This window comes from Bradyrhizobium nivariense (assembly GCF_029846695.2).
Classification (GTDB): domain Bacteria; phylum Pseudomonadota; class Alphaproteobacteria; order Rhizobiales; family Xanthobacteraceae; genus Bradyrhizobium.
Genome location: NZ_JARWCR020000028.1, coordinates 1 through 95410 on the forward strand (window position 1 = coordinate 1; position 95410 = coordinate 95410).

77 protein-coding genes and 3 pseudogenes are annotated in these 95410 nt (G+C 63.9%); 44 read left to right on the plus strand and 36 right to left on the minus strand.

Going from position 1 to position 95410, the window contains the following annotated elements; all coding sequences use genetic code 11:
* Positions 1–100: 100 nt before the first annotated feature.
* Complete coding sequence (locus QCM77_RS22575) at positions 101–1651, minus strand: ABC transporter substrate-binding protein (RefSeq protein ID WP_279684933.1); 1551 nt, start codon at positions 1649–1651, stop codon at positions 101–103.
* 215 nt (positions 1652–1866) lie between these two features.
* Between QCM77_RS22575 and QCM77_RS22580 the strand changes: the two genes are divergently transcribed.
* The 3 genes from QCM77_RS22580 to QCM77_RS22590 all read left to right on the plus strand — a co-directional run bounded on the left by QCM77_RS22580 (position 1867) and on the right by QCM77_RS22590 (position 4072).
* On the plus strand, positions 1867–2529 hold the full coding sequence (locus tag QCM77_RS22580) for a TetR/AcrR family transcriptional regulator (protein ID WP_279684935.1): 663 nt from the start codon (positions 1867–1869) through the stop codon (positions 2527–2529).
* Positions 2530–2798: 269 nt separating this feature from the next.
* Positions 2799–3461 (plus strand): DUF3313 domain-containing protein, encoded by a 663-nt coding sequence (locus QCM77_RS22585; RefSeq protein ID WP_279684936.1) that lies wholly within the window; start codon positions 2799–2801, stop codon positions 3459–3461.
* A gap of 32 nt (positions 3462–3493) precedes the next feature.
* Positions 3494–4072: a DUF2147 domain-containing protein gene (locus QCM77_RS22590; RefSeq protein WP_279661148.1), complete on the plus strand. Its 579-nt coding sequence runs from the start codon at positions 3494–3496 to the stop codon at positions 4070–4072.
* Between the two features lie 36 nt (positions 4073–4108).
* Here QCM77_RS22590 and QCM77_RS22595 read toward each other — a convergent pair whose 3' ends face one another.
* A complete protein-coding gene (locus QCM77_RS22595) occupies positions 4109–5653 on the minus strand; it encodes a winged helix-turn-helix domain-containing protein (protein WP_279684938.1) in 1545 nt (514 codons plus the stop codon).
* Positions 5654–5787: 134 nt separating this feature from the next.
* Here QCM77_RS22595 and mddA point away from each other — a divergent pair, with 134 nt between their 5' ends.
* Both mddA and QCM77_RS22605 read left to right on the plus strand, forming a co-directional pair.
* Complete coding sequence (gene mddA / locus QCM77_RS22600) at positions 5788–6576, plus strand: methanethiol S-methyltransferase (protein WP_279684940.1); 789 nt, start codon at positions 5788–5790, stop codon at positions 6574–6576.
* Positions 6577–6805: 229 nt separating this feature from the next.
* Positions 6806–7228: a GFA family protein gene (locus QCM77_RS22605; protein ID WP_279661151.1), complete on the plus strand. Its 423-nt coding sequence runs from the start codon at positions 6806–6808 to the stop codon at positions 7226–7228.
* A gap of 45 nt (positions 7229–7273) precedes the next feature.
* On the opposite strand, the gene QCM77_RS22610 is transcribed toward QCM77_RS22605, so the two are convergent.
* On the minus strand, positions 7274–8833 hold the full coding sequence (locus QCM77_RS22610; RefSeq protein ID WP_279684942.1) for a winged helix-turn-helix domain-containing protein: 1560 nt from the start codon (positions 8831–8833) through the stop codon (positions 7274–7276).
* Positions 8834–9233: 400 nt separating this feature from the next.
* Here QCM77_RS22610 and pcaB point away from each other — a divergent pair, with 400 nt between their 5' ends.
* On the plus strand, positions 9234–10595 hold the full coding sequence (gene pcaB, locus QCM77_RS22615) for a 3-carboxy-cis,cis-muconate cycloisomerase (protein WP_279684943.1): 1362 nt from the start codon (positions 9234–9236) through the stop codon (positions 10593–10595).
* 113 nt (positions 10596–10708) lie between these two features.
* Complete coding sequence (locus tag QCM77_RS22620; RefSeq protein WP_279684944.1) at positions 10709–11965, plus strand: aminopeptidase; 1257 nt, start codon at positions 10709–10711, stop codon at positions 11963–11965.
* Between the two features lie 171 nt (positions 11966–12136).
* On the opposite strand, the gene QCM77_RS22625 is transcribed toward QCM77_RS22620, so the two are convergent.
* On the minus strand, positions 12137–12691 hold the full coding sequence (locus tag QCM77_RS22625) for a hypothetical protein (RefSeq protein ID WP_279684945.1): 555 nt from the start codon (positions 12689–12691) through the stop codon (positions 12137–12139).
* 240 nt (positions 12692–12931) lie between these two features.
* Here QCM77_RS22625 and QCM77_RS22630 point away from each other — a divergent pair, with 240 nt between their 5' ends.
* Complete coding sequence (locus tag QCM77_RS22630; RefSeq protein ID WP_279684946.1) at positions 12932–13387, plus strand: cupin domain-containing protein; 456 nt, start codon at positions 12932–12934, stop codon at positions 13385–13387.
* Between the two features lie 100 nt (positions 13388–13487).
* Here the strand turns inward: QCM77_RS22630 and QCM77_RS22635 are convergent.
* The 8 genes and pseudogenes from QCM77_RS22635 to QCM77_RS22670 form a co-directional block, all read right to left on the minus strand.
* Positions 13488–14537: pseudogene (locus tag QCM77_RS22635) on the minus strand (amidohydrolase family protein).
* A 117-nt stretch (positions 14538–14654) separates the two neighbouring features.
* The gene (locus QCM77_RS22640) at positions 14655–15176 is read right to left on the minus strand and encodes a hypothetical protein (protein ID WP_279684947.1); all 522 of its coding nucleotides are present in this window, start codon (positions 15174–15176) and stop codon (positions 14655–14657) included.
* Between the two features lie 75 nt (positions 15177–15251).
* Complete coding sequence (locus QCM77_RS22645; protein ID WP_279684949.1) at positions 15252–16232, minus strand: EamA family transporter; 981 nt, start codon at positions 16230–16232, stop codon at positions 15252–15254.
* 34 nt (positions 16233–16266) lie between these two features.
* The gene (locus tag QCM77_RS22650) at positions 16267–17079 is read right to left on the minus strand and encodes an MBL fold metallo-hydrolase (protein ID WP_279684950.1); all 813 of its coding nucleotides are present in this window, start codon (positions 17077–17079) and stop codon (positions 16267–16269) included.
* A 59-nt stretch (positions 17080–17138) separates the two neighbouring features.
* Entirely contained in the window at positions 17139–17543 is a 405-nt protein-coding gene (locus QCM77_RS22655) for a type II toxin-antitoxin system VapC family toxin (protein ID WP_279661161.1), read from the minus strand.
* Positions 17540–17794 carry an AbrB/MazE/SpoVT family DNA-binding domain-containing protein gene (locus tag QCM77_RS22660; protein WP_279684951.1) on the minus strand — a complete coding sequence of 85 codons (255 nt, stop codon included), beginning with the start codon at positions 17792–17794 and terminating at the stop codon, positions 17540–17542. Before QCM77_RS22660 ends, QCM77_RS22655 begins: the two co-directional genes overlap by 4 nt.
* An 81-nt stretch (positions 17795–17875) precedes the next feature.
* Positions 17876–19402 (minus strand): permease, encoded by a 1527-nt coding sequence (locus QCM77_RS22665; protein WP_279684953.1) that lies wholly within the window; start codon positions 19400–19402, stop codon positions 17876–17878.
* Complete coding sequence (locus QCM77_RS22670) at positions 19399–20148, minus strand: ABC transporter ATP-binding protein (RefSeq protein ID WP_279684954.1); 750 nt, start codon at positions 20146–20148, stop codon at positions 19399–19401. The genes QCM77_RS22665 and QCM77_RS22670 overlap by 4 nt, the downstream gene beginning before the upstream one ends.
* 261 nt (positions 20149–20409) lie before the next feature.
* Between QCM77_RS22670 and QCM77_RS22675 the strand changes: the two genes are divergently transcribed.
* The 6 genes from QCM77_RS22675 to QCM77_RS22700 all read left to right on the plus strand — a co-directional run bounded on the left by QCM77_RS22675 (position 20410) and on the right by QCM77_RS22700 (position 27241).
* Complete coding sequence (locus tag QCM77_RS22675; RefSeq protein ID WP_279661165.1) at positions 20410–21285, plus strand: branched-chain amino acid ABC transporter permease; 876 nt, start codon at positions 20410–20412, stop codon at positions 21283–21285.
* Between the two features lie 5 nt (positions 21286–21290).
* Positions 21291–22442, plus strand: a complete 1152-nt coding sequence (locus QCM77_RS22680; protein ID WP_279661166.1) for a branched-chain amino acid ABC transporter permease — start codon at positions 21291–21293, stop codon at positions 22440–22442.
* The gene (locus tag QCM77_RS22685) at positions 22439–23197 is read left to right on the plus strand and encodes an ABC transporter ATP-binding protein (RefSeq protein WP_279661167.1); all 759 of its coding nucleotides are present in this window, start codon (positions 22439–22441) and stop codon (positions 23195–23197) included. The genes QCM77_RS22680 and QCM77_RS22685 overlap by 4 nt, the downstream gene beginning before the upstream one ends.
* A gap of 4 nt (positions 23198–23201) precedes the next feature.
* Positions 23202–23990: an ABC transporter ATP-binding protein gene (locus QCM77_RS22690; RefSeq protein WP_279661168.1), complete on the plus strand. Its 789-nt coding sequence runs from the start codon at positions 23202–23204 to the stop codon at positions 23988–23990.
* Between the two features lie 92 nt (positions 23991–24082).
* A complete protein-coding gene (locus QCM77_RS22695; RefSeq protein ID WP_279661169.1) occupies positions 24083–25921 on the plus strand; it encodes an AMP-dependent synthetase/ligase in 1839 nt (612 codons plus the stop codon).
* Between the two features lie 120 nt (positions 25922–26041).
* Positions 26042–27241, plus strand: a complete 1200-nt coding sequence (locus QCM77_RS22700) for an ABC transporter substrate-binding protein (RefSeq protein ID WP_279661170.1) — start codon at positions 26042–26044, stop codon at positions 27239–27241.
* A gap of 49 nt (positions 27242–27290) precedes the next feature.
* On the opposite strand, the gene QCM77_RS22705 is transcribed toward QCM77_RS22700, so the two are convergent.
* Positions 27291–28406, minus strand: a complete 1116-nt coding sequence (locus QCM77_RS22705; RefSeq protein WP_279684956.1) for a lysozyme inhibitor LprI family protein — start codon at positions 28404–28406, stop codon at positions 27291–27293.
* 96 nt (positions 28407–28502) lie between these two features.
* Positions 28503–29234 carry a transglutaminase-like cysteine peptidase gene (locus tag QCM77_RS22710; RefSeq protein ID WP_279661172.1) on the minus strand — a complete coding sequence of 244 codons (732 nt, stop codon included), beginning with the start codon at positions 29232–29234 and terminating at the stop codon, positions 28503–28505.
* Positions 29235–29853: 619 nt separating this feature from the next.
* On the opposite strand from QCM77_RS22710, the gene QCM77_RS22715 reads away from it, so the two are divergent.
* Together QCM77_RS22715 and QCM77_RS22720 are read left to right on the plus strand one after the other, a co-directional pair.
* On the plus strand, positions 29854–38736 hold the full coding sequence (locus QCM77_RS22715; protein ID WP_462804344.1) for an Ig-like domain-containing protein: 8883 nt from the start codon (positions 29854–29856) through the stop codon (positions 38734–38736).
* Positions 38737–38886: 150 nt separating this feature from the next.
* Positions 38887–41118: a CHASE2 domain-containing protein gene (locus tag QCM77_RS22720; protein ID WP_279684958.1), complete on the plus strand. Its 2232-nt coding sequence runs from the start codon at positions 38887–38889 to the stop codon at positions 41116–41118.
* A 180-nt stretch (positions 41119–41298) separates the two neighbouring features.
* Here QCM77_RS22720 and QCM77_RS22725 read toward each other — a convergent pair whose 3' ends face one another.
* Complete coding sequence (locus tag QCM77_RS22725; protein ID WP_279684960.1) at positions 41299–42894, minus strand: ABC transporter substrate-binding protein; 1596 nt, start codon at positions 42892–42894, stop codon at positions 41299–41301.
* Between the two features lie 211 nt (positions 42895–43105).
* Between QCM77_RS22725 and QCM77_RS22730 the strand changes: the two genes are divergently transcribed.
* The 7 genes from QCM77_RS22730 (at position 43106) to QCM77_RS22760 (ending at position 50664) form a co-directional block, all read left to right on the plus strand.
* Complete coding sequence (locus QCM77_RS22730) at positions 43106–44764, plus strand: ABC transporter substrate-binding protein (RefSeq protein WP_279661450.1); 1659 nt, start codon at positions 43106–43108, stop codon at positions 44762–44764.
* A 192-nt stretch (positions 44765–44956) separates the two neighbouring features.
* Positions 44957–45910: an ABC transporter permease gene (locus tag QCM77_RS22735; protein ID WP_279661451.1), complete on the plus strand. Its 954-nt coding sequence runs from the start codon at positions 44957–44959 to the stop codon at positions 45908–45910.
* 206 nt (positions 45911–46116) lie between these two features.
* A complete protein-coding gene (locus tag QCM77_RS22740) occupies positions 46117–47019 on the plus strand; it encodes an ABC transporter permease (protein ID WP_279661452.1) in 903 nt (300 codons plus the stop codon).
* A gap of 3 nt (positions 47020–47022) precedes the next feature.
* A complete protein-coding gene (locus QCM77_RS22745; protein ID WP_279661453.1) occupies positions 47023–48084 on the plus strand; it encodes an ABC transporter ATP-binding protein in 1062 nt (353 codons plus the stop codon).
* Positions 48081–48278, plus strand: a complete 198-nt coding sequence (locus QCM77_RS22750) for a hypothetical protein (RefSeq protein ID WP_247362904.1) — start codon at positions 48081–48083, stop codon at positions 48276–48278. Before QCM77_RS22745 ends, QCM77_RS22750 begins: the two co-directional genes overlap by 4 nt.
* A complete protein-coding gene (locus tag QCM77_RS22755) occupies positions 48275–49690 on the plus strand; it encodes an amidase (RefSeq protein ID WP_279684962.1) in 1416 nt (471 codons plus the stop codon). The genes QCM77_RS22750 and QCM77_RS22755 overlap by 4 nt, the downstream gene beginning before the upstream one ends.
* Positions 49687–50664, plus strand: a complete 978-nt coding sequence (locus QCM77_RS22760; RefSeq protein ID WP_279684964.1) for an ABC transporter ATP-binding protein — start codon at positions 49687–49689, stop codon at positions 50662–50664. Before QCM77_RS22755 ends, QCM77_RS22760 begins: the two co-directional genes overlap by 4 nt.
* Here the strand turns inward: QCM77_RS22760 and QCM77_RS22765 are convergent.
* Positions 50654–50998: a hypothetical protein gene (locus QCM77_RS22765; RefSeq protein WP_279661456.1), complete on the minus strand. Its 345-nt coding sequence runs from the start codon at positions 50996–50998 to the stop codon at positions 50654–50656. The genes QCM77_RS22760 and QCM77_RS22765 overlap by 11 nt on opposite strands.
* A 695-nt stretch (positions 50999–51693) precedes the next feature.
* Between QCM77_RS22765 and QCM77_RS22770 the strand changes: the two genes are divergently transcribed.
* From QCM77_RS22770 to QCM77_RS22820, 11 genes are all read left to right on the plus strand, one after another.
* The gene (locus tag QCM77_RS22770) at positions 51694–52572 is read left to right on the plus strand and encodes a helix-turn-helix domain-containing protein (protein WP_279661805.1); all 879 of its coding nucleotides are present in this window, start codon (positions 51694–51696) and stop codon (positions 52570–52572) included.
* A gap of 335 nt (positions 52573–52907) precedes the next feature.
* A complete protein-coding gene (locus tag QCM77_RS22775; RefSeq protein ID WP_279684965.1) occupies positions 52908–54830 on the plus strand; it encodes a YadA family autotransporter adhesin in 1923 nt (640 codons plus the stop codon).
* Between the two features lie 108 nt (positions 54831–54938).
* Positions 54939–57095, plus strand: coding sequence for a YadA-like family protein (locus QCM77_RS22780; protein WP_279684966.1), 2157 nt, complete (start codon positions 54939–54941; stop codon positions 57093–57095).
* 35 nt (positions 57096–57130) lie between these two features.
* Complete coding sequence (locus QCM77_RS22785) at positions 57131–57670, plus strand: invasion associated locus B family protein (RefSeq protein WP_279684967.1); 540 nt, start codon at positions 57131–57133, stop codon at positions 57668–57670.
* 13 nt (positions 57671–57683) lie between these two features.
* Positions 57684–58436: a hypothetical protein gene (locus tag QCM77_RS22790; RefSeq protein WP_279684968.1), complete on the plus strand. Its 753-nt coding sequence runs from the start codon at positions 57684–57686 to the stop codon at positions 58434–58436.
* 229 nt (positions 58437–58665) lie between these two features.
* Positions 58666–58935, plus strand: coding sequence for a GlsB/YeaQ/YmgE family stress response membrane protein (locus tag QCM77_RS22795; protein WP_148738875.1), 270 nt, complete (start codon positions 58666–58668; stop codon positions 58933–58935).
* A 260-nt stretch (positions 58936–59195) separates the two neighbouring features.
* Positions 59196–60944, plus strand: a complete 1749-nt coding sequence (locus QCM77_RS22800) for a type I secretion system permease/ATPase (RefSeq protein WP_279684969.1) — start codon at positions 59196–59198, stop codon at positions 60942–60944.
* Positions 60941–62275 carry an HlyD family type I secretion periplasmic adaptor subunit gene (locus QCM77_RS22805; RefSeq protein ID WP_279661461.1) on the plus strand — a complete coding sequence of 445 codons (1335 nt, stop codon included), beginning with the start codon at positions 60941–60943 and terminating at the stop codon, positions 62273–62275. The genes QCM77_RS22800 and QCM77_RS22805 overlap by 4 nt, the downstream gene beginning before the upstream one ends.
* 223 nt (positions 62276–62498) lie before the next feature.
* On the plus strand, positions 62499–63977 hold the full coding sequence (locus QCM77_RS22810; protein WP_279661462.1) for an AMP nucleosidase: 1479 nt from the start codon (positions 62499–62501) through the stop codon (positions 63975–63977).
* Between the two features lie 153 nt (positions 63978–64130).
* Positions 64131–64739, plus strand: coding sequence for a tetratricopeptide repeat protein (locus tag QCM77_RS22815; protein WP_279684971.1), 609 nt, complete (start codon positions 64131–64133; stop codon positions 64737–64739).
* A 155-nt stretch (positions 64740–64894) separates the two neighbouring features.
* Complete coding sequence (locus QCM77_RS22820) at positions 64895–65170, plus strand: DUF1488 family protein (protein WP_279661464.1); 276 nt, start codon at positions 64895–64897, stop codon at positions 65168–65170.
* Positions 65171–65212: 42 nt separating this feature from the next.
* Here the strand turns inward: QCM77_RS22820 and QCM77_RS22825 are convergent, their stop codons facing one another.
* Together QCM77_RS22825 and QCM77_RS22830 are read right to left on the minus strand one after the other, a co-directional pair.
* Positions 65213–66301, minus strand: coding sequence for a Zn-dependent alcohol dehydrogenase (locus QCM77_RS22825; RefSeq protein WP_279684973.1), 1089 nt, complete (start codon positions 66299–66301; stop codon positions 65213–65215).
* Between the two features lie 45 nt (positions 66302–66346).
* Complete coding sequence (locus tag QCM77_RS22830; RefSeq protein ID WP_279684974.1) at positions 66347–68131, minus strand: acyl-CoA dehydrogenase family protein; 1785 nt, start codon at positions 68129–68131, stop codon at positions 66347–66349.
* Positions 68132–68364: 233 nt separating this feature from the next.
* Between QCM77_RS22830 and QCM77_RS22835 the strand changes: the two genes are divergently transcribed.
* The 4 genes and pseudogenes from QCM77_RS22835 to QCM77_RS22850 all read left to right on the plus strand — a co-directional run bounded on the left by QCM77_RS22835 (position 68365) and on the right by QCM77_RS22850 (position 70872).
* On the plus strand, positions 68365–69066 hold the full coding sequence (locus tag QCM77_RS22835; protein ID WP_279684975.1) for an SDR family NAD(P)-dependent oxidoreductase: 702 nt from the start codon (positions 68365–68367) through the stop codon (positions 69064–69066).
* Between the two features lie 121 nt (positions 69067–69187).
* Positions 69188–70018 (plus strand): annotated as a pseudogene (locus QCM77_RS22840) (enoyl-CoA hydratase).
* A gap of 183 nt (positions 70019–70201) precedes the next feature.
* Positions 70202–70489, plus strand: coding sequence for a hypothetical protein (locus tag QCM77_RS22845; RefSeq protein WP_279684977.1), 288 nt, complete (start codon positions 70202–70204; stop codon positions 70487–70489).
* A 98-nt stretch (positions 70490–70587) separates the two neighbouring features.
* Positions 70588–70872, plus strand: a complete 285-nt coding sequence (locus QCM77_RS22850; RefSeq protein ID WP_279684979.1) for a hypothetical protein — start codon at positions 70588–70590, stop codon at positions 70870–70872.
* 305 nt (positions 70873–71177) lie between these two features.
* Here QCM77_RS22850 and QCM77_RS22855 read toward each other — a convergent pair whose 3' ends face one another.
* Both QCM77_RS22855 and QCM77_RS22860 read right to left on the minus strand, forming a co-directional pair.
* Entirely contained in the window at positions 71178–71801 is a 624-nt protein-coding gene (locus QCM77_RS22855; RefSeq protein WP_279661470.1) for a GNAT family N-acetyltransferase, read from the minus strand.
* Between the two features lie 82 nt (positions 71802–71883).
* Positions 71884–72087 carry a DUF1127 domain-containing protein gene (locus tag QCM77_RS22860; RefSeq protein WP_279661471.1) on the minus strand — a complete coding sequence of 68 codons (204 nt, stop codon included), beginning with the start codon at positions 72085–72087 and terminating at the stop codon, positions 71884–71886.
* Positions 72088–72197: 110 nt separating this feature from the next.
* Here QCM77_RS22860 and QCM77_RS22865 point away from each other — a divergent pair, with 110 nt between their 5' ends.
* Together QCM77_RS22865 and QCM77_RS22870 are read left to right on the plus strand one after the other, a co-directional pair.
* Entirely contained in the window at positions 72198–73097 is a 900-nt protein-coding gene (locus tag QCM77_RS22865) for a transcriptional regulator GcvA (protein WP_279684981.1), read from the plus strand.
* 142 nt (positions 73098–73239) lie between these two features.
* Positions 73240–74586 (plus strand): MFS transporter, encoded by a 1347-nt coding sequence (locus QCM77_RS22870; RefSeq protein ID WP_279684983.1) that lies wholly within the window; start codon positions 73240–73242, stop codon positions 74584–74586.
* A gap of 127 nt (positions 74587–74713) precedes the next feature.
* On the opposite strand, the gene QCM77_RS22875 is transcribed toward QCM77_RS22870, so the two are convergent.
* A complete protein-coding gene (locus tag QCM77_RS22875; RefSeq protein ID WP_279684985.1) occupies positions 74714–76297 on the minus strand; it encodes a porin in 1584 nt (527 codons plus the stop codon).
* A gap of 510 nt (positions 76298–76807) precedes the next feature.
* On the opposite strand from QCM77_RS22875, the gene QCM77_RS22880 reads away from it, so the two are divergent.
* Complete coding sequence (locus QCM77_RS22880; protein WP_279661475.1) at positions 76808–77287, plus strand: MarR family winged helix-turn-helix transcriptional regulator; 480 nt, start codon at positions 76808–76810, stop codon at positions 77285–77287.
* An 87-nt stretch (positions 77288–77374) separates the two neighbouring features.
* Here the strand turns inward: QCM77_RS22880 and QCM77_RS22885 are convergent, their stop codons facing one another.
* From QCM77_RS22885 to QCM77_RS22900, 4 genes are all read right to left on the minus strand, one after another.
* A complete protein-coding gene (locus QCM77_RS22885) occupies positions 77375–78460 on the minus strand; it encodes an alpha/beta hydrolase family protein (protein WP_279684987.1) in 1086 nt (361 codons plus the stop codon).
* 645 nt (positions 78461–79105) lie between these two features.
* Entirely contained in the window at positions 79106–79519 is a 414-nt protein-coding gene (locus tag QCM77_RS22890) for a Rieske (2Fe-2S) protein (RefSeq protein WP_279684988.1), read from the minus strand.
* Entirely contained in the window at positions 79519–80628 is a 1110-nt protein-coding gene (locus tag QCM77_RS22895) for an amidohydrolase family protein (RefSeq protein WP_279684989.1), read from the minus strand. Before QCM77_RS22895 ends, QCM77_RS22890 begins: the two co-directional genes overlap by 1 nt.
* Before the next feature lie 24 nt (positions 80629–80652).
* Positions 80653–81711, minus strand: coding sequence for an amidohydrolase family protein (locus tag QCM77_RS22900; RefSeq protein ID WP_279684991.1), 1059 nt, complete (start codon positions 81709–81711; stop codon positions 80653–80655).
* A gap of 169 nt (positions 81712–81880) precedes the next feature.
* On the opposite strand from QCM77_RS22900, the gene QCM77_RS22905 reads away from it, so the two are divergent.
* Positions 81881–82363: a CinA family protein gene (locus QCM77_RS22905; RefSeq protein ID WP_279684992.1), complete on the plus strand. Its 483-nt coding sequence runs from the start codon at positions 81881–81883 to the stop codon at positions 82361–82363.
* 57 nt (positions 82364–82420) lie between these two features.
* Here QCM77_RS22905 and QCM77_RS22910 read toward each other — a convergent pair whose 3' ends face one another.
* The 8 genes and pseudogenes from QCM77_RS22910 to QCM77_RS22945 all read right to left on the minus strand — a co-directional run bounded on the left by QCM77_RS22910 (position 82421) and on the right by QCM77_RS22945 (position 90354).
* Positions 82421–82774, minus strand: a complete 354-nt coding sequence (locus QCM77_RS22910) for a nuclear transport factor 2 family protein (RefSeq protein WP_279684993.1) — start codon at positions 82772–82774, stop codon at positions 82421–82423.
* Between the two features lie 115 nt (positions 82775–82889).
* Positions 82890–84362, minus strand: coding sequence for an amidase (locus QCM77_RS22915; protein ID WP_279684995.1), 1473 nt, complete (start codon positions 84360–84362; stop codon positions 82890–82892).
* Positions 84363–84568: 206 nt separating this feature from the next.
* Positions 84569–85540, minus strand: a complete 972-nt coding sequence (mbfA, locus tag QCM77_RS22920) for an iron exporter MbfA (protein WP_279684997.1) — start codon at positions 85538–85540, stop codon at positions 84569–84571.
* A gap of 62 nt (positions 85541–85602) precedes the next feature.
* On the minus strand, positions 85603–86754 hold the full coding sequence (locus tag QCM77_RS22925) for an alpha/beta hydrolase (RefSeq protein ID WP_279684998.1): 1152 nt from the start codon (positions 86752–86754) through the stop codon (positions 85603–85605).
* Positions 86755–86779: 25 nt separating this feature from the next.
* Positions 86780–87649, minus strand: a complete 870-nt coding sequence (locus tag QCM77_RS22930) for an MBL fold metallo-hydrolase (protein WP_279684999.1) — start codon at positions 87647–87649, stop codon at positions 86780–86782.
* A gap of 15 nt (positions 87650–87664) precedes the next feature.
* The gene (locus tag QCM77_RS22935; protein WP_279685001.1) at positions 87665–88276 is read right to left on the minus strand and encodes a glutathione S-transferase family protein; all 612 of its coding nucleotides are present in this window, start codon (positions 88274–88276) and stop codon (positions 87665–87667) included.
* Positions 88277–88462: 186 nt separating this feature from the next.
* Positions 88463–89305, minus strand: coding sequence for a fumarylacetoacetate hydrolase family protein (locus QCM77_RS22940; protein WP_279685002.1), 843 nt, complete (start codon positions 89303–89305; stop codon positions 88463–88465).
* A gap of 245 nt (positions 89306–89550) precedes the next feature.
* Positions 89551–90354 (minus strand): annotated as a pseudogene (locus QCM77_RS22945) (MBL fold metallo-hydrolase).
* 187 nt (positions 90355–90541) lie between these two features.
* On the opposite strand from QCM77_RS22945, the gene QCM77_RS22950 reads away from it, so the two are divergent.
* Positions 90542–91018, plus strand: a complete 477-nt coding sequence (locus tag QCM77_RS22950; protein WP_279661489.1) for a DUF3775 domain-containing protein — start codon at positions 90542–90544, stop codon at positions 91016–91018.
* 49 nt (positions 91019–91067) lie between these two features.
* On the opposite strand, the gene QCM77_RS22955 is transcribed toward QCM77_RS22950, so the two are convergent.
* Both QCM77_RS22955 and QCM77_RS22960 read right to left on the minus strand, forming a co-directional pair.
* On the minus strand, positions 91068–91850 hold the full coding sequence (locus QCM77_RS22955; RefSeq protein ID WP_279661490.1) for an SDR family oxidoreductase: 783 nt from the start codon (positions 91848–91850) through the stop codon (positions 91068–91070).
* Positions 91851–92033: 183 nt separating this feature from the next.
* The gene (locus QCM77_RS22960; protein ID WP_279685003.1) at positions 92034–92546 is read right to left on the minus strand and encodes a CvpA family protein; all 513 of its coding nucleotides are present in this window, start codon (positions 92544–92546) and stop codon (positions 92034–92036) included.
* A 148-nt stretch (positions 92547–92694) separates the two neighbouring features.
* Here QCM77_RS22960 and QCM77_RS22965 point away from each other — a divergent pair, with 148 nt between their 5' ends.
* Positions 92695–93456, plus strand: coding sequence for an SDR family oxidoreductase (locus tag QCM77_RS22965; RefSeq protein ID WP_279685004.1), 762 nt, complete (start codon positions 92695–92697; stop codon positions 93454–93456).
* Positions 93457–93611: 155 nt separating this feature from the next.
* On the opposite strand, the gene QCM77_RS22970 is transcribed toward QCM77_RS22965, so the two are convergent.
* Positions 93612–95216, minus strand: a complete 1605-nt coding sequence (locus QCM77_RS22970) for a GMC family oxidoreductase (RefSeq protein ID WP_279685006.1) — start codon at positions 95214–95216, stop codon at positions 93612–93614.
* Between the last annotated feature and the right edge of the window lie 194 nt (positions 95217–95410).

Genomic DNA, 95410 nt, shown 5'->3' on the forward strand with positions numbered 1-95410 from the left:
GGGATTGCCAAGTGGAGAGAACCCTCACCCGCTACGCTCTTCGAGCGCAGCGACCTCTCCCGCAAGCGGGAGAGGTAAGGGGAGTTCGGCGCTGCTGCCGTCACTTGTCGAGCCATGCGTCCTTGAAGCCGTCATTGACGCCAATGCCCGTGGTGATCAGGTTCTTGACCTTGCAGCGCATGATGGTCGGGAATTGCAGCTCGAGCATCCAGGCCACCGGTACATCCTCGACCAGGATCTTCTGCGCCTTCTCGTAGATCTCCTTGCGCTTGGAGTCCGGCGTCGCCACCGCGCCGTCGGCGAACAGCTTGTCGATTTCCGGGTTGGAGTAACCCTCGACGTTGTTGAACACCTGGCCCTTGGCGATGGCGCTGGAGACGTAGTTGCGGCCGACGCCGAGCGCGGGATCGCCGTACTGGTAGAGATAGGTGAAGGCGATGTCGTAGTCCCAGTCGCCGATCTTCTGGTTGCCGCCGGCGACGTCGGTGGCGATGGTCTCGATATTCATGCCGACGTCCTGGAGGTTCTGCTTCACGGCTTCACCCCAGCGCTGCCAGGTCTCGCCATAGGCGAGCGGCAGAAGGCGGATCTTCTCGCCCTTGTAGCCGGCTTCCTTCAGCAGCGCCTTGGCCTTGGCGGGATCGTACGGGTACTTCGGCACGTCGTCGGTGTAGTATTTGATGGTCGAGGCCGACGGGCCGGTCGCGACCTTGCCGAGCCCGTTCCAGATCACGTCCTTGGCGAAGTCGCGGTCGACCGCATACATGATCGCCTGCCGCACCCGCTTGTCTGCGAGCGGACCCTGGCGGTTGTTGAGCCACAGCCAGGCCAGCGGCGAGAAGAACTCCCAGCCGGCGCCGGTGACGCAGGTGTCCTTCAGCTTGGAGAGCCGGGGCACGTCGAAATTCTCGACCGAGCCGCCGGGCAGCACGTCGACCTTGCCGGTCTCATAGGCCACCGAGCGCGCCGCGGCATCGGGAATGATCTGCCAGTAGATCTCGTCGAGATAGGGCTTGCCCTTCTCGTAATAGTTCGGATTCTTGACCAGGCGGATGAAAGAACCCTTCTGCCACTCCTTGAACATGAAGGGGCCGGTGCCGACAGGGGCGTTGTTATAGGGATTGGTCTTCCAGTCGGTGCCTTCATAGAGATGCTTCGGCACCATCGGCATCGAGCCGACCTCGAAGATGCCGAGGAACGGACCGAACGGCTGCTTCAGCGTGAACACCACCGTGTAGTCGTCGGGCGCCTCGACCTTGTCGACCTGCGCGAGGTTGTTGCGGGCGCGCGCATGGGTCTGCTTCAGCATCTCGAGCGAGAACAGCACGTCGGCGGCGGTGAAGGGCTTGCCGTCATGCCAGGTCACGCCCTTCCTGAGCTTGAATGTGTAGGTTTTTGCGTCCTCGCTGACGCTCCAGCTCTCGGCTAGCTCCGGCTGCGGTTCGAGCTTGGGGCTGTAGCGAAGCAGGCCTTCGAAAATGTTGCCGGACACCATCTGCACCGGGCCGTTCTGGACCATCGCCAGCATCAGGCCGGGCGGCTCGGGCTGGATCACGACATTGATCGCACCCCCCGTTTTCGGCTCTTGCGCCAGCGCCGGGGCCGCAAGGCCGCAAGCCAGGAGGAGACCAAGCAACACTCGTTTTGACATGTCGTATCTTTCTCAAGCGAGACCAGCCGCAAGCGCTTCGCACGTCGTGGCGCGCAAAGCTACGGCCGGCCCATCCCAGTCCCCATCCGGTATCGAGGCTCACATAGTCTCATTCGGCGCCGCAAGATGAAAGTCTCGACAGTGTTCGCACAAAAAATGTACAGCGCGTCCTGTTTTCACTTGATTCATTACCTTGCCATGGAGACAAGTCGGCCATGGATAACGCCACACGCTCCGAACGATCCCGCAACGCCGCGCTCGAGGCGGCGACCAGGATCATTGCGCGCGACGGACCCGGCCGGCTGACGCTCGATGCGATCGCGCGCGAGAGCGGTCTGAGCAAAGGCGGCGTCATGCATCAGTTCCGCACCAAGGAGGCCGTGCTCAAGGCGCTGCTGGAGCGGCAGATGGAGCATTTCGAGGAGTTCTCGACCCGGTATATGGCGAAGGTGAGCGCGACCTCGGCGAATCCCAATCTGGCGACGCAGCTTGCCACCGTGCGGGAAGCGGCGACATCGCCGAATTCCGCCGCGTTGGCGCTGGTCGCGGCCATGGTCGAGAATCCCGGGCTGATGGCGCTGCCGCGCGAGCGGGAGATGAAGAGGGTGGAGGCCATCAAGGCGGAGGCCGTCGATCCCGAGCTCGCGCTGTTGCGCTGGGCAGCCGCACGCGGATTATTGCTGAGCTCGCTGTTCGGCATGTCGCCGCTTGGCAATGACGAGCACCAGCAGCTGTTCGCGCGTCTGCTCGATGACGATCGGTGGCGGCCGCTGGAAAAGCCGGCCGAAAAGCCAACCAGGCCACGCGCCGCCAAATCGAGCGCGGTGTCGGCGGCAAAGGCCGCAACCCCGCGCAAAGCACGCCTGATTCGTCGTTAACGAAATCCAGCCATGAACTGCATAAAGCCGCGCCTGCGGCCAAATGCGTCAGCAGTCATTTCTGTACTTTACAAACCAACTGGTCGGTTTTATAACCGGAAACACTGAGGCGGCCCGAGGCATCTGACATGGCCCCGGACGATGCCTTGGGCCGGCGATGGTGAGCGCCGCAGCCGCGTCTGGTCCCATACGCGGCTGCGGTCCCATCGCCTTGAACAAAAGGCCTTCCCAAGGATGGCCTTTCCTGAAAGCCGCTAGAGGAGTCTGCAATGGATCGCTCGATCGCCCTGCGCGGTCTGGGAACGCTGGTGCTTTGCGCGGCCGCGGCCGGCTGCGCCACGGTCGCGCCCGTGCCCTATTCGGAGATGGCGTCCTCGGCCTACATGGCCCCGGACAAATCGGACGCCTCGGGCCGTGTGCCCTACCGCTATTCCACCCAAGTCGACTGGCGCGCATACAATAAAGTGATCCTTGATCCCGTCGTGGTCTACCGCGGGAGGGATCACCAGTTCGGCGACATGTCTGGCAAGGACAAGGCGACGCTGGCCGCCTACATGCAGAACTGTTTTGCCGAGCGGCTGCGCGGCCGCTTCGCATCGGTGCGCGAGCGCGGGCCGAACACGCTGCGGATCAGGCTGACGCTCACCGGCGCCGTCACCAACACGCCGGTGCTCGGCACGCTCTCGCGCTTCGACGTCGCTGGCGCGGTCTACAACGGCGTGCAGGCCGCGCGCGACGGCGAGGGCACCCTGACCGGCTCGGTGATCTACGGCGTCGAGATCTTCGACGCCCAGACCTCACGCCTGCTCTCGGCCTACGTCACCAAGCAATACCCGGGCGCCTACGACATCAAGGCTACCGCCGGCTCGCTCGCCGCCGCCACCGCCGGCCTCGACAAGGGCGCCGACGCGCTGATGGCGCAACTGAACTGACGCCGCAACCCAGCCAACGAAAGGTGCTGCTGATGAACTTCTTCCTTCGCTTCCTGCTGCGCGTCGCGATCACCATCGTGATGATGGCGTTTGGCGGCCAAGCCGGCGCCGCCGCGCCCGCCACGCCCACAGATCCCAGCGGCACCTGGCTCGTCGAGGACGGCCGCGCCCGCATCCGGCTGGAGCGCTGCGGGCCGTCGCGCGAGCGCATCTGCGGCTTCATCGTCTGGATGAAGGAGCCGGCCGACAAGCGCGGCCAGCCTTATCGCGACAAGGAAAATCCCGATTCAGACAAGCGCGCTCGTCCGCTGCTTGGCCATCAGCTCATCATGGGCTTGCAGGCGACGCCCGAGGGGCGGTTTGCCGGCGACATCTACAATGCCGAGGACGGCAAGTTCTACTCGGTCTCGCTGTGGCGCGAATCTCCCGACCGCCTCAAGCTCAAGGGCTGCCTGATCAAGTTCCTGTGCCAGACCCAGACCTGGCAGCAAACGCTCGACGTCCAGCCCGGCCAGCTCGTCGGCCTGACCGGCGATCTCAACGGCCCCCGCGCCGACAAGGAATGGGCGGCCGTGACGGCCCCGAAGCCGATTCAAGTGAAGGGAAAATAGCCTTTTCACCTCGCCCGCTTGCGGGAAGAGGGAGCTCTAGCGCAAGCCCGCCCGTCGGAATCCCTCCAGATAGTGCTCGCGATCGGCCTCATTGGCCCACGGCAATTGCGTCGCGATCCAATGCAGCGAGATGTTGAGCTGGGTGCGGCGGAGCTCGCCCAGCGCCATCTCCGCAAGCACCCCGTCGCCGGTCATGCCGGCAGAAACCGCGAGCACGCGGTAGGCGCCGGTGAGGTCGCCGCGGTGGCGGATCGCCTCGCGCGCGAGCGCGATGGCCTCGCCATAGCGCCGCTCGGTGAAGCGGGCATAGCCGGCGATGCCGTGATAGATCGCCAGGGACGGATCGCGCGGCGAAAGCCGCATTGCCCTCTGCGCGGCCTCGAACGAATCCTTCGGCCGCCCGGCATAGGACAGCGCCAGCGCGTAATAGCCCTGCGCCAGCGAGAAGTTCGGATTGAGTGCGAGCGCCTGCTCGAACTCGGACAGTGCGTCCGCAAGCCGTCGCGTCGAGAAGCAGACGCTGCCAAGCGCGGCGTGCGCCCAGGCGTCCTCATGGTCGCAGCGCACCGCGGCGAGCGCGGCGGCTTCCGCCACCGGCGCCACCACGGCAAGCTCGGCCCAGCCGAGATGCACGCCGAACATGTGGTTCGCCGCGAGCACCGACAGCGCCTGGCCGTAGTTCGGGTCGATCCCGACCGCGCGTTCCAGCAGCGCCCGCGCGGTCTCGTGATCCCGCCGCGTCACGCGCCAGTAATGCGACAGCGCCCGCATCAGCAGATCCCAGGCATCCAGGCTCGCAGGGGGCTTGCGATGGGCGCGAAAACTTTCCGCCGCATGGATCTGCGGCTCGATCGCCGCGACGATCGCGTTGGTGATCTCGTCCTGCACGGCGAATACGTCGACCAGCTCGCGGTCGTAGCGTTCGGCCCAGAGATGGCTGCCTGATGTGGCGTCGTTGAGCTGCGCCGTGATGCGCACCCGGTTGTCCGCCTTGCGCACGCTGCCTTCGACGATGTAGCGGACGCCGAGTTCCTCGGCGATCTGCCGGATGTGGACCGCGCGTCCCTTGTAGGTGAAGGACGAGTTGCGGGCGACCACCATGAACCAGCGCTGCTTCGACAGCGCGGTGAGGATGTCCTCGCTGATCCCGTCACCGAAATAGTCCTGTGCGGGATCGCCGCTCATGTTCTCGAAAGCGAGCACCGCGATCGCCGGACGGTCCGCCAGGGCGCGCGGCAGGGCAGGAATAGCGGGCGCCGGCGCGGCTGCCACTTCTTCCCGGACTTCGCCGACGAAACGAAAGCCCTTGCGCGGAATGGTCTTGATCAGCCGCTGGCTCGCACCGTCGTCGCCGAGCGCCTTGCGCGCAGCGTTGATCCGGCTGTTCAGGGCGGAATCCGAGATGATCCGATCGCTCCAGATCTGGCGGATCAGGTCATCCTTGCTGACCACACGGGCGCGCTGCGCCACCAGATAGAGCAGGAGATCGAACACCTGCGGCTGCAACGGCACGGCGGCTCCGCCGCAGGTGAGTTCCCGCAGCTTGCCGTCGAGCACATTGTTTTCAAAGAGAAATCGCACGTTTCTGTCGTCTCAAGCAAAAATCAAAGTCGCCTCAGGCGAAAATCAACCGTCCGCGAAAGTCAGGGGACGTCCGATGCGGCATGGTGCAGCGACCAATGAAGTGCCGGCGTTTTGGCACAACGGAGCTGTTTATGACCCAATTTGATCGCGAGGTTCATTCGATCGGCCCGGAGGTTACGGGCTTACGCATTTTCAAGTTCATCGCCTTTCTGTACGGAATTGCGGCGTATCTCGTGTTTTTCGTCACCATTCTCTACGCTATCGGCTTCGTCATGGGGCTGGTGGTGCCGAAGACCATCGACACCGGAACCGACACGCCGACGGTCGAGGCCGTCATCATCAATCTGCTCCTGATGGCCCTGTTCGCGGTCCAGCACAGCGTGATGGCGCGCCAGCAATTCAAGGCATGGTGGACGCAGTATGTCCCCAAGCCGGTCGAGCGCAGCACCTATGTGCTGTTTGCGAGCCTGTCGCTGCTCCTCCTGTTCTGGCAGTGGCGTCCACTGCCGGCAGTCATATGGGACGTCGCGAACCCGGATCTCGCTGTGACGATCGTCACGCTGTCGCTGGTGGGCTGGGTGCTAGTGTTCACCTCGACCTTCATCATCAATCACTTCGAGTTGTTCGGATTGCATCAGGTGACCAATCATCTCGTCGGCAAGGAGGCATCGCCGCCGCGCTTCAAGACGCCGCTGCTCTACAAGTTCGTCCGTCATCCGATCTATCTCGGCTTCATCATCGCGTTCTGGGCGGCGCCGGTCATGACCGTGGGCCATCTGCTGTTCGCCGCCGTGACCACGCTCTACATCTTCGTCGGCATCGCGCTGGAGGAGCACGACCTCATCGCTCTCTTTGGCGACGAGTACCGGCAGTACAAACAACGGGTGTCGATGCTTATTCCCTGGCGCAAGTCAGTATAGCTCGCGCGTGTTTCCGTCGCGTCCGCCGAAAGGAGGACGCGCGGTAGCGCTGAGGCGCGTAACGGATCTTGCCGGACTGAGCCTTCAACGTTTCTCGGGGCGAATCCCCCTCAACCCGACGCTATCAGTGCGAGCAAAGCTCGTCGCGACCCCCGCATCCGTTTTTGCCGAGTTATCGGCAAACAGGAGCGGGAGAGGAATTCAAACCTTCATCAACGGAGACGACCCAATGAAACATGTCGGAAACTGCTTCTGCGGCGCGGTCACGGTCGAGGTCACGGGCGCGCCGGAGGCGATGGGCTATTGCCATTGCCGCTCGTGCCGCTCGTGGTCGGGTGGTCCGGTGAACGCCTTCAGCCTGTGGAAGCCCGAAGCCGTGCGCATCACCGAAGGTGCCGAGAATGTCGAGACCTTCGCGAAGACACCGCTCAGCCAGCGCAAGTTCTGCAAGAAATGTGGCGGCCATCTCATGACCAACCACCCGCCGCTCGGCCTGGTCGACGTCTTCACCGCCACCATCCCCACGCTCGCGTTCGCGCCCGGCGTCCACGTCAATTACGCCGAGACGGTGCTGCCGATGCGCGACGGCCTGCCCAAGCTCAAGGATTTTCCGGCCGAGTTCGGCGGCAGCGGCGAGATGATGCAGGAGTAGCGGCGCCCTTCTCCTCTCCCGGCAAGCGGGGAGAGGAGAGATTCGCTACCTCATCCCCGCACGCCGTAATCCCTCGAGGTAATGCTCGCGATCTTCTTCCCGCAGCATCGGCAGCTCGCGCGTGATCCAGGCGAGCGAGATGCCGGGCTGGGCGCGGCGCAAGCCTTCCAGGGCGGAAGTCGAGAGCGCGGGATCCCCCGACATGCCGGCGGCGGCCGTCAGCACGCGATGCGCGCCGACGAAATCGGCGCGCTGCCGCATCGACTCGCGCGCCATCTGCACGGCTCCTTCGTAGTCACGGCCGATGAACCGGGCATAGGCCGCAACGCCGCAATAGATCGCCGCGAGCGGGTCGCGCGGGCTGAGCCGCAGCGCGCGGCGCGCGGCGGCATCACCGTCCTGCCATCGTCCCGCGTAGCACAGCGTCACGCCGTAGAAGGCGTGCGCCATCGCAAAGTTCGGATTGAGGTTCAGCGTCAGCTCGAACTCCGCCAGCGCGTCGTCGAAGCGGCGGCGGAATAGATAAGAATAGGCGAGGCCGTGATGGGCCCAGGCATCCTCACGATCGGCCTCGACCGCCGCGAGCGCCGCGCGCTCGGCGACCGGTACGGTCGCGGCCATGTCGGACCAGCCCATATGCGCGCCGAAGATGTGGCTGGTCGCGAGCAGGCCGAGCGCCTTGCCATAGGCGGGATCGAGCGCGACGGCCTTTTCAAGCAGTCCTTGCGCGGCGGCATTGTCCTCGCGGGTGATGCGCCAGTAATGCGACAATGCGCGCATCACGAGGTCCCAGGCATCCAGGCTTCCCGGCGGCTTCTGCTGGGCGCGAAAACTCTCGGCGGTATAGAGCTGCGGCTCGATCGCGGCGACGATCGCCTCGGTGATCTCGTCCTGCACGGCGAAGATGTCGGCAAGCTCGCGGTCGTATCGTTCGGCCCAGAGATGGCTGCCGGTCGAGACGTCGTTGAGCTGGGCGGAGATACGCACGCGATCGCCGCTCCGCCGCACGCTGCCTTCGAGCACATAGCGCACGCCGAGCTCGCGCGCGACCTCGTGGATGTGCACGGCGCGGCCCTTGTAGACGAAGGAGGAGTTGCGCGCGACGACGAAGAACCAGCGCAGCTTCGACAGCGCGGTGATGATGTCCTCGCTGATCCCGTCGGAGAAATAATCCTGCTCGCGGTCGCCGCTCATGTTGGTAAAGGGCAGCACCGCGATCGCCGGCCGGTCCGGCAGTGCGAGGGGAGCCTGCAGAACCTTCGCGCCGAAACGGGGCTCCGGCGCGGTCGCCTTACGCTTGGTCTCGACGTCGCCGACGAAACGAAAACCCTTGCGCGCGATGGTGCGGATCAGCGCCTGGCTCGCGCCGCTGTCGCCGACCGCCTTGCGTGCCGCATTGATCCGGCTGGTCAGAGTGGATTCGGAGACGCTGCGCCCGTGCCAGATCTTGTCGATCAGTTCGTCCTTGCTGACCACCCGGTCGCGGTTCTCCATGAGGTGGACGACGAGATCGAAGACCTGCGGCTCCACGGCAACGGGAACCTGCTCGCGGCTCAGCTCGCGCCGGTCGGTATCGAGCAGGTGATCCCGGAACAGAAACTGCACGTCGAAAACTCAGACCTCACAATGACATCAGGCAAATGATGAAATGAAAACGGATTTCGACTGAAGTCTGTGAGTCCGCCGAGGGGGCCGGCCGGTTCACCACGATCGCGTGATGGCAGCCATGCCATTTGCGGGGAGGAATGCGACTTGAGTTAGAATATGGCGGTTTCAGTCGGATTGTCGCGAGCTACGCACTGAACTGATTGCCGTCAGCGCAATCTATCACCGTCATCCTGAGCCGTCGCGTGCGCTGCTTCGCGTCGCAGGTCTCGCACCACAGCATGACGGAGGCGACAGTTTGGACGTCTGAATGTCTGGCGAATGGCGAATGTCCATTTGCCGAACAGCTCCGTGTGCGTAAGCTGACCTCACACAAAACACCAACCACGAAGAAGCGCCCATGCCCGCTTTTCACGCCTCGACCACCGTGCTCGACTCCATGCTGTTCCGCGATGCCTTCGGCACGCCGCAGATGCGGGAGGTGTTTTCAGACGTCGCGACGGTCGCGCGCTATGCCGAGGTCGAGGTGGCGTTGGCGAAGGCGGAAGCGAAGTGCGGGGTGATCCCGCAGGATGCCGCCGATCAGATCGCGGCGCGAACCGATGTTGCCGCGCTCGATTTCGATCTGTTGCGGCAGGAGACCGATGTCGTCGGCTATCCGATCCTGCCGCTGGTGCATCAAATGGTGAAGCAATGCGGCGATGCCGGCCGCTATGTGCATTGGGGCGCGACCACGCAGGACATCATGGACACCGCCGTGGTGCTGCAACTGCGCGCCGGGCTCGAGATCGTCGAACAGGACATCGCCGCGCTGCGCAAAATCCTCGCCGACCTCTCGAAGCGCTATCGCGACACGCCGATGGCGGGCCGCACCCATCTCCAGCAGGCGCTGCCGGTGACCTTCGGCTACAAGTCGGCGATCTGGCTCGCGATGTTCGACCGCCACGCCGAGCGTCTGGTACAATTGAAGCCGCGCGTCCTGGTCGGCCAGTTCGCCGGCGCCGCCGGAACGCTGGCCTCACTCGGCGACAAGGGGTTTGAGGTGCAGGACGCGCTCTGTGCCGAGCTGAAGCTCGGCGTTCCCGCCTCGACCTGGCACGTCGCGCGTGACGGCTTTGCCGAGGCCGTGAACTTCCTTGCGCTCGTCACAGGCTCGCTCGGCAAGATCGCGCTCGACATCATGATCATGGCCTCGACCGAATTCGCAGAGGTCTACGAGCCCTTCGTCAAGGGGCGCGGCGCTTCCTCGACCATGCCGCAGAAGCGCAATCCGATCTCCTCGGAACTGATGCTCGCGGCGTCCAAGGCGGTGCGCCAGCACGCCGGCCTCATGCTGGATGCCATGGTGCAGGATTTCGAGCGCGCCACCGGGCCCTGGCACGCCGAATGGATGGCGATCCCCGAGAGCTTCGTGCTGACCGCCGGCGCCTTGCACCAGGCAAAGTTCGCGCTCGCGGGCCTGATCGTGGACGAAGCGAAGATGAACGACAATCTCGCCATTAGTCGCGGCCTGATTGTGGCCGAAGCGGTCATGATGGGACTCGCGCCGCAGATCGGCCGGCAGGAGGCGCATGACGTCGTCTATGACGCCTGCCGGCTCGCCAACGAGAAAGGTCTTACGCTGGCGGAGGCGCTCTCGTCCGATTCCCGCGTCTCAAGCCGGATTGACCGTGCCACAATCGATGCGCTGACTTCACCAAAAAATTACCTTGGCCTTGCGCCCGCCATGGTCGACCGGGTGCTGAAATCGGCAACGCGTTGAAAACCAAAATGCGCAAAACCGCGTATCTTTGGTGTGTCGCAAGGCACTCGCACACTTGTGTCTCGCGATGCTAGACTTAGATTGAGCGAGAGACGTTCGGCAGAGGATCTGGCATGACTGATCAACGCATCACCTCCATCCCCATCGATCCCGTGAAGCTCGACCGGCTGGCCGAGGTGGCGGTGAAGGTGGGCCTGGGCCTGCGGCCGGGCCAGGATCTGCTCTTGACGGCGCCCGCGATCGCGTTGCCGCTGGTGCGGCGGATCGCCGTGCATGCCTACAAGGCCGGCGCCGGCATCGTGACGCCGATACTCTCCGACGAAGAGATGACGCTGGCGCGCTACCGCCACGGCCACGACAGCAGCTTCGATCGCGCCGCCAACTGGCTCTATGAGGGCATGGCCAAGGCGTTCTCCGACAATACGGCGCGGCTCGCCATCGTCGGCGACAATCCGATGCTGCTGTCGGGCGAAGATCCGTCCAAGGTGGCGCGCGCCAGCAAGGCCAATTCGATGGCCTATCAGCCGGCGCTGGAGAAAATCGTCAATTTCGACACCAACTGGAACATCATCGCCTATCCGAGCCCGTCCTGGGCCAAGCAGGTATTCCCTGACGATCCCGAGGACGTTGCGATCGGCAAGCTCGCAGACGCGATCTTCGCCGCTTCGCGCGTCGACCGCGAGGACGCGATGGGTAACTGGGCGAGTCACAATGCGGTGCTGCGCGAGCGCACCAACTGGCTCAACGGCCAGTATTTTCGCGCGCTGCAATATTCAGGTCCCGGCATCGACCTCACCATCGGGCTTGCCGACGGACACGAGTGGGAGGGCGGCGCCTCGCTGTCCAAGAACGGCATCAGCTGCAACGCCAACATTCCGACCGAAGAGGTCTTCACCACGCCGCATTGCCGGCGGGTCTACGGGCATGTCGTGAGCTCGAAGCCGCTATCCTACCAGGGCACGTTGATCGACAACATCGCGGTGCGCTTCGAGGACGGCAGGATCGTCGACGCAAAAGCCTCGCGCGGCGCGGAGGTGCTGAACAAGGTGCTCGATACCGACGAGGGCGCGCGGCGTCTCGGCGAAGTCGCGCTGGTGCCGCATTCCTCGCCGATTTCGCAGAGCGGGCTGTTGTTCTACAACACGCTGTTCGACGAGAATGCCGCCTCGCACATCGCGCTCGGTCAGTGCTATTCGAAGTGCTTCGTCAACGGCGCGCAGCTCACGCCGCAGCAGATCGCCGCGCAAGGCGGCAACCAGAGCCTGATCCACATCGACTGGATGATCGGGTCCGCCGAGACCGACATCGACGGCATTCTCGCCGACGGCAGCAAGGTGCCGGTATTCCGCAAGGGCGAGTGGGCGAAGTAACGCGTCTTGCTGTCCATCCTTCGAGACGCCCGCCGCTGGCGGGCTCAGGATGAGGTCTTGATTCGTTGCGACATCTTAGACCCTCGACATCTTAGACCCTCATGGTGAGGAGCGCCGGTTTACGGCGCGTCTCGAACCATGCAGGCCGAGCAAGTACCCTCAGGGCACCTCTTACGCCGCCGCGTTGCGCAGCATCGGGCTGTTGTCGATGCTGAAGCGGTTGAACAGCGTCGTGAACGGGCTGCCGTCGGTGGCCCGCACGATGGCGTCGGAGGCCGCCACCGCGTCGTAGAGCGCACCGACCGGATCGTTTGCCTCGGGCAGGCCGAGGCCCCTGCGGATTTCCTCGCGGGCCTCGTTGACGTCGTCCTCGCCGTCGAGTGTCGCCTCCAGCGCATCCGCCGCGCGCCGCATCTCCTGGAGGTCACCGCCGCCGGAAAATTTGAGGATGTCGAGCCAATAGGGGCGCGCCACGACGAGCTGGACGAAAGCCTCGAAACTCTCCGCAATAATTCCCGCGCGGCCTTCCGATGAGACGTAGAGCACATTCTGCGACGGCAGCAGCACGAACGCGCCGCCGGAGCCGTCACTGCCGACCTGCCGGGGGCTTTCGATGCCGTCGACGGTGAACCAGGGCTCCTCTTCGGTTGCGAAGGAGACGTCGAGGCTGCCGAGCCAGGCGACGACCTCACCCTGGGCTGTCAGAACCTCTGGAGTGAGGGGCATCGGGATGGCTCCTTCGATTGTCACTTTCGCGCACTTTGTCGCACCCCGGAAAAGAAGGGTTCATGTGCGCGAAATTGCAGGGGAATCGCGACGTTAACCGCTTCGGGTCTGCAACTTGCGGCTGATTGTCGGGGCCTGCGTAAGAAAGAATTAAAAACCGGCTACTAGCGTTCCCGCCATCTTTTGAAACAATCCGGGCCGAGACCCGGCCGGTCATATTTATATCCCCTGGGGAAACAGATGTCGCGCGCATTGATTGAAATCGGTAGTTGCAATGTGGACCTCGAACTGCGGCCGATCGAGCCGTCCTGGATCATCGAGGGCAATCCGGTGTCGCGCTCGCGCATCCTTTCCACCAGCGCCGACGGTACCGCTTCGACCATCATCTGGGCTTGCACCGAAGGGCGCTTCAACTGGTACTACGACATCGACGAGACGATCATGATCATGGAAGGATCGATCGTGCTTGAAAGCGACGGCATGCCGCCGAAGCGCTACGGCCCGGGCGGCGTCATTTTCTTCCGCGACGGCGCGCATGCCAAATGGCATGTCGAAGGCCACGTCAAGAAGATCGCCTTCTGCCGCAAGACCAATCCCGTGATGATCGGATTCCTGATCCGGGTCGTCAACAGGCTCAAGCGGATGTTCGTCGCCGCCGGCGAACGCCGCCCGGCCTCGCTGATGGGTGCCGGTTAGAGTTCAAACAGTTTCAAGGACGCTTCCCAGCGGTCACGACGGAAGAGGGGTCGGGATTCAACATCCCGGCCCCTCTTCTCGTCACGACGGCAATCCTCTTTTATGGCAAATCGAGCCGGTAGACATCGCCTGCGGTCTGCGAGAACAGCGCCGTCTTCTCGGTCTCGCTCAAGGGCGCCGCGATACGCTTGAAGGCGTTGAAGATCACCTGGTAGCTGCACTGGCCCTTGTCCGGCGGGAAATTGCTCTCGAACATCGCGCGCCTCGCGCCGAATGCCTCGATGCAAGTCTCGACATAGGGTCGCCAGGCCGCGGCAAGCTCCTCGGATGACGGTGGCCTGTCGCGCAGATGGAAGTCGTGGCCGAGCAGGCACATCGCGAGCCCGCCGAGTTTCACCACCACGTTCTCGCATTTGGCGATCTCGCGGATCGAGGCGCGCCATTGCGGAAACACCTCCTCGCGCCGCCCGGCAAAGCGGCCGACGCCGGCCGGGCCGCCGCAATGGTCGAGCACAATCCTGGTGTCGGGAAAGGCGCGGGCGAGTTCGGTCAGTTCGCCGATCTGGGGGTGAAACAGCTAGGCATCGAAGCTGAGGTTCAGCGGGGCGAGACAGGCAAAGCCTTTGCGGAAGGCCGGGTCCCGCAAAAGTCCCTTCGGCCGGTTCGCATACATGCCGGCGACGACGGGGTCCTCGTCCCAGGCCGAGGAATGCCGGATGCCGCGGAAGCGACCGTTGCCCGCCGCGATCTCGGCCTCCAGCACCGGTTTTGCGGCATCGCCGAGCAGCAGGTTGACGTGGCTGACGATGCCGGCGCAGATCGCGGCCTTGCCGTAGCCGCCGCTGGCGCTCATCGCGGCGACGCCGTTGGCGAACTCGACTTCGCCGACGGGCCGGAGCGCCTCGGGCCCGTGCGCACGATACATCGAGCGGCAGTCGACATAGACGGCGGCGATGATGTTGTGGCCGGAGGCGATATCGGCCGCCATCTCCTCGATCAGATAGCGGTGCCCGCGATTCCAGAGATGGTGATGGGGATCGACGATCGGCCGTAACGGATCGATGATCTCCTCCTGATGCAGCGCGAGCCAGTCCTCGCGCGGCTCGATGAATAGCCCGCTCGTATTGGCGGGCAGACCGCTTGCAGCCATCGGCGTTCGCTCCCTTTGTGTAGGCTTCTTGGGCCGGGAGCCTAGCATCTCGTCCTCGCACGCAGCAGCGCGCGTTGCGCAACCGCACCCGTCGTCGCGGGCACAGCGGCGCCGTCATCAACCCTTGCGCCGCTTCGCCCTCACGTCGACCACCAGTCGCCAATCGGTTGCGGCAGCCGCCTTGACCTCGCCGAGCCAGTGGAAGCGATCCTCGGTGATCTCTGTAAAGCTCCAGCGCGTCAGGTCGCCGGCCTCGGTCGTGCCTTCCTGCACGATGTCGGCATCGCGTGGACGGCCGATCTGCTGGCGGAAAATGCAGCGGCCGGGATCGAACCAGGAAATCCGCCACGCATCGATGGTCGGATCGTAGACCCGCAGCGTGGTGCCGTACCAATTGCCAGCGATCGGCAAGGCCGGGCTGCCAGCCGGGCGCGGAATGATCCAGACGTCCTGCACGGCGCGGCCCTCCAGCACCCAGCCGAAATGGATTTCGCCGGGCGCGGTGTGTTTCGTCCCATCAGGTCCATGGGCGGTGATCTCGGCGTCCCAGTCGCCGACGAAGCGGCCATAAAGCTGGAGCGCCGCCGCGTGCTCGGGGTTCGGTCCGTCCGCGTGCAATAATCTGGCAAAGTCTGTCATGTCGATCTCCTGTTGTCAGGAGATCAGCACGACCGGCCGATGGCCGACTTGGAGAAAATTGCGCAGCGCCGGCCGTCAAGTCTTGTTGGGCGACAGATGCCCTATGCCGGGATTGGGCTTATCGTTCGTTCGTCGGCTCGTCGAGCGTTCGGCGAGCCAAATGACGATGACGGAGACAATGACGAGACCCGCACCAAGCAGCATCACGCGCGAAAATGGCTCGCTCAGCACGACAGTGCCGAGCAGCACAGCGATCACCGGGTTGACGAAAGTGTAGGTCGACACCAACGAGGTCGAGACGTTTTCCAGGAGCCAGTTATAGGCGACGAATCCGATCACGCTGCCAGAGATGATCAGCCAAAGCGCCGCTGCAAGCGAAGTCAGCGAAACGTCGCTCGGCCTGAAGTTTCCGATCTCGCCTGTCAGCCAACTGATCGCGAACAACACGGCGCCGCCGATCGAAAGCTGCATGCCCGAAAGCAGGATAGCGGATGCCTGGCTCGACATGCTCCGGGACAAGACGGTCCCGGCCGACCATGACAAGGCCGCAGCCAGCAGCCAGACGACGGGAAGGATGCTGATGCCAGCCTGCTCGACGTTTTGCCACGCCACGAGTCCGACGCCGAAGAAGCCCGGCACGAGAGCGAGCAGGGCAAGGGGCCTCGGTCGCTGATCGCCGGGCAACAAGACATCGATCAGCAGGATCCAGAACGGGATCGTGGCCAGCACGATGGCCGCCACGCCCGAAGGAACCGATTGCTGCGCGAAGGCGAGTACGCCGTGGCAGCCGACAAAGAAGAGGAGCCCGCACAGGCTCGCCCTTACCCACGCCTGCGAGGATACGTTCGCGACCTCACCGCCACTCATGGCCAACAACAAGATGCCGCCACAGAACGAACGTAGCGCCATCAGCAGAAATGGCGGAATCGATTTCAGGCCCAACGTGATGGCGAAGTAGGTGGAACCCCACAGCAGGTAAATGGCCGCGAATGAGCCTATGACCAGCAACCTTTTGCTCATGATTGCTCCGATCGAAAATGATCTCGAAGCAACCAAGTCGGAGGAGGCTCATGCGTTCCGGCTTCGCGCGTCAGACGCCGTCGAGGATGATCACCGTCGGCTTCGACGGCAGCGCATCCCGCGACATCCGGAAACTGCGCTCCATGCGCCGGTCGATCTCGAACTGCTGGCCGATGCGTTGCATGAAATCGTCGAGCGGCGTGGCGAAGCGGTGCATCGGCAGCACCACCGAGGCGCGCAGCCGCTTGGTGATCTCGGAGACGCCATCGAGCGACATGGTGTAGGTGCCGTCGATCGGCACCATCACGATGTCGAGCCGCCCGATCTGGGCAAAATGGCTGTCGTCGAGCTTGTGGTGGAGATGGCCGAGATGGCCGATGCAGAGGCCCGCGACCTCGAAGATGAAGATCGAATTGCCGTCGCGGATCATGTCGGCACCGGAATCGTCGCCGAAATAGCGGCGGATGTCGGTGGTGACGTTGCGGATGAAGGTGTCGCCGATGCGTTCGGACACGATGGCCGGCTTGCCGTCCTCGCCCCAGCCATGCAGCACATGAGGAATGCGCTTGTCGGGATAAAGAGAGTAGTGCGTGCTGTGAGCCCGGTTCATGGTGACGACATCGGGCAGCCGTCCGACCTGGTAGGCGCCGCTATAGTCGGTGGCTATCCGCAAGCCGCCGGGCGTGTCGATGAAATAGGTGGAATGGCCGGCATAGGTGATCTGGACTTCAGCCGATGCAGCGGCCTGCCGGAACGCGACCGGCGTCACGCGGGGTGCCGCATTCGCCATCGCCAGGCATTCGCTGCGCTGGGGCTGCTGGGCGAGGGCAGGTGTAGCCAGCCAACCGAGAAACGCAAAAGCCGTCAGCAATGGTCGAATCATGCAGAACCGTCCGCCGCTCATCGACGATCTACTGAGTGTATCTACGAATTATCCTCGCGTCATGTGGAGCTGGGCAGCCGCGCCAACCCGCCGCTTGCCTCGATCAGTTTCACGGCCTTCTTGTCGAAAGAAACGAAGGTATCGGCTCCAAGCCAGTTGCCCTCGTGGGCGATGACGCCGTCGGCGAAATCGCCTCCGGCATCAAGGAAAGCCAATCCAGCCTCGGCTGCGGGTCGGTCGACAACCGCATTGGAGGCATTGATCAAGTGCCGGATCGAAGCCGTGATATTCTCGGCAGAAGTTTTGTAGCCTCGTGAGAGGACCCAGGCCAATTCGCACAGTGCAGGGATCGAGATGGCTATTATGTCTGCCTTCTCGAGAAGCGCTTCGGCCGCCTCGCTCTGTTCGGGATCATCTCCGACCAGAACCCGCACCAGGACGTTGGTGTCGGGTGTTATCTTCATCGCTTGCCGGCCCAGCCGTCAGCAATGACTTCGTTCATCTCCTCGATCGACAGCGACCGATCGTTCGTTTTTCCTTTCAGGAAGCCGAACGCGTCCGAAATCTTTCCGATGGGCCGAGCTGCCTTAACCTCAACTCGCCCCCCAGGAAGCTTTTCGATCGAGATCTTGTCGCCCGGATGCACACCAAGGTGCTCCAGGAGATCCTTCCGCAGCGTAACCTGCCCCTTTGCCGTGACAGTAAGCGTGCCCATGGGAGCCTCAATCCTTGATACTCGATAAGTAAGGCAATCTCGCCTTACTTTCAAGTAAAGACACCAAGCCAAGGCAGCCCCTCACTCACGTCTTGGGCTGAACTTCCAGGTGATGGCGACGAGGCTCGCCGTGATCAGGCCGCTGACGAGACCGGCGATGGGTAGCGCGAGCAGCAGCGCAGCGCTCGCAGCCCAGCCGATCGAGGAGAACGCCTCGGCGAAGGTTGCAAGCCGCGAGGAGGTCTGGCGGCGGCGGAATTGGCTGCGCCGGGCCTGCACCCGGAACCAGAGCTGGATCGCGGTGGCGGAGGCGGCACTGACGATGACCGCACCGGCGCTGACGGCGGCCTGGAACGGCGAGGCAAAGGCGAGCGCTGCGATCAGCGGGCAGAAGATGACGGCGACCGCGATCAGCACCACCTCGATCTTGGCGCGGATGACGCTGGACGGCGTCAATGGCGCGGTCGCAACCAGATCGGGCGCGTCCTCACCCGAGATCGTCAGCCAGGCAAGCCCGCCGGCGAGCTGGCCCGCCGCCATGACGATGACGGGCGTGATCAGCGTCAGCGCCGCGGAGCTGTCGGCAAAGCTGCGCCACAGCAGCAGCGCCGGCGGCACCAGATAGAGCAGCTGCATCAGGGTCTGCGAGATCAGCCAGGGATCGCGCCAGAGCAGCGAAAATTCCTTGCGCCGCAGCGCCTGCTGCCGCGATCCGCGGCGGAACGGGCGCTCCTTCGCACTTCGACGGCCGGACGCGCCATAGGCGGCGGCATCGATCGCGGTGTCTGCAAAGCGACCCGAGAAGATCGCCATGACGCTTCCGAGCAGCACGAGTCCGAGCGCCAGCAGCAGCAGCAGCGCTTCGCTGTCGCCCATCGTCGCCCGCGCCGGCCACCACCAGATGCTATCGACATCGGGCGCGTAGTCGGCCATCGTGCCGGAGGTCAGGATGGTGAAGCGCGACAGCGTGCCGTAGGACATGATCGCCGCGACCTGGAGCGCGATCACGAAGCCGGCGCCGATGATCGCGGCCAGGATCTGCGCGACAAACCGTGTCCGCGCCGGGCCGATCAAGCGGAACAGAAGGATGGTGACCGCAATCGCGATCGCCGCGGCCGACAGGCCCATCGCGACGACGACGCCGAACGCCGCCAGCCAGCGTGTGCCGCCCCCGAACACCAGCACGTCGATGAAGGGCGTCGAGAACAGCAGCGCCATCACCGTGACGGTGAGCGCGATCGCGGCGATGCGCACCGAGAACAGATTGGCCAGCGTCGCGGGCGAGGACATGATGAGGTCGAGATCGGCGCGAGCGTAAAACACCCGCGTCACCGATTCGATCGCCTGTGACAACATCAGCGTCCAGGCGAGAAAAATCGTCGCCGAGATCACGATCAGCGACGATTTGTCGAGCGGCAGTTGCAAGTCGGCGAAGCGGCCGATCACCGCCCAGGCCGGCACGTGCAGCAGCGCTGCGAAGAACAGCAGGCCGACGACTGCCGCACGCGCCCGTTTGCGCCGCCCGCCGGTCATCATGGCGAGCCATTCGCGCCAGGCGAGCCGGAGCTCGTGGCGGGCGAACCAGGAGAGCGCGGTGGCCGAGCTCATGCGGCTTCCGGAAGCGTCACCAGCGCGATGAAGAGATCTTCCAGGCTGGTGTCGGCATGGCCGTTCTGCTGGCGCAGCTCGGTCAGTGTGCCCTCGGCGACCAGGCGCCCGGCCGCGATCACGCCGATGCGGTCGGCCATGCGTTCGGCGACCTCGAGAATATGCGTGGTCATGATGACGGTGCAGCTGGCGCGCACGCGATCGCTCAGCAATCCCTTGACGTGGCGGGCGGAGACGGCGTCCAGCCCGGTCAGCGGTTCGTCCAGAATGATGAGGCGGGGATCGTGCACCAGTGCGCCGGCGAGAGCGACCTTCTGGCGCATGCCCTTGGAAAAGCCCTCGCAGCGTTCGTGCCGGTGCGGCTCGAGCCCGAGCGAGCTCAACAGCTCCTGCGCGACCGGTTCCGAGACGGATGGCGCGATGCCCCAGAGCCCGGCGACGAATTCGAGGTACTCAAGCGGAGTGAGCTTGTCATAGATCATGGGCTCGTCGGAGACCCACGCCATCACCTGCTTGGCGGCGACGGGGTTTTGGAGCGCATCGATGCCGAAGATTGAGACCGCGCCGGCATCGGGCCGCAGCAGGCCTGCGACCATGCGCAAAGTGGTGGTCTTGCCGGCGCCATTGGGGCCGACCAGCGCATAGAATTCGCCTGCATGGATGGTGAGATCGAGGCTATCGACCGCCAGGCGGTCAAAACGCTTCGTTAACCCCAGGACTTCGAGCGCCGAGTCGTCCGGCTTCATGACGGCCACCTTGCGGTTTTGCATCGCTCGCGACCATGAGCCGAAGATATTTCGGCACCGTGAATCGCGCTGCCGCAAATTGCGTCATCCGGATTGGACTAAAGGCAAGTCACCGTTTGTTGACAGCGCTTGGCGGTTCAGGCTGAATTGGCGAAGGGACGAATGGCGCGAACGCAGCGAAACGACTGCGTAGCGACTGAACACAAGATGCGGCAAGGCGGTCAGGAAGAACCGCCGGTTGTATCGGGAGGATGCGCGGCGATGCTGGATTTCGTTCAGCAGCTGGTCAGCGGTGTCGCGCTCGGCTGCGTCTACGGCCTGATCGCGCTCGGCTTCGTGCTCGTCTACAAGGCCACCGAGGTCGTCAATTTCGCCCAGGGCGATTTGATGATGCTGGGCGGCTTCTTTGCCTTCACCTTCATCGGCATGATGGGCCTGAACTACTGGGTCGGCTTTGCCGGGGCGGTAGCCGCCATGGCGCTGTTCGGCATGCTGGCCGAGCGCGTGGTGGTGCGGCCGATTCTCGGCTATCCGCAATTCTCCATCATCATGGCCACCATCGGGCTCGGCTATTTTCTGCGCTCGGTCTCCGGCATGATCTGGGGCACCGACGATTTCAAGATCGACACGCCGTTCAGCCAGGGCGTGCTCCGGATCGGCTCGCTGGTGCTCGCCGATGACAAGCTCTCGGTGATCGCGGCGACGGTCATCCTGTGCACGCTGCTCTGGCTGTTCTTCAACAAGACCACGCTCGGCACCGCGATGCGCGCCAGTTCCGAGAACATGCTGGCAGCCTATTACATGGGCATCCCGGTCAAGCGCGTGGTGTCGATCGTCTGGGCGATCAGCGCGGCGGTTGCGACCTGCGCCGGCGTGCTGCTGGCGCCGATCACATTCATCCATTCCAACGTTGGTCTCGTGCTCGGCCTGAAGGCGTTCCCGGCCGCCGTGCTCGGCGGCTTCGGATCGATCCCCGGCGCGGTCGTCGGCGGCGTGCTGATCGGCGTGATCGAGAGCATGGCCGGCTTCTATCTGGCCGAGGGCTGGAAGGACGTCGCGCCCTATATCGTGCTGCTCGCCGTGCTCCTGCTCAAGCCCGAGGGCCTGTTCGGCCGTCACGTCCGCAAGAAGGTCTGAACGCCATGCGCTTCCTGTTCAAGACCGACTATGAAGACGACATCAGGCTGTTTCCGCACTCGGGCTACGTCGTTTCATATGGTCTCTTGCTGGCCGTGCTGCTGATCGCGCCCTATGCGCTCTCCAGCTATCTGATGAGTCAGCTCGTCTTCGTCTGCATCTATGCGACCGTCGGCGTAGCGCTTCTGATTTTGACGGGCTTCACCGGGCAGGCCTCGCTCGGGCATGCCGCGTTCCTCGCGATCGGCGCGTACACAGCGGCCTATTTGCAAAAATATGGTGTGCCGTTCCCGGTCTACTTTCTCGCCGCCGGGCTCCTGACCGGACTGATCGGCGCGCTGGTCGGCTTTCCGGCGCTACGGCTTCAGGGCATCTATCTCGTCATCGCCACCATCTCCTTCGCCTTCATCGTCGAGGAGATCCTGGCGCGCTGGGAAAGCGTCACCAACGGCAACGAGGGCATGCGGATCAAGGCGGTGTCGCTGTTTGGGATCACAGTGTCGCGCGACAGCCCGACCTTCTATTTCCTCTGCCTCGCCGTGCTGGTGCTGACCATCGTCGGCACGCTCAATTTGCTGCGTTCGCCGACGGGGCGCGCCTTCGTCGCGATCCGCGACAGCGAGACCGCGGCGCGCAGCATGGGTGTCAACGTCGCGCTGTACAAGGTAAAGTCCTTTGCGATCTCGGCGGCGATCACCGGCTTCGCCGGCGTCTTGTTCGCGCACAAGCTCTCCTTCATCTCGCCGGAGATGTTCACGCTCCAGCTCTCGATCGAGTTCATCATCGTAATCCTGATCGGCGGCACCTTCAGCCTGCACGGCGCCGTGCTGGGCGCGATCTTCATCGTGATGATCGATCCGTTCCTGACTTACCTCAAGGACGACATGCCCGGCATTATCGCCGGCATCGCCGCCACGTTCGGAGCAGGCACGCAAGGCGCAGCCAACATCCAGTCCAAGGTCGCGGCCTTTGCCTCGCTCAACGGCCTGAAAGGCGCAATCTACGGCATCATCATCGTATTGTTCGTGCTGTTCGAGCCGCTCGGGCTCTATGGCCGCTGGCTGAAGATAAAGCTCTTCTTCCAGCTGTTCCCGCTCTACAAGCGCGCCACCTTCAAGCGGCAGAAGATCTACGTGAAGTCGGAGCGCAACCGATGAGCTATTTTCGCGCCGAGAATTTGTCGCTGCATTTCGGCGGGCTGAAGGCCGTCGATGCGGTGTCGTTCGCGGTCGAGAAGGGCGAGATCCTCTCGATCATCGGCCCGAACGGCGCCGGCAAGAGCTCGATCTTCAATCTGATTTCGCGGATCTACCGGCCGACCTCGGGCCGCATCTACTTCGAGGACCAGGACATCACGGAGCAGCCACCCTACGATATCGCCCGGCTCGGCATCGCCCGCACTTTTCAGAACATCGAGCTGTTCGAGAATGCGACCGTGCTGTCGAACCTGTTGGTCGGGCGCCACCGCCATTCCACCACGCAGCTCTGGCAGGAGCTGCTATTCCTGCCAAGCGTGCGCGCCAACGAGAAGGTGCATCGCCGCAGGGTGGAGCAGGTGATCGAATTCCTCGATCTCGAGCCCTACCGCGACAAGCTGATCTCGGGCCTGCCTTACGGCGTGCGCAAGGTGATCGAGCTGGCGCGCGCGCTGTGCTCGGAGCCCAAGCTGATCCTGCTCGACGAGCCGTCGTCGGGCCTGAACGTGGAGGAGACCGATGACATGTCGTTCTGGATCCGCGACATGAAGGGCGAGCTTGGCGTCACCGTGCTGATGGTCGAGCACGACATGTCGCTGGTCAACCGCGTCTCCGACCGCGTCATCGCGCTGAACTATGGCCGGGTGCTGGCCATGGGCTCGCCCGCCGAGGTGCAGCAGCATCCTGACGTCGTCGCCGCCTATCTGGGAGCCTGACGCGATGGACGCCGCCGTCACACCCGAGACCATCCTGAAGCTTTCCAACATCGAGAGTTATTACGGGCCGATCATGGCGATCCGCGGCATCTCGCTGGAGGTGCCGCGCGGCCGCATTGTCACGCTGCTGGGTGCCAACGGCGCCGGCAAGACCACGGTGCTGAAGACGATCTCGGGCATTCTCGATCCGCAGAAGGGCGCCATCGAGTTCATGGGCAAGCCGATCCAGCGCATGGAGGCGGACCGCATCGTGCGGCTCGGCCTGAGCCACGTGCCGGAAGGGCGCGAGGTGTTCCCGTTCCTCTCCGTGCGCGAGAACCTGATGATGGGGGCCTATCCGCGCCGGGATCGCGACGGCGTCGCGGAGGATCTGGAGCGCGTCTACGGCTATTTTCCGCGGCTGAAGGAGCGCATCAACCAGCCGGCTGGCCAGCTCTCCGGCGGCGAGCAGCAGATGCTGGCGATCGGCCGCGCGCTGATGAACCGCCCGACGCTCTTGCTGCTCGACGAGCCCTCGCTCGGGCTGTCGCCGATCCTGGTGAAGGAGATTTTCACCATCATCCGCCGGGTCAACGAGGAGCAGGGCATGTCGATCCTGCTGGTCGAGCAGAATGCCAAGGTGGCGCTGGAGACGGCGCATTACGGCTATGTGCTGGAGATCGGCCGTATCGTGATGAACGACACCTGCGACCGCTTGATGCATTCCAAGGACATCCAGGAATTCTACCTTGGCGCCAAGGAAGCGGGCGCACGAGGCGAGCGGCGCTGGAAAAAGAAGAAGACTTGGCGTTAGAGGAAGACTTGGCGTTAAATGGACTAACCCATCCGCAACAATAGACCGCCGGCAAGGCAGGCAGCGGAGGGCAAGGCAAGGAGGGAACGCGCATGGCCCGACCGGCGGTGCTGACGGTCGCCGACACGATCGCAAGGAGCTTCTTGCGCGCGGCGGAGACGCGTGGCGACAGGCCCGCGATCCGCGAAAAGAAATTCGGCATCTGGCAGCCCACCAGCTGGCGCGAATGGCTGGAAATATCGAAGGAGATCGCCTACGCGCTGCACGCCACCGGCTTCATGCCCGGCGATGTCGCCTCGATCATCGCCAATGCCGTGCCCGAATGGGTCTATGCCGACATGGGCATCTTGTGCGCCGGCGGCGTCTCCTCCGGAATCTATCCGACCGATGCATCGTCCCAGGTCGAATATCTCCTCAACGATTCCCTGACCAGGGTGATCTTCGCCGAGGACGAGGAGCAGCTCGACAAGATCCTCGCCTGTCGCGCGCGCTGTCCGAGCCTGCAAAGGATCATCGTGTTCGACATGGAAGGCCTCAGCGGCTTCTCCGACGACATGGTGATGTCGCTCGACGAGTTTCGCGCGCTCGGCCGTAACCACATGGTCGGCCGCGAGACGCTGTGGCAGGACATGATCAACGGCCCCAGCGCCGGCGATCTTGCCGTTCTCGTCTATACGTCCGGCACCACCGGGCCGCCCAAGGGCGTTATGCACGCCAACCGCAGCGTCACCCATCAGATGTGGCACGCCAACGACTTCATTCCGGCGCGGGAGGACGAAGACCGACTGATCTTCCTGCCGCTCTGCCACGTCGCCGAACGCGTCGGCGGCTATTACATCTCGGTCGCGCTCGGCTCGGTGATGAATTTTGCCGAAAGTACCGAGACCGTGCCGGACAATCTTCGTGAGGTGCAGCCGACCATCTTCCTCGCGGTGCCGCGGATCTGGGAAAAATTCTATTCCGCCATCACCATTGCGCTGAAGGATGCGACGCCGTTCCAGCAATGGGTCTACCGCCGCGCCATCGACATCGGCTACCGCATGGTCGATTGCAGGATCGAAGGGAAAGCGCCGCCGCTGTTGTTGCGCCTCGCCAACAGCCTTGCCTACCGGCTGGCCTTCCGCAACATTCGCCGCACGATCGGGCTCGACCGCTGCCGCATCGCCTTCACCGGCGCGGCGCCGATCGCACCGGAGCTGATCCGCTGGTATCTCGCGCTCGGCATCGACATCCACGAGCTCTACGGCCAGACCGAGAATTGCGGGGTCGCCACCATGATGCCGGCGGAGCGGATCAAGCTCGGCTCGGTCGGCACCGCAGTGTCCTGGGGCGAAGTGGCGCTATCGCCCGACGGCGAGATTTTGATCAAGGGCGATTTTTTGTTCATGGGCTATCTGAACCAGCCCGAGAAGACCGCGGAGGCCATCGACCATCGTGGCTGGCTGCACACCGGCGACGTCGGCACCATCGACAATGAGGGCTTCGTCCGCATCACCGACCGGATGAAGGACATCATCATCACCTCCGGCGGCAAGAACATCACGCCGTCCGAGATCGAGAACCTGCTGAAATTCTCGCCCTACATCTCGGATGCCGTGGTGGTCGGCGACAAGCGGCCGTACCTCACTTGCCTCGTGATGATCGACCAGGAGAACGTCGAGAAGTTCGCGCAGGACCACGACATCCCCTTCACCAATTATGCCAGCCTGTGCCGCGCGACGGAGATCCGGGACCTGATCTGGCGCGAGATCGAAGGGGTCAATGCCAATTTCGCCCGCGTCGAGACCATCAAGAAGTTCTATCTGATCGAACGCCAGCTCACTCCGGAGGACGAGGAACTGACGCCGACCATGAAGCTGAAGCGCGGCTTCGTGAACAAGCGTTATGCCGCCGAGATCGACGCGATGTATCGCGCCCGGGCGGTGGCTTGAGACGTATGACCTGGAAAAGCGGGAAGCCGGTTTTCGGTAAAGGGTCATACGCAGAATAGAAGCGAAGGGGTGATGGCCCCGCCCTTCGCGTGATATGGGCCCCAAGGAGAGGAGACGTCAATGTCGAGATCGTTGAGAGCGTTCGGCTTTGTGGTAGGCGCGGTGGCGCTCACCAGTCTGCCGGCCGCGGCGCAAACCAAGGTCACCAATGAAGGCATCTCGGCATCCGAGATCGTCATCGGCACCCATCAGGATTTGTCGGGCCCGATCAAGGTCTGGGGCGTGCCGGTGTCCAACGGCATGAAGATGGCGGTCGAGGAGATCAACGCGGCCGGCGGCATCCAGGGACGCAAGATCAAGATGGTCCTGGAAGACAACGGCTACGATCCGAAGAAGGCCGTGCTCGCCTCGCAGAAGATGGTCGAGCGCGACAAGATCTTCGCGATGATCGGTCCGATGGGCTCGCCGACGGTGCTTGCCGCGCAGGACATCCTGTTCGACGCCGGCGTGCTCCAGCTCTTTCCGCTGACCGCCGCCGAGTTCACTTTCAAGTTCGACCCGGCCAAGCCGCAGGAGCGGCTGAAGTTCAACAACCTCCTGCCTTACGTCGAGAGCACGCGCGCCGCGCTCAAATACATGGTGGAGTGGAAGAACTTCCAGAAGCCCTGCATCATGCATCAGGACGACGAGTACGGAAAGAACGTGCTTGACGGTTTCAACCAGCAGCTTGCCGTGATGAAGGTGCAGCCGGCTTCGGTGACGAGCTACAAGCGCGGCGCCTCCGACTTCAGCGCGCAGGTCGCCAAGATGAAGTCCGACGGCTGCGATCTCGTCGTACTCGGCACCGTGATCCGCGAGACCATCGGCGCGATGACGGAAGCCAGGAAGCTCGGCTGGAACGTCACCTTCCTCGGCGCCACGCCGACCAACGTGCTGGAGGTGCCGACGCTCGGCAAGGAGGCGGTGGAAGGGCTGTATGCGGCGAGTGGCTTCGAGATACCCTATGAGGACACGGCCAAGGGCAAGGTCCACGACTGGCTCATCAACTACAAGAAGATGTTCAACACCGACGCCAACACCCAGGCCATCATCGGCTACAACGCGGTGATGACGTTCGCCTTCTATGCGGACAAGGCGGGCAAGGACCTGACCGGACAGAAGATGCTGGCCTCGCTGGAGGCGGGCGACAAATTCCTCGACATCTTCAACTCGCCGCCGACCAAGTTCTCCAAGACCGACCACCTCGCCAACACCATCACCCAGGTGCAGCAGGTCAAGGGCGGCCGCTGGGTTCTGGTGAAGGACAATCTGATGTTTTGATGTCTCTTAGCCTCTCCCCGTAAGAACGGGGAGAGGGAGGGGAGGCAGCTTACGATCCCCCACCCGCGGTGCCCGAGTTCACCGGGGCCAGCTCGTCTTCCCGGCAACGCCAGCCGTCGGCGGCCTTCACAAACGCAAAAGTGCGCTGGATCCTGAGGCGGCGTGTGACGTTGAAGGCGTCTGCGGAGCGCTCCTTGTTGCCGACACCCGGCTGCGGACGACCCGTTCTGGCGTCCCAGCAGGTGCCCGTGCAGGTGGTGGCGATCTTGCTACAGGTGGCGAAGGGCGCCAGCACGGCCATCTCGATTTCGCCGGTGACCTGCGCCTCCTGCCCGGTCATCTGGCTGTCGAGCGCGTAGACGCGGTTGATGCGGAGGAAGTTGCCGCAGGAATTGGCGGCGTGGATTCGCGCGGCGCAGAAGTCGACGGCGTCGGTGTCGGGCGAGCGGGCTGCGACCTGCCGGCCGAACACCTTCTTCGGATCACCTTTCGCCGCGCCAATCTCGTCGGCCTTGTGCTTCAGATAGCCGGCTAGACAGTCCTCCGCGGACTCGAGCTCCCCGAGCGGCACGTTCTCCTTGCCGACCAGATTGCATTTGCGATCGCGCTCCCGCGTCCACCGGCCATATTCGGCGAAGGCAAAGCGTGCCGCGGTCGGATCGAGCTTGCCGATCAGGCCGAGCACCTGGCTGTTCAACTCGGTCTCGGCAAGCGCCAGCGACGGGTCCGCACAGATCAGCGCGCCCGCGGCGGTGTTGGCCGCGAGACAGTCGAAATCCGAATCGCGCACGATCGCGGCGCGCTCCTCGGTCACCTTGAGAAGACATGCCTTCACCCGGTCGAAATCGTCGGTGCGGATCGCGGTCTGGCCGACGATGCCGCAACCGAGGTTGCGCTGGCGGATCCAGATCGCGTTCTCCTCGATTCCAGGCAGGCGATCGGGCAGACGGGCAAGTCGCGCCTCGATTCCCGTGCTCAGCTTCTCGGCGGCGGCGGCAAGCTCGGCATCACCGCAGAACAATTGATTGCCGGGGTCGCGGATCTGCTGGCAGTTGTTCCTGGCGAACAGCGGCAGCCTGTCGGCGACGGAGCGGCTGGATTGCGCGAAGCCTGGTGCCGCCGGCAAGGCCAGCAGCGCAAGCACAGTCAGCACGATGAACCGCATTCCAGTCGCCCCCGCATAGCCGCAGCCATGCTAGCGTCCCGGATCGCGCGGCGAAATGGCTTTGTGATGGGCGGTTGGGCTACGAGACCACTGCAATCAACGCGCCTCGGCGGCGACCATCGAGAACCGCACGGGTTCGTCGACATATTTCATCACGGCCGACTGGTAGAGCACGAACAGCGGCTGGTAGCTCCGTGCAGCGTCGTCCTCGACCATCGCCATGCGGCGGTTGTCGAGCATCAGCCAGTGGCCGTCGAGCCGTGCGGCGGCAACCGCATGCTCTTCGCCGGCGCGGCTGTCGCGCACCACGACGATGCGGAGGTCCTCGGTGGCAACGCCCGCGAGCCGCAACGCGGCGAGCTTGGCAATGGCATAGTCCTCGCAATCGCCGGCGCCGCGCGCGAAGGTCGCGAGCGGCGAGCTCCAGACATCCTCGGGACCGTCATTGGCGGCCCGGATGGCGAGGTTGATGGCACGATTGGTTTCGCCCAGCCGGGCGCGGCCGTCACGGCCGCGGGCCTGGTCGACGATGGCGAGTAGTTTCAGCGCGGCGGGCGAAGCGCAATTGTCCCGGTCGCCGTCGCACAGCGCGAGCTGCACCATGTCGTCGTCGAGCCTGGACTTCAGCGCAAGCCATTTCTGTTGCAGGCTGCCGGCGGAGATGGCGAAGGCGAACACGCCGAACGGCTCGGCGGATTTGCGCACGAGGACACCGGCTCCCGGCGACAGCAGCGTGCCGGCACGAAGCTCGGCGGTCGATCCGAGCAGGATCAATCCGCACAGCACAAGGATTGCGCGCCAGGCGCGCGAGCAAGCAGCGGTCTCCATCTGACATCCCCTTCCGGCTTCGCCAGGTCCCCTCGACCTGAACGTGCCGGGCTTTGTTGCTTTCGCGGAGATAGTGCGAGACGGGCCGTTTTGTTCAGCTTAACGCGCTCGGCTGGGGTCCCAAAACCGGGGAACAGGCTGAAACCGGCCTGGCCAAATCGCGTAAAATTTTACGAATCGGGGGGTAGGTAGGGCCCGCCTGGCGCGAAATGGAACCAATTGCGGGTATTGGTTGCGCCGCCGCCGATTCCGCGCCCTATGGCTAACGAACCCGTTATTTCGCGGGTTCTGTTAATTGGATCACAGATTTGGCTCCGTATTTGCCGCAGTATGTTGCGGGGCACCACGAAGGAAAGATGACACAAGTATTCGCTGTACAATTTATACGGTCGAATACGTAGGAGTACCGAAAATGGGCTCAGATAAGCAAAGGCTTACTTACAGATATTTCCAAAAATGCGCTGCTTCCTCTAGAAGGACGTGGCGGGCGGGGGCGCCGACCGCTTGGTGATGCGAAATCACACAAGCAATAGATGGTTCCGCTAAGGACTTGGTAATGATAAGCAAGCTTAAGCGGTCGATACTTACTTAGATTTTAACTCCTTTTTTTGGTGCCCGGTTGAATTACGCTGGCAAATTTGACGCCGCGATTTCCTTGGACGGCGAGGGTTCCCATTCGCCCGCCGACGCCCATGTCGATTCCTTTACGGCCAAGCCTATTATCGCCAAGGCGCATGGTCACGTGCCCGAGGGTGCGTTCGTTGTTCCCGATCCGAACCTGATCTTCAACGGCGAGTTCAAGCGCGCAGGCAGCGATCTCGTGCTGTCCCACGACTGTCACGAGTTTGTCGTTCACGATTATTTCAGGGGCGAGAAGCGCGCGGCGCTCTCGTCGCCGGATGGCGCGCACCTCACCGGCGACATCGTCAACGCGCTCACGGGCCACGTCCAGTATGCCCAGGCCGCATCCGGCATTGCCGCCGCCCAGGTCATTGGCCACGTCACCAAGCTCTCCGGCAGCGCGACCGCGATCCGCAACGGCGTCTCTGTCATCCTGAACAACGGCGACAACGTCGAGAAGGGCGACGTGGTCTCGACCGGTGGGGACTCGACGCTCGGCATCACCTTCATCGACGGCACGGTGTTCGGCCTGTCCTCCAATGCGCGGATGGTGCTGAACGAGATGGTCTACGACCCCAACGGGTCGAACAATTCATCGCTGCTCAGCCTGGTCGCGGGCACCATCACCTTCGTTGCCGGCGAGACCGCTAAGCACGGCGACATGAAGATCGACACGCCGGTCGCCACCATGGGCATCCGCGGCACGGCGGTGCTGAGCCAGATCCACTTCGTCGTTCCCGCCGGTGGCGGCGATCCGCAGCCGGAGGCGAGCTTCCAGGTCCTGGTCGAGCCGAACGGCACGACGGGCTCCTACATCCTGTTCGACAAGGTCACGCTGCTGCCGATCGCGACGGTCAACCAGGCCGGCCAGATGATCCAGATCAGCGGCGGCAACGTCTCGATCAGCAATGCGCTGATGTCACCGGACATCCAGAAGCTGATCACGGACGTGTTCACGCTGAAGTTCACGGACAACAACAGCAACACCAAGCTGACCACGAACTTCACCGACTCGATCACGCAGAACGGCAACATTGTCGTGATCAAGACGGACACCGGTGCCACCGCGACCGCGACCTTCACGAATCTCAATCCGCCGGGATCGCAGGGGGACGGCCATGATCCGGCGACCAGTACCCGCATTCCCGGCCCGCCCGATGCGCGCAGCCTTGATCTCAACGGCAATGTGAAGACGGCATTCGCGCTGACCGAGCACGCGAACGCGACCGGCGACCGCGCGGACGCGACCGGCGACACCGTGGGTCCCGACACGATCATCTTCCGGATCACCTTCGTCGACCAAAACCTGGGCGACCACCCGACGGTGTCGGTGAACCTCGCTGACGCACCAAACTACGTCTACATGGACGCCGACCATCACGACGTCACCGGCTCGCTCAGCGCACTCCAGAAGCAGGACATCGCGGCAACGCAGACCCAGATCAGCGTCGCCGCGGCCGCCGGTAACAACAACAACGGTTCGGCGGACCTGACCTACACGATCCCCGACCACGTCTTCGACTTCCTTGCTGCGGGTGAAACGCTGACGCTGACCTACAAGGTCCGCATCAACAACAATTTCGCGGTCAACCCCGAATCTACCTACATTCCGATCTCCATCACGATCACGGGCACCAACGACAAGCCGGTGATCACCACCAGCGTTCCGATCATCATCTTCGAAGGCGGCACCAGCGTGCCGGGTGGCCCGCTCACCAGCGATGTTCCGACGACGGGCACGCTGAGCTTCGACGACGTCGATCTCACCGACAAGCATACGGTCTCGGTGGCGTTGACCAGCGCGACCCTGCCTGATGGCACCGTTCCGCCAGGGCCGCTCGCGGCGTTCCAGAGCGCGATGTCGGTCGCGATCGCGGCGGGCGCCGACAGTACCGGGGACGGCACCGGCACCATCAACTGGTCGCTGGCCGACCTGCCGGTCTATCTCGCCGACTTCATCCCCAAGGGTGAGGTGCTGACGCTGGTCTACACCGTGACGGTCACGGACTCGCAAGGCGCCACCTCGCAGCGGACCATCACCGTCACGATTACCGGCACCGACGCCGCCGCGGTGGTGTGGATCGCGACCGACAAGGCCGGCGCTCCCTCCGGCGGGTTCTGGAAGGACGCCGCGAACTGGGAAACAGGCACCGTCCCGACCATCGACGACGACGTCATCGTCATCACCGATCAGCTGCACGGGCTGACGCCGTCCTATCCGGTGACGATCGACACGGCTGCTTATGCCAAGTCGATCACGATGAACGATTTCGGCGGCCCACCGCCGAAAGTGATCAATCAGAGCACGTTGACGGTCGCCGGTGCCCTCAACATGAGCGCCGACTCGATCTTCACCAATGCCTTGTCCGGCACGGTGTTCGTCGGCGGCAAGGCCGAGATCCTGGATACGGCCCTGCTCACCAATGCCGGCCATCTCATCCTCGAGGGCGGTGGCGATTTCGCAAGCGGCACCACGATCACCAATTCCGGCGTGCTCGAACTGTTCGGTGGCACGCTGAAGACGCTGGCCGGGATCCACAATGCCGGCGGCACGCTGAAGGCCGATATCGGCACGACGCTGATCGTCGATGCCGCAACAGTCGATGGCGGCACCGTCACCATTCTCGGCACGCTGGATCTCGACGGCACCAGCGTCCTCGAGAACGGCACGCTGAACAATTCCGGTGCGGTCAACGTCAACGGCACGGCAGAATTCGCGCATGAGACCGTCGCCAACGCATCCAGCGGCACGATCAAGGTGCTGGCGAACGGATGGCTGACCATCGACCAGGGTTCCAGCGTCGCCAACAACGGCGCGGTCACCATCGATGCCAGCGGCAAGCTGACGGTGAATGGCGCTACGATCAGCGGTGCCGGGACTGTCACAGACAACGGCGAGATTGACCTGGCGGGTAACGCCGTGCTGAGCGGCGGCGTGCTGAAGAACAACACGGCGTTCAATGTCAGCGGCGCTGGCAACGCGCTGGATGGCGAGACCGTCACCAATGCCGGCACGATCGAAGTGCTGGCGGGCGGTGCGCTCGCGATCGACCAGGGCTCTACCGTCGACAACACCGGCAACGTCACGGTCGATGCAACCGGCAAGCTGACGGTCAATGGCGCCACGATCAGCGGCGCCGGTACGGTCACGGACAATGGCCAGATCGACCTGACCGGTAGCGCGGTGCTGACCGGCGGCATCCTGAAGAACAACGCCACTCTCAGCGCCAGCGGCGCCGGCAATGCGCTGGACAATGAGACGATTACCAACAGCTCGACCGGAACGATCGAGGTGTTCTCGGGCGGCGCGCTGACGATCGACCTGGGTTCGAGCGTGGCGAATGCCGGCAACGTCACGGTCGATAACAACGGCAAGCTGACGGTGAACGGCGCCACGATCAGCGGCGCGGGGACGGTCACCGACAATGGCGAGATCGACCTGACCGGCAACGCGGTGCTGACCGGCGGCATCCTGAAGAACAACGGCGCCTTCAAGGTCAGCGGCGCCGGCAATGCGCTGGACAACGAGACGATTACCAACAGCTCGACCGGCACGATCGAGGTGCTGGCGAACGGCGCGTTGACCATCGACCAGGGCTCAAGCGTCGACAACACCGGCAACGTCAAGGTCGATGCGACCGGCAAGCTGACGGTCAATGGCGCCGCGATCAGCGGCGCCGGTACGGTCACCGACAATAGCGAGATCGACCTGACCGGCAACGCGGTGCTGAGCAACGGCATCCTGAAGAACAACGCAGCCTTCAAGGTTAGCGGCGCCGGCAATGCGCTGGACGGCGAGAGCGTCACCAATGCCGGCACCATCGAAGTGCTGGCCAATGGCACGCTCGCGATCGCTCTGGGTTCGACCGTCGACAATTCAAGCGGCAACGTCACCGTCGACGGCAATGCCGCGCTGATGCTCGACGACGCCACGATCAGCGGCGGCGCCGTCAAGGGCGCGGGCACGATCCACGTCACCGGCGCCAGCAAGATCGACGACGGGGCCACGGTCAGCATCAGCACCATCACGGCCGACGCCGCGCTGACGCTGGATGGCGTCACCGTCTCCGGCACTGATATCACCGACAAGTCCAGCATCGCGCTCGCCAACACCGTCGAGCTCAAGGACGGCGCAACGATCCAGGGCGCTTCCGCTGTGTCCAAGGGCGCGATCACCAACAACGGTACGCTCGAGATCGCTGGCGCCGCGACGCTGCTCAACGACGTCGTGATCAACACCGGCCATATCATCAAGATCGACGATGGCCAGACGCTGACGCTGTCCGGCACCGAGATATCAGGCGGCACCATCAACAATTACAGCGGCGCACTCGGGGGCACGATCGACGTCACCGGCGACAGCACGATCGACGGCAATGCGACGCTGAACAAGGGCGCCATCACGGTCGAGAGCGGCTACACGCTGAGGTTCGGCGACGCGACCGTTGCAGGCACTGCGATCGCTAACCACGGCGCCGTCAAGGTCGATGCAAGCAAGACGTTGGCCTTGAACGGTGCGAGCCTGACCGGTGGCGCGCTCACCGTCTCCGGCACGCTGGACTCGACCGGCACGACCAAGGTCACCAATGCGTCCATCGCCAACAATGGCCTGATCGAGGCGCTTGGCGGCCTGCTGACGCTTGCCGCCACGACATCAGCCAGCATCGCCAATGCCGGCACCCTTCAGGCGAAGGGCGCCGAGCTCGACGTCGACCACCAGGCCGTCACCAACACCGGCACGCTGGCCGCGATCAACGACGGCACCCTGAAGCTGATCGGGATGACGGTGACCAACACCAATGGCACGGTGTCGGTCGAATCAGGCTCGACGCTCGACCTGCAAGGCGCGACCATCGACGGCGGAACGGTTACGATCGCCGGCATGCTGGAATCGACCGGCACGAGCGCTATCGACAACGCAGATATCACCAACACCGGCACGATCTCCGTCACCAGCGGTACGCTGACGATCGACCCGGCCACCGTCCACGCCATCACCAACCATGGCCTGATCCAGGTGAGCGGTGGTGAGCTCGACATCTCCGGCGAAGATATCTCCAATACCGCGGATATCAAGGCGATCAACTACGGTACGCTGAAGCTGGCAAACGTCACCGTCAGCAACAGCATTACCGGAGCGATCACGGTCGACGGCACCTCGAAGCTCTATCTGACCGACGTCTCGATCAACGGCGGCGGCCTCGGCAATGCCGGCAATCTCTACAGCGTCTCCGGCAACAACACGGTCACCGGCGGTGTCACCAACACCGGCGCCATCGAGGTCCAGGCCGGCACGCTCAACCTCTCCGGCGGCCTCAGCGGCGTCGGCTCGCTGATCATCGACGACGGCGCGACGCTCGAGCTTGCGGGGGCGACAGCGCAGACCGTCACCTTCGCCGGCGGCGCCGATACGCTCCAGCTCGACAAGGTCGCCGGCCAAAGCTTTACAGGCACCATCGCGGGCCAGTCGACGAAGGGCGGCACGTTCACGATCACGGGTGCGGCCGACATCACCAGCGCAAGCGGCGATGCGCTCGACTTCACCGCGTCGGGTGGCGCGCCTGCGACGCCCGCCAATATCATCCTCACGCCTGCCGGCGCGCTCACGGGCGCGGTCAACGGCGTCGTCGTCACCCAGGACGGCACCGGTGATATCTCGCTGACCGCGACCGGTGACATCAAGGGTCTTGCCGGCAATGGCATCACGCTGCGCGACAGCGCGACCGGCTCGGGCAATATCACGGTCAACAACGCCACCGGCACGGCGACCGGCACCGGCGCGAATTCGATCGGCATTCTCGTCGAGAATTTGAATGCCGCCAATGACGGCGACATCTCGATCACCCAGCTCGTCGGCGTCGCGGGCGGCGCTTACGGCATCGACGCGGTCACCCAGGGCGGCGGCGATATCGCCATCCACGCTGGCGGCACCATCACGGGGAGTTCGGTCTACGGCATCCGGGCGCGCAGCTACGGCGCAGGCAGCGAGACCGTCACGACCGACGCCGGCAGCGTCATCAATTCGGGCAGCTCCGGCATCGTCGCCGTCAACCGGGCGGCATCCCTCGACTCAGCATCCGGCAGCAGCATCACCGTCAACGGCTACGGTACGATCAGCTCCGGCAGCAGCCTGAACCAGAGCGGCAACCCGCCGGCTGGAATCCAGGCTGGTTACAACGGCGCCACGACCGGCAGCAGCGCCAACACCAACGTCAACGGCAGCGTTGTCGTCAACAACCACGCGAACATTACTGCCGCGGCAGGCTACGGCATTCACGCTTATAATTACGGCAATGGCGACGTCACGGTGAACGATGCGGCCGGGACCGCGATCGTCGGCGCCGAGGAGGGCATCAGGGCCCAGGCGCTCAGCGGCGGCACCGGCGACATCAGCATCACGCTCGGCGCCAGCGCGTCGGTGACGGGCACGACCAGCTACGGCATTCTCGCCTACAGCATCGATGCGGGCGACATCAGCGTCACCCTGGCGAACGGCGACAGCATCACGTCGGACAGCTCCGGCATCGTGGCGGTGAACTATGCGACCACGATTGCGAGCGGTCTGCACAGTACGATCTTCGTCGAGGCGCACGGCACCATCCATTCCGGCTCGACCTTGAACAACGACGGCGGCATTCCCGGCGGGATCATCGCCGGCTACAAACCGGGCGGCAACGGCGCTTTCTCCAATGCGGTCAATGGTGACGTCACCGTCACCAGCGACGCGACGATCATCGCCGATGCCGGCTACGGCATCGAGGCGTTCACCTGGGGCGCCGGCGATATCACGGTCACGGCCGGCGCGGGCTCGTCGGTCACCGCTACCGCGGGGACCGCGATCGGCGCCTTCGATCACGGCGGCGGCAATGTCAGCGTCACCAACAATGGCTCCGCCACCGGCACGGTCGGCCTTGCCGCCCTTGCCAGCGGCGACGGCGACATCACCATCGACAATCACGGCAATATCACCAGCACGAGCCTGGCCGGCATCAGCGTCACCCAAAGCGAGGCGGGCGCGACCGGCTCGACCCACATCACCAATACCGGATCGATCGTGGCGCCGAGCGCCCACGCGGCGATCTTCATTCAAGAGAACGCGACCGGCTGCGCGACGATCGACAATTCCGGCACGATCGGGCCTGCCACCGTGACCTCGACGACTTACGCCATCGTCGAAACCGGTGGCGCTATCACGATCAACAACAGCGGCCACATCAACGGCAATATCTCGGTCGCCACCGCCACGTTCAATAACGAAGCGGGCGGCATCTGGACGGTCTCCGGCAGCGGCGTGTTCGGCAATGCGTCGTCGATCGTCAACCATGGTGACATCGATCTGCACGGCGCCTCGATTTCCGGGACCGGGCTGAGCATCCAGAATTACAGCGACATCGATAGCTGGGGCACGGCGTCGATCTCCGGCACCATCGCCAATACCGGCACCATCGAGGTCCATAACGGGGCGCTGACGCTGTTCGGCTCGCTGTCCGGCTCGGGCTCGGTCACCGTCGATGCCGGCGCGTTGCTGAAGGTGGAAGACGCGGTATCGCAGACGGTCACGCTCGCCGGCGACGGCGCCAGGCTCCAGATCGACACGTCAACCTTTGGCGGCTCGATCGCGGAGCTGTCCGCGGGCGACAAGATCGACCTGTCGAGCATTGTTTATGATGATGGCACGTCGGCGACCTATAACGCCGCGACCGGCGAGCTCGTCGTGAGCGACGCCTACCACCATACGATCACGTTGCAGCTCACCGGCGCTGACTACAGCGGTGCACATTTTGCCGGCAGCAGTGACGGCCATGGCGGTACGCTGATCACGTTCGACGCGACCGACGCTGCGCCGGCCTTTACCGCGGCCGGAGCGACGCTGACCGCAACCGTCCCCGAGCTTGAGAATACCACCGGCTCCTCGACGCTTGACCCGACGCCCACTGCCGCGACCGGCTCGATCGACTTCAAGGACGTCGATCTCACGGACCGGCCGACGGCGACGATCACGGGCCAGACGGTGACCTGGACAGGCGCCGATCACACCACCAACCTCTCCGGGTTCCTCACCACGGACGAGATCAATGCGCTCGACCACGCGCTGACGCTTCAGCAGACGGGCAACAAGAACAACGGCGCGGTCGGCTGGACCTATTCGATTGCCGACAAGGCCCTGGACTTCCTTGGTGCGGACGAGACCGTGAAGGTGATGTCCACCATCACGCTCGACGACGGCCACAACAAGACCGACACGGCGCAGGTCACCGTGACGATCACCGGCGCGAACGACGCGCCCGCGCTCAATGTCGACCAAGCCTGCATCACGCAAGTCGGCGATCAGGTAACCGTCCACGGCCTGTCGCTCGCCGATCCCGACACCAACGACGCTTTCACGATCGCCGCCACCGCGGCATCGTGCGCCAGTGTGACCCCCTCGACGGGATCCGGCTCCCTGGCCGACATCAATTCGGCGCTCCAGGCGTTGACCTATACCGAGGCAAGCAGCGGCGGGCCGGCGACCGACAAGATTGCGGTCACAGTGACCGACGCGCACGGTGCCAGCGACAAGGTCAATCTGATCTTCCATCTGACTGAAACCGCGGTCAGCCTCACCGGCACGACCGATAAGGACGTGTTCTTCGGAACCGGCTATCAGGACCAGTTTGTGTTCGCGGCCAACTCGAACCACGACACGATCGTGAACTTCACCTCCGGAACGGATCATATTGACCTGTCGTTCGTGGGAGCCTCCAACGTTTCCGACTGGATGGCTCAACATGTGACCGCGTCGGGGGCAGACACCCTGATCACGATCGATACGGCAGACACGATCCTCCTCAAAGGCGTCAGCAGCGTCCAGGCGAGCGATTTCATCCTTCACGTCACCTAGTGAACGGGCCCGCCCCGAAGGCTGAATTTCATTTCGCTTTGACCGCGGCAAAAAATCCATAATCCTCCCCGCCAGAGGAATAGCCAATTACGCGCCTACGCTGCATGATCGAGCCTGCAAGCGTGATTTAGGGCAGGACGTCGGACCGAAATGAAACGTCTCAAGATCCTGCGGCGGTGGTTTGCGCGGAAGTTCGGTTTTGCGCGGCTGATGTGCCTTGCGCTGCTGGTCGTGTTTGCCGGTGCGCGGCTCTGGGATCCGCCGCCGATCCAGGAATTGCGGCTGCGCACCTTCGACATGTTTCAGTTGATCGATCCGCGCCACAAGACGGCGCGGCCGGTCACCATCGTCGACATCGACGACAAGAGCCTCGCCAAGCTCGGGCAGTGGCCGTGGCCGCGGACGCGGATCGCCGACCTGATCCAGAACCTCACCGGTAACGGCGCGGTGGCGATCGGCTTCGACGTGGTGTTCTCGGAAGCCGACCGGCTCAATCCGGATATCGTCGCGAGCCAGATGCGCGATCTGGACGATGCCACCCGCGCCAGGCTGCGCGAGCTGCCGAGCAACGACCAGATCCTCTCCGAAGCGATCAAGCGCTCGCGCGTCGTGCTGGGCGAGACCGGGCAGCGGGCGATCTCGTCCGAGATCGACAAGTCGCTGCCCTTCACCGGCGTCGCGACGGTCGGCGAGGAGGGCGCCGAGCGCTTCCTGTTCGAATTTCCCGGCCTGCTCCGCAACGTACCCGAGATCGAGAAGGTCGCTGCCGGCCGCGGCCTGTTCTCGATCAGGACCGAGCGCGACGGCCTGATCCGACGGGTGCCGATGATCATGCGCGCCCAGGGCATGGTCATGCCCTCGCTCAGCCTCGAGATTTTGCGCGTCGTCACGGGCACGCCGACGCTGCTGGTTCGAACCGACAAGACCGGCGTGCGGGCCGTGCGTCTCAAGGGCGTGGAGATCCCGACCGACAGGAACGGTCAGCTGTGGGTGCACTATGCCCGCCAGGATCCCTCGATCTACGTCTCGGCCGCCGACGTGCTCGACAATACCGTGCCGCGGGACAAGCTCGCCGGCAAGCTGGTGCTGGTCGGCACCTCCGCAGTCGGACTGAACGACATCAAGACCACGCCGGTGTCCTCGACCATGCCGGGTGTCGAGATCCATGCGCAGGTGCTGGAGAGCGTGCTGAGCGGAGCCGTGATCTCCCAGCCGAACTACGCGCTCGGCGTCGAGCTGCTCGCGGCGCTCGTCATTGGACTTCTGGTCATCATCTTCACGCCCAATCTCGGACCGGTGCGCCTCGTGCTTGCGGGTGCGACGTTCGCCGCGATCCTGATCGGGGTGTCCTGGTTCTTCTACGCGCAATATCGCTATCTCATCGACTTCACCTATCCGCTGCTCTCGACTACGGCGATCTATTTGACGCTGATCTTCGCCAGCTTCGTGCGCGAGCAGCGGCAGCGCGTGCAGATCCGCGGAATGTTCGCGCAATACATGTCGCCCGTTCTGGTCGAGCAACTCGCGCAGTCGCCGGAAAAGCTCGTGCTGGGCGGCGAGGAGCGCGAGATGACGATCATGTTCTCCGACGTGCGCGGCTTCACCACCATATCGGAAACCTACAAGCACGACCCGCAAGGGCTCATCGCCTTGATGAACCGCTTCCTGACGCCGCTGACCGACGTGATCATCGATCAGAAGGGCTATATCGACAAATATATGGGCGACGCCATCATGGCGTTCTGGAACGCGCCGCTCGACGATGCCGCGCACGAGGTCAACGCCTGCGAAGCCGCGATCCAGATGCTGGAGAGAATCGACGCCGTCAACAAGGAGCGCGAGCAGGAAGCCGCCGATGGCGGCCACGTCTACATCCCGCTCAATGTCGGCATCGGCCTCAACACCGGTATCGGCGTGGTCGGCAACATGGGCTCCGACCTGAAGAAGAACTATTCGGTGCTCGGCGACAGCGTGAATCTGGCCTCGCGCCTGGAGGGGCAGTCCAAGGAATACGGCTTTCCCATCATTGTCGGCTCCAGGACCGCGCTCGCCGCCAAGGACAAGTTCGCGATCCTCGAGCTCGACTTCATCATGGTCAAGGGCAAGACCGAGCCGGAGGTGATCTACGCCATCGCCGGCCGCGAGGACGTGATGAACTCAGGGGCGTTCCAGCGCCTGCGCAACGTCACCATCGAGATGCTCGGCTGCTACCGCGGCCGCGACTGGCAGGGCGCGCTGGACGCGATCGAACGCGGCCGTCGCAGCGAGGATGCCGACACGCTGGAAAAGCTGTTCAAGCTTTACGAAGCTCGCATCAAGGATTTCCAGATCAATCCGCCGGCTGAAGGCTGGACCGGGGCATATGCGCTGCTGACGAAGTAAGGGGGCGCTTGCTCGCAGCCAAACTCTCAGTGTCGTCCCGGCGCAGGCCGGGACCCATACTCCGCAGCAGAAGTTGTTACGCCAGATAGGAGTTGGCTGTCGTCGCCGAACTCAACTCGGTGGTTATGGGTCCCGGCCTGCGCCGGGACGACAGCCGTGTTCGACGTCGCAGGCTACTCCTCACTCTACTCCGATCGTGGTCAGATCCTGGAACCAGTGCTGTGCCTGCACGAACTGCTTGATCTTGGGCGACAGCGCATGCGGGTTGGTGTCGTGTACCACCCATACCAGCGTGGCATCGTCGACGATCAATGCATGCGCTTGCGCCAGCAGCTCGTCCTGCTTGTTGCTGTCAAAGGTCTGCTTGGCCTCGTCGATCAGCGCGTCGACCTTCGGGTTCTTGTAGCCGCCCCAGTTGACGCCGACCGGCGCGATCTGGCCCGAATGAAAGAAGCGGACGATGGCGTACAGGGGATCCGAGGTGACATAGGCGATGTTGTTGGCGGTGATGCCGGCGTTCATTTCGTCGGCTGCGCCCTTGCGCCAATGCGTATAGAGCGTCTCGAGCTCGACCACCTTGAAGTCGATGTCGATGCCGATCTCCTTGAAGCTCTGCTGCAGGAATTCGTTCATCGGCAGCGACAGCATCTGGCCGGTGCCGCCTTGTGCGATGATGAAGGTGGCCTTCAGCGGCTTGGCCTTGGAGTAGCCGGCTTCCTCGACAAGCTTCTTGGCGGCGGCGACATCGTATTTCAGCTCGAAGCTCGGCTTGCCGAACCACGGGCTCGACGGATCGACCTGTCCCTTGGCGGGTTTTGCGAGGCCATTCATCAGGCCCACCACTGCTTCACGATCGATCGCGAGATTCAGCGCCTTGCGCAGGCGGATGTCGGTCCAGGGCGAGCCCGGCAGCACGCTCAGATGATAATTCCAGACATGCGGCGTGACGTTGTCGACGAGCTTCATGCCGGCCGCCTTGAGCTGCGGCACGGCATCCGGCGCCGGCGTCTCGATCAGATCGACTTGCCCGGCGAGCAGCGCGTTGGTGCGCGTCAGCGCTTCCGGCATCGGCACCAGCACCAGCTTGTCGACCTTGGGAATGCGCTTCTTGTTCCAATAATCCGGATTCTTCGTGAGCTCGGCGAGCTCGCGTGGCACCAGTTTTGTCAATTTGAACGGGCCGGTCCCCGAAGGCTGGCTCGCGAACTTGTCCCAATCCTTGCCGAGCTTTTCGTATTGGGTTGGACTCGACACCAGGAACCACAGCATCTGATAGGGAAAGAAGGAATCGACCGTCTTGGTGGTGATCTCCACCGTGGAATCGTCGATCTTGGCGTAGCTCGCGACCGAAGGCAGGCGGGTCTTGACCTGCGCGCTCTGGCGCTTGTCGAATTGCGGCGCCTTGTCGTTGAGGACCTTGTCGAGATTCCAGATCACCGCATCGGCGTCGAACTCGCTGCCGTCGTGAAACTTCACGCCCTTGCGCAAGGTGAAGCGCCACTTGGTCTTGTTCTCGTCGTCGACTTTCCACTCCGTGGCCAGTCCCGGCACCAGCTTGCCGGGCCGGTCGGCGACGTCCATTTCCCAGGCCACCAGCGGATCGTAGATCGTGTAGGCCGTGAACTGATAGGCGCCGGCGCCGCGGTCAGGCTGGCCAGTCGTCAGCGGAATGTCCGCCATCGAGATGCCGTAGCGCACCACCGTTTCGGCGCCCGCGGAGATTGCTGACAAGGCCAGCGCAAGCACGGCGAGACAGGTCGAGAGACGGATACGCATGGCCCAAAGCTCCAGGAGAAAATTCAAGGGAGAAATCAGGGCCAAACTTGCAATCTTGATGCCAGAATAGGCAACGGGTGCCTTTGCGGACGTCCGATCACAAGGACTTGTCGTCGCAGGGGCAATTTGCCGAATAAGTTTCCCCATTGGCATAGCCATTGCATACGATTGCATCAAAATTAGTCATCGAAGCCGGAAAAGGACTGAGGCAATGCTGATCAAGAAAAACAAGACTCGCGCGGCGCTGATCGCGTTGCTGGCGCTCGGCAGCGCGGCTGCGTGGCCGCGCGTCGCCGGTGCCGAAACCGTGCTTCGCATCGGCATGACCGCTGCCGATATTCCGCGCACGCTGGGCCAGCCCGATCAGGGTTTTGAAGGCAATCGCTTCACTGGCCTCACCATGTACGACGGGCTCACCGGCTGGGACCTGTCCTCGGCCGACAAGGCGAGCGTGGTGATCCCCGGCCTTGCGACCGAGTGGAAGGTCGACGATGCCGACAAGACCAAATGGACTTTCAAGCTGCGGCCGGGCGTCACCTTCCATGACGGCTCGCCGTTCAACGCCGATGCCGTGGTGTGGAACGTCGAGAAGGTGCTGAAGCAGGACGCGCCGCAATTCGACGCCAGCCAGGTCGGCGTTACGGCCTCGCGCATGCCGACGCTGGCGTCCGCGAAGAAGATCGACGACATGACGGTCGAACTCACCACCAAGGAGCCCGACAGCTTCCTGCCAATCAACCTCACCAATCTTTTCATGGCGAGCCCGGCGAAGTGGCAGGCCTTCTACGACAAGGCGGAAGGCGCCGACGCCAAGGTGAAATCGCAGGCCGCCTGGACCGCGTTCGCCAAGGACGCTTCCGGCACCGGCCCATGGAAGATGGCGGGCTTCACGCCGCGCGAGCGGCTCGAGCTGGTCAAGAACGCGAGCTATTGGGACAAGGCGCGCGTGCCCAAGGTCGACAAGATGGTGCTGCTGCCGATGCCGGAAGCGAATGCACGCACCGCGGCGCTGCTCTCCGGACAGGTCGATTGGGTCGAGGCGCCCGCGCCGGACGCGCTGCCCGAACTCAAGCAGCGCGGCTTCAAGCTCTACGCCAACGAGCAGCCGCACGTCTGGCCATGGCAGTTCTCGCGCGTCGAGGGTTCGCCCTGGAACGATATCCGCGTCCGCAAGGCGGCAAACCTCTGCGTCGATCGCGAAGGCCTCAAGGACGGTCTGCTCGCAGGGCTGATGGTGCCCGCGACCGGCACGTTCGAGGCCGGCCATCCCTGGCGGGGAAAACCGACCTTCGAGATCAAGTATGACAAGGCGGCTGCGCAGAAGCTGATGCAGGAGGCCGGATTCGGCCCGAACAAGAAGTTGACGGTGAAGACCCAGACTTCGGCGTCCGGCTCGGGCCAGATGCAGCCGCTGCCGATGAACGAATATCTCCAGCAGGCCCTCGCCGAATGCTATTTCGACGTGCAGCTCGACGTCATCGAGTGGAACACGCTGTTCACCAACTGGCGCCGCGGCGCCAAGGATCCCAGCGCCAACGGTTCGAACGCGACCAACGTCACCTACGCGGCGATGGATCCGTTCTTCGCGCTGGTGCGCTTCCTGCAATCGGGCATGGCGGCGCCGGTCTCGAACAATTGGGGTTTTGTTAACAATCCCAAATTCGACGAACTCGTGAAGAAGGCGCGGCAGACCTTCGATCCCGCCGCGCGTGACGCCGCGCTCGCTGAATTGCACGCGGCCTCCGTCGACGACGCGGCCTTCCTATACGTCGCCCACGACGTCGGCCCACGCGCCATCAGCCCGAAGGTCACGGGCGTCGTGCAGCCGAAGAGCTGGTTCATCGACTTCTCGCTGGTGTCGATGCAGTAGTTCGCGCCACACGCACGGTGCACCCTCTCCCCTTGTGGGAGAGGGTGGCTTCGCGATAGCGAAGCCGGGTGAGGGGTCTCTCTCCGCGAGTGACCATCTCTCATTAGGAATAGCTATACTCGGGGACAGAACCCCTCATCCGGCGCTTCGCGCCACCTTCTCCCACAAGGGGAGAAGGAAGAAAGCGGACCAGTGCTCGCCTATATCGCCAGACGCATCGTCTACGTCATCCCGATCGTCATCAGCGTCGCGCTGGTGTGTTTTCTGCTCGTGCACATCACGCCGGGCGATCCGCTGGTCGCCGTGCTGCCGGCCGATGCCTCGCAGGAACTCGCGGCGCAGCTCCGTACCGCCTATGGTTTCGATCGCCCGTTGCCCGTGCAATTCGGCCTGTGGCTCTTGCGCGCGTTACATGGCGATCTCGGCAATTCCATTGCGACCGGGCGCCCCGTGCTCGCCGAGGTCATGCGCGCGGTCAGCAACACCGTTACGCTCGCGATTGCCGCCGCCATCATCGGCTTCACCATGGGCATCCTGCTCGGCTTGATCGCCGGCTATTTCCGCGAGACCTGGATCGACAAGCTGGCGACCTCCTTTGCCATCGCCGGCGTTTCGGTGCCGCATTACTGGCTCGGCATGGTGCTCGTCATCATCTTCTCGGTCCAGCTGAACTGGCTGCCTGCCGTTGGTGCCGGGCCTGGCGGCTCGGCCGCCTGGGCCTGGGACTGGACGCATTTGCAATACCTCGTGCTGCCGGCGATCACGACCTCGGTGATCCCGATGGGCATCGTCACCCGCACGGTGCGCGCACTGACCGGCGACATCCTCAGCCAGGACTTCGTCGAGGCGCTGCGTGCCAAGGGCCTGCATGAGCGCGGCGTGTTCCGCCACGTCATCAAGAACGCCGCGCCCACCGCGCTCGCGGTGATGGGACTTCAGCTCGGTTACATGCTCGGCGGCTCGATCCTGATCGAGACCGTGTTCTCCTGGCCGGGCTCGGGCTTCCTGCTCAATTCGGCGATCTTCCAGCGCGACCTGCCGCTGTTGCAGGGCACGATCCTGGTGCTGGCGCTGTTCTTCGTCTTCCTCAATCTGCTGGTCGACATCGCGCAAGCCGCGATCGACCCGCGCATCAAGCGGGGCTAGCCGATGAGCGAGGCTAGAGCCGTGAAAAAGGTGCGCTCCCTCCCCCGCCTGCGGGGGAGGGTTGGGGAGAGGGTATCTTCACAATCGAGAACCCCCAGGAGAGAACCCTCACCCGGCGCTGCGCGCCGACCTCTCCCGCAGGCGGGAGAGGTGCACCGCCGCCTTGGCTGGCATCGAACCAACCAAGACTCATCGGGAGCCGGCCGATGAGCGAGCTTCCGTTGTCTGTCACCAGCGATGCGGCGCTTCAGTCCGCGCCCGCGACCAAGGCGCGCGGTTATTGGGCGACCGTCGGCCGCCGCATCCGACGCGACAAGGTCAGCATGGTCTGCGCGCTGGTGCTGCTGCTGATCTTCCTCTCCGCGATCGTTGCGCCCTGGCTGGGTCTGGAAGATCCCTACAGGGGCTCGATGATCCGCCGCCTTCGGCACATCGGCACATCAGGCTATCCGCTCGGCACCGACGAACTCGGCCGCGACATGGTGGCGCGGCTGGTCTATGGCGGGCGGCTGTCGCTCCTCATCGGCATTTTACCGGTCGTCCTCGCCTTCTGCATCGGCACCTCGCTCGGCCTCGTTGCCGGCTATGTCGGCGGCAAGCTCAACACCGCGATCATGCGTACGATCGACGTGTTCTACGCGTTTCCGTCCGTGCTGCTGGCGATCGCGATCTCCGGCGCGCTCGGGGCCGGCATCCTCAATTCCATCGTGTCGTTGACCGTCGTGTTCGTGCCGCAGATCACCCGCGTCGCCGAAAGCGTCACGACAGGCGTGCGCAACATGGACTTCGTCGAAGCCGCGCGCGCCTCCGGCGCCGGACCGTTCACCATCATGCGCGTGCATATCCTCGGCAATGTGCTCGGTTCGATCTTCGTCTATGCCACCAGCCTGATCTCGGTTTCGATGATCCTTGCGGCAGGCCTGTCCTTCCTCGGCCTCGGCACCAAGCCGCCGGAGCCGGAATGGGGCCTGATGCTGAACACCTTGCGCACCGCGATCTACGTCAACCCCTGGGTCGCCGCGCTCCCTGGCGCGATGATCTTCGCGGTCTCGATCTGCTTCAATCTGCTCTCGGACGGCCTGCGCAGCGCCATGGACATCAGGAACTAGGCCATGAGCGAAACCAACCTCTCCGTCGCGATGCTGGAACCGGTCGAGGACCGCGGCGGCGTCGCGCAGCCGCTGCTTCAGGTCAACGGCCTGACCAAGCATTTCCCGGTGCGTGGCGGATTGTTCGCCGCAAAGCGCACCGTGCGTGCGGTTGATGATGTCTCGTTCACCGTCGCCAAGGGCGAGACCGTCGGCATCGTCGGCGAGTCCGGCTGCGGCAAGTCGACCACCGCGCGGCTTCTGATGCATCTGATGCCGCGCGATACCGGCGACATCATCTATGACGGGATGAGCGTCGGCCAGTCGCTCTCCTTGCGAGAGCTGCGCCGTGGCATGCAGATGGTGTTCCAGGATTCCTATGCCTCGCTCAATCCGCGCCTGACCATCGAGGAATCGATCGCCTTCGGCCCGAAGGTGCACGGCATGGCCGATGGCGCGGCGCGGACGCTGGCGCGCGAGCTGCTGGGCAAGGTTGGCCTGGTCCCTGCAAACTTCGCCAACCGCTACCCCCACGAGATCTCCGGCGGCCAGCGCCAGCGCGTCAACATCGCGCGGGCGCTGGCGCTCTCGCCGCGGCTGGTAATTCTGGACGAGGCCGTTTCCGCGCTCGACAAGTCCGTCGAAGCGCAGGTGCTCAATTTGCTCGCCGATCTCAAGAGTGAGTTCGGGCTGACCTATCTCTTCATCAGCCACGACCTCAACGTCGTGCGCTACATCAGTGATCGCGTGCTGGTGATGTATCTCGGCGAGGTCGTCGAGCTCGGTCCGGTCGACCGGGTCTGGGACAGGCCTGCGCATCCCTACACGCGTGCGCTGCTGGCCGCGATGCCGTCCTCCGATCCCGACCGCCGCACCGAGACGCCGCCGATCACGGGCGATCCGCCCAATCCGATCGATCCGCCCTCGGGCTGCCGCTTTCACACCCGTTGCCCGTTTGCGGAGCCGCTCTGCGCAAATGCGACACCAAAACTCACCGCGCTCGATAGAATGGGCCACGAGGCCGCGTGCTACATGGCGATCCCGGGTTCAGGCCATAGCCGTGCGCCGGAGAAGGAAACCGCATGACGAGACCAACGACAAAAGAGATCAAGGCGACGGCACAAGTCGCCGGCGTTCCCGTCGACGACGAGATTGCAACGCGCATCTCCAATTCCATCGGACCCGCTTTCGAAGGCTTTGCGGCCATCGCCGGCACGCTGCCGTTCGACCTCGAGCCCGCGCTCTATCCGATCGCGCAAACTGCGAAGGTCTCGAAATGAACACCGAGCCCGCATTGATGACGCTCACCGAGGTCGCGCGCGCGATCGCGATGAAGCAGGTGTCCTCCCATGAGGTGACGCGCGCGCTGCTGCACCGCATTTCGCAGTGGCAGCCGCATCTCAACGCCTTCATGTCGATCGAATCCGAGGTGGCGTTGAAGGCCGCCGGTGCCGCCGACGCCGAGCTCGCCAAGGGCGAAATGCGCGGCCCGCTGCATGGCGTGCCGCTGGCGCACAAGGATATGTATTACGATGCCGGCCACGTCGCGACCTGCGGCTCGCTGATCCGCCGCGATTTCGTTCCGACCGTCACCTCCACCGCCTTGCAGCGGCTGAAGGACGCCGGCCAGGTTCGCCTCGGCACGCTGCATCTCGCCGAATTCGCCTATGGCCCGACCGGCCATAACGCCCATTACGGCCCGGTGCGCAATCCCTGGAACGTCGCGCACATCACCGGCGGCTCGTCGTCAGGTTCCGGCTCGGCGGTCGCGGCGCGATTGACCTATGCCGCGCTCGGCTCCGACACCGGCGGCTCGATCCGCATGCCCGCGCATTTCTGCGGCGTCACGGGATTGAAGACCACCGTTGGCCGCGTCAGCCGGGCCGGCGCGATGCCGCTGTCGCAATCGCTCGACACGGTCGGCCCGCTCGCCCGCACCGCCGAGGATTGCGCGCTGCTGCTGGCGCTGATGGCCGGCCCTGATCCCGAGGATTCGACCTGCAGCCATGAGCCGCTGTCTGACTATGTCGGCGCGACCAAGGGCTCGCTGAAGGGCCTCAAGATCGGGGTCCCTTCGTCCTTCTATGTGGACGATCTCGACGGCGAAGTCGCGCGCGTGCTGGACGAGACCATCGCGGTGCTCAAGCGTGAGGGTGCCGACATCGTCACGGTTGAGCTGCCCGACCAGCGGCAATTGTCCTCCGCGAGCCAGCTCGTGCTTGCAGCCGAAGCCGCCGCCTTCCACAAGCGCTGGATGATCGAGCGGCCGCAGGATTATGGCCCACAGGTGTTGATGCGGCTTCAGAACGGTCTCGCCGTTCCCGCCATCACCTATCTCGAGGCAATGCGCTGGCGCGGTCCTGCGCTCGCCGCGCACAACGCCGCGACATCAGGCGTCGACGCGGTGATCGCTCCGGCGTCCCCGGTGCCGGCCCCGACGATCGAGGAGAGCGACGTCGGCGGCGGGCCGAACGCGCCGGCGCTGTTGCAACGGCTGACGCTGTTCACCCGTCCGGTGAATTATCTCGGCCTGCCGTCGCTCACGGTGCCCTCGGGCTTCACCAAGAGCGGTCTACCGATCGGCATGCAGCTGATCGGCCGCTCCTTCGATGAAGCGACCTTGCTCACCATCGGCGCCGCATTCCAGCGCGCCACCGATTACCACGATAGGCTGCCGAAACTTCCGTCATGACAAAGCTCGTCGAGATCTCAGGCCTCAACATCCGCTTCACCGGCGAACGCACGGTCTATGCCGTGAACGACCTCAGCCTCTCGCTCGGCGATGGCGAGGTGCTGGGCCTGCTCGGCGAGTCCGGTTCGGGCAAGAGCGTGACGCTGCGTGCGCTGATGCGGCTATTGCCGAAGAAGCGCACGCAGATCGCGGGCAAGGTCAACGTCATGGGCCGCGACGTGCTCGCCATGAACGACGACGAACTCTCGTCGTTCCGCGGCCAGACCGTGTCGATGATCTTTCAAGAGCCCGCGCTCGCGCTCGATCCGGTCTACACCATCGGCGCGCAGATCGTCGAGAGCGTCGTGCGCCACGAAGGCAAGAGTTACGCCGAAGGCCGCGCGAGAGCGCTGGAGATGCTCGAGGTCGTGCGCATTCCTTCCGCAAAACGCCGGCTCGATGCCTATCCGCATGAAATGTCCGGCGGCATGCGCCAGCGCGCGATGATTGCGCTGGCGCTCGCCTGCAAGCCGAAAATCCTGCTGGCGGACGAGCCGACTACCGCGCTCGATGCCACCGTGCAGATTCAGATCCTGCTGCTGTTGCGCGAACTGCAGCGCGAGTTCGGCATGTCCGTCATCTTCGTCACCCACGACATCGGCGTCGCCATCGAGATCTGCGACCGCGTCGCGGTGATGTATGCCGGCCAGATCGTCGAGCAAGGCACGCTCCGCGACATCGTCCGTTCGCCGGTGCATCCCTACGCCAAGGGCCTGCTCGCCTCCACGATCCACGGCGCCAAGCGCGGGCAGCGTCTCGAAACCATCCCCGGCACTCCGCCTTCACTCGCCGAGAGACCACACAACTGCTCCTTCGCCTCGCGCTGCACGGTCGCGCAGCCGCGCTGCCTGGAGCAGCTGCCACCGAACGTGGAGGTGGGGCCGGGCAGGGCGGCAAGGTGTATACTGGCCGAGCCGGTGATCGCTAGAGCATGATCCGGAAAAGTGCGAAGCGGTTTTCCGAAAAGATCATGCTCAAACAACAACCTAACGCGCGATGATGATTCATTCTCATCTCATCGCGCTTTAGGTAAGGAGTGTGCTGCTTCTGGCCGCGTTCGAGCAGATCGTGCCGGTTGATCGCCGCCAAATAGGCGTCGAGACGACCAGACAATCGAGCCGGCTCAATTGTCCGACCGCTTTGACGTGCAGCTTGACGATCCCTGGAACCAGACTCACCTCCGAGTGCGAGACCCGGCGTGTCGCGCATCTCATCGGAGCGATAGAACCGTCGCGAATGCCGCAGCACGCAACAGAATTTTCTCGGCATGCGTGTCGCACGAATTGGATTCGCGTGCCACGCGATGGATTGCCGCATCAATAACAAGTGTACCCACGTGTCGTCAACGAGATCGCTTGCAGGGATTCTCGCAATACCCACCGATCGTGCTTAGGTCGCTCCTCTCCGGCGCCATGCTTTTTGCCTCCGCGCCAAGATCGAGAAAGTTTTCGGAAGATTGTGCGATGATGCGTGGCCCGATCGCATCGCATGAAGTCATTTTCGAGTTTCTTCACGACGCGCATTGCCGCCCCTCTGGTTCTCGCGCAAATTGTTCTCTAGATCAGCCAGACCGAATCGGTGACGGAGCTTCCGAGCCGGATACGGCAATGACGCGGCACGACCGCGACAGGAGCCTGCATCAGCCCTATCAGGAGCGTCCGGCGTAAGCAGGTGATGGCCACATGGATGCCGCTTCTTTGTCTCGCTGAAGTTCGCCGGTCTGTCAGACGCGCGCGACAAAACCTTGGGAATGCGCTTCCGTTAGGCCGACGTACGTCGTGCCGCCGGGGCGAAAGTACATGCAACAAGATGACAACCGGCCCGCGAGCGCGGCAAAGCTCCTGGAACAAGTTCCCCTGCCACGCGAGCCCCGGGACGCGAGGGATATAGCGCCGGCGCCGCCGCGGCTGTTCTCGACCCGGCCCTATCCAGCGCCGGAACAGTTTGACGTCTGGAAAACGCGCATGGCCTCGTTGCTCGATGTCGCGCCACCGGATGGCCACGATTCCGCACGGGGATTCGAAGTCGAATACCTGACCTGCAACATGGCTGACGTCGTGTTTACGTCCGGACGGTTTGCTGCTCAAACCTTCGCGCGCATTTCCGCGCCATCCCCGGTCGATATCTGGTGGTTGTTCCGTGTGCGCTCGGGAGAAGCCTGGTTCGAGACCGGCGAGCGGCAGATCCATGCCGGGCCTGGGGCGATGTTCATGATTTCGCTCGACGACGACTTTCGCGGCCGCATCTCGGATTATGAGGGTCTGGTGATTGGGTTGCGGCGGGACGCATTCGAGCGCGTGGCGGAGCAGCTCGACAGCGTTTGCAACACCATCCTGACCGGCAATCTGATCGAGCTGCTGGCCGATTATCTGGATCGGCTCGAAATGCGCGTCATCCAGTTGTCATCGGACGAGCTGAGGCAGGCCGGGCGTGCGACGGCGAGCATGATCGCCGCATGTATCGAGCTGTCCGGCACCAGGCTGGAGCAGGGGCGAGGCGCCATCGAATCGATCCTGTTCGTGCGCGCCCGCGAGTATATAGAGGCGCATCTGGGCGAGTTTGACCTCACGCCGAATCGCGTGGCGGAACAATTGCGGGTCTCGCGCTCGAATCTCTACCGTGCCTTCGAAAGCGTCGGCGGCGTGGCCGGCTATATCATGCGCAGGCGTCTGCGTGCCGCGCATGCGGAACTGTTCGCAAGCGCGGACAAACGGGTGCAGGAGATCGCCTATCGCCATGGCTTCAAGCAGGCGTCTGATTTCACGCGCGCCTTCCGCCGTGAATTCGGCGTCAGCCCGCGCGTGGCGCGCGAACGGGCGCGTGGCGCATCAACGGCGGGTTGAATTGCGAGGAGATCGCGCGGGTTCCGTGCCGATCGTTCAAATTGTGAGACGATCTGCCAGCTATTTGGACGGGCTGCCGAGTGACGCTGACTCAATTGTGTCTATCCTTTTCCACCATGACGACTCGGGGGCAACTTGATGGCAGCCGGGCGAGCGCTGGGTGGCACGATGCGCTCGTTTAGCTTGATATGCCATCGGCCAGGACCGGACGGTGATCGCGCGATGCGCGATCATTTCCAGGCGTCCATGATGTCTGTCCGACAGATCCGCGCTTCGGTGCGGTCTTCGGCGCAGCGACCCTCGCGTTGGACAAGCTGTCACGAAGGGTACACACCATGGCTGTCGCACACGACTCGACCGAATCGCTGAAGCTTCAAGGGCGCACCGGTTTCGTCCGGAGTTGGCTCGCGTCGGGCGACGCGGGCAGCACTTCGCTGCGGCGCCGGCTGCTGTCGGTGCTGCGTCGGGCGCTCGGGGTGAAGCGCGACAGGCCGGGGCTTGGGATGCTGGCCGCGGGAGCAACGGTTGGCGCGATGCTTGTCGTGATGGCGGTCATGGCTCCCCGGGCGGCGCTTGCCCAGGTTGCCATCGGCAATGGAGTTTTGAGCAACCCGGCCAACTGCACCAACCCCACTGCAGCAACCGCAGGCAGCACTGCTCTTGGTTGCGGCGCTCACGCAGCCGGCGCCAGTGCAACCGCCATTGGCACTGGCACCAATGCGAATGGTCAGAACTCCCTGGCGATCGGCGATGCGAACAGCGCAACCGGCGATGGTTCGATCATCGTGGGCTATTCCAATTCTGTGAACGGCCTCAATGCGATCGGTATGGGTGTCTTTGCAAACGCGACCGGCGTCAATGCCCTCGCGGTCGGCGGAAACGCGCACGCCACTGCGGACGGATCGAGCGCCTTCGGTGTCAACACCACGGCAAGTGGGGCAAGTTCCCTTGCTTTGGGTTCGTCGGCCAATGCTTCCGGTGGTGCCTCGATCGCGATTGGATTGTCCTCCACCGCCTCATCTTCGAACGGTTCGGGCACGGCCATAGGGGTCGGCTCCAAAGCAAACGCCGGAACCGGTGGCGGTTCTCCGATCGCCATCGGCGTGAATGCCAACGCCAGCGGGACCGCGCCGAGCGGCTTCACGTTCGAGGCTGTTGCGCTCGGCACAACCGCCACCGCGACGGGCGCGTGGTCGACCAGCGTCGGTTCGAGCGCATCCGCAACGGGGACGGGAGCCAGTGCGTTAGGTACGTCCGCCGCAGCGTCAGCAAATCAAGCCACCGCCATCGGTAACGGGGCGAAAGCCTCCGCGGTCGGCAGCGCATCCCTTGGATACCTTGCCAACGCGAGCGGCGGCAACGCCGCCGCGGTTGGCGTCCAGTCGGTCGCGTCGGGTACCAGCTCACTGGCGGCCGGCAATCTCGCAACGGCGTCAGGAAATTTCGGCGTTGCCCTGGGTAATCAGGCGCAGGCGCTGAGCTCCGGGGGCTCGGTCGCAATCGGATCGGGCGCAATCGTCAACAATGCGGCGACAGGCGGCGTCGCGATCGGTAACAACGCGGCGTCGAGTGGTGCTAATTCGATCGCCACGGGCGTTAGCGCCGTCGCCAGCGCCGTCAATGCCTTTGCCGCGGGATTTCAGGCCAATGCGTCGGCGGCCAGCGCTATCGCCATCGGCAACAATGCCGCGGCCAGTTCCGCCAACGCGGTCGCCCTGGGCACCAATGCGGTGGCGACCGGCGGCCAGGCGGTCTCCATCGGCGCGAACAACGTCGCCTATGGCAACGGCGCCGTGACGATCGGCGATCCGAGTTACGCCAGCGGCACCGGCGCCTTCACCGGCGGTGCAAACAACATCGCCAATAGTGACGGCACCGCGACCGCCACCGCCGCCAATCAGGCCGCCGGCGCCGTCGCGATCGGCAACAACAACAAGGCGATCGGTCAGGGCTCCGTGGCGCTGGGCAACGGCTCCACGGCGGGCGCGGCCGGTCTTGCGGGCAATGTCGCGCTGGGTGACGGCGCAACGGCGGCGGCAAAATCCGGCGATGTCGCGCTCGGCTCCGGCAGCGTCACCGCTGTGGCGGTCGGCACGCCGAACACCGTGATCAACGGCACCACCTACAGCTTCGCCGGCACCACGCCGGTCTCGACAGTCAGCGTCGGTGCGCTCGGCGCCGAGCGCACCATCACCAATGTCGCGGCGGGCCGGATCAGCAACTCTTCGACCGATGCGATCAACGGCTCGCAGCTCTGAGCCACCAACCAGGCCGTCGACGGCCTTGCGACCACCGTCAACAACATCAGCACCGGCGGCGGCATCAAGTACTTCCATGCCAATTCGACGCTGGCGGATTCGTCCGCGGTGGGGACCAACGCGGTTGCCATCGGACCGGTGTCGACCGCGACCGGCAGCGGCTCGGTCTCGATCGGCAACGGCGCGACCGCCGCGAACGCCAATGATATCGCGCTTGGCTCGGGCAGCCAGACCACCACGGCGGTCGGCACGCCAGGCATCGTCGTCGGCGGCACCAACTACGCCTTCGCCGGCACGACCCCGACCTCAACGGTCAGCGTTGGCACGCTCGGCAACGAGCGCACCATCACCAACGTCGCGGCGGGCCGGATCAGCAACAGCTCGACGGATGCGATCAATGGCTCGCAGCTGTGGGCCGCTACCTCCGCAATCGACAGCCTCTCGACCGTCGTCAGCAACGGCCTGACGCACTATTATGGCGTCAACGACGGCGGCACCCAACAGGCCAACTACAACAACAACGGCGCGACCGGAACCAATTCGATGGCGGCCGGCGTTGCGGCGTCGGCGACGGCTGCAGGAGCGACTGCGCTTGGCTTCAACACCCAGGCCACGGTTGCCGATGGCGTGGCGATCGGCTCGGGGTCGATATCCAGCCGCGCGCTCGCACCGGCTTCCGGCACGATCGGCGGCACCATCATCCCCTACAACACCACCGATCTTGCGCTGCTCGGCGCGGTTTCGGTCGGCAATGCGACGAGCTATCGGCAGATCACGAACGTGGCCGACGGCACCCAGAGCAGCGACGCCGTCACCGTGCGGCAGCTGACCGCCGCGCTGCAATCGTTCGCGACCACGACCTCGATGTACTTCCACGCCAACTCGACGCTGGCGGATTCATTGGCGGTCGGAAACAATTCCATCGCGGTGGGACCGGGGACGGTCGTCAATGGCGACAACGGAATCGGCATGGGCTTCGGCGCGACCGTGCAGCAGACCGCGCCCGGCGGCATTGCAATCGGCCAGAATTCGCTCTCCAGTTTCGCCGATTCGATTGCGTTCGGAACCAATGCGCAGGCCAACGGCGTCCAGTCGGTGTCGATCGGCGCGGGATCCCAGACGTCCAACCCGACCAGCGTTGCGCTCGGTCCGAACGCCAAGGCGACGGCGCAGGCCGGCGACGTCGCGCTCGGCGCCAATTCGACGACCTCGACGGTGGTCAGGACCACCAGCACCACGATCGGTGGCACCACCTACAATTTCGCCGGCACGACACCGACCTCGACGGTCAGCGTCGGCAGCGCCGGTTCGGAGCGCACCGTCACCAACGTTGCGGCGGGACAGATCACTTCGACCTCGACCGACGCGATCAACGGCTCGCAGCTCTGGGCCACCAACGTCGCGCTGGACAACCTCTACACCACCGTCAGCAACATCAGCAGCGGCGGAGGCGGCGTCAAATATTTCCACGCCAATTCGACGGCGGCGGATTCCATTGCGACGGGCGCGGAGAGCGTCGCGATCGGACCGCAGTCGGTCGCGAGCGGCGCAAATGCGATCTCGATGGGCAACGGCTCCGCCGCGTCGGCCGACAATTCGGTCGCGATCGGCGCCGGCGCCAAGGCGACGCAGGCCAACTCGCTGGCGCTCGGTGCGAACGCGACCACCACGGCCAATCTGAGCGATGCGGCCTATACGCCCGTTGTCGGCAAGAGCGTTGCGGGCGTGGCGACCGGCGAAGTGTCGGTTGGCTCGTCCGGGGCCGAACGCCGCGTCACCAATGTTGCCGCAGGCTCTGCCGCGACCGACGCGGTCAATGTCAGCCAGCTCCAGGCGGTGGCGTCGAGCTCGATCCGCTATGACACCGACGGCTCCGGCAACACCACCAACAAGCTGACGCTGAACAGCGGCAACGGCGCGCCGGTGACGATCAGCAATGTGGCGGCGGGCGTCGCCGGCACCGATGCGGTCAACCTCAACCAGCTCAACAGCGCCTTCGAGCAGCTCAACGGCCGGATCGGCGAGGTGCGGCAGGACGCCTGGCGTGCGGCCGCGATCGGCATGGCCGCCGCATCGCTGCGCTATGACGACCGGCCCGGCAAGGTGAGCGCATCGGCGGGCGGCGGCATCTGGCGCAGTCAGGGCGCGCTGGCCTTCGGCATTGGATACACCAGCGAGAACGGACGGCTGCGCAGCAACGCGGCGGCGACCACCGCCGGTGGCGACTGGGGCGTCAGCGCCGGCGTGAGCGTGACGCTCAATTGACGCTGGGGTCGACGAGGCGGCTCGCGTGTCTGGCCTTGGCGATCTGGCTCGGGGAGGCGGCAAGCGCTGCCGCGCAGAGCGCGCCGCCGCCTGCTTACGCCGTGAAGCCGTCGGACGTCGTGGTGCCGGAGGGCGAGACGCTCGGCGAGTTCAGGCGGATGATCCAGCCGTTCAGGAACTGGACCTTGATTTGCGACGAGAGTCTCAAAACGAAGCGGCGGGTCTGCAACGTCACGCAGTCGATCGTCAATGCGCAGGGTGCGGTCGCCTTCAACTGGTCGCTGATCGCGACCGCCGACGGCAAGCCGCTGATGGCGTTGCGGATTCCCGCAGTCGGCGGCGTCCGTGCGCAGATCGAGCTCGCGATGGGCGATAGTCCGGACCGCATTGTCGCCCAGACCGATCGCTGCGACGCCAACTTTTGCTTCGCCACGATTGCGATCGGCAATGTGCTCAGGCGGCACATCCGCGCGGCGACGCCGTGCCGCGTGTCCTACCAGTCCCCGCAAGGAGGGCCGATCGTGGTGGAGGCGCCGCTCGACGGACTGTCCGGCGTGCTGGCGAAACTGAAGTGACCGGGAGCGAAGCATGCGGAGCCAGAACTCGGAGCGCCGTATCGAGGTGCAGGGCAAGAGGAAGATGATGCCGATGCGACTGAAGACCCCCATCCTGATTTTCGCGGCGGTCGTCGTGGCGGCGCTCAGTGCAGCCGGCGTCGTGGGATATGCCCAGCAGATCCAGCCTGCCCAGGCGCCGCCGATGCCGTTGCAGCCGGGGGCTCCGGAGCCGGCCAAGAAGCCCGCCGCCGCGAAATCGCAACCGCACAAGCCGCGTCCACAGGAGGTGCAGACACCGCCTTCTGCCGCGGCATCCGCTCCGCCGCAGCAGGCGGGGCAGCAACCGACCGTGTTCGACGATCATGCGCGGCAGGGCAATATCGTGACGTGCGCCAATCTGTTTGGAACGCTCGGCCGCGGTCTGGCGGCGAACTCCAACTACACCGCGCAGTCGCAGTGGGACGCCAAGGCCGGCAACGCCCATTCGGCGCAGTCGCTGGTCGCGCTAGCGCCGAACCAGCCCGCCCAGGGCAACGCCAATCAGCAGGCCGCCGGTGTCGTGTTTGCTGCACCGGTCGGATCGACCTGCGAAGGCAATCTGGTGCGGGTGACGCCCCGGATGGAGAGCTGCCCGACCGTTGCCGCCGAGCTCGCCAAGCTCAACGGGCAGAATGGCGCGCTCGGTGATCTCGCGACGATCGCACTGCCGAACGGCGCGCAAGTGGTGCTCGTTCCGTTCGGCAACGCCTGTATCGCGGTGACGGCACTTCGCATAGCCGGGTAGCGCCGCCGCTCACGCCGACGTGAGGGAGCGGTCGCTCCTCACGACGAAAATCCTTCGTGCCAGCTCGGGGTTATCGCGATTCAGCGGGACCATTTCGGCCACGGCCGTTCTACTGTGTGCATGGGGTCGTTTTCGCCTTTTTTGCCGGGGGTGTGGAGAAGAGGGCATTCACACCTCATTCATCCCGGTTCCGCTTCCATGGAACCGTTCACGGAGAGGGACCTCACTTATGTACATTTCCAATGAAGGCCTGCTTGTCATCCTGTTCGTCGGCCTGGTGGCCGGCTGGCTGGCCGGTAAGGTGGTGCGCGGAACCGGGTTCGGCATCATCGGGGACATCGTGGTCGGTATCGCCGGTGCGCTGGTCGCAAGCTTCCTGTTTCCGAAGCTCGGCATTCACATCGGCACCGGGCTGATATCCGAGATCGTCTATTCCGCGATCGGCGCGGTCATCCTGTTGCTGGTGGTGCGGCTGGTACGCGGCGGCGGCCGGTTCTAACGGCGCTGAGTTCAGTTGATCCAACTTTTGACCTCTCCCCGCCCGGGGAGAGGTGACATGTCTGCAAGAAAAAGCCGCAAGACTGTGAGATTCCGGACTTGCGTGCGAGGCCGGTCGGGGGTGATGTGGGCCATAGGGGTCCCGGATTATTCGACTGCGTTGGGCGAAAAACGCAAACGCGATGTTAATCCGGGTCAATTACTCCTGAATTTGCCTTTGAAATCAGCGGCTTTGGCCCCCACCCGAAAGAGATCAGACTGATGGCAGCCGTTCCCGGCGTCCGCCGCTCAGAGCTCGGTGACGCGCTGCGCGCTTGTCGCACGGCGTTTGTCGGCGTCGGCTTGATGAGCTGTATGATCAACCTGCTGTATCTGACCGGGTCGATCTTCATGCTGGAGGTCTACGACCGGGTGCTGCCGAGCCGCAGTATTCCGACCTTGGTCGGCCTGATCGTCCTCGCCAGCGGCCTCTACATGGCGCAGGGCGTGCTCGACATGATCCGCAATCGGATCCTGGGACGAGTCGGCACCGCGCTGGACGAAGCCCTGAACAAGCGCGTGTTCGACACCATCGTGCGCCTGCCGCTGCTGGTTGGCAGCCGCAACGAGGGGCTTCAGCCGCTGCGCGATCTCGACAATGTCCGCTCCTTCCTCGGCGGCATGGGACCGAGTGCATTCTTCGACCTGCCCTGGCTGCCGCTCTATCTCGCCATCTGCTTCGCCTTCCACGTCATGATCGGCGTCACCGCGCTGATCGGCGCCGTCATCCTGGTCGGGTTGACGCTGGTCACCGAATTCATGTCCCGCCAGCCGGCGCGCGAGGCGATGGGCCTCGCCGCCCAGCGCAACGATCTCGCCCAGGCCAGCCGTCGCAACGCCGAGGTGATGGTGTCGATGGGCATGGCCGGCCGGATGAACGCGCGCTGGAGCGAGGCCAACGAAAAATACCTCGACGGCAACCAGCGTGCGAGCGACGTCGCCGGAGGTCTCGGCGCGGTCGCAAAAGTGCTGCGCATGATGCTGCAATCGGCCGTGCTCGCGGTCGGCGCCTACCTCGTCATCCATCAGGAGGCGACCGCCGGCATCATCATCGCCGGCTCGATCCTCTCGGCACGTGCGCTTGCGCCGGTCGATCTTGCGATCGCGCACTGGAAATCCTTTGTCGCGGCGCGCCAGAGCTGGCACCGCCTGACCCGCCTTTTGGAGCAGATGCCGGCGCAGACGATGCCGACCCAGTTGCAGGCGCCCGCCAGCCGCCTCTCGGTCGAAGGCATCGCCATGGTGCCGCCGGGCGACCAGCGCCTCATCGTGCAGGACGTCACCTTTGCACTCGAAGCCGGCAACGGCCTCGGCGTGATCGGACCGAGCGGTTCCGGCAAGTCGTCGCTGATCCGCGCGCTGGTCGGCGTCTGGCAGCCGGTCCGCGGCAAGGTGCGGCTTGACGGCGCGGCGCTCGACCAATGGTCGTCGGACATGCTCGGCCGCCACATCGGCTATCTGCCGCAGGACGTCGAATTGTTCGGCGGCACCATCGCGCAGAACATCAGCCGCTTCGATCCCGAAGCGACGTCCGACGGCATCATCGCCGCGGCGAAAGAGGCTGGCGTGCACGAGATGATCATCAAGATGCGCGAGGGCTACAACACCCAGGTCGGCGAGCAGGGCACCGCGCTCTCCGCAGGCCAGGCGCAGCGCGTGGCGCTGGCGCGCGCGCTCTACGGCAACCCGTTCCTGATCGTGCTCGACGAGCCCAATTCCAATCTCGACACCGAAGGCGACGAGGCGCTGACCCGCGCCATCCGTGCGGCGCGCGAGCGCGGTGCCATCGTCATCGTGGTGGCGCACCGCCCGATCGGCGTCGAAGCGGTCGACCAGATCCTGGTGCTGCGCGATGGCCGCATGCAGGCCTTCGGGCCGAAGGAACAGGTGCTCGCCCAGGTGCTCCAGCCGCCGCGCGTGACGCCGCCGACACCGATCAAGATCGTCAGCGAAGGCGGAGCCAAGGCATGAGCACGATGGCGATCGGCGGCGGGAAGCCTGCCGCAAAGCGGACCGTGCGGGAATCGATCCGGTTTCATCTGATGCTCGGGCTTGGGATCGTGCTGGTCCTCCTGGTCGGTCTCGGCGGCTGGGCGTCGACCGTGCAAATCTCGGGCGCACTAATCGCGCCGGGTCAGATCGTGGTCGAATCCAACGTCAAGAAGGTGCAGCATCCGACCGGCGGCGTCGTCGGCGAGCTGCGCGCCCACGATGGTGATGTGGTCAAGGCCGGCGACGTCGTAGTGCGGCTCGACGACACCGTCACCAAGGCCAACCTCGCCATCGTCACCAAGAATCTCGACGCGGCACAGGCACGCGCAGCACGGCTCCAGGCCGAGCAGCGCGGTATCGACAAGATCGACTTCCCGCAATCGCAGCTTGATCGCGGCAATGATCCCGACGTCAAGGCGCTGCTCTCCGCCGAAACCAAGCTGTTCGACGTCCGCGTCTACGGTCGCGCCGGCCAGAAGGCGCAGCTGCGCGAGCGCATCCAGCAGCTCAACGAGGAGATCGAGGGACTCTCAGCGCAGGAGCGAGCCAAGGACAGGGAAATCTCGCTGGTGCAGCAGGAGCTGGTCGGTGTCCGCGATCTCTACGACAAGCACCTGGTGCAGATATCCCGCTTGACCACGCTCGAGCGCGATTCCGCCCGCCTCAACGGCGAGCGCGCGCAGTACATCGCCTCGCGGGCGCAGGCCAAGGGCAAGATCACCGAGACCGAGCTCCAGATCATCCAGGTCGACAAGGACATGGTCAGCGAGGTCTCCAAGGATCTGCGCGAGACCAACGACAAGATCGGCGAAATGATCGAGCGCAAGGTCGCCGCCGAGGATCAACTTCGCCGCGTCGACATCCGCGCGCCGCAGGACGGCATGGTACTGCAATCGACCGTGCATACCGTCGGTGGCGTCGTCACCGCCGGCGACGCCCTGATGCTGATCGTGCCGCAGGCCGACGATCTCCAGGTCGAGGCCAAGGTCAATCCGGTCGATATCGACAAGCTTCAGATCGGCCAGAAGACGCTGCTGCGCCTCTCCGCCTTCAACCAGCGCACCACGCCCGAGCTCAACGGCGTCGTCAGCCGCGTGTCACCCGACGTCACCACCGACCAGCGCACCGGCCAGAGCTACTACACGATCCGCGTCTCGCTGTCCGCAGAAGAGGTCGCCAAGCTCGGCGATTCCAAGCTCATCCCCGGCATGCCGGCGGAAGCCTTCGTCCAGACCGGCGACCGCACTATGCTGTCCTATCTGATGAAACCGCTGCACGACCAGTTCATGCGGGCGTTCCGGGAGAAGTGACGCGCGAAAGCGCGTCATCTCGGAGCGGGCTCGCTGACCTCGCCCGGCTTGGCCTGGCGATCCAGTATTCCAGAGACGGCTGTGATAAACCGGAACGCTGCGGCGTACTGGATGCCCCGGTCGGGGCATGACGCGGTGCGGGCGTCGCGCAAGCGCCCTTCGCTGACGATTGCCTCCGTTCTTGCTATAGTTCGATTCAGCCCCAGCAACCCGGCGTCGAACAATGCAATCCATCCAATCCCCACCCTCCATCGCCACCGAATCCTTCTCCGACGCTGGCCTCGCGGTCGCCCGCCTCGAAGAAATCTACGAGCGCAACACAAAGTTCCTGCGCGACCGGTTCGAGGCTTACGTCAACGGCGAGGCGGTCACGACGCGGGTGCGGGCCTTCTATCCCTTCGTCCGTGTCACCACCGCGACGTATGCGCGGCTGGATTCGCGTCTCGCCTACGGTTTCGTCGCCCGGCCCGGTGTGCACGAGACCAGCGTCACCCGTCCGGATCTGTTCCGAACCTATCTCACCGAGCAGATCGGATTGTTGATCCAGAACCACGGCGTCCCGGTCGAAATCGGCGAGTCCAGCGAACCGATCCCCGTTCACTTCGCCTATCGCCGCGATATCAACATCGAAGCTGCCATCACCACCGGCGAGAACTCCGCCGTCACGCGATCGCTGCGCGATGCGTTCGACGTGCCTGATTTGTCCACCATGGACGATGCCATCGCCGACGGCACCTTCGAGCTTCAGCCCGGCGCGCCCGAGCCGCTGTCCCTGTTTCGGGCGGCCCGCGTCGACTACTCGCTGCGCCGGCTCTACCACTACACGGGCACGGACCCCGAATATTTCCAGAATTTCGTGATCTTCACCAACTACCAGTTCTATGTCGACGCCTTCGCGCAGCTCTGCCAGCAGCGCCTTCAGGCTGGCGAGGCCGGCCTCGAAGCTTTCGTCGCTCCCGGCAATGTGATCACGCACAGCGGCGGCGCAACGACGGGCGTTGCGCCCGCGCGCACGCCGCAGATGCCGGGCTTTCACCTGGTCGCGCCCGGCTATCGCGGCATCACTCTGATCAACATCGGCACCGGCCCGTCCAACGCGCGCAACGTCACCGACCACGTTGCCGTGCTGCGGCCCCATGCCTGGCTGATGCTCGGCCATTGCGCGGGCCTGCGCAACACACAGCGGCTCGGCGACTACGTCCTTGCGCATGGTTACGTGCGTGAGGACCATGTGCTTGACCGCGAGTTGCCGCTGTGGGTGCCGATCCCGGCGCTGGCGGAGATGCAGGTCGCGCTCGAGCAGGCGGTCGAGGACGTCACGGGCCTCGAGGGCTTTGAGCTCAAGCGCCTGATGCGTACCGGCACCGTCGCGAGCGTCGACAACCGCAATTGGGAGATCAGCGGGCCCGAGGTTATTCGCCGTATGTCTCAATCGCGCGCGGTTGCACTCGACATGGAATCGGCCGCGATTGCGGCCAACGGCTACCGTTTTCGCGTCCCCTACGGCACGCTGCTGTGCGTCTCCGACAAGCCGCTGCACGGCGAGATCAAGCTCGCGGGCATGGCCAGCGAATTCTACCGCCGCCGCGTCGGCCAGCATCTCGAGATCGGCCTGAAGGCGCTGGAACGGCTCAAGCAGCAGGAATCGGAGCGGCTGCATTCGCGAAAGCTCCGCAGTTTCGCCGAAGTTGCGTTCCAGTAGCGCGTCCTCCCACTTGCCGGCAGGATCTGGCAGCACGACTGTCGCAAGCACGACACTGACGTCTCTGTGAGAACGCAAGCATTCCGGAATATCGCCGTCGGAGCAGGGTTATCACGTCGTCTGGGGTTGCGTTGGCAGAAACAGGAGGCAGCAATGATCACAGCGATGATCAAATTTGTCGTGCCGGGAATGCTCGCGGCGGCGTTGTTCGCTTCGCCTATGTTGGCCGCAGGAGGCGGCGGTGGTGGTGGCGGTAGCGCCAGTTCCACCGATCCCTATGCGGGCGCTTATTCGGACCAGAAAGCGCAGCCAGCCTACCCGAAACGTTCCAACCCAAAGGCAACCCAGAAAGGCAAGAAGCCAAACAACCAGTCGCGCATCGATGATCCCGCATTCGCGGCCGGCTACCGTGTGGCATATGACACGATCTACGAGCGCAACGACTACGCCGCTGCGATCGAGCAGTTGAAAGCGCTGGACCATGACGATCATCCGAACGTCGCCAACCTCATCGGCTACTCCTATCGCAAGCTCGGCGACTACAAGCAGTCGCAGATCTGGTACGAGCGCGCGCTGAAGGCCGATCCGAATCACGTGCTGACCTGGCAGTATTATGGGCTCTGGCAGCTCGAGCAGGGCAACCGCGAGCAGGCGATGTATCACCTAGGTCGTATCGCCGCGATCTGCGGCCGCGATTGCGAAGAGTACAAGTCTCTGGCGATTGCGCTGGACAAACCTACTGGCACGGCTCTCGTTTATTGAGAACGTAGGGCGGGGTTGGCGAAGCGTAACCCGCCATTTTCGACGACTGCTCGGGACAAGGAAGTGGGCTACGCCTTCGGCTAACGCACCCCACGCATGGTGACAACGCGCTGGATTTTCAGCATTGTCCGCCCGGGGGCGAACGGGACAATCTGATGCCGCTGATGCGCGACAGGATCATTGGCCATGACCGCGAACGGCTGGCCTTTCGCTTCACCATGCTGAACGACGACGAAATCGTGCAGTGCCAGATCAGCGACGCCGCGATGGACGGGCTTGCGGGTATGCAGGGCACCGAAAGCAGCGCGCGGCAGGCGCAGTTCATGTCGCTGCGCGAGACCATCGAGCGGCTCGCGTCAGACCTCTACGACGAGGCGCCGCGGGTCAAGGGCCATGTGGTGCGGATCTTTACGCGACATTTGGGAGGGTAGTGCCGCTCCATCCTCCGCGGTCATGCCCAATCTCATCGCGCTTTAGCTGTCAAACATGATCACGCTGCGCAGCGTCTTGCCGGCTTTCATATTGGCAAAACCCTCGTTGATCTCGGAGAGCTTCAGCTTGGCCGAGATCCAGTTCTCCAGATGCAGCCGTCCCCGCAGGTAGAAATCCACCAGCCGCGGCATGTCGACGCGAAAATGGTTCGAACCCATCGACGAGCCCTGGATCCTGCGCTCGCGCAGGAAGTCGAAGCCGTGCAGCTCGATCTTCTGGCCGAACGGAATCATGCCGACTATGGTGGCCGTGCCGCCCGAAGCGAGCATGCCGAAAGCCTGCTCGGCGGTCTCCTTGCGGCCGAGCACCTCGAAGGAATGATGCACGCCGCCATTGGTGAGATCGCGCACCTGCTTCACGATGTCGCCGTCCGCCGGGTTGATGATGTCGGTGGCGCCCAGCTTGGTCGCGAGCTGGAGCTTGGCCGGATTGGTGTCGATGGCAATGATGCGGCCGGCGCCTGCGATCTGCGCGCCGTTGATCGCAGCCATGCCGACACCGCCGCAGCCGATCACGGCCACGGTCTCGCCGGCCGTCACCTTCGCCGTGTTCACGACCGCGCCGTAGCCGGTGATGACGCCGCAGCCGATCAGCGCCGCAAGATCGAGCGGCATCTCCTTGCGGATTTTGACGATCGCGTTCTCGTGCACCAGCATCTGCTCGGCGAAGGACGAGAGGTTGAGGAACTGATGCAGCTTCTCGGAGCGGGCCCATTGCATTCGATTGGAGGCGCCCGGCAGCAATTTTACCGTGGTGTCGGTGCAGAGCACCGTGCGGCCGGTGGTGCAATTGTCGCAGGTGCCGCAGAACACCGAAAGGCAGGTGACGACATGATCGCCGGGCTTCACATAAGTCACGTCGGAGCCGACCTGCTCGACGACACCGGCGGACTCGTGCCCGAGCACCGCGGGCAGCGGATGCGGATAAAGCCCTTCCATGAAGTGCAAATCGGAGTGGCAGAGGCCTGCGACCGACGTACGGATCAGGACCTCGCGCGGGCCCGGCTTCGGCAGGCTGACATCCTCGATGACCAGGGGCTTGTTGACTTCATGGAGGACGGCGGCCTTCATCGAGCACTCCCTATCGCTTTTTTTTGCCTTGAACGCGGGTGCAGCCTACGCTGCCAGAACCAGTTCGCCAACCTCGCTCATGCTGCCAGCGCGATCACCGAGCAGCAGCGCGGCGATCTTCTGCTGCACGGCATTTTCCGTCAGCCGGAACGGGTCACTTGGTGATACGCGGTGATCGATCACGAGGCGCGACAGCAGCAGCCTTCGCGCATCGCCGCGCATGTCGTGAATACGATGCGCCTCCCAGGCGAGCGCGACAGCACTGGCGACATGATAGAGCAGGCTGGTGGCGCGCCGCGCATCGGCCTCGTTGTCGGCCTTTCCCGCGACCTCGCGTGCGAAGCCGACCGCGCGATCGGTGAGATCGCGCAGCCGGTCGCGCCAGGCCTGCGGCACCGAGGGACTGTCATCGAGGCGGGCGTGCAGATCGGCTGCGAGCGCGGATTCGGCGCCGTGGCGGCCGACGGCGCGCTTGAGCGCATCGATCGCGACGATGTTGCCGGTGCCTTCCCAGATCGAACCGAGATGCGCGTCGCGCAGCAGGCGGGCGGTCGCGAATTCCTCGATATAGCCGATGCCGCCGCGCATCTCGAGCGCATCGCCGCAGACTTTTCGCGCATCACGCGTGGCGCGGAATTTCAAGGTCGGCGTCAGGATGCGCAGCAGCGCAGCCGCATCCTGGCTGCCGGCCTCGGCACGGTCGAGTGCGTCCGCGGTGAGAAAGCTCATCGACAGTGCCTGCTCGACCGGCAGCATGATCTTCAGCATCTGGCGCCGGCCCAGTGGCAGGTCGATGATGCGGTTGCCGAACACGACGCGGTTCTTCGCCACCGTCATCGCATCGTGATAGGCCCGCCGCATCAGCGCGGTGGATTTGACGCCATTTGAAAGCCGCGATGAGTTCACCATCTCGGCCATCTGCACAAAACCGCGGTCGAGCTTGCCGACCGCGTAGGCGATCGCGCCTTCGAGCTTGATCTCACCCGAGGCCATCGAGCGCGTGCCGAGCTTGTCCTTCAGCCGCACGATCCGGTAGTGGTTCTGCGAACCGTCGTCGAGGAAGCGCGGCATCAGGAACAGGCCGAGGCCGCGTGTGCCGGGGCCGGCGCCTTCGGGGCGCGCCAGCAGCATCACGACTTTTGCATCGGCGTTCGAGCAGAACCATTTTTCGCCGGTGAGGCGCCAATGGTCGCCCTCCTGTACGGCCGTCGTGGTCAGCGTGCCGACGTCGGAGCCGCCTTCCTTCTCGGTCATGAACTGGCCGCCTTGCGTCAGCTTGCTCATGTCGGTCTGGGTCAGGCCGTCGAGATATTTCGCCTTCAGCGCCTCGCTGCCGAAATTCGCCAGCAGTTTTGCGCAACCGTCGGTGACGTTGATCGGGCAGCCCATACCGAATTCGGTCTGGTTGAACAGGAAGGTGAAGGCGTGCTTGGCGACGACGGGATATTTGTCCGGCCAGCCCATGATGCCCTTGCGGATCGAGAGCGCGTGGATGCCGAACTCGCCGAAGGCCGCGTTCTCCAGCTCGCGATAGGCCGGATGGTATTCGATCCACTGCACGTCGCGGCCGAACTTGTCGCGCTGGTGCAGCATCGGCGTATGCCGGTCGGCGAGCCGCGCGCAGTCGTCGAGACGGCCGCCGGCCAATTCACCCAGGCGATCGAGATGCGGCTCGATGTGGCGGAATAGCGTCTCCGGCAGATGAATGCGCAGGAGATCGGTGAGCGCCTGATCGGCGCGGTAGAAATTCATGCCTGATGTATCGGGTGCCAGCAGGCCGGACGGTGCGGCCGCGACATGTTTCTGCTGCGTTGTGGCTGGCCGTCGCATGATCGTCCTCTTCGTTTCCGCGCCCTGCGGTCATTTTGCGCTGATTTGGCGCTTGCCGCTTGGGATGATGTCGATCATGCTCCAGTCGCGAAAGCGGATAAAGCCGCAAATTGTCAGGGAGGCATGATCGCCGTGAGGGAGCAATTCGCTCTGCCGAATTGTCATCGCTCCGGCTGGTTGTCGACGCGGACGATGCATAGATCAGCGGCTTCCTGTCTCCGAGAGATCACGCCATGGAACACCCGAAATACAAGATCGCCCTCATCGTCGGCGCCGGCGAAGGCCTGAGCGCCTCACTGGCGCGGCTATTGTCCGCCCAGGGCATCCGTGTCGCACTGGCCGCGCGAAAAATTGAGAAGCTTGGCGCGCTCTGCAGCGAGACCGGCGCCAAGGCCTATGCCTGCAACGCCACCGAGCCTGATGACGTCGAGCGCCTGTTCGGCCTCGTCGAACGCGAGATCGGCACGCCTGACGTTGTCGTCTACAACGCCAGCGGCCGCGCGCGAGGGCCGTTCGTCGATCTCGTTCCGGCCGACGTCGCGAACGCGATTGCGGTCAGCGGCTATGGCGGCTTCCTGGTGGCGCAGCAGGCGGCCAGGCGCATGCTGCCGAACAAGCACGGCGCGATCCTGTTCACCGGCGCTTCGGCCAGCGTCAAGGGCTACGCGCAGTCCGCGCCCTTCGCGATGGGCAAGTTCGCGCTGCGCGGCCTCGCACAGAGCATGGCGCGTGAATTGTCACCGCAAGGCATCCATGTCGCGCATTTCGTCATCGACGGCGGCATCCGCAGTGCGGCGCGCACGGAAGCACCGGACAAGCCGGATTCGATGCTCGATCCCGATGCCATCGCGGAGAGCTACTGGAACGTGTTGCAGCAGCCGCGCAGCGCCTGGAGCTGGGAACTGGAGCTGCGGCCGTGGGTGGAGAAGTTTTGAGGCGATAAATAACAACAGCCGTCATTGCGAGGAGCGAAGCGACGAAGCAATCCAGGCTATATCCGCACGGACAGCCTGGATTGCTTCGCTTCGCTCGCAATCACGAACAGAGGGAGGAACGATGACCACGGAAACCACCATCGACACCGGCACCAATGAACTCCTCTGCGTCATCCGTGATCGCGTCGCCCTGATCACACTGAACCGGCCCGAGGCGCGCAACTCGCTGTCGGACACGCTGACCCCGGCGCTGCGCACGATGATCCGCACCTGCGGCGAGAATCCCGATGTCGGCGCGCTGCTGATCTCCGGTGCGGGTGAAGCGTTCTGAGCCGGCGGCAACGTCAAGGGCATGGGCGCGCATCGCGACCCGAAGAAGCTGGAGATGTCGCTGGAAGATCGTGTCGCCGATCTCCAGGAGCGACAGCGGTTGCTCACCGGCGCGCTGGTGTCGGTGCGCAAGCCGACGATCGCGGCGCTCCCCGGTCCCGCGGTCGGCGCAGGGCTCGCCATCGCCATGGCCTGCGACATCCGCATCGCCGCCCAATCGGCCTTCGTCGCCACCGGCTACGCCCGCATCGCGCTGAGCGGCGATTACGGCATCGCATGGCTGCTCACCCGGCTCGTCGGCACCGCGCGGGCGCGCGAGTTGCTGTTCACCGGCGACAGGGTCGACGCGGCGAGATGCGAAGCCATCGGCCTCGTCAACCGCGTCGTGCCCGACGACAAATTGCAGGCCGAAGCCTTCGCCCTGGCAAAATCCCTCGCCGAAGGCCCGCGCCTCGCGCTGCGCTACATGAAGGACAATCTCGACGAAGCCGTGCTGTTCGATTTCGAGACCGCGCGCGACCACGAGGCCGAACGGCTGATCCGCCTGACCACGACCGCCGATCACAAGGAGGCCGTGCAGGCGTTTATCGAAAAGCGCAAGGCCGTGTTCACGGGGAAGTAGGGCTTCGGAAAATGGTTGACCGTCACCCTGAGGTGGCCGCTTCTTCAGCGGCTCGAAGGGCGACGGCCCGGCTGTGGCTGCCGGGAGCCGAATGCCAGGGAATCAGCGGGGCCGTTCATCCTTCGAGGCTCTCCACGCGACGCGTTGCGTCGTGTGGCTCGCACCTCTCAGGATGACGGGGGAGTGAGCGCAAAAGATGACCGGCTCTATTTGCCCGCAAGGGCAACAGCATCAATCGTCGCGGCGTGGCGCAAATTCACGCTTCAAGCGAGCCATTTCGCCAGGGTTATTCAATATCTCAACTGCCCGATCGCTGAGTGGGCCACCGGCGCACATTCCCAATACCGCGTCGATTCGCCCCCGATAGACGACACGCCTGCTGTTGAACTCCACCGCCTTCGATGGATCGGCGAAATCGTTCGGGTACGCCGCCATGACGACAATTTTTCCGGGAGGCCACGCCACCATTGATGGTTTACCGATGCAACTGTATTCGCACCATTTTTCACTGATGACGAAGGCTTTGCGATCCTTTGACGTCGTAAATAATCCCCCTTCAGGATTTCAACGTGGTCGAAGACGAGGAGACTGATCGGGATACTCGTCTTGCGAATGTCGGAGAGATAGCGCGTGGACGCGACGCGCCCGCGGAATATGATCGGCGCGTGCTCCAGCCGATAGAGATTCAGACGATCCTCTGCATCGCGCAGCTGCTGCTCACGGGAGATTTCATCACCGTCAACGGGGTGGGACCAGATATTCGGCGGGAGTGGACAATCCAGCGCTTCTACTTTCTCAGGAAACACCAGAGCACCAAGGAAAGAGAATGCGAGAACAATAGCACGCATAGATAAGTGGCTTCTTCAGTCTGGCCAGGACGCACAAGGCGGTCGGATTGGCCGCTTCCACAAGCTAGAGGGCGACCGCGCGTTTGACAATCAGTTGCCTCAACCGGGAATTGTCTCGCCATCGCGTCGTGTCATCTCCGTGACATGGTCGGGCCGGTTTCACATCTCGCAAAATCCGCGAACCTGCGCAGCGCAGCCGGCAATTGGCCGCGGCTTGGGTAGTAGAGGAAGAGGCCGGGATCAGTCGGCGATGTTGTGTGAAGGCAAAAAAAGCCCGGCTCTGTTTGACCAGGGCCGGGCTTGCAGTTGTGTCAGGCCGAGGCTGAGGGGCTGTCGGCCTGACGGGAAAGGGCGACGAGACGCCAGCTCGCGCAGGGAATGTCTTTCGGTGCGACCGAGATCTCCTTGTCGAAGCGCACCAGCTTCCAGTCATCAGGATGATTGACGAAGGCAAAGCCGGATTTGCGTGCGAGCGAGATCATGGCCTCGTTGGAGCGCAGCGTATCGCCGAACATGTGCTCGGCGCCGAGTGCAGCCGCGCGGCACTCGAGGTTCTTCATGAGCGCGGTGGCGATGCCGTGGCCCTGCCAGCGGTCGTCGACCGACAGACCGAATTCAAGCGTCGCGGTGTCGGCATGCAGCGCGTAGCGCGCTTCGGCGACGATGGTCTCGAAGCCGTCGACCATCATGGTCGCGACCACGGTAAAACGTTCGCGTTCGCCGACCTGAAGGAAGTCGTGGAGCAGGCCCTGCGGCAGCTCGCTGATCGCGCCGAAGAAGCGGTTGTAGCGGGACCGCGTCGAGAGCGAGCGAAAATAGTGCTGGAGCTCCTCGGTGTCGCGCGGCTCGACGAAGCGAACATTAAGCGGCTCGCCGTTCCGGATACGCAGCGTGTCCGAATATTGCTTCAGATCTTCCAGGCGGAGAGTGCGCATGACGCGAGCCCAAAGGGAAAGAGGCCGGGACAAGGGACCGCCGGCGCCCCTGTGATCAGGCGGCGCCGGCCTGGCGGCCTGATCAGGCCCGCCAGAAGGGTTTATCGGCCTCATAGGCCACATCGCTCCAGGACAGCCCGACGTCCTGAAGGTCACGCGCGGACCAGTTGGTGAGCTCCCGCCGGGTCCGATAGCGCTCGTGCCAGACGTGAAGGGTCTCACCGATCTGCTGGACCAGACCGGGCGCATGATGATTTGTCATCGAATTCTGGGTCAAAGTAGACATTTTCAGCTCCTGGAGCTAAGTTGACCCGTAATATCTGCTTCCTGGTGCGCTGCGACAAACGACAATTTGTACCCTTTCGCATGAAATAACGTCATGTATCCTGTTGCCAGATGACTGCCAGATTGCCCTCCCTGAACGGATTGCGGGCCTTTGAGGCTGCCGCGCGCCATCTCAGCTTCACGCTGGCGGCGTCCGAGCTGAACGTGACCCAGACCGCGATCAGCCATCAGATCCGCAGGCTCGAGGAGGAGCTCGGAATCCGGCTGTTCGTCCGGCAGAACCGCGCGCTGGCGCTGACGGCGGAGGCGCGCGACTATTTGCCGGGCGTCCGTGCCGCCTTCAACGACCTTCGCCTCGCCACCGACCGGCTGCTGCGCAAGGACGACGACAAGGTGCTGACGGTCTCGACGCTGGCCTCGCTTGCCGCAAAATGGCTGCTGCCGCGGCTGACCGATTTCCAGGAGCACCATCCCGGCATCGACGTCCGCATCACCACCTCGACCAGCCTCGTCGATTTCCAGCGCGACAATGTCGACGCCGCGATCCGCTACGGGCGCGGCCAGTGGCCCGGTTTGCGCGCCGACTGGCTGATGGCGGACGAGCTGTTTCCTGTGTGCAGCCCGTCTCTCTTGCGCGGCGGCAAGCCGCTGCGCTGTCCGGAGGATCTGAAGGGCTATCCGCTGCTGCACACCTCCAACGCCAACAGCGACGACTGGCGGCTGTGGCTGACGGCGGCGGGCCTGCCAGGCGATATCGCCAGGCAGCCCGGCATCACCTTCGACATGATCTTCATGACCATCCAGGCCGCGATCGACGGCATCGGCGTGGCGATGGGGCGAACCTCCTACGTCCAGGACGACATCGCCAAGGGCCGGCTCGTGGTCCCCTTCAAGATCGCGCTGCCGGCCGATGCCGGCTTCTACCTGGTCGCGCCGGAGGGCCGCCGCGAGGCGCCGAAGCTCACCGCGTTCCGCGATTGGATGATCGCCGCAACGCAGAATAAAGCCTGAAAAATCATCGGCTTCCGCGATGAAATCGATTGACTCGCCGCGCCTCGCGCGAGAGGGGTAAGACATATTGTCGCAGCCACAATCTGTCGCCTTGCCGTGAAAATCAGTTCCGGTCTGGCCGCGACTTCAGGGGAGCAACACCATGGCTGGACCAGCAGCATCAACCAATCCGCCCGAGATCAAGTCGCGCATTGGCGCGATCCTGCGCGCAACGAGCGGCAATTTCCTCGAGCAGTTCGACTTCTTCCTGTTCGGCTTCTATGCCGCCGCCATCGGCAAGGCGTTCTTCCCGTCCAGCAACGAGGCCGCGTCGTTGCTCAACACCTTCGGCGTGTTCTGGCTCGGCGCGCTGATGCGCCCCGTCGGTGCGATCGTGCTCGGCGCCTATATCGACCGCATCGGCCGCCGCAAGGGCCTGATCGTCACGCTCGGCATCATGGCCGCCGGCACCGTGGTGATCGCATTCTGCCCGAGCTATGCGACCATCGGCATCGCCGCGCCGGTCATCGTGCTGCTAGGCCGCCTGCTGCAAGGTTTTTCCGCCGGCGTCGAGCTCGGCGGGGTGTCGGTTTATTTGGCGGAGATTTCGACGCCGGGCAATCGCGGCTTCTACACTTCATTCCAATCCTCGAGCCAGCAGGTCGCGATCTTCGTGGCCTCGATCCTCGGCTATCTCCTCTCCGAGGTGATGCCGGCCGACACGGTGGCCGCCTGGGGCTGGCGCATCCCGTTCTTCGTCGGCTGCCTGATCATTCCCCTGATCTTCTTCCTGCGGCGGACGCTCGAGGAGACGCCGGCCTTCCTCGCCATGAAGAAGCACCCGACGGCAAACGAGGTATTCGCCTCCGCACTCGCCAACTGGCGCATCGTCCTCCTCGGCATGATGATCGCGGTCCTGACCACGACGACGTTCTACTTCGTCACCGTGTACACGCCGACCTTCGGCAAGACCGTGCTGAAGCTGTCGACGCAGGATGCGCTGCTGGTGACGTTGCTGGTGGCCGTGACCAACTTCTTCTGGAATCCGGTCGGTGGTGCATTGTCAGACCGCATCGGCCGCAAGCCGGTGCTGATCACCATCGCCTGCCTGTCGCTCGTCACCGCCTATCCGGCGCTGCACTGGCTGGTGGCGGCGCCGACCTTCGGCAAGCTGCTCGCGGTCGAGATGATGTTCTCGTTCTATTTCGGCGTCTACAGCGGCACCATGCTCGGCGCGCTGGTCGAGATCGTGCCGGCCCATGTGCGCACCACCTGCTTCTCGCTCGCCTTCGCGCTCGCGGCTGCGTTGTTCGGCACCTTCACGCCGTTCGCCTCGACCCTGCTGATCGAGCACACCGGCGACAAGGCCTCGCCCGGCTTCTGGTTGATGTTTGCGGCCTTCCTCGGCATCATCGCGGCCTCGGTCGTCTATCGCGGCGGCGGCAAGGCGGTGCCGACGTATGATGCGGTGGTCGAGCCGGTCGGCGGTCACGCTCGACAACAGGCGTAAGCGGCCGAGCCGAGACGATGTCGGCCTCGTCGGCATTGAGTGCTCGACGACCGGCCCCGCCACGCCTTGAGCAATAAAAAACACCCGGCGGTTTCCCGCCGGGTGTTCGTTCAGACCTGTCGACAGATTACCAGTTGCGCTGAGCGCGGAGGATCATGGCAATCGAGTCCTGATCCTTCAGCTCGTAGACTGCGGCGGGCTTGGCGGTCGTGACCGCCGGGGAGAGGCCAACCGTACCAGAGTACTTCTGGTCGAGATGGGTCCAGGACAGGTCAGCCGAGAACGTCAGGTTCTTGACCGGGGTCCAGCGGGTGACGACACCGAGCTGGCCGATCGCGAAGTCCGGGTTACAGCTGGTCACACCCGCCAGGCCACCGAACACGCCGCCAGCACCGCCAGCGCCGCAGAGGGTGGTCTTGGCCAGCGTGCCGAACTGGGCCTGGGCGTAGGCACCGTAGATCGCGGAGTTCCAGGACGCATCCCAGTTGTGGGTGTAGGCGCCACGGAAGCCCCAGGTTTTGACGGTTTCCTGCGAGCTGCCGGTCACGAACACCGTGTCAGGAGCATTAGCGAAGCCGAGGCTGCCGTAGGTACCAGCAGTGCTCGAGCTACCGTACAGCGCGTAGGAGCTGCCCGACAGGTTCTGGAAGTTGTAGCGGGTCGCACCGTCGGTGTAGACGCCCTGGATGTTGATCGTGTCACCCGCGCCGGTCGGGATGTTCTTGATCGACAGAGCGAGCTGAACCGCCCAACCCCACTTGTCGTCGGGGTGGCCGGAGACTTCGGTCGCGCCGTAGTAACCGACGTGGTTGTCATGCGCAGCCACCGACGCCTGGAAGAGGCCCCAAGCCTGGTCGACGCGCACCTGACCGACGAGGTTCGGCGAACGCGAGCCTCCGAGAGCGTTGGTGCCGTAGGAGCCGCCGATCATGCCACCCGCGGTCGCGCCGGTCATGTTGAGGTTGCCGGCCTGATAGTAGACAGTCGCGTCTTCCGCTGAGAACGACGCCGTCACGCCCTGGCCGAAGTCGGCGGTGTAGGTGAACTGGTTGACACCAGTGACCGTGCCGCTGCCGCCGACGAGGTTGTCGGTGATGTTGCCGGGATAGTTGGTCCAGGGCGCGTCGAACTGCGACACGGCCTTACCCATGGTGAAGCCGGCGAACTGGATGAAGGCGTAGTACACGCCGAGCGCACCGCCCGAGGTATTGCCGTCGGTGCCGTTGACGCTGCCGCTACCATTCGAACCGACGAGGCCGGTGCCCGCAGCATTGAGACCGAGCGTACCGCTGTACTGGGTTCCGCCCGTTGCCGAACCGGTCGGGGTATAGTTGCCGGTCGTCCAGGTGAAGACGCCGTCGAAGAAGGTGCGGACCACGCCGTACTCGGTCGCGGTGCGGGTGTCGATGTTGAGGTCTTCACGTGCGCGGAACGTGTAGTAGTTCATCAGGCGGTTGCGAGCACCGGCAGTACCGCCCTGGTTCGGATTGAAGTCCGAGTTGGTATTGAGGTTCGCATCAGCGCGCACGTAACCACCCAGCTTGATGCAGGTGTCGGTGCCCGGGATGTAGTAGAAACCGGCGCCGTACAGCGAGCAGATCTTCACGTATTCGACCGCTTTGGCCTTCACGGGAAGATCGGCAGCGAACGCCCCGGAGGCGGCCATCAGGCCGGCAGCCGAGCCGAGAAAGAGTGTCTTCGTAAACTTCATTAGTAAACCTCCAGGTCGGTTCAGGGGCTCGGCTCCCCGGAGGAGGCCGCTTAACCCTCTCAATTTCCGTTCAATTCAGATCCGCACTCGAGGTCCGGACTGAAACGACAGTGAGGTGCCCCCCCTCCGTCGTGGCTTCACATATAGTTTATAAAAACAATCGTCTAAATTTATTGATTTAATGAATCGAAACTTCAGGGAGAGATGTTGCTTGGGGGCCACAGGACGGCCAGGAATGTCACATAACCCTCAGATATAAAACGAAAAAGCCCTCAGGGGGCATCCCGAGGGCTTTCTTGGAGGTCTCACATCGCTGTCCATCGACAAGGTCAAGAGCAGCAAAGATTGAGTGCGATAAGACCTAATTTAATTAATTGTCTTTTGCAAGCATCAAGCGAGCCGACCGTCTCCGTCATGCGGCCTCTACCACTATCGTCATTGCGCGATATCCGAGACGACTCCCAAATATCCCATTAAAAGACTGATCCAAACGAAACGGGGGGGAGCCACATGATCGAGAAAAAACTCGACAGGGCGATTACGGACTTCATCTGGAATGTCGTCGAAATCCACTCTCAGCTGGATGACATCCACACCAGCTGGGCCGGACTGCTGGGCATTACCGAGCCACAGTGGCTGATCTTGATGGCAATCACCGAACTGGACGAGGGACGAGGCGTCGCCGGGATAGACATTGCGAACAAGTTGCGGGTCCACCCGGCCTTTGTGACCAACCAGACCAAGGCGCTCGAAAAGAGCGGCTTTCTATCGCGGCGACCGGGAGCAGACGACGCGCGCTTCGTCCTGATGTCGCTGACTGCAAAGGCGACAACGGACATCGAAAAGCTGTCCAAGAGAAAGCTCGCGTTGAATTCGACGATGTTTAACGAGCTCGACGAGAAGACCTTGGCTGATCTGAATGCTGCGCTTGCAACGATTGCCAAGAATGCCCGGCTGGCTGCACGATTGCTCGCTATCGACGTTTCCTGATCAGCTGATGTCCGGCGCGGAATGAGCGTCCGAGCCGGACGCGATTGTCGCCGTACCGCGCCAGGATCGTCCCGCTCGCTGTCGCGGCTAGAGGTAGACCACGGGATCGAGCTGACGAGCGGCTCCAAGCTTGCTGTCGAGCCATTCGAACACGAAATCATCCACAGCGATGAAATTCTCGACCTCGCCCAGAGGGTGCGGGATGCGGTTCGGCACGACGATCGAGCAATCGGCTCCAGCCTGCTGATAGCCAGCTTGGAGCTCCAGTGCATCTTTCTCCCGGACCATTGAGCGACTCCCGGGGACCATGAGAAGCGGGCAAGGTAGTCGGCGCGACGGCAGCAGCGAACCCGTCGAGGTCCCCCCATGCGCGGCCTGCTCAAGGCCGGTCATCCAGCGTAGTGACGCTCGACGCGTGACCGACTTCAAGAGGCCACCGTCGCACACGGCGGCAGCTATCCTGCGATCCGCGAGGGCAAAGCTGGACGCATGACTGGCGCCCGTCCCTTCGCCATAGATTGCGATCCGCCGTGAGTCGACATCCGGGCGGGCCTCCAGATAGTCCACCCAGCATTGCAGGATATGCTCCAGCTTGAAGGGGCGACGAACAGATAAATTGCAGGCATCGACGAGCAGGAGTGACATGTTCCGGCAGAGTGAGACCGGCAACAGTCTGCTCATCATCGAGCCTATGGTGATTTCTTCGTCACTGACGCAGATGACCGCGGGTGCGGAAGGCCGCCCATGCCGGAACGCCGGCAGAAATAAGCCAGTCAGCGCCCCCTGATCGAAGCAATCAATCTTCACGCGCTCGATCGCTGGACCGGCGTCATCCTCGAAACCCGTCAGGCTGATATCGACTTTGTCTGCGAGGTCGAGACTCGCGAGATCGCCTGGACGAGACAAGCTTCTCGCGACTTCAAAGGCCGTCAGCGAGCACAGCCACGCTCCCCGCGCAATCTGAACGGAACTATCTTCACGCACGGACTCGGCGAATATCCGGTAGTCGTCTGCAACCCTCAACCAGTCCGAAACCCACAGATGCCGATGCGCCTCATGCGCAAATTCTGCGACGGACAGGTTTTCGAAAAATTCGGACGCGCGCTTCCGCAGGCGTGCCAGGCTTCGACCGGCGTCATCGCACGCGCCGTGAGGCCAATGATCCCCTTCCATCTCTGTCTCCGAAAGGCGCTGTCAGCGGTTGCCCGGACTTGCCGGCTTCGCGTTCAGCGCGGCGCCCTGCATGCCTACTCGATGTGATCGCAGGCGCGCTTCGCTTCGCGTAGCGAAGACACTGGGCGCAACGGTCTGCAGTCCAAACGAACCGGTTTCGATACAAGATCCACGCCGGCTCAACTCCATCGTCACGTCTCAGCTCCGTTGCTGATCACAGTTAGCGTCCCGGCCCCACTCTGCCACTTTTGTGCGTCCGGGTTTTGTAGTTTTTTGCTGCGGCGGTGATTAAATTATAGCTGTCATTTGATGACAGAGGAGGCATCTCACGCGGCCCACTAAGCCCCGAAGGCAACAAAACCTGAAACCAGCAAGGCTTTTGATCAATTCGCACAAGGTGCGGCCCATGGTCGCCGTTATGAGGCAAATCATAGCTGGAGAAGATGCGTTCACGGCGAACCCAGGGCTTCCCCGATTTTCGTGCGCACTTCGTGCACGCTCTGAGTGATTTGCCACTCAAGACAATCAGATGGTGCCGAATCTCCCTCGGCATGGTCGCCTCGCTGATGACCAGCGAACAAGCGCTCTTACTTCACCGCTTCCCGTAACAACGGGGCAAGGAGCCCAGTCCCGATGCGGTGAGAGTTAAAGCTCAACCACCACGTAGTCGCTCTCAACCTTCACCGGTATCGTCTCAGCAACGTACGGTCCCTTCACGACAGCGGCGCCCGGCTCGACATGGGCCGGGTACGCCTTGACGCGGAAGCGGCGGGGATCGCAGTAGGACTGGCCGGTGCGGACGTCGAACTCCCAGCCATGCCAGGGACAACGAATGATCTCGCCGAGTTTGGTGTATTCGATCTCGCCTGGATCGTTCGATTGCGCGAGCCCGATCAGCGGTCCCTCGCACAGCGCCGCGCCCTGATGCGGGCAGCGGTTCATGAGGCCGAAATACTTGCCCTTGATGTTGAATACCGCGATTGGCCGCCCGTCGATCTCCAGAAATTTTCGCGTGCCCGACGGAAGCTCATCGACCGGCGCGATCACGTGCCGCGCCATCAACTGGTCCCGTACAGTGCACGCGCATTACCGAGATAAAACGCCTCGCGATCGGTCTCGCTGACGCCCGCCGGCAGCACGCGCGATGGTTCGTCGTAGTCCCAATGCGGATAGTCGGTGGCGAACAGCAGCCGGTCCCAGCCGATCCATTTGATCACGTCGAACAGATCCTCGCGCCGCTCCGGATCCTCCATCGGCTGCGTCGTGTACCACACCTGCTCGCGAATATATTCCGACGGCGGCCGTTTGACGTCCGGCACCTCGCTCCGCAGCCGCTGCCAAACCTTGTCGAGCCGCCACGCCAGCGACGGCGCCCAGCCGAAGCCGGCCTCGATCATCACCATCTTCAATTTCGGGAAGCGCTCGAAAACGCCCTCCAGCACGAGGCTCGCAAGCGCCGATTGCTGGCACTGCGAGTGCCCCACCATCTCCTCGATGTAGTAGCTCGGCCAGCCCGACGGTGTGATCGGGTTGCCGCCGAAGCCGAAGGCGTGGACGCCGACGGGCAGACCCGCTTCTTCCGCGGCTTGGTAGATCGGCCAGTAGCGGCGCTGGCCGAGCGGCTCGACATTGCGGCTGAGCAAGAGCACCTGCACGAAATTCTTGTCGCCGGCGCGCTCGCGGATTTCGGCGGCGGCCGACAGCCCGTCCTCATTGCCGACGACGATGGACGCCTTCAGCCGCTTGTCCTTGCTGGTCCATTTGTCGATCTGCCAGTCGTTGATCGCCGAGCACAGTGCCGCCGAGAGCTCGTGATTGCGGATGCCCTGGCCGGTGTTGAGCGGATTGAGCACGCCGAGCTGCACGTTGTTGGGATCGAGCAGCTGCTTCTGCATGAAGGACAGCGATGAGCCCTGCGGCCCGCCTTCAGGCGGATAGGCGTCGCGGCGCGAAGCGTTGGGCTGGGCCTTCGGATAGGGCGGGCCCTCCATCATGCCCTGATAGGCATGGACGCCGTAGACTTCGAGATGATGCTGCCAGCGTTTGGCGAGATAGGGATAGAGCTCGGTGCGGGTCGCGCGTGCCGGGTGGATGTCGCAGTCCGCGATCGCGGTTTTGACGGTCAGTGGGGGAGCGGCTTCGGAGCTTTCGCGGAACTGAATATTCATCGCCTTGCCTCCTTTGGCAGCGGGCTAAGTCAGGCGGGGATAGGTTGCATGCGGATTGTCGATCATGATCTTGCGCACGAGATCGGGGGTGAGACCTGCGGGCAGCGCGTCCTGGCCGTCGAATTGCCAGTGCGGATAGTCGGTGGAGAATAGGACCATTTCGTCCGACTGCATATGATCAAACAGGCGAATTAATGTCGCCTCATCTGGCGGCGCATCAAACGGCTGTAACGAGAAGTGGATGTTGCTGCGCACAATCTCAAGCGGCGCGCGATCGACCCAAGGTGTCTCCATCCGCACCCCGCGCCAGAACTTGTGAAGACGCCAGAGAAAGGGGGAGATCCAGGAGACGCCGGATTCCAGCATCACCATTTTCAGGCGTGGATATTTGGCGAACACGCCCTCGACGATCAGGCTGGTGAGCTGGGTCTGGAACGCCTGGGCCTGACCGACATAATCCTCGATGTGATAGGAACCCCACCCCACAGCAGTCGGCGGATTGTGATAGGCGGAACCGGCATGCACGCCGATCGGCAGTTCCAGCCGTTCCGCCGCCTCGTAGATCGGCCACAGCGCGCGCTTGCCGAGCGGCGTGTCGCCCATCACCAGCATCAGCACCTGCACGAAGCGGCGGTCGGTCGCGCTGCGCTCGATTTCGGCGACGGCCTTCTCGACGCTTTGCGTGGGGATCACGATCGAGCCGCGCAGCCGCGGATCGCGATCGAGCCATTCCTTCGCCAGCCACTCATTCAGCGCGCGGCAGAACGCGGCCTGCAGATCCTCTGAAAACACCATCTGCACGCCGTAGAGCGGATTGCAGATGGCGCGCGAGAGCTGGAAGGGATTGAGCACATCGCGCTGCATGTCGGCCAGGCTTTCGCCCGGCTTGCCGCTTTCGGGTCGCCAATCGGGCCGCGCCGTGATCGGCGAATTCTGCGGGTAGGATTGCGAGATGAGATCGACCATGCCGCGCGTGGTCACCTGATCGCGCCAATAGTCGTTCAGGTACGGTAGCAGGCTGGTCAGATGCGGCACGGCCGGATGCACATCGCAATCCACCCCGCCGGCGATCAGGGACGCCATGACGTCTCCCTTCACGTTTCCTCGTCGCGTCTTCTCGCGGGCAGCGCTTGGCCGCTCCGCCTTTTGGCCGCCATTCAAGCAGGCCTGCCCGTTGGCTGCAACTCGGCCAACGGCGCTGTCATATGCTAGAAAGGCTGAGCTCGGTTGCGAAGGATAAGGGGTCAAAAGCATGAAAGAGCTCGTCGGCATTGCGGAGCAGGTCGCAGCGAAACTGATCGCGCGCAAACAGACCATTGCTGTGGCGGAATCCTCCACCGGCGGCCTGATCTCGGCCAGCCTGCTCGCGGTGCCCGGCGCGTCCGCCTATTTCCTTGGCGGCGCCGTGGTCTACACCCGCGACGCCAGGCGCGTGCTGATGGATATTTCGGACGAAGGCATGAAGGGCTTTCGTTCCTCGTCGGAGCCCTACGCGCAACTGCTGGCCGAGCAGATGCGCAGCCGCTTCAACTGCGACTGGGGCCTGTCCGAGACCGGCGCGGCCGGACCCACCGGCAATCGCTACGGCGATGCGGCGGGCCACAGCTGCATGGCGGTCGCCGGGCCCGGAGCTGAGGTGATGACGCTGGAGACGGGCAGCAACGACCGCTTGGCCAATATGCAGATGTTTGCGGCGACAGCGTTGAAATTGCTGCTGACGACGTTGGAGCGGTGACCTCGCGGTCTCCCGAATATTTGGACGTCCCGGAGAATGTGCGCTGTGACGCGCTCCCTACCGCGACACGTGCGCCGACACCACCAGCCAGGTCCCGTTCTTCTTCGTCCAGCAATCGGTATAGCGCCCGGTGGCCTGCTCGCCGTTCGCATTGGTGTAGCTCGTCGCCGCGTGGATGATGGCGAAATCGCCCATGATGCGGATGATGACGTCGTGCTCCCTGAGGTTCCGGATCGCAATCGGCTGCGCCGTCTGCTTCAGAAAGGCCTCGCGATCGACCAGCGTCTTGTCGGGATTGGAGCAGTAGAACTCCCGCGCCAAAATCTCGTCGAATCGCTTGACGTCGCAATTCTGCACGGAGGCGACATAGTCGCGGTTGAGCGCGGTGAGCTGTTCGAGGTCGCTGCTCATGAGATTTCTCTCCATTGTTTCGTCATTGCGAGCGAAGCGAGGCAATCCCCGCCTGTCACCGCGGACGGATTTCCGGATTGCTCGTCGCAAGAGCTCCACGCATTGACGAGAAGGACTAGTCATCGAACAAGGGCGGCGGCACGAATCCGCCGAACTCGCGTTCGATCAGCTCGGCGAGCTTCAGCGGTGTACGGTCCTCGAGGAAGGGCCCGATGATTTGCACGCCGACCGGCAGGCCGTCCTTCGATAGACCGAGCGGAATAGCCGTTGCCGGCAGGCCCGTCAGCGTGGCGATGCCGGGCCAGGCAAGCTGGTCCGGATAGGCAAAGTCCTCGCCGTCGATGTTGATCCGGCGCGCCTCCTGCTGCAGCGAATGATCATGCGGATAGGCCGGGGTGGGCATGATCGGGCAGATCACCGCATCGAATGTCCTGAACAAATGTCGCCATTGCGCGCGCAGGCCGGCGCGAGCGCCTTCGTCGAACACCCAGGCCTGATGTGTGCTGGTCATGCCGCGCAGCCGCTCGGCAGACAGGCTCTTGTCCTCAGGCGAGAGCTGTGCTGCCCCGGCACGCGCGCCGGCGAGAATGTCCGGCGGAAGGAAGGCGCCGAGAAAGCTCATCAGCATGCGCATGTAGAGGCGAGAGGCATCCGTGAAGTCGGGAAACAGCGGGCTTTTGCGGGCTATGCTCGCACCTGCGTTCGTCAATCGTTCCGCCAGCTTCTCGATCGCGCTGCGAATGTCGGCATTCGCAGGCAGCAGCGGATGGCTGTCGATCACCAGCACGCGGAAATCCTTGAGCTCTCGGTGTCGCGCCTCCGGCAGCGCGAGCTTGTATCCGATGCCCAGGTCCAACGGATCGGGGCCTGCCATCACGTCCAGGAGCAGGGGCAGATCGGCTGCACTCCGCGCCAACGGACCGATCACCGCCATATCGCGCTCCATCGGGATGGCCGGAAATGGCGGCGGCGTATGGCCACGCGTTGGACAGAGATTGTAGGTCGGCTTGTGCGCATAAACCCCGCAATGGAAGGCGGGCACGCGCAGCGAGCCGCCGATGTCGGACCCGAGCGAGAGCGGTCCGTAGCCTGCCGCGAGCGCCGCAGACGAGCCGCCCGACGAGCCACCGGGCGTGCGGCCGAGGTCGAATGGATTGTTCGTCGTGCCGTAGATATCGTTGTAGCTCTGCCAATCCCCGAGCCCAACGGGAACGTTGGTCTTGCCGAGGATGACGCCACCGGCACCCTTCACCCGGGTGATCGACAGCGCGTCCTCTGTCGGCTTGAAATCTTTCTGCGGCGTCCAGCCCCAGGTCGTGGGCAGGCCGGCGACGTTGTATGATTCCTTCACCGTGATGGGGAGGCCAAGCAGCGGCTTCCGCTCGCCGCGCGCCAATGCGGCGTCCGCCTCGCGCGCGGCGCCGAGCGCACGGTCGAAATCCCGGACGCAGATCGCGTTGACCTTGCCATCGTGACGTTCGATGCGGTCGATCGCATCCTGGGTGAGCTCGACCGCGGAGACCTTCTTTGCGGTCAACGCGGCCGACAGCTCGACAGCGCTCTTGAAACTCCATTCCGATTTGGCCACGGCATGCTCCTGCTCTTATTGCCGGAGGATGATGCGCAGTTTGGCCGAACGCTGCAACGGCTGTTTGATCGCGATTGAATGCCGCTAGCTGTCATCGCCTGCGAAGGCGGGCGATCCAGTACGCCGCGGCTTATCCGCATACGGCTGCTGTCTCTGGAATACTGGATGCCCCGCTTTCGCGGGGCATGACACAGAGAGTGAAGCTGTTACGCCGCCCCGATCAATATGCCCACCGCCAGCACGATCGTCCCGCCGAGCACGATCTGGAACACGGCCTGGAGGAACGGCGTGTCCATGTAGCGTGAGCGGATAAAGGCGATCGCCCACAACTCGAAGAACACGACAACGCCGGCGATTCCGGTCGCGATCCAGAACGCGTTGGCCCAGCTATCGGGCACGAGATAGGGCAAGGTGTGCCCAAGCCCGCCGAGCGTCGTCATCAAGCCGCAGGTGAGACCGCGCAGCCAGGGCGAACCGCGCCCGGTCAGCGAGCCGTCGTCGGACAGCGCTTCCGCAAAACCCATGCTGATGCCGGCACCGATCGAGGCGGCGAGGCCGACCAGAAATGTTTGCCAGTTCTGATGCGTGGCGAAGGCTGCGGCGAACAGCGGCGCCAGCGTCGAGACGGAGCCATCCATCAGGCCGGCGAGACCTGGCTGCACATATTGCAGCACGAACATGCGCCGGTTGGTGCGGTCTTCCTCGGCGCGCACGTCTGAACTCAGGATCTGGTCCGTCAGCTTCGCCGCCACCTCTTCGTGGCCTTTCTCGGCTTCGGCCAGATCGCCGAGCAGGCGGCGCACGCCGACATCCTGCGCCTGTTCGGCGGCCTTCACGTAAAAGCGCTCAGCCTGCAATTCCATTGTCTCGACTTCCCTGCGGATGGTGTCGAGCGGCAGGTTTTTGGTGAGCCAGACCGGACGGCGGCGCAGGAAGCCTTTGACGTCCTCGCGGCGGATCGGGGGCAAATGCGGACCGAAGCGCTGCTCGTACATTTCCAGCAGCATGTGGCGATGGCCGCGCTCTTCCTCGGCCATCTGCTCGAAGATCTTGGCGGAATCCGGATAGCGCTCCTTCAGGTCTTCGGCGAAGCTCATGTAGATGCGGCTGTCCTCCTCCTCGGAGGAGATCGCGACCGCGAGCACCTCGCGTTCGGTCAGATCGGCAAAGTTCTTCACGGCGGCCCTGTTTCATTAGTTTAGAATAGTTCTAAACTATATAGGGCGCTTGGGTTCCCGGGTCAAATCACGCTGCGGCTCTTCGCCAGGAAATCGAGCAGCAGATTGCTTACCTCGGCCGGCTGCTCCTGCTGCACCCAGTGGCCGGCGCCATCGACGAGGTGGCAGCCGAGCATCCTCGTGCAGGCGCGCGCCTGCATCGCCTCGAACACGCCGGGGCGCTGATAAGTGCCCCAATCCTGCTTGCCCGAGATGAAGCAGGAGGGGACGTCGATGCTGCGGCCGGCGAACAGCTGCATCTCGTTATTGAACGTGCCTGACGTGCCGTAGCGATACCATTGCAGGCCGCCCTGGAATCCGGTGCGGCCATATTCTGCGCTGTAGTAGGCGAGCTCGCGGTCGGGCAGCCATTGATTGGAGGCGATCGTGGCCGGCGAGGGCATTTCCTTCGCGACCGTCTCGGCCATGGTCTCGTTCAGATCCATCACATAATAGGTCGGCAGCTTCGCCAGTTCGTTCGCCGACCAGGATTTCAGCGGATATGGCTTGTTGTCGGTCCAGTCAGCGCTCTTGTGATGATAATAGGCGCGTAGGAAATCATGCACGCCCTGCGGCGCGCGGTGTATGTCCGCATTGGCTGGGCGTGTCGCATAGTACCACTGATAATGCTTGCGCGGACGCGGCAAGGCGGCGAGCTCGCGATGCACTGGGTCTGCGGCCGGTGGCTTTGCCGGCGTGTCGATCGTGTTGAACGGCAGCGGCGGCGCTCCGCCGAACGGCGCGCTCATCATCGCCACCGACCGAAACACGTCGGGCCGTATCAGCGCGCACCAGGCCGCGACCGGGCTGCCGAAATCATGTCCGACCACATCGACCTGCTTGTAGCCGAACGCCGACACCAGCCCGAGTGCATCCCGCACCAGATTGAAGAGCGAAAAGGGTGCGAGATCGCCGTCGTACTCCGCGCTCCATCCCGTGGTGCGGCCGTAGCCGCGCTGGTCCGGCGCGATCACGTGATAGCCGGCCGAGCTAAGCGCCGGCATCACCTTGCGCCAGGAGAAGGCGAGCTCCGGAAAGCCGTGCAGCAGCAGGATGCAGGGCCGCCCCCTGGTCTCGAAGCCTGCCTCCAGCACATGCATGCGCAGGCCGTTGATCTCGTCGACATAGCGTGAGCGAATGCCTGCGGGGAGCGGGATGTCGGGGAGCGCTGTCATCGTGTCTCTCCACCCAGTGGAATCGCTAAACCGCCGCGCAGACGAACCCGCTGCCCTTGCGCCTGATCTTGCCGACTGACGGCGAGGGGAAATGCGCGGTGCAGCACAGCGTGTCGGTGTCGCAATAGCGCTCCAGAAAACTGCGGCGCGTCGTTGCCGCCGTAGCCTGATCGACGTCGAACTTCACCGACATCTCCGGATAGAGCGTCTGGATCGGCGAATGCATGAGATCGCCCGAGAATACGGCATCGTCCTTGCCGCGGCCCATCGTGATGGCGACGTGGCCGGGGGTGTGGCCCGGTGTCGGCAGGATGCGCACGTGATCGCCGATCTGATGGTCGTTGCCGACCACCTCGTGGCGCTTGGCCTCGACCACCGGCAGCACGCTATCCACGAAGGGCGGGACAGGCGCCTTCGCATTCTGCTCGGACCAGTAGTCGAACTCCTGCTTGGCGAACACGTAGCGCGCGTTCGGGAACGTTGGCACCCAGCGGCCGTTCTCCAGCCGCGTATTCCAGCCGACATGATCGACGTGGAGATGCGTGCACATCACGAAGTCGATGTCGTCGACGGCGAAGCCCGCGGCGTTGAGCCCGCGCAGATAGGTGTCGTCGGTCTTCATGTTCCATTTCGGACGCTGCGGCCGCGGCTTGTCGTTGCCGATGCAGCTGTCGACCAGGATGGTGTGATGCGGCGTCTTGATCACATAGGACTGGAAGCAGAGGATCAGCGTATCCTGCTCGTCCAGCGCTTTGGCCTGCCGCATCCAGGGGCGGTTCTCGGCCAGCACCTCGCCTGTCAGCCCCGGCAACATCTCCAGCGCCGGCACGAACGAGGTTTCCTGCTCGATGACGCGATGGATCGTGAGATCGCCGACCGAGTATTTGAGGCTCATGAGGACTCCTGCGCTTTACGCTGCCGGCGGCACCGAGATTTTCACGGAGGGCCGCTCCAGCATCTTCTGGTGGAAAGCGTCGAGCTTCGGATAGGCCTTGCGCCAGCCGCAATCGGCGAAGCGGAAGTCGGCATAACCGAGCACGCAAACGAGGCCGATCTGCGAGATGTCGAACGGGCCGTTCAGGACATCGGGCATGTTCTCGAAGCGCGCCATGCCGGTCCATGCCCGGTTCCAATGATCGTCCGACCACGCCTGCCATTGCAGGCCTTGCGGCCGCACCATCTTCTCGTAGCGGCACAGCAGCATGGAATCGAGCATGCCGTTGATCAGGGAGTGATTGGTCTTGGCCTTCCAGCGCCGCGGGCCGTGGTCGGGGATCAGGCTGCCGCCGGCCATCTCGTTGAGATATTCGACGATGACGTAAGAGTCCAAAATGACATCGCCGTCATTGGTGATCAGCACCGGCAGCTTCTTCAGCGGCGTGATGCGCGAATAGTCCTCGTTGGCCGTGCCGGGCGCGACGGTCGCGGGCGTGAGCTCGATCTTGTCGATCAGCCCGAGCTCGATCGCGGCGATGCGCACCTTGCGGGCGAAGGGCGAGGCGGGGGAGAAGGTGAGCTTCATCGGAAATAACCTCTATCCAGACAGATGTTCCTCATCCTGAGGGCGCGCCCCTTGGCGTGCGTCTCGAAGGATGGGCAACGGGAGGTGTTCTCTCGTCACCCGGCGCGAACGTCGGGCGACTGTATTCTTGGCGCATCCTTCGAGACGCGCGCGCGTTGCGCGCTCCTCAGGATGAGGACCGAGGGCTTACGCCGCGACGATCTCCTGGCGCTGCTCGCCGAGACCCTCGATGCCGAGCGTGATGACGTCGCCGACATTGAGGAAGGTCGGCGGCTTCATGCCCATGCCGACGCCGGGCGGGGTGCCCGTGGTGACGACGTCGCCGGGCAGGAGCGTCATGAACTGCGAGACATAGGAGATGCACTTGGCCATGGTGAAGATCATGGTCGCGGTCGAGCCGGACTGGCGGCGCTGGCCGTTGACGTCGAGCCACATCGACAGGTTCTGCACGTCCTTGATCTCGTCCTTGGTGGCGAGCCAGGGACCGAGCGGGCCGAACGTGTCGTGCGACTTGCCCTTGGTCCACTGCCCCAGGCGCTCGATCTGGAAATTACGCTCGGAGACGTCGTTGCAGACGCAGTAGCCGGCGACATGGTTGAGCGCGTCGGCTTCCGAGACGTATTTCGCGCGGGTGCCGATGATCGCGGCAATCTCGACTTCCCAGTCGAGCTTGGTCGAGCCGCGCGGCTTTTCGACCGCATCGTTCGGGCCGGAGAGGGCGGTGTTCGCCTTGAGGAAGAAGATCGGCTCGGCCGGAATCGGGTTGCCGGTCTCCTTGGCATGGTCGCTGTAGTTGAGGCCGATCGCCACGAATTTCGAGATGCCGGTGACGGGAGCGGCGAACCGCGGCTTGCCGGAGACGGCAGGCAGCGAGGCGGGGTCGAGCGCCGCCAGTTTCTTCAGGCTATCGGGCGAATAGGCCTCGCCGGTCAGGTCTTTCACATGCGCCGACAGGTCGCGCAATTGGCCGGATTTGTCGATCAGGCCGGGCTTTTCCGCACCCTTCTCGCCATAACGAACAAGCTTCATTCTCGTTTCTCCCTGGGAATGGACCGATCGGTTGAACAGCTTCATGGAACAGCGCGGCGGGAAATTCAACCGCTCAAAGCGGGGCGCATTGCAGCCCTCTCGATTCGGGAGGCGCCTCCGTGTCCCGGACGCGGTGCAGCGTGCAACGCTGCTCCGCAGAGCCGGGACCCAACAGAATGTCACAAGCATGGGCCCCGGCTCAGCAGCGCATCACTTCGTGCTGCGCAGCGTCCGGGGCATGAGGCCTAGGCCAGCGCCTCGAACCTGAACGCATCCCCATCCCGCTGGATATGCCCGGCGGAAAAATGCCCGCCGATCACCAGCGTCGGCGTGTCGGCAAAGCGCGAGAATAATGTGTGCCGGCTGGCGGCCGATTGAGCGGGGTCGGTATCGACGACCGAGCACCAGTTAAGATGCGCCATCTGGCAGGGGTGGTGGGCGACGTCGCCGGCGAGCAGGGCTTGCTCGCCGCCGGACTCGATCAGGACGCTCATGTGCCCGGGACTGTGGCCGGGGGTCGGGATCACGCAGATTTCTTCGCAGAGCCGATGGTCGCCCGGGATCAGCTCGGCCTGGCCCGCATCGACGACCGGCTTCACGGAATCATCGAACACCGCGACCTTGTCCGGCTCGGCCGTGTAGTCGCGCCAATACTCGTATTCGGTCTTGCCGAACAGATAGCGCGCGTTCGGGAAGGTCGGCACCCATTAACCGCCGGACAGCTTCGTATTCCAGCCGACATGATCGACATGAAGATGTGTGCACAGCACGGTGTCGATGCTATCGGGCGCAAAGCCGGTCGCAATCATCGTCTCCAGAAACGGCGTGGAGCGGTTGTTCCAGGTCGGCACGCCACGGCCCTGCTTGTCGTTGCCAAGTCCCGTATCGACCACGATGCGGCGCGTCGGCGTCTCCACGACCAGCGAGTGGATCGACATTTTCAGCCGGCCCTCTTCGGTGGCGAAATGCGGGATCAGCCAGGGCAGCTTCCGGATTTCATCGTTGGTCGCTGCCGGCAGGATGAAGCGGGTTGAACCGACCGTCTCCATTTCAACGAATTTCGTGATCTTGACCTTGCCGACCTTTCACGACATCCGGCGCATCCCCAAGTTCTTGCTACCCCCAAGTTCTTGCTTTGGCCCGGAACATGCGCTGTTTCCGCCGTCAGGCGCAATGGATCATCTGACGCGGTGCGGCGTTATCGCGGGAACCCCAGGGAAAGCCAAAGGGCCAGCCATGCCAGAGCTTGCAATTTCCGCGGAGAAAGTCGCCTTCATCATCGAGAAGGCGCGCGAGTTCGACGTCAAGGAAGGAAATTCCGATCCGGATTCCGGCTCGAACGCAACCGATGACACTGCGGTCGACGTCCTCGGGGATGACGGCGCCGATCCGGTCGTCAACGAGCTCGGAAGCTTCATCGTCGCCATGAACGAGGACGAGCAGATCGATCTCGTCACGCTGACCTGGCTCGGACGCGGCGACGGCACGATCGACGACTGGAACGATTTGCGCGCACGCGCCGTGGAGGCGCGCGCCGAGTATCGCAGTCCCCGGCGCGAAACGGCGCATTATCTGCTCGGTGAGCCGATGCTGGGCGATCTGCTCGCCGACGGGCTCGACGAATTCGGCATCGACTGGACCGACGAGCGTCTCACCGCCGATTCCTCCGATCCCAGCGAGCGGGACGAGGACGAGATCACGAAGCCGCGGTGATCCCGGAGTGCGCCCTCTCCCCGCAGGACGGGGAGAGGGCGAAGGAGCGTTACAGCGTGCCCGGGAAAGCGCCGCCGTCGAGCAAGATGTTCTGCCCCGTGATGAAGCCTGCCTTGGCGCCGCACAGGAATGCGCAGGCATAGCCGAACTCGTCGGGCTGGCCGAAGCGCCCGGCGGGGTTGAGCTTGGCGCGCTCGGACAGGATCTGGTCCGGCGTGACGCCGCGCTTGTCGGCCTCGGCCTTCGCGGTGCCGGTCAGACGGTCGGTCTCGAACGGGCCCGGCAGCAGGCCGTTGATGGTGACGTTGTTGATCACGGTCTTGCGCGACAGGCCGGCGATGAAGCCGGTGAGGCCGGCGCGCGCGCCGTTGGAGAGACCGAGAATGTCGATCGGCGCCTTCACCGCGGCCGAGGTGATGTTGACGACACGGCCGAACTTGCGCGCCATCATGCCGTCCACGGTCGACTTGATCAGCTCGATCGGGGTCAGCATGTTGGCGTCGATCGCCTTGATCCAGTCGTCGCGGGTCCAGTTGCGGAAATCGCCGGGCGGCGGGCCACCGGCATTGTTGATCAGGATATCGGGTTCGGGGCAGGCCTTCAACACGGCCTCGCGGCCCGCCGGCGTCGTGATGTCGCCGACGATCTCGGTGACAGTCACATCAGGATAGGCCTTGCGGATGTCGTCGGCCGTCTTCTTCAGGGCCTCGGCGCCGCGCGCGGTCAGCGTGACGTGAACGCCGGCCTCGGCCAGCGAGATGGCGCAGGCGCGTCCGAGGCCTTTGCTGGATGCGCAGACGATGGCGCGGCGACCTTTGATCCCAAGATCCACTGTTTCACTCCCGTAATGTCAAGCAGGTTTTTAGAGGCCGCTACTCTAGCCAACCTTGGCGCCGCTGATAAGGGACGGGCTCGCATCAAAATGCATGCGCGCTCGCGCGGCGATGCAAATGTGCGGGCATGATCCGGAAAAGCGTGCAGCGGTTTTCCGAAAAGATCATGCCCAGACAATGAGCTAGATGCGCCGCTCCTGCTTGAGACGGTCAATCGCAGCGGCCGCCTCCGGCGGCAGCGACTTGAAGCCCATCTGGCCCACCGTCGAGAACAGCGGCCGCAGATGCGAGCCGGCGAGAAACGGCGGCTGGCGGTTGGCCGGCACGATCTGGTCGAACACCAGCACCAGCGTGGTGGCGACGAGGCCGACCCTGACGGCGCCGAGCGCGGCGCCGCCGAGCCGGTCGCCGATGCCGGCCTTCCGTATCGTGTCGCTCAGCGCCAGGCGGCCGATATATCCAAACAGCATGCCGACCACCACGAAGATGCCGAAGAACCAGATCCAGTTCTGAAGCAGCGACGAATTCGGATTGCCCGCGACCTGCGGCACGATCAGCGGCATCAGCGCGACGGCGACGGGGGCGGCGAGGAGATAGGCCAGGATCGTCATGGCGCTGCCGAGCAGGCCGGTCCTGAAACCGAAGCCGATCGCGATGACGAGCGCCGCATAGACGACGAGATCGAAACTGTTCATGAGTGCGAGCTCACCTCGGATGGAAAATTGCCTCGATGGAACGAATGAACGCAGGACCGATCATTCCGGTTTCAGATCGTTAAAATCGTCTGTATTGATGGCTCCAAGCTCAGGGAAATCGCCCAAGGAAGGCGTTAAGGAAAGCGTCATGTCAGACCTATTCGACGTCAGTAAAGAAACCATCCTCGTGACAGGCGCGAGCCAGGGGCTGGGGCGGCAATTTGCCCGGGTGCTGGCGGCGCATGGCGCGGCCGTCGCGCTCGCGGCGCGGCAGACCGACAAGCTGAAGAGCCTGGAAGAAGAGATCCGCGGCAAGGGCGGCCGTGCCGCCGCCGTCGCGCTCGACGTCACCGACACCGCATCGATCGCCAGGGCCGTCGATGCCGCGGAAGCCGCGCTCGGCCCGGTCACGGTGCTGATCAACAATGCCGGCATCGCGATCGAAAAGCTCGCGACCGAGCAGACCGAGGCCGATTGGGACGCGGTGATCGGCGCCAATCTCAAGGGCGCCTATTTCCTTGCGACCGAGATCGCGCGCCGCATGATCGCGCGCAAGCAGGAAGGCAACATCGTCAACATCGCGTCCGTACTCGGCACCGGCGTGCTGAAGGCGGTGTCGCCTTACGCGATCTCCAAGGCCGGCATCATCCAGGCGACCAGGGCGATGGCGCTGGAGCTTGCGGGGCAGAACATCCGCATCAACGCGCTGGCACCCGGCTACATCGACACCGAGATGAACCACGCGTTCTGGTCGACCCCGTCAGGCGAGCGTCTGGCAAAACGCATCCCCCAGCGCCGCATCGGCGCCGAGTCCGATCTCGACGGCGCGATCCTGCTGCTGGCCTCGAAGGCCTCGCGCTACATGACAGGAAGCGTCATCACCGTCGACGGTGGCTTCTTGTTGAACTGAAAAGCTGCCGCGTACTCCGTCCTCATCCTGAGGAGCCGCGCAGCGGCGTCTCGAAGGATGAAGATGCGTGCGAGGCGCGTCCTTCGAGACGCGCGCAAGCGCGCGCTCCTCAGGACGAGGTCGGAGCAAGCGGCTGCCCGTAACTCGGCGCGGCTTTAACTCGTCCGCATCTCCACCCTGATCATATCCGCCGCCTTCTCCCCGATCATGATGGTCGGCGCATTGGTATTGCCGCCGATCAGCGTCGGCATGATCGAGGCGTCGACGACGCGTAGAGCCTCGATGCCGTGCACCTTCAGCGCCGGATCGACCACGGCCATCGCGTCGGTGCCCATCTTGCAGGTGCCGACGGGGTGATAGACGGTGTCGACGCGCGCGCGCAGCAACGCCCGGACGTCGTCGTCGCTGCGCACGTTTGCGGTGAACATGTCCTTGGTCTGAAGCGCGCGCAGCGAAGGCGTCTCCATCAGGCGGCGCGTGGTCTTGAAGCCCGCGACCATGGTTTCGAGGTCTTCGGCCTCGCCGAGGAAGTTCGGGTCGATCAGCGGCGCCAGCATCGCATCGCCACTCGCGAGCGCGACGCTGCCGCGGCTCTTCGGCCTGAGCAGGCAGACATGGCAGGAGAAGCCGGTGCCCTTGTGCCGCTTGCGGCCGTGGTCGTCGACCATGGCCATGCCGAAATGCAGCTGGATATCGGGAATGTCGAGATCTGGCCGCGTCTTCAGGAAGCCGCCGCATTCGGCGAAGTTGGAGGTGAGGGGCCCGCGGCGCTCCTTTCTGTATTGCAGGATGGCGCGGATCAGCCGCGGCATGCCCTTGAGCGAGATGCCGGCAAAATTGGGATTGTCGGACATGTAGCCGAAGATGAAGTCGGGATGATCTTGCAAATTTTGTCCGACGCCCGGCAGATGATGCCGGCTTTCAATGCCGTGGGCGCGAAGCGCCGCCGCATCGCCGATGCCCGAGAGCATCAAAAGCTGCGGCGACTGGAACGCGCCGGCCGCCAAAATCACTTCGCGGCGGGCGCGGAGCTGCTTCACCTCCTTGCCCTGCCGGTACTCGACGCCGATTGCGCGCTTGCCCTCGAACAGGATGCGCGTCGCATGCGCCTGCGTCTCGACGCGCAGATTGCTCCGCTTACCGATGTGCGGATGGACATAGGCTCGCGCGGCGCTCCAGCGCTCGCCGTTCTTCTGCGTGACCTGGTAGATGCCGAGGCCTTCATGATCCTCGGCGTTGAAGTCCTCGCGGATGTGGAATTGTCCTTCCTGTGCGGCTTGCAGGAAAATCTGCTGCACCGGATTGCCGGAACGCAATTTGTTGACCACCAGCGGCCCGTCCTTGCCGTGATACTCGCCGTCGAAATCGGCATTGTTCTCGGAGCGCTTGAAATAGGGCAGCACGTCGGAATACGCCCAACCGCCGTTGCCGAGCGCGGCCCAATGGTCGTAGTCGGCGCGGTGGCCGCGGATATAGACCATGGCGTTGATCGCCGAGGAGCCGCCGAGGCCCTTGCCGCGCGGCTGATAGCCGACGCGGCCGTTCAGCCCCTTTTGCGGCACGGTGTTGAAGGCCCAATTGTTGACATTGCCGGCGACCATCAGCACCAGCGCCCCCGGCGTGGTCACGACCCAGTTGTCGCAAGGACCCCCGGCATCGAGCAGCGCCACGGATGTCGCGGCATCCTCCGACAGTCGCCCCGCAAACGCACAGCCGCCCGAGCCCGCGCCCACGACGACGAAATCGAACGTGTCAGCCACTGGTATTTCCCCCTGCATTCTTTCTTCCCGTCATTGCGAGCGTAGCGAAGGAATCCAGACTTTCCGTTCCTCATCCTGAGAGCTTGTGACGCATTTGGCGTTCTGCGGAGTTTTGGAGCGATGTGGCAAGTGCTCGTCGTGGCAAACGGCAGTTTGAGGCTCGAGTTTGTCGATGAACTCCCGCTTATGCGCTG

Coding starts and splice junctions, on each gene's coding strand:
- QCM77_RS22575 (WP_279684933.1), bottom strand. CDS start 1,651: ATGTCAAAACGAGTGTTGCTTGGTCTCCTCCTGGCTTGCGGCCTTGCG.
- QCM77_RS22580 (WP_279684935.1), top strand. CDS start 1,867: ATGGATAACGCCACACGCTCCGAACGATCCCGCAACGCCGCGCTCGAG.
- QCM77_RS22585 (WP_279684936.1), top strand. CDS start 2,799: ATGGATCGCTCGATCGCCCTGCGCGGTCTGGGAACGCTGGTGCTTTGC.
- QCM77_RS22590 (WP_279661148.1), top strand. CDS start 3,494: ATGAACTTCTTCCTTCGCTTCCTGCTGCGCGTCGCGATCACCATCGTG.
- mddA (WP_279684940.1), top strand. CDS start 5,788: ATGACCCAATTTGATCGCGAGGTTCATTCGATCGGCCCGGAGGTTACG.
- QCM77_RS22605 (WP_279661151.1), top strand. CDS start 6,806: ATGAAACATGTCGGAAACTGCTTCTGCGGCGCGGTCACGGTCGAGGTC.
- pcaB (WP_279684943.1), top strand. CDS start 9,234: ATGCCCGCTTTTCACGCCTCGACCACCGTGCTCGACTCCATGCTGTTC.
- QCM77_RS22620 (WP_279684944.1), top strand. CDS start 10,709: ATGACTGATCAACGCATCACCTCCATCCCCATCGATCCCGTGAAGCTC.
- QCM77_RS22625 (WP_279684945.1), bottom strand. CDS start 12,691: ATGCCCCTCACTCCAGAGGTTCTGACAGCCCAGGGTGAGGTCGTCGCC.
- QCM77_RS22630 (WP_279684946.1), top strand. CDS start 12,932: ATGTCGCGCGCATTGATTGAAATCGGTAGTTGCAATGTGGACCTCGAA.
- QCM77_RS22640 (WP_279684947.1), bottom strand. CDS start 15,176: ATGACAGACTTTGCCAGATTATTGCACGCGGACGGACCGAACCCCGAG.
- QCM77_RS22650 (WP_279684950.1), bottom strand. CDS start 17,079: ATGATTCGACCATTGCTGACGGCTTTTGCGTTTCTCGGTTGGCTGGCT.
- QCM77_RS22655 (WP_279661161.1), bottom strand. CDS start 17,543: ATGAAGATAACACCCGACACCAACGTCCTGGTGCGGGTTCTGGTCGGA.
- QCM77_RS22660 (WP_279684951.1), bottom strand. CDS start 17,794: ATGGGCACGCTTACTGTCACGGCAAAGGGGCAGGTTACGCTGCGGAAG.
- QCM77_RS22665 (WP_279684953.1), bottom strand. CDS start 19,402: ATGAGCTCGGCCACCGCGCTCTCCTGGTTCGCCCGCCACGAGCTCCGG.
- QCM77_RS22670 (WP_279684954.1), bottom strand. CDS start 20,148: ATGAAGCCGGACGACTCGGCGCTCGAAGTCCTGGGGTTAACGAAGCGT.
- QCM77_RS22675 (WP_279661165.1), top strand. CDS start 20,410: ATGCTGGATTTCGTTCAGCAGCTGGTCAGCGGTGTCGCGCTCGGCTGC.
- QCM77_RS22680 (WP_279661166.1), top strand. CDS start 21,291: ATGCGCTTCCTGTTCAAGACCGACTATGAAGACGACATCAGGCTGTTT.
- QCM77_RS22685 (WP_279661167.1), top strand. CDS start 22,439: ATGAGCTATTTTCGCGCCGAGAATTTGTCGCTGCATTTCGGCGGGCTG.
- QCM77_RS22690 (WP_279661168.1), top strand. CDS start 23,202: ATGGACGCCGCCGTCACACCCGAGACCATCCTGAAGCTTTCCAACATC.
- QCM77_RS22695 (WP_279661169.1), top strand. CDS start 24,083: ATGGCCCGACCGGCGGTGCTGACGGTCGCCGACACGATCGCAAGGAGC.
- QCM77_RS22700 (WP_279661170.1), top strand. CDS start 26,042: ATGTCGAGATCGTTGAGAGCGTTCGGCTTTGTGGTAGGCGCGGTGGCG.
- QCM77_RS22705 (WP_279684956.1), bottom strand. CDS start 28,406: ATGCGGTTCATCGTGCTGACTGTGCTTGCGCTGCTGGCCTTGCCGGCG.
- QCM77_RS22710 (WP_279661172.1), bottom strand. CDS start 29,234: ATGGAGACCGCTGCTTGCTCGCGCGCCTGGCGCGCAATCCTTGTGCTG.
- QCM77_RS22720 (WP_279684958.1), top strand. CDS start 38,887: ATGAAACGTCTCAAGATCCTGCGGCGGTGGTTTGCGCGGAAGTTCGGT.
- QCM77_RS22725 (WP_279684960.1), bottom strand. CDS start 42,894: ATGCGTATCCGTCTCTCGACCTGTCTCGCCGTGCTTGCGCTGGCCTTG.
- QCM77_RS22730 (WP_279661450.1), top strand. CDS start 43,106: ATGCTGATCAAGAAAAACAAGACTCGCGCGGCGCTGATCGCGTTGCTG.
- QCM77_RS22740 (WP_279661452.1), top strand. CDS start 46,117: ATGAGCGAGCTTCCGTTGTCTGTCACCAGCGATGCGGCGCTTCAGTCC.
- QCM77_RS22745 (WP_279661453.1), top strand. CDS start 47,023: ATGAGCGAAACCAACCTCTCCGTCGCGATGCTGGAACCGGTCGAGGAC.
- QCM77_RS22750 (WP_247362904.1), top strand. CDS start 48,081: ATGACGAGACCAACGACAAAAGAGATCAAGGCGACGGCACAAGTCGCC.
- QCM77_RS22755 (WP_279684962.1), top strand. CDS start 48,275: ATGAACACCGAGCCCGCATTGATGACGCTCACCGAGGTCGCGCGCGCG.
- QCM77_RS22760 (WP_279684964.1), top strand. CDS start 49,687: ATGACAAAGCTCGTCGAGATCTCAGGCCTCAACATCCGCTTCACCGGC.
- QCM77_RS22765 (WP_279661456.1), bottom strand. CDS start 50,998: ATGCCGAGAAAATTCTGTTGCGTGCTGCGGCATTCGCGACGGTTCTAT.
- QCM77_RS22770 (WP_279661805.1), top strand. CDS start 51,694: ATGGCCTCGTTGCTCGATGTCGCGCCACCGGATGGCCACGATTCCGCA.
- QCM77_RS22775 (WP_279684965.1), top strand. CDS start 52,908: ATGGCTGTCGCACACGACTCGACCGAATCGCTGAAGCTTCAAGGGCGC.
- QCM77_RS22790 (WP_279684968.1), top strand. CDS start 57,684: ATGCGGAGCCAGAACTCGGAGCGCCGTATCGAGGTGCAGGGCAAGAGG.
- QCM77_RS22795 (WP_148738875.1), top strand. CDS start 58,666: ATGTACATTTCCAATGAAGGCCTGCTTGTCATCCTGTTCGTCGGCCTG.
- QCM77_RS22800 (WP_279684969.1), top strand. CDS start 59,196: ATGGCAGCCGTTCCCGGCGTCCGCCGCTCAGAGCTCGGTGACGCGCTG.
- QCM77_RS22805 (WP_279661461.1), top strand. CDS start 60,941: ATGAGCACGATGGCGATCGGCGGCGGGAAGCCTGCCGCAAAGCGGACC.
- QCM77_RS22810 (WP_279661462.1), top strand. CDS start 62,499: ATGCAATCCATCCAATCCCCACCCTCCATCGCCACCGAATCCTTCTCC.
- QCM77_RS22815 (WP_279684971.1), top strand. CDS start 64,131: ATGATCACAGCGATGATCAAATTTGTCGTGCCGGGAATGCTCGCGGCG.
- QCM77_RS22820 (WP_279661464.1), top strand. CDS start 64,895: ATGCCGCTGATGCGCGACAGGATCATTGGCCATGACCGCGAACGGCTG.
- QCM77_RS22825 (WP_279684973.1), bottom strand. CDS start 66,301: ATGAAGGCCGCCGTCCTCCATGAAGTCAACAAGCCCCTGGTCATCGAG.
- QCM77_RS22830 (WP_279684974.1), bottom strand. CDS start 68,131: ATGCGACGGCCAGCCACAACGCAGCAGAAACATGTCGCGGCCGCACCG.
- QCM77_RS22835 (WP_279684975.1), top strand. CDS start 68,365: ATGGAACACCCGAAATACAAGATCGCCCTCATCGTCGGCGCCGGCGAA.
- QCM77_RS22855 (WP_279661470.1), bottom strand. CDS start 71,801: ATGCGCACTCTCCGCCTGGAAGATCTGAAGCAATATTCGGACACGCTG.
- QCM77_RS22860 (WP_279661471.1), bottom strand. CDS start 72,087: ATGTCTACTTTGACCCAGAATTCGATGACAAATCATCATGCGCCCGGT.
- QCM77_RS22865 (WP_279684981.1), top strand. CDS start 72,198: ATGACTGCCAGATTGCCCTCCCTGAACGGATTGCGGGCCTTTGAGGCT.
- QCM77_RS22870 (WP_279684983.1), top strand. CDS start 73,240: ATGGCTGGACCAGCAGCATCAACCAATCCGCCCGAGATCAAGTCGCGC.
- QCM77_RS22875 (WP_279684985.1), bottom strand. CDS start 76,297: ATGAAGTTTACGAAGACACTCTTTCTCGGCTCGGCTGCCGGCCTGATG.
- QCM77_RS22880 (WP_279661475.1), top strand. CDS start 76,808: ATGATCGAGAAAAAACTCGACAGGGCGATTACGGACTTCATCTGGAAT.
- QCM77_RS22885 (WP_279684987.1), bottom strand. CDS start 78,460: ATGGAAGGGGATCATTGGCCTCACGGCGCGTGCGATGACGCCGGTCGA.
- QCM77_RS22890 (WP_279684988.1), bottom strand. CDS start 79,519: ATGGCGCGGCACGTGATCGCGCCGGTCGATGAGCTTCCGTCGGGCACG.
- QCM77_RS22895 (WP_279684989.1), bottom strand. CDS start 80,628: ATGAATATTCAGTTCCGCGAAAGCTCCGAAGCCGCTCCCCCACTGACC.
- QCM77_RS22900 (WP_279684991.1), bottom strand. CDS start 81,711: ATGGCGTCCCTGATCGCCGGCGGGGTGGATTGCGATGTGCATCCGGCC.
- QCM77_RS22905 (WP_279684992.1), top strand. CDS start 81,881: ATGAAAGAGCTCGTCGGCATTGCGGAGCAGGTCGCAGCGAAACTGATC.
- QCM77_RS22910 (WP_279684993.1), bottom strand. CDS start 82,774: ATGAGCAGCGACCTCGAACAGCTCACCGCGCTCAACCGCGACTATGTC.
- QCM77_RS22925 (WP_279684998.1), bottom strand. CDS start 86,754: ATGACAGCGCTCCCCGACATCCCGCTCCCCGCAGGCATTCGCTCACGC.
- QCM77_RS22930 (WP_279684999.1), bottom strand. CDS start 87,649: ATGAGCCTCAAATACTCGGTCGGCGATCTCACGATCCATCGCGTCATC.
- QCM77_RS22935 (WP_279685001.1), bottom strand. CDS start 88,276: ATGAAGCTCACCTTCTCCCCCGCCTCGCCCTTCGCCCGCAAGGTGCGC.
- QCM77_RS22940 (WP_279685002.1), bottom strand. CDS start 89,305: ATGAAGCTTGTTCGTTATGGCGAGAAGGGTGCGGAAAAGCCCGGCCTG.
- QCM77_RS22950 (WP_279661489.1), top strand. CDS start 90,542: ATGCCAGAGCTTGCAATTTCCGCGGAGAAAGTCGCCTTCATCATCGAG.
- QCM77_RS22960 (WP_279685003.1), bottom strand. CDS start 92,546: ATGAACAGTTTCGATCTCGTCGTCTATGCGGCGCTCGTCATCGCGATC.
- QCM77_RS22965 (WP_279685004.1), top strand. CDS start 92,695: ATGTCAGACCTATTCGACGTCAGTAAAGAAACCATCCTCGTGACAGGC.